This is a genomic window from Marinobacter alkalisoli (assembly GCF_045449855.1).
GTDB lineage: Bacteria > Pseudomonadota > Gammaproteobacteria > Pseudomonadales > Oleiphilaceae > Marinobacter.
The window spans coordinates 171,671-285,660 of the sequence record NZ_JBJJLC010000012.1; the positions used below are offsets into that span (position 1 = coordinate 171,671).

A 113,990-nucleotide genomic window follows, 5' to 3' on the forward strand; every position below is an offset into this window, starting at 1 on the left:
AATGTCCCAGACCTGGCCACTTTCCGCACCGCCATGACGGATGTCATTGGCCACACTCATGCCGATGCGTTCGGACCAATAGAACTCCGACCCGTATTCCTCCCGCCAGCTCCAGATGCGACGGCTGTATTGCTGCAGCGGGTATTCAAAGCTGAAGCCCATGGCACCGTGGGACTGATGCGCCAATCGGGACACCGTAGCAGCGCCTTCAGAGGTCACCACCTTGGCGGTCGCCACTGGCAGAAAAGCCACGTTATCACCACTGAACGGTTCGGGGTGTTCCGACAGCATCCGGATCGCCTGTTCAACGGCGGCGTTGGCCAGAGCGCTTTCACCGGCGATGTCCGCCACTTTGTGCTGAATCGCCTGGAACTTGCCCAGGGGGCGACCAAACTGTTGCCGCTCCTTGACATACCCCACCGTCAACTCGGTTATCTTTTCAAAAGCGCCGGCGATCTGACTGGCTCGCACCAACGCACAGAATTGCCTGAGTCCGTCTTCAGTCATGCCATCAACAACCGGGGAAAGCTGTACCGGGCTCGCACCCTCCATCGTCACCCTGGCCCGGGACTCGCCTGCAAGGCTCTCACACTCTTCAATGGCCAGATTATCGAAAGCAAACGTGGCAACCCTGATCAGCCCCCGGTCGGAAACGGGAACCACCAGCAGCGACCCGCTGACCACACCCGGCGCATGATTGACCACACCGTTAACCGTTCCGTTGTCGACATCCGGCAGTTGACCACCGTCAAACACCAGGGCAGCCCAGGTGTCCGCCACCTCCAGCCCACTCTCGGCAAGCACAAGGTTGGCAATCATGGTGTCCACCAGCGGCACCGGAACGGCAAAGCTGGCCGCCTGACGAATCAGATTAAACCCCAGGGCGAGAGAGCCGCCCACACCACCGGCTTTCTCCGGTACCCAGGCCAATGGGAGGCCTGCCGCCATCACCGCATCATGCAATTTTCCCGGGGGCTCACCGAGCTCCGCCTGGTTGACCACTTCGGCCCCACAGTGATCGGAAAACAGCCGGTAGGCCGTATCGAGAATCAGTTGGTCTGTTTGCTCCATGTCACATCCTCTGATGAATCATCAGTCATTCGGATTTTATTGCAGCGTGGCTTACCTCAACCCCATACCCCGGGCGACAATGCCCTTGAGTACCTCATTGGTTCCCCCGCGCAGGGTGAATGACGGTTGGCGCAGCAGGCTATCGGAGAGGAGATACTGCAGTTCGTCACCGAAGTTCTGTTTTAGCTGGATTGGCCAGAACTCACGTAAACGCTCGATAATGTCCTGTTCCAGACGCGTCCCCAGATCTTTCACCAGGGCCGCCTCCACATCGGGGGATTGCCCCTGCCCGAGCAAGGCCGCGACACCCAGTGACATCGCACGCAGTGCCCGGATACGGGCCAGTATGCTGCCGACAACCCTGGCCTGATGCCCCTCCATCGACGCAGCGCCCTGCTGAATCGCCTTTTCAAGGGCGACAAAAGTGCTCAGGAAACGCTCCGGCCCCGACCGCTCCAGCGCCAGTTCGCTGGTAATCTGCTTCCAGCCCTCTCCCACCGAACCGAGTACGGCATCGTCGGCGACGAACACATTCTCGAAATGACTTTCATTGAAGTGCTCCACGCCACTCATGTCGCGGATGCCGCGAACCGTTACGCCAGGGGAGTCCAACGGAACCAGGAATTGCGTCAGCCCCTCGTGACGCTTCTTTTCGTTCCGCTCTCCGGTGCGCGCCAATACCGTCATGTACTGGCAACTCTGGGCACCGGAAGACCAGAGTTTGGTCCCCGTAATTTCCCAGCCACCTTCAACACGATGGGCACGGGTTCTCACCGAGGCGAGATCCGAACCGGATTCCGGCTCGCTGAGGCCCAGTGCCACGAAACATTCGCCGGCGGCAATACGAGGCAGTATGTTCTGCTTCATCTCCTCAGTCCCCGTTGCCAGGATCAGCGGACCGCTCTGGCGATCGGCAATCCAGTGCGCATGGACCGGCGCGCCAGCAACCAGCAGCTCCTCGGTAATCACGTAACGGTGCAGTGCACTGAGTTCACGGCCGCCATACTGCTTTGGCCAGGTCACACCGATCCAGCCACGTTCTCCGAGTTTACGGCTGAATTCCGGATCGATACCCGCACACCAGCAGTCCGTGCCGGGGCGAAAGCTGCCATTGCGAATCTCTTCCTGCAGGAAGGAGCGGACATCCTTACGAAGGCGATCAATACTTTCATCGATGATGGGGGCGGGGAAATTGAAACGGATACTGTCCATAATCACCACTCAGTTCACAGGAAAAATGTCTTGAGAAGAAAGGTCACTCCGCGTCACCGGAAATCATTGTCCTGAGTTCCGATTTAAGGATCTTGTTGACCGCGGATACCGGGAGCGGCTGCTCCATAAAAGTCACGCCCGTGGGGCACTTGTAGTGGGCAATGCGCTCCCGGCAGTAACTGATAATATCGTCCTCACTCACCACCGCATCATCGGTCAGCCTTACCACGGCATGAACAGACTCACCCCACTTTTCATGGGGCACGCCGATAACGGCACATTCCCTGACATCAGGGTGACGGGACAAGACATTCTCGATTTCTATCGGATAGACATTTTCTCCACCGCTGACGATCATTTCCTTGATGCGGCCCACGAGGAATAGATAGCCGTCTTCATCCAGGTAGCCACTGTCCCCGGTGTAGTACCAGCCATCCTGCAACACCGCCGCCGTCAATTCCGGCGCTTGCCAGTACCCTTTCATGATATTGGCGCCTTTTACTGCTATTTCGCCGACTTCACCCACACCGAGGGGCTGACGTTGCGCGTTTACGATCCGGACATGGTTATGGAAAACAGACCGCCCGACGGACTCCAACCGTGGCAAACGGGCAGCCTCCAGGGAATGGTCGTCACCGTTGAGCACCGTGACCACCGGAGACGCTTCCGTCATGCCGTAGGACTGCGCAAACGACACCCCGGGCAACTGTTTGAGCGCCCGCTCCAGTAGCGCCACCGGCATCGGCGCCGCACCATAGGTGATCATCCGAAGGCTGGACAGATCGAACTCCGCAAATTGCGGGTGATCAACCATGAGTTGCAGCGTGGTGGGCACCAACTGCATGGTATTGATGCGGTATTGCTCCACCAACCCCATCATCTCCAGTACATCGAATTTAGAGAGGATGATCGTATGGGTTCCCATCATGGTCGCGGTATAAACCCGTGAACCAGCGGCAGTATGGAACATGGGTCCCGCAAGCAGATGCGTTTCCCTTTCAACCGTCTCGTAGAGGGAAAGGCCACCGAGCGCATTGGTGAACAGATTAATATGCGTCAGCATTACCCCCTTGGAGCGCCCGGTAGTTCCGCCGGTGTAGAAGAGAATCAACGTATCGTCATTGCCACTCGGCTGAAGATCCGTCTTTTCCGCACGTGTCAGCAGGTCTTCGTAGGACAGAAAACCATCCGGTGCATCGCCCTCACCCGCATAGACAACGGCTTTCAACCAGGGACATTCCCGGCTGATAGCCCTGGCCTGCTCAATGTGGTCACGGTCTGCCAACAGCACCGTTGGTTCCGCATCCTGAATACAGTCGACCATTTCACCCGGGGACAGGCGAAAGTTCACCGGTACCGTAATCGCCCCGGCCATGGGGGCGGCGAAGAACAGCTCAAAACACCAGTGGGAATTAAAACCAAGATAGGCCACCCGATGCCCCACACCGACACCCAAGCTTGCCAATGCCCAGGCCAGACGCTGGCAACGTTTTTCAGTTTGTTCCCAGGTAAACGTCTGCCCTTCGTCAGTTACCGATGGACTGTCGGGCCACCGACCCGAAGCCTTCTCCAGCAGGTTCACCACGGACACCGCGTGGGCACTCTCAGACTTCATAATTCCACTTCCATTCATTCGTTGAAGACGCACCCCGTCAATTCCCATTACCCCATGCTATTGGGAATCAGCAGGGAGATAATAGGGAACGAGACCAGCAGGCCCAGCACGATGAGATCCGCCACCAGGAACTTCATAACACCGAAGAAAATGGTGTGTACCTTGATCTCCCTCGTCACCACGCTATTAATGACGAAGACGTTCATTCCGAGGGGCGGCGTCACCAGGCCGATTTCCAACAACTTGACCACAACCACGCCAAACCAGATCAGGTCCATGCCCATGCCTTCCACCAGGGGAATCACAAAGGGCAGGGTCAGCAGCATGGTGCCAATGGAGTCCAGGAACATGCCCAACACCACGTAAAGCAGCACGATGAAGAAGAGCACCATCCAGTTTTCCAGCCCGAGGCTCGCAACAAAGCCCACAAAGGCCCCGGTCACGCCGGTAAGGGATACAAAGGAGACAAAGATCTTGGCGCCAATGGCGATGAAGAACAGTGACGCGGACTGGAACGCCGTTTCCTTCATTGAGTTCAGGAAATCAGACCAGGTCAGGCGGCGTGACAGTACGCCAAACGTCAGAGCAAACACCAGGCATACCGCGGCTGCTTCTGTGGCGGTGAAAAATCCGCCGTAGATACCACCGATGATAATGGTCATCAGCATCAGCGCCGGCCAACCCTTGATCGCAGCTTTCAGCCGGTCACGACCGGTAAAGTTCAGATCTTTCGGGGCCGGAGCATCACCCGGCTTCAGCATGGCCCAGATAACCACCACAACAATAAAGCCTGTAATAGTCAGAATGCCCGGCAGAACGCCGGCCAGGAACAGCTTGTTTACCGACTGCTCCGTAAACATGCCATACAGAATAAACAGGACACTCGGAGGAATCAGGGAACCCAGTGTGCCGCCCATGGCAACAGTGGAGGTCGCCAGCTGCTTGTTGTAACCAAAACGCAGCATTTCGGGCACACAGATACGGCCCATGGACGACGCGCAGGCAAGACTGGACCCGGTAATCGCGGAGAATCCCCCGCAGCCGAACAGTGACGCAATCGCCAACCCCCCTGGCATTTTTGCCAACCACACCCGAACCGCTTCATAAATATCGGTGGTGATTCGGGAGTGATAGGCAATGTGGCCTGCTGCAATAAAGAGCGGGATCATGCTCAGGGAGTAGGAATGGATAAAATCAAAGGCGTTGGACTCAATCAACGCCATCGCCGGGCGCATGCCGCGCTCCAGCATGAACTCTCCACCGGGGCGCCAGGCATAGGCAAGCAGCGAGCACACAGAGGCAACACCCACCAGCACGTAGGCGATCGGCACCCGCATGATCATGAGACATAGCGCGGCGGCAAACCCCCAGCCACCAATTACGGATGCTTCCATCAGTCAGATACCTCATCAGTCGTTACGATACGCCGGCTTTTGATAACACCCAGGGCCTCGAGGGAATCGTAGATCGCCAGGTCAATCAGCCGGATAAAAAACAGGAAGTACCCCAGGAAAAACATCGTGTGCCCCGGCCATTTAGGCAGCTCCATCAAGCCGAAGAAATAGGCCCCGGATTCGAAGGCATCCACCATCGACAGGTATCCGGCATAGGTGATCGGGGCGACGGCCACCAGGCCAACCACCGCGGTCAGAACATTCAGGAACTGCTGGAATTTGGGACCAAGCCTCTGGGTAAAAATCTCCACGGAGATGAATCCACGACTGGCGGCAACAAACGCCAATGGCAGGATCAGCGCTCCAATCATCATTTCACCGACGATCACCACCTCATCCGGAATACCGGAAGTGGAGAACGTGCGCAGCAGGACACTCGTGGTGATGATTGCGCACAGACCAAGAATGCAGACCACGCCGAACAGCAGGAATGCGTTTTCCAGCCAGGCCAGTGAACCTCTCGCGTAGCCCAGTGCCCTCCAGGAAACAGAAGACTGGTCGTGAAGTGGCGTTCGTACAGTGTGCTCAGTGACGACCATGTACACCTCCGATAGGATTCTGCCCGCACCCGGGACAAATCCGTCTGATCTATGGGTTATTGTTGTTATCAGTTGAAGTCAGGCTGTCGGGTACCTGCCGCCAGGCAGGCTGACGGCAGGTTGCTCGCGGCCAATGTTGTTACATCAGCCCTTTTGCCAGGGATAGCCTTCCTCGTTGACTCTGGTTTGATATTTCTCCAGCAATCCCTGATATTCTTCCCAGATGGCTCTGCCATCCAGACCGGCTTTGTTCATATCCTCAATCCAGGCCTGGATATGCTTATCCGACTGTTCGAAGAGCTTGGCTCTCTCCTCATCGGACCACTCGATCACTTCCACCTTATTGCCCAGTTCCCCGGTAGGCAGCTTTTCAATCACTTCCTGGCTCTCACTGATCACTGCCTGAGCGTAGAAGTCGATCATGTCCGACCCCACCTGCCGAATCATTTTTTGCTGATCATCAGACAGGTCATCCCACGTCCATTTATTCATGACCATCGCGAAGCCAGAAATCTGCCCCCAGTTCATCAGGGCGACACTGCTGGTGACCTCAGGGGTCTTGAATGCCTTCATCGCGTACAGGTATCCGCCAGAGCAACTCACCAATCCTGTATCCAGCGCCTGATAAACCTCCGAGTAGGTAAAATTCACCAGGTTGGCGCCGACATCATCAAGAATCTTTGCGTAGATCGCCGAAGCCCGAACCCTCTCGCCCTCGAAATCTTCCAGGGTTTCCAGACGCACATCCTCAGTGCATTCGAATTGCATCGGCGTAGTCGTGTAATTGGTCACATAAACAACGTCATTTTCGGCGAATGCCTGCTGTAGCTGCTGGTTAGTGGTCATCAGTTCGTACATGGCTCGCATGCCCACCCAGGGATCCGACTCAGGTACCGGGATGTCACCAACGCTTAACGCACGCATTTTCTGTGGTGCATAGGCCGCAAGCACGGTACCCATATCCGCCGTACCGGAGGACACCCCGCCAAGAATGGCACTGTATTTCAGCAGTGCCCCACCCCAGTGAATGTCCAGTGACATATCACCACCGGATTTCTCTTTCAGCTGATCGGCAAAATATTGCAACGCCTCAGCACGGGAACCACGGTTAGGCGTTGCCTCCGCGTACCGTAATGACATTTCGGCTGCTGCCTGGCCAGCGGTCGCCAGTGAAAGCAGAGATCCGAAAACGAAAGACTTCAGCACCTTATTTGTAAACATTATATGTATCCTCTTTGCCTGCGCCGGGGTGACAGGGGCACCCCGGCGCTATCCTCTGCAGCTGGGTACCGGAAGGCTTGACCAGATGCATCCCCATATCCGAATCCGGTCAGCCCTCCCAGGGATAACCGCCTGTTTTGAGTTCATCCTGGTACTGTTCCAGCAATTCAATATATCTGGACCAGATCCTCTCACCAGGAAGCCCCATTTCGTTTGCCTCGGCAATCCAGCTGTCGCGATACTTGAGCGTTGCATCCAGAATCTTCTGACGCTCGTCTTCAGCCATACGGGTAACCGGGACCGTTTTGCCAAAGCTACCGTCGTTCAGTTTTCCCGCGACGTCGTCGGATTCGGCAATCATGAGACGGGCGAAGTGATTGATCATATTGGAGCCGGCCTGCAGCATGATGTTCTGCTGTTCCTCATTCAGGTCAGACCAGGTGTATTCGTTCATTACGATGGCAAAACCAAGCAGCTGCCCCCAGTCGACACGGGTAACCGTCTCAACCACCTCATAGGTCTTGTAGGCGCGCATGGTGTAGAAATAGCTGCCAAGACAATCCAGAAGCCCGGTATCGAGCCCCTGATATACCTCGCCAAAGGTCATTCCCACCATGTTGCCCCCGAGGTCCGCCAGCACATTGCTGTACGTACCGGTGGCCCGAAGACGCTTGCCCTCAATGTCATCAACCGTGCGGATCTGATTGCCCTCAGTGCATTCAAACTGAACGCCGGTGGTGCTGAAGTTACTCAGATAGACCAGGGATTTATCGGCGAGGGATTGTTTGAGCTCCGATTCGGTGGTCATCAGGTCGTACATCGCCCGCATGCCAACCCAGGGGTCGGAGTATTCTAGAGGAATATCACCGATACCGAGCGCCTTGAGCTCCTGCGGCTCATAGGAAGACAGCACAGTGCCCAGATCGGCGCTGCCGGCGGACACGCCGTCCATCACGCCGCTCCATTTCAACAGAGCGCCGCCCCAGTGGATATCAACCTTGAGTTCACCAGAGGACAGCCGTTCGACTTCATCGGCAAAGAACTGGACAGCTGCCGCACGGGTGCCACGATTAGGCCCGCCCTCGGCGTATCGGAGTGTGACGTCGGCGGAGACTTGGGCAATACCAGCGAAGGTAAGGACCGATGCCGCCAGAAGTGACTTGATTGTAGATCTCATTGCATTGCTTCCCTATCGGGTACTTGTTTTTGTTGAGTGCAGCACATCGAGCTGACTACCACAGCTCCAAAACTAGCACCGGAAAGCAATATCAACAACGACCCATATTATATAGAACCTATATCACAGGAGTATACCTTGTGATCGTCACGTAGCGGGTACACCCTCTTCCTGTTCACCGCCCAGTACATAGCGGAGAGCCCCCTGACCAGTTGCCACCAGTCCCTCATCTGAACTGATCCTGGCCTCGACAAAAAACATCTTCCGGCCGCGACTGACCAGGTTGGCCTCAACCCTCAGCCTTCCCTCTTTCACCGGGCTGATGAAGTGCGTGTTCATGGAAACCGTGATGCAGCGCCGGACGTTACCGGGAACCGTACAGTAGGTACCGCACAGTCCCGCCGCGCTATCCAGCAGAGACATGAAAACCCCACCGTGGACAAAACCGTTACGGTTGAGGTGTTTCTCGGTCATTTCCACATGAAGCACAGCCTTGTTGGGAGCCCATTCCGTCACGGTAAAACCAAGCACCTCACGGAAGCCGTTTATGCTTTCTGCTTCAAATTCCAGATTCTGGTTGTTGTTCGTAGTCATCAGCGCACCTGATCAGTCAAAGGCTTTTTCGAGGACAGGATATTTCATCCTTTGTATACATTCGTTCATTGTCATAGTGATGGAGAATAGCAAACTAACCATCAGCCTACCGCGAACCATCAAACTAACACCACGTATCTTTTGTAGCCTTTACAATTTGTCGATACCCCCCATGCCAATCCGATATGAGGCATTAGTGCAATCCACAGATATCCTGACACTAGCCCAGAGATATGGCTGGCGCCTTCCAGTAATTAATGTCGAAAACAGGAATATCCATGCCGGACTTACTGAGTGAAATAACAAACCATGTTCTGACCATTACCCTGAACCGTCCTGACAAGCTGAACGCACTCAGTCCTGACATGCGTGAAGGGCTCATCGGGTTACTTCAGGAACAGACGGACAATCCGTCCTGCCGGGCCGTTCTGATTCGTGGTAACGGTCGGGGCTTTTGCACCGGAGCCGATGTACAGCCGGAACAGATCCTCAAACGTCGCGAGCACATTGGTGAGGAGGTAGAAGCAGGGATTAATCGGATCATTCGTTTGATCACAAACCTTCCGGTACCGGTCATTGCGGCAGTGAACGGGCCAGCAGCGGGCGCGGGTGTCAGTCTTGCCCTGGCGGCAGACCTGATGCTGGTTAACCGGGACGCACGCTTCCATCTTTCGTTCGCCCGGATCGGCGCCGTCATGGACGGTGGAAGTTCCTGGTTTCTGACCCGCACCATTGGTGCCCGGCGAACAGCCTCCCTGGCCCTCACCGGAGGTAATTTCAATGCTGAACAGGCGCTGGAGTGGGGGTTGGCTTACCAGGTGGTGGATAATGATGAGCTATTGGACACAGCAACCACCCTGGCCCTGAAGCTGGCCTCCGGCCCGACTACAGCACTGGCTCTGATCAAACACCAGATAGCGCAGGCGGAAACCCAGGATCTGGACAACACCCTCACTCTCGAGGCCCGGTGCCAACAGACCGCTTTCAATACGGATGACTTCGCTGAAGGCATCAGTGCACACCAGGAAAAGCGCAAGGCCAACTTTCGCGGCAATTGATCCCTCGCCCCAAGGCAGGTTTTTTATGGGGCCTGCCTTGGGGGATCGAATGCTGGACAGTCAGATCTTTCGGCCCACTTCCTGCCAGTATTTATCACGCAGGCGACGCTTGAATATCTTGCCGGAGTCCTCCCGTGGCAGGTCTGAGCCGACCTCGATGGTTTTGGGCACCTTGAAGCCCGCCAGATGCTCGCGGAGGTAGACCTTGACTTCCTCCACACAGATACCGTTAGCGCCTTCCGCTTCAACCACCGCCATCAACGATTCGCCAAACTCTTCATCGGGAATCCCGAAGACCGCGCAATCCTTGATCCCGGGGTAGTTGTGCAGCACCGATTCGATTTCCGCCGGATAGATGTTCACACCACCGGAGATCACCATATCCTTGACCCGGTCGGCGATGAACAGGAAACCATCCTCATCCAGATAGCCCATGTCGCCCGAGGTAATGAAGCCATCCCGGTCGATTTCTGACCGGGCTTCGGGTTTGCCGTGATAGGTGAAATCCAGCAACGGGAACCGGGAGTAGATTTCCCCCACGGCATTTGGGGGCAGGCAGTTGCCTTCTTCATCCAGAATCCGGATTTCCGCCTCCGGGACCGTCTTGCCCACACTGCCCGGTTTCGCGAGCGCCTGTTCAGAGTTACAGGCAACAACCGCACTGGATTCGGTGGAACCATAGAACTCGTTGATGACGGGGCCAAACCACTCGATCATCTTGCGCTTCACGTCCGCCGGACAGGGCGCCGCCGCGTGAATAATGAATTCCAGGGAGGACAGGTCATACTGGTTGCGCACCGCTTCAGGCAGTTTCAGCATGCGAATGAACATGATGGGGACCATAATGCCCGCCGTCAGTTTGTATTCTTCAATCAGCCGCAGCACTCCCTCGGCATCAAAGCGGGGAACGATCACCAACAGGTCGCTGATCTTTGAAGCCTGCATGCTGTAGCCGTTCGGGGCGCTGTGGTAGAGCGGACCGGGCACCATGCAGCGAGCCCCGGGCGCACAGCCGTAGACCCTGGAGCGAAAATCACGCATCTGTGCCGCGCCCTCCTGATCCAGCGTAACACGGCGCACGCCCTTGGGATGCCCGGTTGTGCCGGAGGTATACAGCATGGATGAAGGTCCGGTTTCGGCCGGTTCTGCGATGGGTTCCTCAGCGTCCAGCCAGTTCTGCCAGTCAGTCTCGCCTTCCGGCACAGCGCACACCTCCGGATCCAGATCAAACGCTGCCCGGATATCTTCGGGAGTTTCTACCACCAGGCACTGGACCCCACCAGGTATGGCATCATGGATCCGGCGCCACAGGTCGGCATGGATTACGATCACCTTGGCACCGCAATCCTTGAGGATATATTCCAGCTCTTCCCCGGCCAGGTGCCAGTTAATAGGAACACCATAGGCCCCGACATAATTGGCCGCATGGTTGGCAGTCAGGAAGGGAATATCATTGCGCATGAAAATGCCCACACAATCGCCCGGCTGCACGCCCATACGCTTGAAACCGTTGGCTGCCTGACGGATGTTGTGCTGAAACTGCTCATGAGTCAGGTGCCTGCTGCCACAGACAATGCCTTTGAACGACGCCTTATCGATTGTTGTATTTGTCACTGCGTGTCTCCTGTGAACTTACTCGCTCCCCATACTGAGCTCAGCGCCCGGTAAACTTCGGGGGTCTCTTTTCGTTGAATGCCCTGACACCTTCGACCCAGTCCTCGGCCATTGCACTGTCGCCGAAGGTTTCAACCTCCGACTGCAGCTGTTCTTCCAGGGAATTGTCCGACGACTCCAGGACCAGCTTTTTGATGTTGCCGTAGGCCCGGGTAGGTCCCCTGGCCAGGCGCTCTGCCAGAGCCCGGGTTTCGGATTGCAGTTCTTCGGTAGCAACGACCCGGTTGATCAGGCCCATATCCAGAGCCTGCCCGGAGGTAAACCGATCCCCGAGCAGCGCAATTTCCATAGCCTTCTTGGTGCCGACCAGGCGCGGCAAATAGTAGGAGGCGCCCCCATCGGGACTACTGGCGATGTGGGAATAGGCCAGGGTAAAAAACGCATCCTCAGCCGCTACCACCAGATCACAGCACAATGCCAGACTGACGCCAGCGCCGGCTGCTGCCCCGCGAACACTGGCAATAATGGGTTTGCGCAAGCGCCGCATGGTGTACATGATGGCATTGAGGCCATGGATACGATTCACGAAGGTGAGTCGCCGCTCTTCCGGGGTGAGTTCAGTAAACGCCATGAACGATTTCACATCGCCACCGGCCAGGAAATGGTCACCAGCCCCCCGGAGGACCACGCAGCGCACATTGGTATCCGCCTCCATGGCCTGGAATGTTTCGAGCAGTTGCTGCCGCATCTCGATCGAGAGCGCATTCCGGGCTTCCGGACGGTTCATTGTCAGATAGGCAACGTTGTTTTCTACCTCATAGAGCAAATGGGTCATTCTGTTATTGTCCTCCTGAATGGACCTGTGCAATCCCACAGGTAATCAACCGCACGCCGACTGCGCCCGCATTTCGTCAAGCTGTTCAGAGCTGTACCCCACCTCGGTCAGAACTGTATCGGTATCGGCACCGTAAGGCCGCGCCTCATGCCGGACAGAGGTTTCCGTGCGACTGAACCTGGGCGCTGGCGCCGGCTGTTTAATACCGCCTACCTCCACGTAGGTCTGCCGCGCCAGGTTGTGGGGGTGATTCTGGGCTTCCTTCAGGTCAAGGACCGGTGCGAAGCAGATATCGGTCCGCTCCATCAGCTCACACCACTCATCCCGGGTTTTCTGCAGGAACACTTCCGCAATGGCCTGCTTGAGTTCGGGCCAGCGTGATCGGTCCATCTGCTGTGCAAACTCCTCACGTGGCAGTTCTGCCACTTCAAGCAGCTGATTGTAGAACTGGGGCTCGATGGATCCGATGGAGATGTATTTGCCGTCGCGGGTTTCATAGGTGTCGTAAAAGTGGGCGCCACCATCAAGACGGTTAGTGCCTCGTTCAAGGGAGTGGCGCCCCATCTCATAGGCTGTATTGAACATCGACATCAGCACGGCTGAGCCGTCGGTCATGGCGGCGTCGATAACCTGGCCCTTGCCCGATGTCCTGGCTTCAAGTATTCCCGACACGATGCCCAGTGCCAGGAACATACCGCCGCCACCAAAGTCACCGACCAGGTTAAGTGGCGGCACCGGCTTCTCTCCCGGACGGCCTATGGCATGAAGCGCCCCGGTGAGGGAGATGTAGTTGATATCATGCCCGGCAGCCTGAGACATCGGACCATACTGCCCCCACCCGGTCATCCGACCGAATATCAGCTTCGGGTTACGCTCCAGGCACTGCTCGGGACCGATACCCAGTTTCTCGACCACCCCGGGCCGGAATCCTTCAAACAGGGCATCGGCATTTTCCACCAGTTTCAACAGGGCCTCGACACCGGCCTTGCTCTTGAGATTGAGGGAAATGGATCGTTTCCCCCTGCGACTGCAGTCCAGTGCAGGCCTTTCCGCTTTGGCACCCATACGTTCCACGCTGATGACTTCAGCGCCCAGATCCGCCAACACCATGCCGCAGAACGGACCAGGGCCGATACCGGCCAATTCAATAATACGGACGCCATGTAGCGGTCCCATACAACGCCTCCCACGCCACCCCCCGGCAACCATGCCGGTCGATGATCTTGTTATGTTTAGTCAGACCCGGCCACAACCTTCTGGTCAAACAGCTTCGCGATCTCCGGCGCGGACAGGCCCAGGGTGTCGGCAAGAATTTCTTCAGTATGTTCACCCAGTTTCGGAGCCCGGCGTACCGGCTCCCGCTCCAGTGAGGTGAAATTCAGCGGGTGATCCGGCATCAGGTACTCCCCGATGCCTGGCTGCTCCACCATCTGGAACAAAGGGTTGTCCGTCGAACAGTCAATATCCGATTCCACGGCTTCCTTGATGCTCTGGTACTTGCCCCAACACGCACCGGCATTGTCCAGTTCATTTGCCACCTGACTGAATGGACGCTGTGCAAACCAGGGCTGGAACAGCTTGGTAATCTGCTCCCGCCCCTGATAACGGTCCCCTTCCTTGCGGAAATCGAGCCCCATCCGGGTTTGCAGTTCGTTGATTTCAGTTGCGGTGCCGGTAACCTCGACGAGCGCCCGCCACTGGTTCGGGCTCACACCGACCACCATCACCCGTTCGCCATCCTGACAGGCAAAATCGTGACCATAGGTACCGTAGATATCGTTGCCGATAGCGTCACGCTCGGTTCCATTGATCATCGCCTCGGCGATATAACCGAGGTTGCCCAGCGTTGCCAGGGCAACATCCGCCAGCGCAATCTTCACCAACTGGCCCTCACCGGTTTTCAGACGATGGCGCTCCGCGGCCAACAGACCCAGGGCGATTTGCTGGCCGGTAATCACGTCCCAGGCCGGCATGGGGTTATTCAGCGGTGGGATCGATTTGCTCTTGCCCACGCCGGTAATTGAGGGGAAGCCCACTTTGCAGTTGACGGTATAATCAAGCGCACTTCTGCCATTGCGGTCACCGGTCAGGTTCATGTAAATCAGATCATCCCGATAAGCCTTCAACTGGTCATAGGACAACCACCCCTTGGCCGGGAAGTTGGTCAGGAACATGCCGGCATCCTCCCCGGGGGATGTAATCAGCCGGGTCAGCAGCTCCTGGCCTTCCGGACGCCGGAAGTCCACGGCAATGGAACGCTTGCCTTTATTCAGGCTATGCCAGTAAAGACTTTTCTGGTCAGCGGTCACCGGCCAGCGGTTGTAGTCAATGCCGCCACCAATAGGGTCAAAGCGGATGACATCGGCCCCCAGTTGTGCCAGCGTCATCCCACCTGATGGGGCCGCCACAAACGCGCTGCCTTCAACAACGCGGAATCCTGAAAGTATGCTCTGCATCAGCTGACCTCGGCATAGCCATTGTTGATCACCACCACATCGCGCTCGACGACACGGCAGCGGAAGGCCACCTCATCACCGTTGCGCCAGATTTCCGTGCGAATGGTTTCACCGGGATAGACCGGTGATGAAAACCGCAGGCGGATGCGATGGAACCTGGCCGGATCGTAATCGCACAACGTCTTGAGAATGGCGTGTGTTGCTACACCGAAGGTACACAGGCCATGCAGTATGGGCGCCTTAAAACCAGCAGCCCTGGCCACTTCCGGTGAAGCGTGCAAGGGGTTAAAGTCGCCAGACAAGCGATAGATCAGTGCGGCCTGGGCGAGCGTGGGCAGCTCACACACCTGGTCTGGCTCTCGCTCGGGAATCGGGTCCGGCTTGGGAGATGCAACCGCCGGGCCGCCAAAACCGCCATCGCCACGGGCCAGGGTCGTGCTGACCAGAGTGCAAAGGTCCTCTCCGGTGGCACTGTCACGCACCGTGCGCTCGGAAATAATCAACGCGCCCTTACCTTCACCCTTGTCGATAATGTCGGTGATTTTGGTGGTTGCCTCAACCTGCCCGGAGGCTGGCAGCGGCTTGTGCATGATCATTTCCTGACCGGCGTGCAGGATCTTGACCCAGTCAATACCGGTATCCGGTTCCTTCGCCCAGAACCCCGGATACGCCAACACATTGGCCTGGCTGGGAAGTGCCTTGAGGCCATCTTCATATACAAATTTCAGGCAATCCTCATCCAGGGGATCAATACCCAGACCCACACCCAGTGCATAGAGAATCGTGTCCTTCTCGGTGTACTGATGCTTGAGGCATTCAAACTTGCGGTTCATCAACTTGTCGTATTCGATGGCCACCGTTGCTCTCCTTTCCTGTAGCTAGATTCCGACTCAGTTCCAACCCGGAGGCTGGAACAGAGCCGTAGTCGGGTTCAGCCGGATCAGAACGGATCCCAGCTGAACACATCAGCGGAACGGCTCAATGGATAGAAATCGGCTTCAAAGGCCGGCAGCACACGATCCAGAACAGTTTCCGGAGTCCACCCCTCGGAGGTGTGGGCGGAACGGAACGGGCGCGGCTGACTGAACAGGAAGATCTCGTTGTTGCGAACACCAAAGATCTGGCCCGTAACGTTCTTCGCCTGGTCGCTGCACAGGGACACAGCCAGGGTAGCGATCTTGTCCGGAGTCATTTGCTGAATCTTGGCAACGCGGGCCTTTTGCTCTTCGCTGTCGGTCGGGATACTGCCGATCAGACGGCTCCAGGCAAAGGGTGCGATGCAGTTGGAGGTCACACCAAAACGCTGCATGTCCAGCGCCATGGACTTGGACAGGCCAACAACGCCCATCTTGGCCGCTGCATAGTTAGCCTGGCCGAAGTTACCGATCAGCCCGGAGGTGGAGGTCATATTGACGAAGGTACCACTACCCTGCTCACGGAAGATCGGCGCTGCTGCACGACTGACGTTGAAGGTGCCCTTCAGGTGCACGGCCAGGACCGCATCGAAATCTTCCTCGGTCATCTTGTGGAAGATTACGTCGCGGAGGTTACCGGCGTTATTGATCACACCGTCGATGCGACCAAACGTATCAATGGCGGACTGGATGATCTTCTGACCACCTTCCCATTCGGTCACACTGTCAAAGTTGGCGACAGCATCGCCACCGGCCGCCTTGATTTCGTCGACCACTTCCTGGGCTGGCGTGGCATCGTTGCCGGAACCATCAGCGCTGCCGCCGATGTCGTTAACCACAACTTTTGCCCCGCTTTGTGCCAGCATCAGCGACGTTGCACGCCCGATACCACGGCCCGCACCGGTAACGACGATGACTTTCCCTTCAAGAAGTTTACTGTTGCTCATGACACCCTCCTACAGGTCTCTTGTTTGATTCATCAATGTTGCTCAATACAATTTGCCGGCGTTCAGGCGTTACCCACCAGGTTTCTGGCGATGACTTTCAAGGCCAGGGTTTCCTCCGCACCTTCGAAAATCGACAGCACGCGGGCATCCACGAAATAACGGCTGACGTCCGATTCTTCCGCGTACCCCATGCCGCCATGAATCTGCATGGCTTCCCGGGTCACCCACTCCGCAGCCCGGCAGGTGAACAGCTTCACCAGACTGGCCTCCATCTGGCCCGCCCCTTCATCCATCATGCGCGCCACCGAGTAACTGAACTGGCGTGAGGCCGTCAGCGTGGCCATCATTCGACCCAGCTTCACCCGGGTCAGCTGGTAATCACCCACCGCACTGCCAAAGACCTTGCGCTCCCGGGAATAACCGAGGGCCTTCTCGAACGCGGCCTGCATGACCCCTGTGGCCCGGGCTGCGGTCTGAATACGACCACCGGCGAAACCCGCCATGGTGAAGTAGAAGCCCTTGCCCCGGCCCGCTTCCTCGCCAATCAGGTGATCGGACGGCACGAAATAGTCTTCGAAAAACACATCATAGGAATGCATACCGCGATAGCCGAGTGTGGCTATGGCCTTGCCGGAGATAGTGCCGCCCCCGGGCTGGCGATGGTCAAACCGGTGCCCCGGCGTTGCGGGCTTTTCCACCAGGAACAGACTCAGCCCCTTGTGCCCCAATGCCGGGTCGGGCTCGGTGCGAGCCATGGTGACCAACAGACTGGCTTTGCCGGCGAAGGTGCACCAGGTCTTGCTGCCATTGAGAACCCAGCCGCCATCGACCGGCGTCGCTTTCAGACCAAGTGAGGCCACATCGGAGCCGTAGTTGGGCTCGGTAATGGCAATGGCGCAAAGTGTCTCACCGGAGGCAATACGGGGCAGCCAGGTCTCCTGCTGGGCCTGGGTACCCCCCTGCAGCAGGGCCTTGGCGGCAATTTCCGGGCGGGTGATCAGAGAACCGGCGCCACCCAGGGAGGCCTTGGACAGCTCTTCCGTCACCACAATCATGCCAAGGCTGTCATCCCGGTCGTCCGGCTGCAGGCCACCAAAGCGCTCCGGAATGCTGATTCCAAAGCATCCCAGCTCGGCCGCCTGCTGAAGGATTTCATCCGGGATATCCAGGTCTTCCCGGTGGATTTTCTCGGCCAGGGGCGCAACAACGTCCGCACCAAAGCGGGCGAACATGTCACGCACCATTTCCTTGTCTTCGTTGAGCAGGGTCGGCAAGCGGGTGCTGCCACGCTCGCTGACCGTGGCGCCAATCGATGCCAGGAACTCACCACTGCCATAAACAGAACGCAGTTCACGGATGTCGTTGTCAGTGTAGAGTGCCGACAGTTCCGCGATTTCCAGCCCCATATCACCGGCACGGGCGATCAATCGCTGGATCGCCGAACTGACCGCTTCCGCGGAAAACGCCAGCGCCGTGCTGACGGCAAACTCGTCTTCAGTTGCCGCGTCCGCTGCATAACGGCACACAGCATCGGAAGCAGCGAGTTCCGCGGTACAGAAAGCCAGTTCGTAGCAGCTCAACTGGTGTTTATCCAACAGATCGGAATCCAGCTTGCCGTCAACCGTGGAAAACGACTTGAGGTTCTTCAGGCCCTGCTGAACATACGCCTGGACCTGACTGACACATCGGTCCGCCTGCTCCAGAGCTGCAACCTGTTCACTGACACTCATTACGACACCTTTCCGAATCTGGTTATTGAGGGACTGATCAAAGGCGCTCACCGGTGTGGCCGGACGCCCGGCCACACACTGGCACCCGCTTATTCGTAGCGACCTATAATGGAAATGCTGCAAATGTTCTGGTGCGGGAAACCACCCAGGTTATGGTTCAGGGCAAGTCGGGGGTCCTTGAGCTGACGGTCTCCGGCCCGCCCCTGGAACTGCAGGTAGTTCTCATAGATCATTCGCATGCCCGATGCGCCGATGGGGTGACCGAAACATTTCAGCCCACCGTCAATCTGGCAGGGAATTCGGCCGTCGGCATCGAAGTCACCGTTAAGGACATCCCGAACCGCCTGCCCCTCATCGGACAATTGCAGGTCTTCCATGGTGACCAGTTCGGTGATGGAGAAGCAGTCATGCACTTCGGTCATGCTGATTTCTTCCCGGGGCTTCCTGATACCCGCCTCGTCGTAGGCGCGCTGGGCAGCAATGCGCGTGGTCTTGATGTGCGAGCCGTCCCAGGTCTTGAAGCCGGCTTCCTCGCCATTGGACACCGCCAATTGCAGGGCCTTGACCGACACCAGGTCTGCCTTGCCCAGGCGTTTGGCGATCTCCGGCGTGGTCACAATGGCGCAGGCAGCACCGTCACTGACACCACAGCAATCGAACAGACCGATGGGCTCGGCAATGTACGGCGCATTAATGGCCTGCTCTTCGGTAATTTCGCGCTGCAGGTGGGCCTTGGGGTTCTTGGCACCATTGGCATGACTTTTCACGGAAACATGCGCCATGGCGCGCTTCAGGTCAGCCTTGTCGACACCGTGCTTGGCGCGGTAACCGCTGGCCAGTTGGGCGAATGCCCCGGGTGCGGACAGGTTCGGCCAGTACATGTCGTTTTCAACCCCGCGAGTACGCTGTGGCAAGCCGCCGTAACCCACGTCCTTGAGCTTCTCGACACCCAGCGCCAGCGCAATGTCACAAGCCCCGGAAGCGACCGCATACACCGCGCCTCGAAAGGCTTCGGTACCGGTAGCGCACATATTCTCCACTTTAGTCGCGGGGATATTCGGCAACCGCAGGGCTATCGACAGCGGCATGGCGCTGGAGCCAACGTTGAATGCATCAATACCGGCGCCAAACCAGGCCATCTGGATCTGGTTTTTATCGATGCCCGCATCTGCCAGACCTTCCTCAAATGCCTCAACCATCAGATCCGCAGGGCTTGCGTCCCAGCGCTCACCGAACTTGCTGCAGCCCATTCCGAGGATCGCTACTTTATCTTTGATTCCACTAGCCATTGTCATTCACCTGTCTTAGCTGCGTAAGTTATTGCTGGACCGGAGTGGCCTTCCAGAAGTACTTCCGGAAACCCCGCTGGTTATCGAACTGACGGATACGGAAATGCATCGACACCGGTACGCCGGTATCGATAGAGCCCGGCTCCACCTCGGTGAAGTCCATCATCAGACGACCACCACCCTCGAACTCAACCAGGCCGAAATACGCAGGTGGGTTCCAGTCAAAGGTCAGACGGTCAGCGGTCCAGGTCTTGACGCGGCCCTGTACGGCAGACATTGGATAATCGTCCTGACTGTCCAGTTCGCCGCATTCGGGGTTAACGCAATAGTTTTCCTTGGGGATCTGAATGGTGCCGCAGCTACGACATTGGCCACCCACGAAGCCGGTCAGCAAATCCTTGCGGCGGTACATGGCAGCGAGGTAGCTCTGCTTGTCCATCTCACCACGTTTGCCGACCTCACGCTCAACCAGGTTGTTGAAGCTCAGGAAGCGGTTGTAGTTGGCATCCTCACGGCGACGCGCCAGGGCGCCAGCAAAGCCGGTTTTCGGCTGTTTGTCTTTGATCTTGTCGGTGGCACGGAACAGAACCGCGTCGGTGCCCTGACCAAACCCGGTCACCAGGATCAGATCACCTGCGGTCGCTTTTTCCAGCGCGGCGGCCAGCAACAGGATGGGGTGAGCCACACCGGATACACCCACGCTACCAATGTGGTTGTCCACCAGCGCCTCGGCAGGGATCCCCATCTTTTTGGCAACAGCCGCCGGTGTTCTGGCCTGATCCGATGCCAACACAAAGTGAGCAATGTCGTCGGCTTTCACACCCGCCTTTTCGAGCAGGCGGGACACCGCCTGGGGTACGCTCTTCATGTAACCTTCATCACGAATCCAGCGCTCTTCCCATTCATAATCGAGGGTCGAGTCCTCACCGCGGTAATGGTCGACGAAGTCAGTCACGTAGGTTTCGTTGCCCAGGTATTCGGCGATAACCCCCTCCGTGCCAACACCGAGTGCAGCCGCACCATCCCCCCAGAGCATTTCGGCGCGTGAACCACACTTACTGCGCCGATGTTCGGAAGCCACTAACAGCGCATTGCCGCTACCGCCTGCACCGGACTCCAGCATGGAGATCAACGCCGAGGTTCCTGCTCTCTGGGAGGCGGCAACATCCATGGTACGAAGCTGATCACCCAGATTCAGAGCCTGGCTCACAACCACCGAGTTCTGGCGATCCAGGAACGGCAGTGTGGTAGACGCCAGGTACAGCGTATTGACGGACCCGGCATCGAGGACCGACAGACAGTCCTGACCAGCCTCGACAGCCATGGTGATGGTGTCCTCATCCCAGTTACAGACGCTGCGCTCGCCCTTGGCAAGGCCGCGAAGGCTGGGGTCAAACCAGTCGTTGGCATCGGCAATAGCCGCCTTGGACAAGCGGGTTCTGGGAATGTAGGCACCGTAGGCGGTTATACCAAACATGTGAATTCCTTCCTTTAGTTGTGCAATCTCAACAATCGTTGATGGTGATTAAGAGCTCTGTTCGCCGTTAAAGCGAGCGCCCGATCACCAGCTTCATGATCTCGGAGGTGCCGCCATAGATCCGACGCACGCGGGCATCCACATACATGCGGGAAATCGGGTATTCGCGCATGTAGCCGTAGCCACCGAACAACTGCAGGCACTTATCGACAACCACCCCTTCGTTCTCGGTCGTCCAGAGCTTCGCCATGGCCCCCTCTTCCGGGGTCAACACACCTTCGTCACACTTCTTGATGCACTGATCGAGGTAGGCCCAACCCACTTCCAGATTGGTTTTCATGTCAGCGAGCGTGAACTGGGTGTTCTGGAACTCAAAAATCGCCTGCCCGAACGCCTTGCGCTCCTTGACGTAGTCCCTGGTGATCTCGAAAGCACGCTGGGCTTCAGCTTGTGCGCGACAGGCAATGGTGATTCGCTCACGGGGCAATTCCCGCATCATGATCCGGAAACCCTCGCCTTCCTCGCCCACCAGATTACTGATGGGAACACGCACATCCTGGAAGAACATTTCGGAAGTATCAGCCGCCTTCTGACCGATCTTGTCGAGGTTGCGACCGCGGGAGAAACCGGCGCGGTCCGTTTCGACGATAATCAGGCTGATGCCACGGCCACCGGCACTGGGGTCCGTGGTACAGGCCACCAGGACAAAGTCACAGTTCTGGCCGTTGGTGATAAAGGTCTTCTGACCATTGATGACGTATTCATCGCCATCCCTGACGGCCGTGGTGCGAAGATTCTTCAGGTCGCTGCCAACTCCGGGCTCGGTCATACCAATGGCAGCAATTTTTTCCGCTGTGACCATCTTCGGCAGCCAGTACTTTTTCTGCTCTTCGGTACCGGCGCTCATCAGATAGTAGGCAACAATATCGGCCTGAACGGAGAAGCCGACACTGGCACCGCCAATGGCATAACCGGTTTCTTCGGAAAGCACCATGTTGTAGAGGAAGTCCGCGCCCGGACCGCCATATTCCTCCGGCACGCCACAGCACAGAAAGCCGTTCTCCGCAGCCTTTTCCCAAAGACTGCGCGGCACCACGCTTTCTTCTTCCCATTGCTCGATGTTGGGCTCCAGCTCAGCGCGGAAAAAGCGGCGAACATTCTCACGAAACAGCTCATGGTCACTGTTGTAGATTGACCGGTTCTGCATATTTTTATCCTCTTGACGCAACAGAAAACCCTTGATGTGAGTTACCGTATCAGCAAGAAAAAACTACAACAATTATATACTTTTTATATGTCCTATCTTTTTTTGGTATATTATTGGTTAAAGAACAGCCACCAGGACTTATCCATAAATGTGGTATAGAGTACGTAAAACAGATATTTAAAAGTTATAGAAGAGGGATAGCATGCCTTTCAATCTGAACATCGACCTTCGCCAGCTGAACACCTTTCTTACGGTCGCCGACACGGGAAGTTTCAGCCGCGCATCCGAAAAGCTGTTTGTGGCACAACCCGCACTGAGCCGGCAAATCCGAATGCTGGAGGAAGCCCTGAACGTCGAGGTATTTGTCCGACACGGCCGGGGGGTGGTGTTAACGGCTGCTGGCGAGCTGCTTTACGAGCGGGCCCGCACCCTGCTCCAGAGCCTGGAGCGAACACAGGCCGACGTGACTGCGGTTGCCGGCGAGGTTACCGGCCAGGTGACACTGGGGCTGCTGCCTACCGTAGCCCACACCTTCTCCGGCGCCACCATCGAGGAATATCGCAAACGCTTCCCTCAGGTAACCCTTGCAGTGAAATCCGCAATGAGTGGCACACTGCAACAAATGGTGATGCAACACCGACTGAATCTTGCCATTACCTACAGCCACCATGGCAGCCATAAGAATCTGCGCTACCAGCCATTGATCGAAGAGCGCTTTTATCTGATCTCGCCCCCGGATACCAAGGTCTCCAAACTCTCCGAGATCACCCTGGATGAAGTTATGGATCTGCCCCTCGTGCTGCCGGAAGAAAAACATGGTTTGCGCGTACGCATGGAAAAAGAGGCGGCGGAACGTAATAAATCCCTGAACCTGGCACTGGAAGTCAGCGCCTGGCCGATGCTGACGGATATGGTAAGGCGGGGACTGGGTTACACCATCCTTTCTTCAGCTGCCGTCCACGACATGACGTCAAGATCCGAAGTTGTCGCCATCCCCATCACTTCCCCGGAGATCAGCAGGACCCTGGCGATTGTCACCCCGATGGACCTTCCCTCTTCCGTGGCCACCCTCAAGCTGGCGGAGATCATCATGCAGCAAGTAGCCATTCAGGTTCAGGCCGGAATCTGGAACGGAAAGTTGTTATTCGATCCAAAGGAGATTGGCGACACCCATAAAAGCCCGATACTGCATGAGAATGCATAGAAAAACTGGATAGCTAGAGTCTGCCAATATCAGAACCAGGAGGCCGAAATACAATAAAGGCATAGCTAATATCGAATATAGATAATTGTTGAAGGAAATATCTGCTGTTACTTTTCATGCGCTACCTGACGTACAAGGATAATTTCAAGAAGGCGTCAGTCAGGGTACGCCTGTGTAGATTGTCGATATTCCAACAATAATCTTTGGAGATGAAGCCCCTATGCCCAATAATAAACTATTCACAGCCATCAAACTGACTACAGCCACTGTAGCGCTGGGCGTCGCCGGACAGGCCACCGCCATCGGATTTAACGCTGGCGATGCAACCGTCGATATTTACGGCTATGCACGGCTCAATGCCTCCTACGATATTGATGAAGATATCAGCGTTGCTACCGGCACCCGCTCAGGTGATTTCAGTAAAGTGAACACAGGAGCGGCAGAGGATGATGAAGTCTCCGGCCATTTCGGCGCCGATGCCGTGCAGTCACGTCTCGGTGTTCGTACCACGCTCCCGAATGACTTAAAAATCACCGTCGAAGGTGATTTCCGGACCAGCACCAGTACCGTTCGCCTGCGGCATGCTTTCGGCCAATACAAGAACTGGCTGGCGGGTCAGACCTGGTCGAACCACACATCATTCACCGGTGCCACTTCCGTGCTGGAATTTGACGGCGTAGCGGGTAACGCAGGCCTTTACAGCCGCTCTACCCAGGTACGTTACACCACTGGTGGTCTGTCACTGTCAGCTGAAGACTCCAAGGCAAGCATTACTGACGGTACTGCGGCTGTAGGGACCAAACAAAGCGTTCCGACCTTTACCGCACGCTATACCGGCAAGTCCGGACCTTTGGCCTACACCACATCTGCACTGGTACAGCAGGTTGGTTATGACACCGGCACCGAAGACGATGCGGCATTGGGCTATGCTGTCTTCGGCTCTGCCAAGTTCAACGTAACCGATACGGTCAGCATTCAGGGCAACGTCAACTACACCGACGGCGCCAACGGCTATCTGTGGCGCTCAGGCACCAACTACTATGGTGAAGATGCCTATGTAGACGCCAACGGCGACGTAGAAACCATTACCGGCTACAGCGCCAACCTGGGCACCAGCATCAAGGCCGGCCCGGGTGCGTTCAACGTTGTTTATGGTTTCACCACCATGGACTGGGACGACGCTGTCGATGATGGCCTGGCCGTGGGTGACAAACACGAAACCAACACCAATGCGTTCGTTAACTATCAGTGGAGCCCGGTGCAAAGCGTCAATCTCGGCGTTCAGTACGGCTACTACGAAGTAGAGAAAGTGAACGGTGACGATGGCGATGCAAGCCGCGTTCTGTTTGCTGCGCAGTATAACTTCTGATCAGATCTGATCTGAGGTAAAACCCGGATAGCGCTGCTGTCCGGGCACTCTCCTGCCAGCGCACCCTCACACCTAACAATGGATTCGGTTATCTGGTTGTCGATTGCGACCTGGTGGCAGACCTGCTCGAAGCGGTTCCTCAGCTTGAGGAAGAATTGAAACAAGCGTTGTGAGTTGTGCTCAGGGGTTTTCAGTCGTTGTTGTACCCCTATTATGCCCCCTCCCCGGGGGCTTTTTTTATGCAGAATCTCCCTGCGAGCTGAGACTGCCTTTTGTCATGCCTGTTCGGGCTCCAGCTGTGCGACAAACCGAAGTCGGTCCGAGATCAGAGTCTGATACTGGATTTTCATGTCCTCGGGCATAAACGAGGCCTCAATGATTGCTGGGGCCGTTTTCTTCACTTTGCCTGCCAGGCCGGAGAGCCGTTTCTTCACCGTTTTTTCAATGAGCCCGGATTTCTCCCCCAATTCGATGAAATCAGCTCCGGAATAATACCCATTGCCCATGGTACGGTAATACTCAGGTTCACCCTCTTTAAGCATCTTCAGGGCCATGGGGTTTACAGCCTTGGAACTGTATAAGCTTGAAGCCAATACATCGTAGCAGGGAGCCAGCTTCAACACGGCGTCATGTAGGAAGCTGATATTCTTCAGATGATGGTCGTCATTTCCCACCAGGTAACTGAACACAAGCCTTTCCAACAGCTCCATAGCCACTGCCGCACCCGCGTTTTCCATGACCAACTCGATAACGGTTTGATAGCTGGCTGCTGTGTACTTGTATGATGAATGGGAATTGGAGATACCCAACGCCTGCATGGCATCTTCCTGGTGTAGCTTGGCGCCATCCTCGAAATCCCGGTCGTAGCGGCGGATTACAAAGACCAGGTGACCATCTTTTAGCTCGATCAGCCCACAGGGCGGCACCGGAAACCCGACTCTGCTCATCAACGCGAGCGTCGCATGTTCGTTCTCGGCGACATGTGGATACTCTTCCGGGGAGGGCTTCATGATGAACTGCCCCCCGCTGTCCACCAGCTTAAGGCTTCCATCCTGGATAGCCATCTGAGCTTTCATCTGGACACCGCTGATCGAAAAACCATGAGTTTGCCTAGGCATGGCAGTGACCAGATCCTTGCGACTTTCAGCCAGATCCAGATTGACTTTGCGGGTGCCGAACATCCGTTCGAGGCAATGTGCGTGGTACTGGGACGCTGACCTCGCGGGGAGCGCTTTAAGACAGATCAAACAGTTCAATGGTCACAGCTCCAGGTAGATCGTCTCCGTTGTGTACCAGCAAAGAGAAGTCGTCACTCGGGTCGATGCGCTGTTCAGTAGCCTGCACCCGCTTGAGCCAGCCTTCGCTGACCAATCCACTAAAATAAGGTGGCAGACCTTTGTGCTCAAAAGGCTCCTCCCTCAGGGGCAAGCTCAGGCTAAGTGGCGGCTGTCGGAGTTTCAGGTACGTTTTGTCGTACTGGAACCGAACCGTGTTGCCTTCGCGCTCAAGGATGCCGGCCACTCGACCATTCATCTTCACCTGCGCTTTCATTTCAGCTCAATCCAGAGTTTGAAGTTCAGTACCGACCCGATTCCTTCCAGTGTCCGAATCGTTGGGTTGCCGTTGCCACTTGCGATTGAGCGATAGGTGTTGGGCGAGATACCACACAGATCGCTGACTTCGGTGGGGTTGAGGCTAAGCGCCTTCCTCCTCGCCTCCAGGAGATTGGCCAACTCCGGAAGAGGGCGCAAATCCGGCTCATCAGATGCCTCGATTTGCTCTGCCAAGTTTTGCAGGTGCAGGATTTCTTCATTCACGGCTTCCAGCAGCCCCCGCTTGGTTTTCATGATGCCCACCACCTGTCAGTTAAATGCGTTAATATTCGATATTATTATCCATTTAGCACTATACTGACAATATTATCAACATAATTCAGTATATTTCTCATTGCACACATATAAATACACAATCATCATTATATTGCCGGATCAACTTTAGTTGGTCGATTCGGCTGCTTTGTGTTCGCTGATTTTTTGTACGATGGGTCGTGTCACGGACCATTCTCCAGCTCATAAGCGTTGGTGGCCTGCATTTCGCTCATCAACCACTCCTTGAAGGCCTTCATGCCCGAGGTTAGCGGGCGGTGCTTTTGGTAGACCAGATAAAAAGCCCTGTGCGTATCAAGCGGAATATTGAACGGCACCACCAGATCCCCCGAACTGATTTCCCTGGACGTCAGCGTGGGGTCTGCCAAAGCCACACCCAGATTTTCCTGCGCGGCCGCGGTGGCTAGCTGACCACTGGATAACTGAAGGCTGTCCCTGGGGGTAATAAACTCTGCGCCTGCCAATTGCAACCAGTTCTCCCACTCCCACTTGCGTTTGCTGACATAAATCAACGTGTGATGACGCAGGTCTTCCGGAACCTCCAAAGGCGACTTTCCATCTAAAAGTTTCGGACTACACACAGGCACCAGCATAACTTTCTGCAGAAAGTGAACCTCGATGTCATCCCATTCGCCGTTCCCATAGTAGACCGCCATATCGGTGCTCGACCGATTGAAATCGAGCAATCCCATAGAAGCGTTTATCTGAAGCTCTACATCCGGATACAGCTCCCGAAAACGAGACATACGTGGCATTAACCACCGGGTCAGGAAATTGGGTGCCACGCTAATCTGAACGACATTGGTTTCCTGATTCGTTGCCAATCGGTGAGTCGCCATCTCAATCTCGTCCAGCGCGTGCTTGACGGACATCAGATACTGCTCCCCAGACGGCGTCAGCTCAACCTTCCGCTTGCTCCGGCTAAACAGTGTTATCCCTAAATATTCTTCAAGCGTTTTAATCTGGTGGCTGACGGCAGAAGCGGTCACGGATAACTCTTCTGCCGCAGCCGAAAAACTGCTTTTTCTGGCCGAGACCTCAAACATTCTTAACGCATTGAGAGGAGGAAGACGACGCATAGGGGTTACCACTTATGATGAATTTTTCTCATCATTATGCTTAGAAAGGATCGCTTTTCCAACTGCCATGACCTCAGTAGCATAGCCAATATAGAAACTTATCGACGCCACCAGGAGGATCACACCATGGCTAAACAACATTCAACTGTGCCGAGCATTACCGAAATTGATCACTATGTGAAACTTGGCAAAGCACAGCGCAACCAATACATCGCGGACAAGGCCACTGCCCTGGCAGCAAGCTTCAAAGCTGCTCTTCGTTCTCTGTTTCAGGTTACGGTTTCCAAACAGTCTCCGAGCCACTAATTGATCTGGTCTCCAAACGCCTCTTTCACGTGCCCGGCCAATGCACCATTAACCGGGCTGGTATCAGCGCGGACCAGTGCAATCTGGTAATCAGCCAGCGCCCTCAGGGCCGCTCAGCCTGGACTTTTATACACCGACAACACCACCGCTCGACCTTATGGCAACGCTTGAGTTCTGGGTCAGAATCTATTGGCGCCGGCGCTATTTCCGACGCCTGTTTGTACCGTCGCCAGAGGAAAACGATCAGATACTTTCTGACATCGGTTTTGAACGGGAGGATATCAAGTGGGCGCTGGAGCTGCCGCTGAAAATCGACGCACTGAAGGCCCCGGCTGCTTGTCGCGGGGCCCGGGGAGAGGGCTGAATTTTATGGATTAGCTGCGTGGTAAACCTATATCTGGCAACAATTACTATGCCAGCCTAACAACCACGCCTTCTGTCTCTATCGAAGGGGCGGAGAATTTATCCATAACCATGGGATCATGCCCGGGAACAACTAGCTCGGGAGCGCTTGCCAGTTCCGTAATAACATCATAGGCATCCAACATTTCACCCACATGATGGACGATCGGAAACGGTCGAGACTCCTGGAAGTTGGCGTAAAAATGGGTCGCGTCAGAAGCAAGCACGAGCCAGCCTTTATCCGTCCAGACCTGTACGATCTGTAGTCCGGCGGTGTGCCCACCAACACGATGCACAATAATACCCGGCCTTATTTCTTTTGACCCATTCAGCATAACAACACGACCATCATAAACTGCGCTTACCATGTCGAGGACATCGTCGACATGGTAAGCCTTCCTCAGCACCGAATGGCGCATATATGGCCCCGTCGCATACTGCATTTCATCCGCCTGGACAAAGAACCGGGCATCAGGCAACAAATCACAATTACCGGCGTGGTCATAATGCAGATGGGTCAATACGACGTCTTTAATATCAGTCGGGGAAATATTCAGCAGGGAGAGAGAATTTACCGGGCAACGCAAGAAAGTTCTCCCTCTTTGAACGGCTGCTTCCTTATTAAATCCCGTATCAACCAGAACCAGATTGTCTCCTGAGCGTATAAGCCAGACAAAATAATCCATGCTGCCAGCACTTTCATGTGGATCACCATCCAGAAAGTTTTCCGATGATTTTCTATTCACTGTGGCGTAACGAATAGCAAATACTTCATGCACATTTTCAGGCATGCCCCTCCCCCACTTTTTATTTAGAAAGACGTCCAAAGAGCGCCCTCGTTGTCCGTGATCTACCTATCCGTCTTCACTCAGAAAGCGAAAGATCTCGGTATGATCACAACCTTCCGGCATGGAATGTTTTGCCTGATTCCAAAGCTCTGCGCATGTTTCAAGCACCGGTGAGCTCCTGTGCATCCCTTCAGCCATCGAGAGTGCTATACCCAGATCCTTTGCCATCAAATCCAGACTAAAACCGGAGTTAAATGCCTGAGACAAAATAAACTGCTGGAACTTTACTTCTGTGCTGTTGTTTCGCCCGCTCGATGCATTAAGTACATCAACGACCTTGGCCGGTTCGATGCCAAAGTGCCGAGCAATCTGCACCGCATCCGACGCGGCTACCAATCCGGCTGCCGACACATAATTATTCAAGGCCTTGATGGCATGACCTGCCCCCAGCGGGCCAACATGAAACAGCTTTTTCCCAATCATCGCCAGCAAAGGGCTGATGTCCTCATAGATCAGCTCATCGCCACCAACCATGATCGCCAATTCAGCCGAGTCAGCTTTCTTGACGCCCCCGGAAACCGGTGCGTCCATGAAAGCAATACCCAGCTCCGCCAAGGCTTGCCCTCTTTCCCAGGTGCCATTTGGTTCGGAGGAGCTCATATCAATCACCAAACTGCCTTTTTCAAGCCTGTGTGCCAGCCCACTGGCTCCGCCCTCCTCACCGCCAAACAGCACGGAATTCACAATGTCACCATTGGGCAGCATCAAAATAACGACATCCAGTTCCTCACCCAGGCTCTCATATGATGCGTATCTGACACTGTACGTATCCGCAAATTTTTTAGCGACATCAATGTCGGCATCATTGACCGTTAGATGGACTCCGTTGCTCGACAGGTTCCTCGCTATCGGCCACCCCATTTTCCCGAGACCAATAAATCCCACCATTGATCGTTTCAGGTCCATATCAGCTACCCTCCGCGTCATATTCAGCGAAGACCTGGCGAGCAATGCGGAAACTGTCGATACCGGCAGGGATGCCGCAATAGACAGCCACCTGAAGGAGAATTTCCCGAATTTCCTCACGGGACAATCCATTATTCATTGCACCCCGGAGATGCAATGCCAGCTCATGCGGGCGATTCAAGGCGCTAATCATTGCAAGGTTGATCATGCTCCGCTGTTGCTTGCTAAGTGTTTCACGCCCCCAAACGGCGCCCCAGCAATATTCGGTGGTCAACTCCTGAAGCGGCATCGAAAACTCATCCGCATTTTTCAGTGAATTATCCACGTATTCATCGCCAAGAACCTCACGGCGGATGTTAAGGCCTTTCTCAAACAGTTCACTGGACATATCTTCGCCTCCTGCTTCTTGATAATTGATAAAAACGGTGAGGCAGCCCGTATAGACTTGAGAAGCCTCACCAAACCGTCCGTCAGGTATCGGCCCCAACAGCCTTTGCCCCGGATGTCGTCGCCTGCTCTTTGGAAACAGTCTTTTTATCCGGAGCTCTTTTCTTCATTGCCCTCAACGCTTTTCTCACATTGCTGTGCGGATCCTGCGATTCACCGACAATTCCTTTACGGAAGGCCATAACTATCAGCACAAAAATCGCGCCCTGGATAAACATGACCCATTGCCCGGCTTCCGCAAGAGTGCTTTGCAACGTCACAATGATTGCCGCGCCGACAATTGGCCCCAGTATGGTTCCGACGCCTCCAACCAGGGTCATTAATACGACTTCACCTGACAGGTGCCAGCTTGCGCCACCCAGGGAAGCAAGCCCGAACACAATGACCGAGAGGCCTCCCGCCAGACCTGAAAATGCTGCAGAGAGCACGAATACCCCAAGCTTGTAATTTGCAATGCTGTAACCCAACGACACCGCCCGATCCGGATTCTGGCCAATAGACCGCAAAACCTGCCCAAACGGAGAGTAAACAATGCGGTATATTGCCAGGAAACTGAGCACACATATGCCAAGCACGACATAATAGAAGTTGACGTTGTCCTTGAGATCGATCAGCCCCATCAACTCCCCTCTGGGTACGTTCTGAATCCCGTCTTCCCCACCGGTAAATGGTGCCTGCAGATAGATGAAGTAAATCATCTGTGCCATAGCCAAGGTAATCATGGCGAAGTAAATCCCGAGCCTTCTAACCGCAACAAAGCCAAAAACCAGTCCCAGCAGGGTCGCAGCAACAACACCAGCAAGGAGGCCTAGCTCAAAGCCCACGTTCCAACTGGTAAGAACATGCGCGGTGACATAACCCGCAGTGCCATAAAAGGCTGCATGCCCAAAAGACAGCAATCCGGCGTAGCCAAGCAGTAGATTAAAGGCACTGGCAAACAGTGCCAGGCACAAGAGCTTCATCAGGAAAACCGGGTAAAACAAAAAGGGGGCAATCAGTGCAACAATTGCCAATCCCACCAAGAATGCGATACGCATTGGATAAACCTCCTTAAACAGCCTTTCCGAAGAGCCCGGACGGCTTAACAAGCAGTACGATGACCATGACAACGAAAATCACCACGCTAGACGCTTCCGGATAAACAACACGAGTCAGCCCCTCGACAATCCCCAGGCCAAACCCGGCAATAATGGCACCACCAATGGAACCCATTCCGCCAATAACGACGACCGCGAATACAATGATGACAAGGTCAACACCCATGAGCGGAGACACCTGATAAACCGGAGCAGCCATTACTCCGGCAAACGCTGCGAGAGCGACACCGACTCCATAAGTCAGGGTAATCAGAGTCGGCACCCGGACACCAAAGGCCTGGACCAGTTGGGGGTTTTCCGTGGCAGCGCGCAGGTATGAACCAAGTTTGGTTCGCTCAATGAGATACCATGTCGACACACACACGATGACCGAGGCAACAATGACCCAACCCCGATATATGGGAAGGTACATGAAGGAAAGGTTCAGTGTTCCCTTGAGGAGTTCGGGCACTTCATAACGCTGCCCGGAAACACCAAAGATGTTGAGAAACAGCGCCTGGATCATGAGCGCTATGCCGAATGTCAGCAGCAAACCGTATATATGATCAACATGATAGAGCTTGCGGATCAGAAATCGCTCCATGATAATTCCGAGTATCCCGACAATAACGGGCACCAGTATCAATGCGAGCCAGTAGTTGATCCCCAGGTAATTCAACAACATCCAGCCAATAAATGCGCCCAGCATATACAGCGCGCCATGGGAAAAGTTGATGATATTCAGAAGCCCGAAAATAATGGCCAAGCCAAGGCTGAGCATGGCGTAAAACGATCCGTTGATCAGGCCGATAGTCACCTGCCCCATGATCACCTGAATCGGCATACCGAAAATATCAAACATGGCTGCCTTCCTCCTCCTGAACCACTTCGACACTCAGGTATCGTTCCACTTGTGTCGGATTATCAAGCACTTCTTGATTAGTGAATTCGTTAACGATGGTCCCATCCTGGAAAACGTAATGGCGATCCGCGAGCTGACTCGCGAAGCGCGAATTCTGTTCGACGAGAAGAATCGTGGTGCCCCGGGCCTTGAGCATCTTAATGACATCGGCAATGGCATCTATGATGATGGGCGCCAGGCCCTCGGTCGGCTCATCCAATAAAAGAAAATGCGCGCCGGTGCGTAAAATCCGGGCCATGGCCAGCATTTGCTGCTCACCACCAGACAAATGGGTGCCCTGGCTGCCCAAGCGCTCCCGGAGATTGGGGAACAGCGAATAGATTTCATCCAGAGACATCGGGTTATCGCTGACGACGGGGGGGAGCATCAGGTTTTCCTTGACCGTCAGCGAGCTGAATATACCTCGCTCTTCAGGGACATAGCCGATACCACACCGGGCTATTTGATCGGAAGACAGGGAGATGATTTCGTTCCCATCGAACCGGATACTGCCTTCCCGCGTTTGAAGCACACCCATAATGGCGCGCAGAGTCGTTGTTTTGCCCGCACCATTACGACCAAGCAAGGTGACAACCTCCCCCTGATTGACATGAAATGACGCATCGTGGACAACCTGGGATTCCCCATATTTTGCTGTGAGGTTTTCCACACAGAGCAGTGAATCGTTCATAGTCAGGCTCTCTTGTTTTCGCCGGTACCTACATAAGCCTCCAGGACCTTTGGATGTTGGGAAACATATTCATAATCCCCTTCAACCAGGACCTGTCCGCGCTGCATTACAGTGATCACATCGGACAGTTGCGCAATGACACTCATATTGTGTTCCACCATCAAGACCGTCCTGCCTTTCGCAACCTGACCAATAAGTTTGCTAATCTTCTTGATATCCTCTTGCCCAAGACCTGCCATAGGTTCATCAAGAAGCAAGACTTCCGGTTCAAGAGCCAACGTTGTAGCGAGTTCAAGGGCCCGTTTCCGCCCATACGGAAGCTTACCGGCGGTATGGTATGCATAGTCCGCCAGGCCTACATCCTCGATCAAGCCAAGGCATGCCTCATCGAGGGCATCCAGGGAACCAAGCGATTTCCAGAACTGGGAAGGAGTGCCATATTTGCGAAGACGTGCCATTTTGACGTTCTCAAGCACAGTCATTTCCGGAAAAGTCGCCGAAATCTGAAATGACCGGACGATACCCTTGCGGGCAAGATTGGCGGGGCGAATTCCGGTAATATCCGCGCCCTTAAACGTTATCTTGCCTGCCGTCGGTTGATGGAACTTGGTAATCAGGTTAAAGAGCGTACTCTTGCCTGCGCCGTTCGGGCCTATCACCGCATGAATGATCCCCTCACGAACCTTCAGGTTGACATCGTCAACGGCCGTAAAGCCCATGAAATTCTTGGTAAGGCCCTGAGTTTCAATCACGTATTTCTTGTCCACAACGAACAACCTCTTTTTGCTGGAGTATGATGGGGAGGGTCTGCCTCCCCTTGAGGCTATCTGTTTAGTTGTTGCCGGATACGTATTGGCACTCGCTCAGTTCAAGCGGGCGATATGCCTGGTCACCCGGGATGACACGAACAATCTCCGCCATGTCCCATTCGGACTTTGACTCCGCCGGAGTTTTGACCTTGGCCAGGTACATGTCATGGACCATTCGACCATCCTCACGGATGTAGCCGTTACGGGAAAAGGCGTCATTAATGGGCTGAGACTTCATGTGTTTAACAACGGCATCCGCATCGTCTGTACCGGTGGTCTCAATCGCTTTCAGGTATTGGGTGACGGCGGAATAGATACCCGCGTGTATCATGGTAGGCATGCCGCCATGGCGTTCATAAAAGCGTTGTGCAAACTCACGGGTCTGGTCGTCATAATCCCAGTAATAACCGGTCGTAAACTGCATGCCCTGGGCCACATCGACTGTCAGTGCCTGAATGTCTGTCAGGAATACCAACATGCCAGCAAGAATCTGACCGCCCTGAGTAATACCAAACTCGTTAGCCTGCTTAACGGCAGTGCTGAAATCATTGCCGGCGTTCGCCAAGCCCACCACTTGGGCTCCCGACCCTTGGGCCTGCAGCAAGTATGATGCGAAGTCGGTTGTACTTAACGGATGCCGCACCTTGCCGAGCACCTCACCACGATTGGCCAACACAACTTCCTCTGTGTGCTGCTCCAGGGAATGGCCAAAGGCGTAATCTGCAGTAACAAAATACCAATCCGTATTGCCCTCTTTCACGATCGCGTTACCGGTACCGGTTGCCAGTGCAAAGGTGTCATAAACATAATGTATGCCGTATTCAGAACACCCATCACCGGTGAGTCGGGTCGACGCACTCCCAGCCCCGATCGTCACCCGGCCACGGTCATCACCGAGTCCGAATAGTGCGAGAGCTGAAGCGGAGTCCATCGACTCCACGATCATGTCCACACCTTCATCGTCAAACCATCGACTAGCCGTTGCCTGAGCGACACTTACCTTGTTTTGGTAGTCTGCGGAAAGCAGCTCGATCGGCTTACCCAAAACCTCGTTGCCATAGTCTTCGATCGCCATCTCTGCAGCCAGTACGGCTCCAGGGCCACCATTGGCAGAGTACACGCCAGACATATCAACCATCGCGCCGATCTTCACAACATCGTCACTGAGTCCCTGAGCATTTGCTGTGGATATAGACAACGCCAGTGCCGTCGCTGAGATAAGAGTTTTACTCACCTTTTGAGAAATGATTGCCACCATACTGTCCTCTCTTTGGCCTATATTGACCTTCTTGTTCTCACATGCAGCTTCGCTAGAAAACCGCCCAACACGTATAAATGCAAAGGGAAGACCAGAACAATCAAAAACACTAAAATACAATTAGTTAGGCTATTTCCCGGCATGCAGAGTGGGAGGTCAAGGCAAGGATTTTGTAGTCGGCGAGAACACTTGGTCTGGCAGTGTACACTGAGCTCCAGGAATGACTGGACCAAAGCCCATGAATGAGAAGGATCAAATTCTATAAAACGGAAGGTTACAAAGCGCCGCCAGGGCCGCCAGGAAAGACGCCGTTCAACGGGGATCCAACACCACTTGTAGAAGCCGATAGGCGGTACTATTCAGAAGTGGCCATTCAAACTTGAGGGCCTGATGCGCTGAACACTCGTTCCATGCTGACGCCACCACACCTGGCCTGACGCCTTCAATCAATACTGCGGCTTCCCGTGGGAAACTGATGTCTGAGGGCTTTGTGAAAGAGGGCTGGTTCGCGCCACACAACCAGAGTTTTACCGAAGTGATGCCCGGCAACGGGAAAATCTGATGACTTAGCATGTCCAGGAGGGACGTGACTTGAAACTCGCTATTCATTACAAGCCGGAAGGTCATTGCGGTGCCGCCAACATTGCGGTTCATACTGAGCACTAGCCCACCACCGAGATGGCTTATCCGAGATATGAACCCGGGAACCGAGTCAGCAGAGCCCGAATTTTCGCATGAAAAGGGAGAATGTGTATTTCTAGAAGACACTGTAGTTGCCGACGCATACTCATAGAGGCAAAAATACCGCGGGCCCTCCGACAAGGATTCGTAACGCCTTACCTGGAGAAAATCCTTGCCTTGAAAAGCCGCAGGCTGTTCAACGTTAGTAAACCAGTCATCCAGTTCCTTTCCACTGTTGACCCCTGCGTCGAACCAAATACCGAGAGCCCCTTCCATACGTTCTCCTAGGCACCTTGAGCCACCAAAGAAATAGCTTTTACCTTCCCAACATCAACAAAGGAGACCAATCAAGAGTCTATTGGCCTCCGGAACCTAGTCCGCAACATGCCCATTGTGGAACGTTGCTCCAAGCATGCCTTTCCTCTGCAACAGCGGAGAAACACGATATCGATTCAGTCCGTAAACTGTTGCCAGGTTGTCTAAGACCTTCACAACATTGGCCAGACCAAGCACATCTGCCCATGCGAGGGGCCCCTTGGGATAATTCACGCCACTGCACATTGCCGTATCACAGTCAGACACATCACACACACCAAGATGAACAGCGTCTGCAGCTTCATTGGCTAGCATACAAACCGTTCTCATGACGATCATGCCGGGGATGTCGTCTATCCTGGAGACCGCTCTGCCAGTGCCTTGAAGTAACGCCTCAACAGTCCTGACAGCATCCTCCGCACACTGGTCCGAGGGGGCGATAGCCAGGCGGGTAGCCGTTGAATAATCAAGCGCCAGGTCGAGGATAACAAGATTGTCGTGCCCACATTCCAATGCTCGCTGCGTAGCCAGACGACCATCCGTCAGAGCCAGAACGGCGTTGCCTACGCGGATGATGCCCTCGCCCTCTTGCCTTCGAACCCTGACGCCGCTGTCAGCAATCAGGTCAATCAACGGCTCTGCCTGGCCCACCGAGCCCTCAACAACAATGTCCTCCATTGTTTGATCGGCAGTGTCAGCCATCACGGTGCTCTCAACCTCACAACCGTCATAATCATAAAATCCACGCCCGGTTTTACGGCCAAGCAGACCGCCATCGACATACTCTTTCTGGAGAAGGGATGGCAGGAAGCGAGGATCCTGATAGTACGCAGAGAAAACCGAACTGGTTACGGCATAATTGACGTCCAGCCCAATCAGATCCATCAACTCGAAGGCACCCATTCGGAACCCGCCACACTCCTTCAATACCGCATCGATCATTGCCACACTGGCGGCCCCTTCTTCCAGAACCCTCAGGGCCTCCGCATAGAAGGGCCTAGCGACCCGATTAACAATAAATCCGGGGGTTGAACGTGCACGCACCGGATGCTTCCCCCATATCCGGGACAGCTCGGTAACGCGATCCAGAATCTCCGGGGAGGATGCCAGGCCACTGACAACCTCAACCAGTTTCAGAATCGGGGCCGGATTAAAAAAATGCATCCCCACCAGACGCTCTGGCCGTTTTAATGCCGAACCAATAGCGGTGATCGAGATGGATGAGGTGTTCGTGGCAAGGATGACCTCCTCGCCACATATCACCTCAAGGTCAGTAAAAAGCTTCTGTTTGGCGCTCAAGTTTTCAACGATGGCTTCGATTACGAGGCCTGATGACCCCAATTGCTCGATGTTGGAAGCAGGAGTAATGTCCCCAATGATATCGTTCAGCTGCGTTTCAGCGATTTTCCCCCTTTTCACCAGCCCTTCAAGACCACGCTGGATTCGGGAAACACCCTGTTCCGCAGCGCCCTCCGTCACATCGTAAAGAAACACTTTGTGGCCCGCGCTCGCTGCAACCTGGGCGATGCCGGCCCCCATGGTTCCGGCACCCACAACCCCGATACACAGAGATGAAAAAGGATTACTCATTCAATAACTCCAATGTTTGATTGGCCACGAGTATGCGATAACCGCATATCGTGGCGATTATCCCTGAGCCATTGTCAGCACTGCTTTGCCACGGATCTGGCCCTGCTTGACCAGATTCAGGAGTCGCTTGAATTCAGTCAGGGGCTCAATCACCTCTGCATGGGGTTTTATTTTCCCCGACCGATACAACTCGTACATATGTCGCTGGGCCGCAGCCATTTTCTCTGGCTGACGATCCCGGTAATCGCTCCACTGCAGCCCCGACACAGAGATATTTTTCACCAACAAATAGTTAGCCCTAACTGTCGGTATCTCTCCGGCGGCAAAACCAATGACCACCAACCGGCCACACCAATCCAGTGCACGCAGACTGGCTTCGAAAATGTCTCCGCCAACAGGGTCAATGACAATATCAACGCCCTGGCCATCAGATGCCTGACGAACCTGATCGCGCAATCGATCACGGACCGGAGCGTCCATTAAATCGATGATATGGTCTGCGCCATAATCCTTTGCCACCCGGGCCTGTTCCTCATTAATCACACCAGCGTAAACCACACCACCCAGAGCCTTCACAAGCTGGACAGTCGCCAGGCCGACTCCGCCCGCAGCACCGTTTACCAGAACCCGTTCACCCTCTTTAAAACCAGCCCTTTCCATTAGTGCAAAATAGGCTGTCTGATAACTGAGACCCAGGGCCGCAGCGTCGGTATAAGGCATGTCACCGGGGATCTGGAAACAATGACCTGCAGACACGATCGCGTATCCTGCAAAGGCTCCATATTCAACCAAAGCCGCCACACGATCACCGGGTTGAACGCTGGTCACGCCTGCTCCGATACGCTCAACCTCACCACTCAGTTCTTTTCCAGGACTGAATGGCAACGGTGGGCGAACCTGATAATTACCCTCGATAACAAGTGCATCCGGGAAGTTCACTCCGGCAGCACCAACTCGAACCAGAACCTCTCCGGGCCCAGGCTCAGGAATCGGCACATTCTTTACATCGGCCGACTCAACAGGGCCAAACTCCTCAATCCATACGGCTTGCATCATCGCTACTTCTCCTGCCCTGACACCAATCGCTCATTATTCTCTCCCAGACCGGGATAACCCGTTTCTCGGGGAACATCCCGAAAAGCGGGGGCAACGGGAACGGGCAACGCATTTATCGACTGACCAGGGTCAGAATTGATTGAGTACTGGAATAGCTTTCGGTGCTGAAATTGGGGGTCGTCAATAGCTTCCGCCAGTGTCGCGACAACACTGCAACAGACATCCTGACCGGCAAAACACTCGGACCAGTATGACGCAGGTGCTTCGGCTATTCTCGCCGCAATGGCTTGTTTTACTTCGGTTTCGTTATTTTCATCGTCCTGATATTCTGCAGGTAAGTCGATCAGTTGACAGAAATTCTCCCAAAACTTTTGCTCAAGAGGAGCCGCCGCTACAAAGCGATTATCGGAAGTGCGATATATCTGGTAGCGGGGGGACCCACCGGTTACCAATTCATGTCCAGGCCGAGGCCAGTGATTGGCCGCCTGGGCCTCACCCAACGCCCAATACATAAAGGTGAACATGCCGTCAGCCATGGAAATATCAAGATGGCAGCCCTTTCCACCCTGATCGCGGGTTCTGAGTGCCAGCAAGATATTCATTACGGCCGGGTAGGCACCCCCCGCAATGTCGGCGATCAACGCCGGGGGGAGTATGGGAGCACCGTCAGCACCCGCACTCAAACCAAGCAGGCCGGTTTCGGCGATGTAGTTTAAATCATGGGCGGCTGTCCTGGCCTTGGGGCCGCTCTGGCCGTATCCGGTAATTGAACAGTAAATGATGCCTGGATTAAGGCTCGACAGTTGCTCATAGCCCAGACCGAGCCTGTCCATCACCCCCGGACGAAACTGCTCGACCACAATATCAGCCTCCTTGATCAGGGGCTCCAGTTGTTCAAGGGCCTGGGGGCTCTTCAGATCAACCGTGATACTGCGTTTTCCCCGGTTCAGCAGCGCGAAGTTGACACTGTCCGCACCAAAACGGGGGGTATACGAGCGCATTTCGTCCCCCCTGCCAGGCCGCTCCACTTTTATAATCTCGGCACCGGCCTCGGCCAGCAGCAAGGTTGCAAGAGGTCCCGGCAGCAACGTACTAAAATCCAGAACCTTTATTCCCTTCAGTGGTTGCATGCCGACCTCACCTCTGTGTGCGCTGTTTTGCAACGACGGCACGCCGTGCAGGCGCGTATGCACGTTCCCCATACACCTCAAACAAAGGCTTGGTGACATCATGGTGATCGGCCAGCCCGGATCGCTCCAACAACTCGATTGGCCCTTCCGGGTAGCCCAGACCAAGCTTCAGGGTAAGATCCAGATCATCAGCAGTGGCCAGGCCTTCATCAAGACGGCGCAACGCTTCGTTGTAGTAAGGTCGGACCAGGCGATCGATAATCCGCCCCGCAAAATCACGACACACTGACACCTCAAGCCCGGCCTCTTTAAATAGCTGTATCGCGCTGTCTATAGCCTCTTCAGAGGAGTTCGGCTGACAAACCAGCTCTACCAGGTCAGACGGAGCATCGTTACCAAGCCTGAATCGGGCAAAACCCAGAATGTTTGAGCCTTCCAGGCCTCGTGACTCACCGGTGTGGGATGCCAGGCACTCCGTACCCAACTCAACCAAGACCGCCCGTTTGCCTTCCAGGTCACGAAACTCCCCCAGCGCGTCTCCCGCATTGGAACCAATCAACACCACGATATCCGACGATTCTGATGCGTTGCTCAGAAACTCACTACCATCCGGAAACGAGCGACTTTCACCTTCTGCTTTAATGACTTGATATTCCATGATCTGCTCAGCCTCCGAACATTGCGTCCTGCTCATAATTATAAAAACCCTGGCCGGTTTTACGCCCAAGACGATTTGCTGCGACCATACGCTTTAGCAGTGGCGGGCAAGCTGCACGAGGATCTTTCGTGACCTCATAGAAGGCCTCACAAAGGCGTACCTGCGTATCAAGCCCGATAAGATCAAGCAGTTCACAGGGCCCCATGGGATAACCCAATCCCTTTTTGATAGCCCGATCAACGTCCGCAGGCTCCGCGACACCACTCTCGACAAGGCGAATCACATCGTTATTAAAGGGCACCAGGAAGTAGTTCAGGATGAAGCCCGGAGTATCCTGAGTTCGTACAGGCTTCTGCTTCAGTGACTCACAAAAGGCCCAGGCTTTCTTGAAGGTTTCTTCCGAGGTGTTCAGACCGGGTGACATCTCCACTAACTTCATGAGCTGGGCCGGCAAACAGAAATGCATACCTACAACCCGATCAGAACGCCCGGATCCACCAGCGATCTCGCTAATCGACAGGGTGGAAGTATTGGTGGCGAATATCGTGTGCTCAGGGCAGACATCATTCAACCGCCCCAAAAGATCATGTTTAACGTTCAGGTCCTCAAACACAGCCTCAATGACAAGGTCAGAAGACGCAAGATCCTCCACCTTGCTCGTGCCATGCATTCGACCTAAAATTTCCGCTACCTGCTCTTCGGTCAACTTGCCTTTGGCAACCGACTTGGCAAAGAAGCCTTCGGTCTGTTTACGAGCACGAGCGATTGTGTCCTCACTGGTATCAAACAGATACGTTTCGAAACCTGCCCGGGCTGCGACGATTGCGATGCCAGAGCCCATGGTGCCTGCACCGGCAACGGCCACTGTCTTGATGTCATCCATTAATTATCTCCTAACGCTGCAAAAAACTACGACCGATCACCTGACGATGAACCTGGTTGGTTCCTTCCCATATCTGGGTGATCTTGGCGTCGCGCATTAACCGTTCCACCCGGTAATCCCTGCAATACCCATAACCACCGAATAACTGAACCGCCTCCGTTGTCATCTTCATTGCGAGATCAGAAGCACGTTGCTTGGCAATGGATGCCTCTGTCGCAAAATCCGTAGAACCGCTTTCCACGAGATCCGCAACGTGCATCAGCCAGTTGTCACAGAGCGCCAGTTCAGACGCGAGATCCGCCAGCATGAATTGAATCCCCTGGAATTCCAGGATTCGGCGTCCCGACTGCTTTCTCTCGTTGATATATCCGACGGCATCCTGAAAAGCGGCGCTGGCAATACCCAGTGCATGCGCGGCAACACTGGGGCGGGATTTATTCAATGACGCCAGAAGGACGTTCAGGCCATCACCCGGCTCGCACAACAGGTTAGCCATCGGTACCCGGCAATCATCAAAAGACAGGGTGCAGGTACTGGAGGCACGGTGCCCCATTTTGTCCTCTTTGCTGACGACCTCGAGACCGGGGGTACCTTTCTCCAAAACAAGTACCGAGATGGACTTCCTTGGATCATCGATCTCACTCCATTTACCGAAAACAAGATAGAGGTCCGCCGCATCGCCATTAGTAATAAAGGTCTTGCCGCCGTTAATGATGATGTCCTCACCATCTGGCTTGAACTGAGTTCGCATACCCAAAGCATCGGAGCCTGCTGAGGGCTCAGTGATGCACAACGATGCCAGCCCTCCTTCGGCAATACGCGGCAACAGGCGCTGCTTTTGTTCTTCTGTAGCGAAATCAATCACCGGCTTCATAGCATGGCAATTGGTCGCCCAGATGATCCCGGTTGAAGCGCAGGCACTACTGATCAGCCTGACGCAGTGCAAATAGGTGACAAAGGAAAGGCCAGCTCCGCCATATTCCTCGGGAATAAACACACCATTCAGGCCCAGCTCATTAATTGCGTGTACGTTGTCCCAGGGAAACTCCCCCGTGACGTCGTAGTGTTCAGCGCGAGGCTTGATCTTGTCTTCACAAAGCTCCGCTACAGAGTTAACCAGCATGCGCTCTTCTGGCGACAGCCGATCCAGACTCCAGATACGATCAAATATGCTCATGTCTGCTCCGGTTTCAGGTCGGTTACAACAGGATTCCCTGGCCACCATCGAGATAGATGGTTTCCCCCGTAAGGAACGGCATGTTTTCGGCAAATAACGCCCCCACCAACTGCCCGACTTCCTCTGGCTGAGCGGGTCTTTTCATCGGAATCCTTGAACGCAAATACTGCTGGAACTTTTCCTGCTCCAGATAGTCGCGATTCAGATCGGTTTCGACAAAGCCCGGAGCGATATTCACCACCCGGATATTGTCCCGCGCCCACTCCACCGCCAGGCACCGGGACACCGCTGCGATCGCCGCCTTGGACGCACAGTACGCAGCATTTTTCGGCACACCCGCCCGATCATAGAAAGAGCCGATACTCACGATCAGACCACCCTCCTCACACAGGTGCGGATGGACGATTTGAGCCAACACGAATGGCCCGATCACATTCGTACCCAACACGGTATTGAATTTCTCTGCTTCGAAACTGGTACTCGGACCATCGAGATGAATACCTGCATTGTTCACCAGACCGCCAATGCTATTATGATCCGAAGCAATCTGTTCGACCGTTCTGACCAATGCCTGATGGTCTGTAACATCACAGGCATAGGCCTTGATCCGATCCTTGCTAGTGGAGTCAACCTCAGCATCTTCCACCCCCTGCCCTTTTCTGCTGATGCAGGCTACTTGATACCCTCGGGTAGCCAGATTACGGACGATGGAGGAGCCGATACCCCGACTTCCGCCAGTGACGATAATTACTTTTTCATTCTCCATATCAATAGTCCTTAAACTCGGGATTACGCTTCGCAACGAAGGCTTCCATACCTTCGGCAGCATCTTCCGTCTGATAGGCGAGAGTAGAAAGATCGGCCTCCACTTTCAGGCCCTCTGAAACCGGCAGGTCCAATGCGCGCTGGACGGCTTCGCGGGCATAACCCAGAGCCAGCATTCCGAACCCTGAAAATTCACGGGCGAAACTTGCACCAGCCTCAAGGGGATCCTCCTTGATCACCCGGTTCACCAGCCCGATTCGCTCAGCCTCCTCAGGTTTAACAACACGGCCGGTCATAATCAGTTCCAAAGCCCTGGATTCACCGACCACTCGCGGCAATCGCTGGGTTCCGCCATACCCCGGGATCAGGCCCAGTTTGATCTCCGGCAGGGCCATCCGGGCGTTATCTGTTGCAAGCCGGAAGGTACAGGCAAGCGCCAGTTCCAATCCGCCGCCAAACGCAAAACCATTGATGATGGCAACCGTTGGCATGGGCAGTAGCGACAGCTTGTGGAACACACGTTGTCCCAGCTCGGCTCCCCGCTTTTGTTCGCTGATTGAACGCCCCATCAACTCTTTGATATCCGCGCCAGCACAAAAAGATTTTTCGCCCTCGCCAATGATCAGAGCAGCTCTGGCATTACTGGTGGCAACTTCCTCAATGACCACGTCAAGCTCACGGATGATCGCGAAGCTCAAAGCATTCAGAGCATCCGGCCGATTCAGTCGAATAACCGCAAATTCTTCAAAATATGATAGCTCAACGGTCATTGGAGGCCTCCTTTTGCGTCCCTGGCTCCGCCCAACGGATGGGAACCAGCTCCAACTCACCCTCACGGACCCAGTCAGCCAGTGTGCGTTTGAGAATTTTTCCACTGGCAGTCATCGGGAAACTGGGCAAGGTGACGTAGTATTCAGGCATGTCGTACTTGGACAGGCCCTGAGCGTGAAGAAAGGCCAGCAGGTCTTGCGGATCAAGCTCCCGTTCGGAGGCGGGGATAACAACCAGGCAGACCTTTTCCCCCAGGCGCTCATCCGGCACGGGAATAACCGCAACCGACTGTACTGCCGGGTAGCGAACCGCAATCGACTCAATATGGGAGGGATGAATATTGTGCCCGCCCCGGATGATCAAATCTTTCTTACGCCCGACAACATGCAGACAACCGTGCTCATCCAGCCATCCCAGATCGCCACTGAGGAACCAGCCACTGGTATTGAAGGAATCCTCTGTCGCTCGCTGATTATCGTAGTACCCGAGCATGAGGAGGGCCCCACGGGTACCAATTTCGCCAATTTCGCCGGGACCCAGGCGAATATTGGGATTTGCCGCGTCCCAGATGGCCGTTTCATACCCCGGACATGCCTCACCGCAGCTCGATACAATGGTGCCAACATCGTCCTCCGGACGCGTATACTGGTGCGAACCGTTTTCGGTCATGCCATAAACATTCTGCGGCTTAACGCCCAATTCGAGAAATGCTTCAGCTACGCTTTTGGGGATCGGCGCTCCCGCCATGTAAAACGTCTGCGTTTTACCCAACGACTTTGCTCCGCGCTTTCTCAATTCCGTCAGAATATCCATGGCGTGGGTTGGCACACCCATGACGTAAGTCGCCCCTGTCTCGGAAATCCAGTCAATCGGCGATTGCCTGGAAGGAAGATCATTGACGACCAGCTCACAACCCGACACAAGGAACTGCTCAAGGGCCACTGTGCCAATGTGATGGCTCAACGGGCTGAGCGTAAACATCACATCAGCCGGACTTAACTGCCAATCGGCCACCATACCGCGACCATTGGCCAGGAGCGTATTATCACTGTGCATGACGCCCTTGGGATCACCCGTAGTGCCCGACGTAAACGCGAGATAAACCACTTTATCCGGGTTCGGGTCACAATCAGGCAACTCTCCCGTATCGTCATCGGATGACGGCTCAAACCTCAGACCAAAATCGTCTTCATGCCTCGGTTCGCCTACGGTGACGATGTGACACAATTCTGCGACCTGCCTGGCAGCGGAAAAGATGTCACAGGTTTTCGCGTCCGCCCCATATCCGGGTTTCACAAACAGAACTCGTGCCCGCAGCCTCTCGAGATTACGAACAACCTCAGCCACCGTGTAGTTCTGATGCAGGGACGGGTTGCACACGTACCCGTTGCGGGCGCATGCCAGGAACACAATGATTGACTCCACACAGTTCGGGAGCCAGACACACACCCGGTCACCTGGCACCACCCCCTGGCTGTGTAATCGTGTTGCCAAAGCATCGACCGCTGATACGAGCTGGTCAAAGCTCAGGCGGCGCTCACTGTCACGAACAGCCCACGCATCAGGACGCTGGCTGGCATGTTTCCTCAGCAGCGAATACATCGTGTCTGTCGTCCAGTAACCGTCGCGATAGAACTTATTCGCAATCGCCGGGTTATGTAAGGTAAGTAACGGTTTCATGATTCATCCCCTTCCCTGCGTTCAGTGACCAAACCTGCTACTGTCGGGAGAACGACGGTTTGCGAAGGAATCTGCAAGCTCTTTGGATTCCTCACTTTGCAGATAGGTACGCAGTAACAGGTCATGCGCCATGCGCGCCAGTCCGCCTACTCCGCCATGGCGGGCATTGAACGCGGATTTAAGGGAAGCGAGCGCAAAGCTGCCGCGCTCGGCAATGGTCAGGGCCCACTTGGTCGTTTCCTCTTCCAGCTGATCATCCGGCACCACTTTGTTAATCATTCCCAGCTCAAGCGCTTCCTGTGCCGACATTTTCGGATTCGCGAACCAGATCTCTTTCGCCTTTTTCTTACCGACCAGGTCTTCCAGGAACCACGTACCGTAACCAGCATCAAAACTCCCCACCATGGGACCAACCTGACGGAACATGGCGCTTTCCTTGGAAATGGTAAGGTCACACACCACCTGCAGAACGTTGCCGCCACCAACGGCGTAACCATTGACGGATGCGATCACGGGCTTCTGAATTCGCTCTATGGCCTCGTACATCTCAAGCGTTGGCAGTACACCCGCATACATCAGGCTGTCTTCCATGCCGTCTTTACGCCCACCGATACAGAAGAACTTGTCACCAGCTCCAGTCAAAACTACCACTCGGGTACGGGTTTCACGTCCAATCTCATCCAGGCACGTACGCAGCTCCTGGCACATTTCAGCGTTGAACATGTTTCCATCATCAGGACGGTTCAGGGTAATCTTCGCAATTGGGCCTTCTTCGCGGTAAAGAATAGTGTTGTAAGTCATGAGAGCATTATCTCCTGGAAATTTATTGAATATTTTATTGCGTAACAGGCTGAAAAAGTTCAACAATACCGTCTTCACAAAGCTGGCGAATCTCGCTCTGGCCATACCCCAGGCTTTGCAATACTTCTCCTGTATGCTGCCCCAGGCGTGGAGGCAAAGAACGCAGAGTTTCCGCGCTGCCATCCAGCAACATTGCAGAACCTACCTGAGGAATGCTGGATGAGCCGTTTGCCGCCCTATAAAGTATGCCATTGGCTTGGAAGTACTCATCTTCCACCAGCTGATCAACGCTGTTGATCGGGCCCGCAGGAATACCTGCACCACGGAACAAATCCAGCCAATGCGATCTGGGTTGACCGATCAGGACCTCCTGAATTTCATCAACGATCGCGGCGCGTTGTGCCCGACGGTCAGCATTACTTCCCCGCGACGAATCTTCTGCTTTTTCCGGGAGCCCGAGTACCTTCCAAAAGCGCTTCCAGATACCGTCGTTACCCAGCCCGAGCGTTATCGGATAATCAGCTGTATCAAACGCTTGGTAGACGGCAATCACACTGTCGGTTCCACCACTTCGCCGCGGCACCTCACCGGAACCGAGATAAGACATAATTCGGGGCGACAAGAAACGGGTCATACTGCCAACGAGAGAAATATCCAGCTTATGGGATCTACCGGTCCTCATAACATCGAAAAGCGCTCCTACCGTGGCATAAGCCGCATCAACTGCTGCCAGCATGTCGGCAGCCGGTGCACCGATTTTCTGAGGCGCCGAATCGCGTTCTCCGGTCAAATCCATGACCCCACTATACCCCTCGGCTATGAGGTCGTAGCAAGTCCAGTTAGCACGCTCCCCCGTCAAACCGAAACCGGTAATTGATACAAACACCAACTTGGGGTTGATCTTGACCATGCTCTCATAATCGATCCCGAGCTTTTGCTGCGTACGCAAAATACTGTTAATAACGACAACGTCAGCCCGCTCGATAAGCTGCTCAAGAACACGCCTCCCCGCCGGTTCAATAAAATTAAGCACAGCACTGCGCTTGTTTCGATTGGCACTGAGAAACCAGAGTGATTCACCGTCCAGGTCTGGCGGCCCCCAATGTCGGGTATCATCACCACCTCCCGGACGTTCTACTTTTAGGACATCAGCACCAAGGTCGGCAAGGAGCATCGTAGCCACGGGTCCAGCAATGGATGTGGTAAGGTCGAGAACCTTGACCCCCTCAAGCCAAGTGACGCCTTTGCCACACGCCTGCATCGGCAAACTCTCTAACGGCAACATAGAATAGATCCTCTTTGCTTTTAGCACTTACAAAAAGGCAAGACCGATGCCAACATTTCTTTTCACTTTAAATCAGAATGTTATGGACATTTGATGAATGATCATGCCGGCGCATGTTGCCTACTCGCGCACACATGTGTATTTATTGAAAACACTCAAAGCCTCTTTCAACTGTTAACAATAATAATTAGCAGGCTACTTAATAGATAACTAAAAGAGGAAATCAAACTGATGCCTAGCCGCGAACAAAACTACGGTCTGATTGTTCTTAATAAAGAGGGAGACGCTGTTTTCTCTGCGGGTTTAGGAAATTCAGCTGAAGTGGTCGAAAAAATTCGCCAGGAAGTAAATAAAGATAAAAGGCAGATTTCCGGAATCCAGGCGGGCTCCACACAATGTATAGCCACCGTAGCCCCAATAGCAGAAGGACTCACCGCAGCTTTCATTCAGGAATCCTCTTCTGCGAGCACGCTGATTGATTTCCTGGCGGCGGTGGATATCGCGCCCGACATTCTGAACCACTTGCTTACCAACGCATTTGACGGCATGACCGTTACTGACAATGAAGGGCGCATTGTTTATTTAAGCCCCGTCCATGAAAAATTCTTTGGACTTGCCCGGGGAGAAGCTACTGGACGCCATGTCACTGAAGTTATTGAGAACACTCGCTTACACATTGTGGCCCGTACCGGAAAGCCGGAAATTGGCCAGATGCAAAAAATGCTCTCGAATAACCGGATTGTAAGCAGGCTCCCGATCCACAGTGGCGGAAAGGTTGTCGGCGCTATTGGTCGAATCATGTTCAAAGGCCCCGAACAGCTACTAGCAATGAGCAGCGAGATCGCGTCACTTCGCAATGAAGTTGAATTTTATAAACGCGAAGCGTCCTTCCTCCGCAATCGCACTTATGGCATTGAAGACATCATTGGCGACAGCAAAGCAATTCGTCAGCTGAAGTCAGACATGACGAAAGTTGCATCCCTGGATATACCCCTGCTGATCATCGGTGAAAGCGGTACGGGCAAGGAATTGGTCGCCCAGGCCCTTCACCGCCTCAGTCTGCGGCGCGACAAGCAGATGATCATGGTAAATGCGGGTGCCTTACCAGAGAGCCTGGTGGAAAGTGAACTCTTTGGGTATGAGCCTGGGGCTTTTACCGGGGCGAAGAAAAAAGGGCGAAAGGGCAAATTTGAAGCAGCTCATGATAGCAGTCTGTTTCTGGATGAAATTGGCGAAATGCCACTCGACATGCAGGTCAAACTTTTGCGGGTCTTACAGGATGGCTCTTTTGAACGCGTGGGGGGGGATGAACCAAAACAATCGGACTTTCGGTTGATCGCGGCTACCAATCGTGACCTGACCAGCATGATAGATACCGAGCAGTTTCGGCTCGACCTTTACTATCGCATCAGCGGAGTAACTCTCAGAGTACCTCCCTTGCGAGAAAGACTGGAAGACATACCGATGCTGGTTCAGCATTTCATCCGTTCGTTCTCAAACCGTCAAAGAACACCGGTCATGAGGGTCAATCCCTCTGTCTATCGTTACATGCAGAGCCGCCCCTGGCCCGGTAACGTCCGCCAACTACAGCATGAGGTAGAAAGAGCCCTTATCTTCTCCGAAGGCGAAGAACTGGTGATTGATGATTTTCGGCCATCAGAAATTTTCTCTAACGAATATTCACCTAACAGGCAGGCTACTCAAACAAAGAACAGTGAAGCCCTCAAAGACACCTTGGAAAGGGTGGAGTTGGAGAAAATCAGCGATGCCATGGCACGACATAACGACAATAAAAAGCGTGTATCGGAAGAGCTTGGGGTATCGCGCTCATATTTATATAAGCGCTTGAGGGAACTTCAGAGCCCTTAAAAGTGGCAACGATCCACATGCCGGATAAAGTTTTCGGTGAAAGCGGTAGTTAACCCCTCGTGCTACTACTGGATCGCCACTCAGGGAGGTTTCCTCGAATTCACGCTCCACCAATGAGGCGGCGTGCCCATTCTACAAGTATTGCGACGATATTACTTGCCCTGGCCCAGCGGGGTTCCGAGGTTCTGGATGAGCTGCGGGGTGACCCCGGAAAGGGGGGCCGCGAACTATCCAAACATGTAGGGCATGAGGTCAAAAAAAGTAATGACTCTGTAATACGCGTGCCCTCACCCCTCATTCGTCAACCGCGCCACCACAGCCGCAAGATCCGTCATGCCTTTTTCCACCTGCTGGATACCACTGGCAACGCCGGAGATCTCACTGGAACTGCGGCGGGACAGCTCGGACACCCCGTCCATGCTGGAACGTAAAGACCCGATCAAGTGGCTGTTTTTGCCGACCACGGCGGAAATCTCTTCCAGCGAGTGAGCGGTTTTGGCCGCCAGTTGACGAACCTCGTCCGCCACCACTGCAAAGCCCCGGCCCATTTCGCCGGCACGGGCGGCCTCAATGGCCGCGTTCAGCGCCAACAGGTTGGTTTGTTCCGCGACAGTACGGATGGTGCTGACAATGTTGCCAATCTGTTCGGCCTGGGTTTCCAGGTCCCGGCTCACTGCCGCTGCGCTGGATACCTCCGCCTGGGTCGACTCTGAGGTTTCCACCGCAACCGCAAGCGCGCGGTTGGCCTCGGCGGCGATTTGTGACGTTTCTTCAGAAGTGGAGGCGGCAACTTCGGCAGCCTCCCGGGCGTTGGTTATCCGGGAGGTGATATCGGCGGCGAACTTGATCACCTTATAGACCTTTCCGTCGGCATCCAACACCGGGCTGTATGTGGCCTCAAGCCAGATACTGCGGCCACTTTTGTCCCGGCGTTCAAACTGTCCTGAAAAACTTTCGCCCCGGGCCAGGCGGCTCCAGAAGTCAGGGTTGTTGCGATAGAAATCATCGAAGCAGAACATCTTGTGATGCTGATGGAGAATTTCTTCCCGGGCGTAACCGGTAGTGGTGAGAAAGTTGTCATTGGCTTCCAGTATCTCGCCATCCGGTGTGAACTTGATCACCGCCATGTATCGGTTGATCGCATCCAGCATCGCGGTATCATCCGCGACCTTGTCCTGCGCCGCTGTCGCGTCCCAGGCGATTTTGACAACCTTGGAAATTTGCCCCTCATCGTCGGTAACGGGGAAGTAGGTTGCCTCCAGCCAGACCCGGCGACCGTCCTTCGCAAAACGGGGGAAACTACCTAGCTTAAAATAGGTGTCGCGATACGAATTGTAAACAAAGACGACAGTTCTTCAATGCAACCAGATCCTCGCCAGTAGCTTCAGGCATACAGCGACTCAATCACACCACTGTATTTCTCATAGATGTTGCTACGCCGTACTTTCATGGTCGCGGTTACTTCGTCATCGTCGTGGTCCAGTTCCTTGGTCAGCAAGTGGAAGCGCTTGATCTGCGCCACCTGGGGCAACTGTTCGTTGCCCTTGTTCACCTCTGCCTGAATCAGCTCATTGACCCGTTCATGCTCGGTCAGGCTGTGGAAGGTGGTGTAGGCAATTCGCTCCTGCTCGGCCCATTTGGCGACGGTCTCGAAGTCAATCTGGATCAGGGCAGACACAAACTTGCGGGCCTCGCCGATGACGATGCACTCCTTGATGTAGGGGCTGGCCTTGAGGGTGTTTTCAATTTCCGTGGGGGAAAGGTTCTTGCCGCCGGCGGTGATCATGATATCTTTCAGGCGATCGACAATCTTCAACTGACCATCTCGCCATTCGCCCACATCGCCGGTGTGCAGCCAGCCATCCTTCAGGGTGCTGCGGGTGGCGTCATCGTTCTTGTAGTAACCTTTGAACATGCTGCCACCACGCATGATGATCTCATTTTGCTCGCCCAGTTTGACCTCAACCCCGGCAATCGCCTCGCCAACGGTACCCAGGTGAACGTTGTCCACGCGCTGGGCCGTTGCGACGCCGGTGCTCTCGGTCTGGCCATAGACTTCCACCAGGGGAATGCCGATGGTACGAAAGAACGTCAGAATACCGGTGGCAATGGGTGCAGCACCGGTAAGCGCGATGGTGCAGCGACGAAGCCCGATGAAGTTCTGCAACGCGCGGAACACGGTCCAGTAGCAGACACCAAACACCAGCCGCTCCATCAGGTTCCAGCTTGCCCGCGGTTTGGTGGCGAGTGGCTCACAGATCGTCATTGCCCGCTTGAACAGGCCCTGGCGCAAGCGACCGGTTTCCTGGATCTTGATGTAAATGGAGGAATGAAGTTTCTCCCAGATCCTTGGCACCCCGAGGAAAAACGTCGGAGCGATTTCCCGCAGGTCTTCCTGCACGGTCCGCAGGCTTTCGCCAAAACTGACCGTGCTACCCACATAGATCGGGGCAATATTGGTGAATGCCTGCTCGGCAATATGGCACAGTGGCAGGTAGGACAAACTGGAATCATGTTCGCCTACCCCCAGCAGCTCAATCAGTCCCGGCGCGGCAGCGTGGAGATTATGCCAACTGACCATCGCGCCCTTGGGGCGACCAGTTGAACCAGAGGTGTACACCATCAGCGCGGTGTCTTCCATGCGCTGACGATCCAGAAGATCATCGATCAACTGCGGATGCTGTTGCTCGAACTCCCGCCCCCTGGCCTCAATGTCCTCGAACGCGGACGGCGGCTCGGAGTAGTACCGCAGCCCTTTCATGTCGATCACGATGTTGTGCTTGAGCTGCGGCAACTTCGGCCAGGCTTCCAGCACCTTGTCCGTCTGTTCCTGGTCTTCACACACCACCATTTCGGCGTCGCTGTGCTCCAGCACATAGGCCACCTCGTTCCAGGGGCTGGTGGGATACACCCCCACACAAATACCCCCGACCATGCCGATGCCCATCTGGGCGATCACCCACTCCACCCGATTCTCCGCGATGATGGCCACATGGCCACCCTCGGAAAGCCCAAGGGCGCGAAGTCCCAGCCCGAAATGGCGGGCCCGCTGATAGTAGTCCTGCCAGGAAAAGGCCTGCCAGATACCAAAGTCCTTCTGGCGCAATGCCAGGCCATCCGGCCGCTCACGGGCATGAGCCCTCAGCATCTGGGTCAGGGTCAGGTCGGGAATTGCGGGTGTTGTCATGAAAGCCACCGTTTACGACGTTTGTAATGCTTGATGTCGCGGTAACTGCGGGCCTCGCCTCCGGCGCCGCCAACCCCGAGGTAAAATTCCTGCACATCTTCATTGGCGGTCAGTTTGTCGGCCGGGCCGTCAATCACGATCTTGCCGTTTTCCATGATGTAGCCATAGGAGGCAATCGCCAGGGAAACCGCGGCATTCTGCTCCACCAGCAGGATGGCCGTGCCCTGCTCACGATTGATACGGGCCACGATGGTGAAGATTTCCTCTACCAGCAACGGCGCCAGCCCCAGGGAAGGCTCATCCAGCATGATCAGGTCCGGCTGGGCGATAAGGGCGCGGCCCAGTGCCAGCATTTGCTGCTCCCCGCCGGACAGATACCCCGCCAGTTGCTTGCGGCGTTCCCGCAGGCGCGGGAAGTAGTTGTAGACCAGTTCATAACTGTCGCTCAGGGACGGCTTGCGGCCGCTGAGGGCGTAAGTCGCGGCGATCAGGTTTTCCTCAACCGTCAGGTCTTCGAAAACGCGGCGCCCCTCCATGACATGAAACAGGCCATCACGGACCAGCTTCTCCGGCGCGGTTCCTTTCACATCGGCGCCGCGGAAACGCACCTCACCGGCGGTTACCTCGCCGTCTTCCAGGTCCAGCAGGCCGGAGACGCTTTTCAGGGTGGTGGACTTGCCAGCGCCATTGGAGCCCAACAGCGCGACAATGGCGCCCTTCGGCACCCGCAGTGACAGGCCCCGAAGGACCTGCACCGATTTGTTGTAGACCACCTCGATATTATCGATTTCCAGTAAGGCTTCCATACAGCCCCTCAGTCGAGGTGAATCCAGTCCGATACCGGCTCGTAACGCCCCTCTTCAGCGTTCACCCGCCAGATACGGCCGACCGGGAAGGACATGTCCCGCACCGTCACCGGAATACCGATAATACCGCCGGTGTCCCAATCTTCGATGGAGGCCAGCGACGCCGCCATGTTCTCTGCGGTCAGCTCCTTGCCAGCGTCCAGCGTGCGCTTGATGACTTCGGTCCAGACCATGGCATTGAACCAGCCCTGCATGTAGCCGGTGGGGCGGTAGCCCGCTTCCGGATCACTCTTCTCAGCCTGGGCACGAAGCGCATCCAGCATCGGGCCGCTTTCTTCGCTGTCGTAGTAGTTGTAGGGCATCACGCCCATGTAGCCGTCGGCGTCCTCGCCCATCTTGTCGATGATCAGTTTGTCGGAGGACCAGAAAGTGCCCATGAACTTGGTATCCAGGCCCATCTGGCGCATCTGCACCATGAACTCATTGATCGGTGACAGCACATAGCCGTGGAACACCACGTAATCGGGGCGAACCCGGCGCAGCTTCAGCACTTCCGCCGATACGTCCACGCTGCCCGGCTTGGTGACGATCTCCTCGACCACTTCAATCCCCAGCTCGGCGGCGCGGGCCTTGCCATTCTCGATGGGATCCTTGCCGAACTCGGTATCGCTGTAGACAAAGGCCAACGTCGGCTTGTCGCCCTCCCCGGTCTCGGAAGCAATGTACTCGAGGATGATGCCGAACATCTGGCTGTAGCTGGGGCCCGGAATGAACTGGAACGGGTACTGCTCGTTGTCGGTCAGCGCGGTCGCGAACGAGGCGCCGCTCATCAGCGTGTTGCCCTGGCTGTTCAGTTCCGCGGCAATGGCTTTCATGAACCCGGTACTGTCACCGTAATACACCGCCGGTGAATCACTGCCGGAAATCTTTTTGAACGCGGCCACCGATCGATCCACCTCGTAGGCGGTATCTTCCATCACATACTCCACCGGGTGTCCGTTGATGCCCCCTTCGCTGTTGATCCAGCTGGTGTAGTCGGTGAGGCCGGCGTGAATATGCACCCCGGCAAAGGCAAATACCCCCGACAGCGGGATCGAGCCGCCGAACACGATGGGCTCCTTATCCTGCGCCATGGTGGGCGCGGTCATCGTCAGTGCCGCGACCACACCACTCAGCCCTGCGAGCTGGCGGCCCTTTCCAAGGCCTTTGCTGAATAGTTTTCTGAACATGTGTCTTCTCCTTGCTGCGTCTTGTTGTTGGTGTTGCAACGGGTCGCGTGGCAGCGCGATCAGGTACTGAATGGCCACAGCCGGAAGAACCGCCGGATGCGGTGCCAGATCTCGGCCAGGCCATGAGGTTCAAAAATCAGAAAGCCCACGATCAATGCCCCGAAAATGATTTCCAGCATCGGCGACATGAACACCGGCGCATTGGGGTAAAACGGTGTCAGCGCTGACGTCAGCAGCTTGAGCGCCTCCGGGATCAGCGTCATGAACGCCGCGCCCAGAATACCGCCCAGCAGGTTGCCCATACCGCCCACAATCACCGCCGCCAGATAGAAAATGGACATGGACAGCGGAAAGCTTTCCGGCGTCACCACCCGGTAAAAATAGGCAAACAACCCACCAGCCACACCGGCATAAAAAGAGCTCAGCGCGAAGGACATCAATTTATAGTGCAGCAGGTTGATACCCAGAATCTCGGCGGAAATGTCACGATCCCGAATGGCGATGAAGGCACGGCCAATACGGGTGCGGAAGACATTGCTGGCCGCGAACAACATCAACACCGCAAGTGGCACGATGACAAAGTACATCCGGAAATCGCTCTGGAAGGTAAACCCGAACAGATGGGCCGGTTCCAGGCTCAGTCCGCCCATGCCACCGGTAACCGATTCCCACTCGGCAAAGATAAAGTGCAGGAACACACCGGCCGCCAGGGTTGCAATCGCCAGGTACAGACCTTTGACCCGCAGCGATGGCAACCCCACCAGGATGCCGACCGCAGCCGCCATCAGCCCCGCCATCAACAGAGTCACCGGGAACGGCAACCCGGTATTCAGCGACAACCAGGCAACCGTGTAGCCGCCGACACCCATAAAACCGGCCTGCCCCAGGGATATCAACCCGGTAAAACCGGTGAGAATATTGAGGCCGGTGGTACTGATCACCGCGATGCCCACCAGGCACCCCAGGTACAGCAGGTAGGAGTTCACGATGAACGGAAACATCAGCAAGGTCAGCAGAAACAGGGCAAACCAGAATTTCTGGGTGGCACTGGTCCAGATCGCCTCATCGGCCTCGTAAGTCTGTTTTGCGTCACCAATGCGCATCTTACACTCGCTCTATTTCGTGGGTGCCGAAGAGTCCGTAAGGACGAATCACCAGGATGACCGCCAGCACCAGAAACGTGGCCGGCATCCGGTATTCACCACCGAGGTAGGCCCCGGCCACGGTCTCCAGCCAGCCGATAAACACCCCGGCAACCAGTGCGCCCAGAATGCTGTCCAGGCCACCGACAATCACCACCACCAGCACACTGAGGCCGATGATCCCGAACTGAGGGCTCAGGCCACCGGTCGCTGCCACCAGTACGCCAGCCAGGGACGCAGCCAGGGAGCCGAATACCCAGGCCAGGTTAAACACCCGACGAACGTTGATCCCCATGGAATAGGCCGCCGCCTGATCGGACGCGGTCGCCCGCAGTGCGACGCCCCCGCGGGAGAAGCGGAAATACAGCAGATACAGAATCAGCAGCGCGGCGCCAATCAGGAAGCCGTAGGCGATTTTCGGTGCAAGGTAAAGAGGACCGATGAAGACCGGTTCCCGGGGCAGGAAACGGGGCAACAACTGGGGATCGGCACTCCAGAAAAGCTCCACCACACCCACCAGGATGCTGGCGATCCCAATGGTCACCATGACCACCGCAATCGGCGACTCCCCGAGCATGGGCCGGATCATCACCTTTTCGATTACACCGCCCAGGATACTGCCCCCGAGAACCGCCAGCGGCAGCGCAATCCATGGCGACAGTTCCATGCCGCCGGCAAAGGCCAGGAACAGGTAAGCGGCAAACATCATGATTTCGCCGATGGCAAAGTTGATCACCCGGGTGGCCTTGTAGATCATCACGAAACCCAGGGCGATCAAGGAATAAAGCCCGCCCATGGCCAGCCCGGCCAGACTGATTTCACCAAAGAACAGCCAGTCCATTACGCCGCCTCCCCGCCAGCGTTCAGTTTTTCGCGCAGGCTGTCGATGTCACTATTGCCAAGGTATGCCCTGATCACCTCGGGGTTTTTCTGCACGTCTTCCGGCAGGCCCTCGGTGATCACCTGGCCAAAGTTGAGTACCGCGATGTGGTCCGAGATATCCATCACCATGCCCATGTCGTGCTCCACCATCAGCACGGTCACGCCCCACTCCTCGCGGATATCCAGGATAAAGCGGGCCATGTCTTCCTTTTCTTCCCGGTTCATCCCGGCCACGGGCTCATCCAGCATCAGCACCTTGGGGCGCATGGCCAGGGCTCGGGCCAGTTCCACCCGTTTCTGCAGGCCATAGGAAAGGCTGGCCACCGGCTGGCGGCGAATGTGATCAATCTCCAGAAAATCGATGATGCGGTGTTCCACTTCCCGACGAATCGCCATCTCCTCACGACGCGCCGCACCGAAGTACGCCAGCGAGCCCAGCAGGCCGCTTTTCATATGGACATGGGCGCCAAGTTTGATGTTGTCGAGTACCGTCATACCCCGGAACAGGGCAATATTCTGGAAGGTTCGGGCCAGGCCCAGCGAAGCCCGCTGCGGTGGCTTGATACGGCTTGCAAGCACCTCCCCCTGATAGCGGATCGTGCCCTGCTGGGGTTTGTAGAAACCGGAAATGCAATTGAACAGGGAGGTCTTGCCGGCGCCATTCGGACCGATGATGGTGGTGATGGTGTTTTCCGGCACGCGGAAGCCGACATCCTGCAATGCCTTAACACCACCGAAGGACAAAGACAGGTTATTGATCTCGAGGATACTCACATCTTGTCACGCTTAACCAGGATTATGGTTGTTGTTATTCTCAGACTGTTGCCTGAACCAAACTAAAAATAGTCCAACCCCGCAACAATGGCCAAGCCACAGTGTCCTATTATGAAACGGACGTGATGGACGAAAAGATGCAGTCGGGCTGCAAACGCCCGGGCAGGAGCAAAACAACAATGACAACACCGACCGTGATATCCGAATTTGACCGCAGTAACGGCGTCGCAACACTGACCTTCAATCGGCCCGACTCACTCAATGCCATCGACATTCCCATGGCTGAATCCTTCCTGGAGGCGGTCAGGGGGCTGGCTTCCCAGCAGGGCCTACGTTGTGTGGTGCTCCGGGGCGCCGGTCGCGCGTTTGTCGCGGGGGGCGACATTTCCGGCATGACCGGAGGCCAGCAGCAGGCCTGGCAAATGGTCAACACCATCCTGGAGTCGCTGAATCCGGCCATCCTTTTATTACGGGATATCGACGCACCGATCATTGCTTCGGTTAAAGGCGTGGCAGCGGGGGCCGGTTTCAGTCTTGCGCTGATGGCGGATCTGGTTGTGGCCGAGGAAAACACCCGCTTCCTGATTGCCTACAACGGCATTGGCGCTGTACCGGATTGCGGCGGCAGTTGGTTCCTGCCCCACAAGATCGGCGCCGGAAGGGCCTCGGAAATGATGATCCTCGGCCGCACCCTGAATGCCACGGAAGCTCAGCACTGGGGCCTGGTCACCCGTGTTGCACCGGAAGATCAGTTCGATGAAGTGCTGGCGACCACCATTGCAAAGGCCGCTGAAGGGCCCGGCCGGGCTTTTGGCGCTTTTCGCCGGCTGGTCGACCAGGCAAGCGGCACACCATTGGCCGACCACCTGGAAGCCGAGCGACAGGCCTTTCTGGAGATGACCACAACGGCCGACTTCAGCGAAGGGGTATCGGCGTTCCTGGCCAAGCGGAAACCACGCTTTCAGGGTTACTGATAATGCACACGGTGGCAATATCCCTGTCAGGCGTCTTCCAGAATAAGGACTATCAGCTCCTTCGGCCCGTGGGCGCCGTAGGCCAGCACCTGCTCGATATCCGCCGTCTTGGAAGGGCCTGATACCAGCAATGCATTGGTGGGCAACCCCGCAGCCCAGTTCTGGGCGGTCATCATGTCGTACCAGTTATCGTGAACCCCACTGGCCTTGAGCAGGGCAATATGCACCGGCGGCACCAGGCTCATCAGCCTCGGTTCGTTCCGGTCCGGCCAAAGCACCAGTGACCCCGTTGCGGCAATGCCGCCAATGGTACCCGTCACACTGGCCTGCACATCATTGAAGAGCTCCGCTTTCCACTCTTCGATGGGACGGTCATAGACCCGCAATTCCGGCCGATCCGCTCCATCCTTCCAGGCGTTCGCTAACTGCTCGCCATGAGGTGTGGCCGGGGCATACAGTAGGTTGGCGATCTCCCGCCTAGCCAGCAACTCCGCGACCAGCGCTGGCCAGTCATCCTCACGGGTCAGATGCACTTCGGTGTGCACCGCCTCCATCAGTTCCCGTAACCTGGCAATGCGTTGCTCCGAGGGATAGCGCCACGGGTCGGTCACCAGGGATTCGTCGAACTCGTCCGGGCGCGGCGTTGTGCCAGCCAGACTGGTTCTGAGCTTATTGAGGATATTGGTACGAGCGCTCATGATTTCTCCCCCCCGATGGATGAATTTTTCAGGTGGTCCCGGGCGAGGTCATGGAGGGAGCGTGCAGCGGGCACCGGGGCGCTGTGATTCTCGGTCCACGGGCCCGCTTTTTTTGGCGCAAGCGCCCTGAAACGGGTCGCCCCCCACAGAAAAAGCTTATATAAGGAGGGACGGGTGTTCAGCATGACCCAGGCCCGCCACATCATCCGCTCCTTGCGGGAGTATTTGCTGCCGGCCCCTTTCACCGATACCGGCTCATGATCCGGTGACTGAACGTTTTCCTGCCGCAGCCGCTGCAACAGTTCCGGAATGGGAATCTTCACCGGACAGACTTCCCCGCAGGCACCGCACAGGGATGACGCACTGGGATGATCCGGCACCTTGTCCAGACCCACCATATGCGGGGTAACAATCTTGCCGATCGGTCCCGGATAGACTTCCCCGTAGGTATGGCCACCCACCCGGGTATAGACCGGGCAATGGTTCATGCAGGCGCCGCAGCGAATGCAGTTCAGGGTCTGGCGCATCTGGGCATCGGCAAACGCGCCGGTGCGGCCGTTATCCAGCAACACCAGATGCACTTCTTCCGGGCCGTCCAGTTCATCAGGCTTGCGCGGGCCGGAGATCATGTTGATGTAGGTGGTGATGGGCTGGCCCAGGGCTGAACGGGTCAGCAGGGACACCAGCGGCACCACATCCCGCAGATTCGACACCACTTTCTCGATGCCGGTCACGGCAATGTGCACCGGGGGTGATGTGGTGCTCATGCGGCCGTTGCCTTCGTTCTCCACCAGCAGCAACGTGCCGGTTTCGGCGATGGCAAAGTTCACACCGGACACCCCCACGTCCGCCTCCAGGAATTTACGCCGCAGGATGCGCCGGCCGGTCTGGATCAGCTCATCCACATCTTCGGAGACGTGTTCGCCGAGCTTTTCGTTGAACAGCGCCGACACCTGGCGGGCGTTCTTGTGGATTGCCGGCATGATGATATGGGAAGGCTTTTCATCGTCGAGCTGGACAATGTATTCGCCCATGTCCGATTCCAGGCATTCGATATCACGGTCGGCGAGATAGTCGTTCATCTCCATTTCTTCGCTGACCATGGATTTGCCCTTCACTACCTGGCGACCGTCATGAGCTTCTATGATGCCATGCACAATCTCGTTGGCTTCCTCAACCGTCTCCGCCCAGTGCACCTTTATACCATTGGCGGTGAGTTGGGTTTCCAGTTGTTCCAGCAGGTTCGGCAGGTTGGAGAGTGAGCCTGCCCGAATGCGGTTGCCCAGCTCCCGCAGCCCCTCCCGCTCGTCTTCGTCGCTGAACGCATCCGCCCGCTTGCGCATCAGCGAGTCCATGGCGGTGCGGAAGTTGGAACGCAACTGCGAGTCTGCCAGCGCCTCATGGGCGCGGCTCTTGAAGTCGCTGGCCAGTTCGGTCGCCGGAATGCGCTGATTCATTGCTCACCCCCACACCTTTCCCAAAGGAAGCTGGCCAGATGGCGACCACGGAAAAGCTGTTGCTGCTTTTCCAGGGCGCCGTTGATGTTCATCAGGCAGCCACAGTCGGCGCTGATGGCCTCGGCCGCGCCGGATTCCCTGAGGGCATTGGTTTTGTCCAACACCATGGCACCGGAGATGTCCGGCATGCGTATGGAGAAGGTGCCGCCAAACCCGCAGCACTCACTCTCATGGTCATGGTCAACTCGCTCCACGTTGGCGAGCTGGGCCAGCAGTTCCCGTGCGTGCAGGTGGGTATTCATTTCCCGGCGGGCGGTGCAGGAGGTGTGCAGGGCAACCCTGTGTTGACCACCACGATCAACGAGCTGAACCCTGCAGACCTTGAGCAGGAACTCCGTCAGCTCGAAGGTGCGCTCGGCCAGGTCCTCAACCCGCTTCAGGTTTTCCGGCTCCTCAGCGAACAGTTCCCGGTAGTGATGACGAAACATGCCGGCACAGGACCCCGAGGGCACCACCACCGGGCGACCGTCATCCAGGAGGTCCAACTGCGCCAGGGCCACGGCCCGGGCCTCGTCACGATAACCCGATGTCCACGCCGGCTGGCCGCAGCAGCTTTGTTGTTGTGGAAAATGCACGCGAATGCCCTGCTGTTCCAGCAGGCGAATGGCGTCCAGACCCGCTTCCGGGAAGAACAGGTCCACCACGCAGGTACCGAACAGCGATACCTCCGCAGGCTTGTCAGGATAGCGACGCTCCGTTTCCCGGGCAGGAGCCACCCGGGTGGCATTCGGGGCGGCGTCATAGAACAGCTCGCTCATTGCTTAACGTCCTCCGGACGGGATGAGGCTAGCGTAAATTGGTAATACCAATTTACAGGTATAGTCTGATAAGGTATGTGAGTTGTTTACGGACTGTCAAAGATAGATGTTAGTACATTAGTCTGACAGGCATGGTAGAACGCCGTCCAAAATCGTCAAATGACAGCGTTTCGAATATTGGTCAGACCAATCATCAAGATGCGGGAATAGAATGGGTATCGGTCATATTTCACCAAAGCGCCTTGCAGACACCATTGTCGAGCAACTGGAAACCATGATTCTGGAAGGCACCCTGCACCCCGGGGAGCGGCTGCCGGCCGAGCGGGTGCTGGCTGAGCAGTTCGGGGTATCCCGCCCCTCCCTGCGGGAAGCGGTGCAGCGGCTCGCGGCCAAGGGCTTGCTGGTCAGCCGTCAGGGAGGTGGTCACTATGTGGCCGAGTCGCTGGGCTCCAGCTTCAGCGACCCGCTGATCGGATTGCTGGAAAACCGCCCGGACGCCCACCGGGACCTGCTGGAATTCCGCCGCACCCTGGAAGGCGACTGTGCCTATTACGCAGCCCAGAGAGCCACGGAAGTGGACAAGGCACAACTCAGGGAAGCCTATGAAGCCCTGCAGGCCTGCTACAGCGACGACGGCAAACAGGATGTCAGCGCCGAAGGCGCCGCCGACGCCCGCTTCCACCTGGCCATTGCCGAAGCCAGCCACAATGTGATCCTGCTGCACACCATTCGCGGCTTGTTCAACATGCTGAAAAACAGCGTCGTCACCAACATCGGCGGCATGTACGCAAAGACCGCGGAAACCCGCAATGGACTCATGGAGCAACATCAACAGTTGTTCGACGCCATCATGGCAGGACGTGCCGAGGACGCGCGTGAGATCGCCGGGCAGCATATCCAGTATGTTCAGGGTGTGCTGTCAGAACAGTTCGAGAGTCATCGAAGGCTGGAGCGGTCGCTGCGCAGGGACAAGCTGAGCCGCAGCTAAACCTCCTGACTGAGCAGTCCCGCAACCCACTCCGACACGTCAGGATAGACGCCCATATCCAGCACAAACTCCTGGCCACGGGCCGCGCAGTCCAGATAGCAGTACGGCGGTGCAAGCCGCCAGCGGTCCAATCGGGTGTGATAGCTCAGCGCCGGCCTGCCGTCTCCGGGAAAGAAGTCGGAGGGCAACCGCCACCGGGTTGGCAGGCGTCCGTCCGGATCACTCAGAACCAGGGAATCAGCGAGATGGGTAAACACGCCACTGCCAGGAAACGGCTTCTTGTCGTCCGCAAGGGAAAAGCGGTCGGACGACACATACAGCGTATTACCGGGATCGGGGTCGCCATGAAAGTGCGGATGATAGCCCGCCCAGGGCAAGGCGTCTGACATCAGGTCATCTATCCGGTGCACATCACCGATGTGCAACCAGCCCCAGATGGCATGAAACGGGCGGGAGCCAGGCACAAAGCGCCAGCGCCGATGCCAGATCTCCGCTGTGCGGAACACGCCGAAGAACAAAAACAGATCCCCGGGGCTCACCCCCTGATTGCGCAAATGGCCCTGGGCTGAGCCTGTCTGCCCCAGCACCGGGCGCCAGCCATCCGCCCGCGGAATGGCATCAGCGATCAGGTCCGGATCCAGGTGGGCGCCGTGGTTGCCGCGGATTCTGCCCCGGGTCAGATCCCGGGCAATCTTGCCCAGCCGCCGCGCGCCATGGGTAACGTCATCATAGCGAATACGGGACTGATTATCGGGAATGGGAAGCACGCACAGAGAGCCGTCCGGCAACACCGGGCTTGGGCACCCACCGGCGGAAGAATCAAACCCTTTTCGGCTGAGGATCAGGCGCATGGACTCACTGCAAAAATCATGGACGACATATCGGGGGGCAATGCTATCTTAGATTCCGGGCGATTGCCCGCCACAACGTCAAACCGTCAGCCGGATAGCGAACCATGAGACTTGTCTGCATTTCCGATACCCACAGCATGCACCGCCAGATCCAGGTGCCCGATGGCGATATCCTGATCCACTCCGGTGATGGTCTCGGCGTGGGGTCGCTGGATGAGCTGGAAGACCTCGACAACTGGTTCGCTGAACAACCCCACCCGCACAAGATTCTGATTGCCGGCAACCACGACTGGTGTTTTCAGGACGAGCCACAGGATGCTCAGACCCTTATAAAACACGCCCATTACCTGCAGGACAGCGGCCTCGTACTGGAAGGCCTGAAATTCTGGGGCAGCCCATGGACACCGTTGTTCTTTAACTGGGCCTTCAACCTCGAACGCGGCGCAGCCCTGGCGGAGCGTTGGGCCCAGATCCCCCATGACACCGACATCCTCATTACCCACGGACCGCCAGCGGGCATCCTCGATGCAGTGCCAACCGGGACCGGGTCGCTGAATGTCGGCTGCGATGATCTCGCCAGCGCGGTTGAAACCCTCAATCCCAGGCTCCATATCTTTGGACACATCCATGAAGGCTACGGCCAACTGGACATCGGCCAGCGCCGGTATATCAACGCGAGTACCTGTACCGGCAGCTTCAAACCCCTGAATCCACCCATCGTGATCGATCTTTAGCCCAAAGGTTCGATTCATCCGGAGCACGATATGCCACAACGCCCGCCCTTTTCGCTGCTGGAACTGGCTTCCGTTCGCGAAGGCGATTCCGTCGGAACCACCCTGGCCAACAGCGTGGCCTACGCCCAACATGCGGAAAATCTCGGTTTCAAACGGTTCTGGCTGGCTGAACATCACAATATGGAAGGCATCAGCAGTTCCGCGACATCGGTGCTGATTGGTCACATTGCCGGTAAAACCGAATCCCTGCGCGTGGGCTCCGGGGGCGTGATGCTGCCCAATCATCCACCGCTGGTGATTGCCGAGCAGTTCGGCACGCTCGCCAGCCTGTATCCGGACCGCATCGACCTGGGGCTCGGCCGCGCCCCCGGCACCGATCCGATCACCAGCCGGGCCCTGAGACGTGACGGCCTGGGAGCCGAACAGTTTCCCGAAGACGTGGCCAGGCTGCAGAGCCTGCTCGGGCCACTGCAGCCAGGCCAACCGGTCAAGGCGATTCCCGGCGCCGGCACCAACGTGCCGATATGGCTGCTGGGCTCCAGTCTCTACAGCGCGCAACTCGCGGCCATGCGGGGGTTGCCCTACGCCTTCGCAGGGCATTTCGCCCCCCGGCTGTACCGTGAAGCGCTCAAAGTCTATCGCGACCATTTCCAGCCCTCGGAACAGTTGCAAGCGCCCTACGCCATGCTTGCAGTACCGGCCATTGCAGCGGACACCGACGACGAAGCCCAATGGCTGTCCACCACCAGCTACCAACGTATTCTGGCCCTGTTCCGCGGGCAGCCGCTGTGGATGAAACCGCCGGTGGAGACCATGGACGGGCTGTGGAATGCCGGCGAAGAAGCCAGCGTGCGGGATTTCCTGGGCTTGCAGATACTCGGAGGCCCGGAATCCGTCAGGGATCAGTTGGACCGACTACTGGACTCCGTGGACGTGGACGAACTGATGTTCACCGTCGATATCTACGACCCGGAAAAGCGCCGCCATGCCCTGGACATTCTCAGCCAGGCCTGACAACACCCAAACACGATCAAAGGATGGGGTCCGGAAAATGACCGCAACGACTACCCACGTTTTTCTCTCCCACGGTCTCGAGAGTGGCCCGGAAAGCACCAAGATTCAGGCCATGAAAGAGGCGGCGGAATCCTTTCCGGGCGTCACCGCCGTGGCGGTTGATCATCGCAGCAGCAAGGATCCCGCCACCCGCCTGGAACAGATGAGGCACGCCATGGAGAAGGCGGGAGCCGATCCCGGGCGCACCATCCTGGCCGGCTCCAGCATGGGCGGCTGGGTGTGTGCGCAAACCAGTGCAGAACAACCGGCACTCGGTTGCTTTCTGCTGGCGCCGGCACTGGCCCTGCCCCGCTACACACAATCCAGCCCGGCCATCCAGGCTGAACACGTGCAGATCATCCACGGCTGGGACGATGACGTGGTACCGGCCATGCCGGTCATCGCACTCGCGGAGCAACAGAGGTTGCCCATGCTGATGCTGGCGGATGGCCACCGCCTGGAGAACAGCCTGGAACGGGTGGTGTCAGAGTTCCGCCAGTTCCTCGTCAGGGCTGGCCTATAGCTTCGAACTCCGCCAGCTCCTGGCCGTCGGTATCCAGTAACCGCAGACGGTGGTCATCCATCTGGACGCCGGCGGTGTTTTCCAACGCTCTGAAAAAGGCCTGCTCCGGGATATCGATATCCAGGCATGCACGGCGGGTACTGGCCATGCGACTGAACACCAGGTTCCGGTTGTTGATGACTTCGTACTCGCCACGGAACGCATTGCAGCCACTGAAACCATTCACGACACCGTCATCCCGCAGGATCAGGTGCGCTTCACTGGCTGCGCCGGCATCGGGCGTCGGCTCACCGGCAACTTCCTGAAGCTTCCAGTATGTATTAGTCAACGGCACGCCATCGCTTCCCATCATCGGTTGTGACATGCACCCGGCCAAAACCAACAGGCAGCTGGCAACAATCAGAGACCGCCCTACCATCCACGACTTGTCCATTCTGTTTCCTCCCTTGTACAAGAATCATTCCAATCATTTTTCATTTCACTTCAAGACGATACCTCGCAGCAATCTAAATTGGCCATTTTCTTGCGAAAACCACTTTGTTTTGCCAGTCTTTAATAATGCAGCAATAGTCTGGAGCAAAAAAACTAAATGGAGACAACACGATGAGCAGCTTAAGTAAATTCAAGAAACTGGCCGGAATTTCAGCGATCGCATTCGCGGCCATGACCGCCGCAAACTCGGTGAATGCTGCCAACTGGCGCTATGCCCATGAAGAATACGAAGGCGACGTCCAGGACGTATTCGCCTATAAATTCAAGGAATACATTGAAGAGAATTCCGACCACACCCTGCAGGTGTTTCGCTTCGGCGAATTGGGCGAGTCCGACGACATTATGGAACAAACCCAGGCTGGCATCCTCAACTTTGTAAACCAGTCCCCGGGCTTCACCGGCTCCCTGATCCCGGAAGCGCAGATCTTCTTCATTCCGTACCTGATGCCCACCGACATGGATACTGTGATCAAGTTTTTCCGTGAGAGTGAAGCAATCAACGAAGACTTCCCGGAGCTGTACTCCGAAAAAGGTCTTGAGCTTCTGCAGATGTACCCGGAAGGTGAAATGGTCGTCACCGTCGACGAACCGGTCACCAGCCCGGAAGGCTTCAACAACAAGAAGATTCGGGTGATGACCAACCCGCTGTTGTCTGAAACCTATGACGCCTTTGGCGCAACCCCGACACCGCTGCCCTGGGGTGAAGTCTACGGTGCCCTGCAGACCAACATGATTCAGGGTCAGGAAAACCCGATTTTCTGGATTGAGTCCGGCGGACTGTATGAAGTGTCCCCGAACCTGGTCTTTACCGCCCATGGCTGGTTCACCACCGCCATGATGGCCAACCAGAACTTCTATGAAGGTCTGTCCGACGAAGACAAGAAGCTGGTTCAGGACGCCGCGGATTTTGCCTTCGAGGAGATCCTCGTTCATATCGACGGTCTGGCCGATGAGTCGCTGGCAAAAATTCAAGAGGCCAGCGACGAAGTCACAGTAACCCGCCTGACCGATGAACAGATCGAAGCCTTCAAGGCCCGTGCGCCCCAGGTGGAGAAAAAGTTCATCGAGATGACTGGCGAGCGTGGTGAAGAACTGCTGAACCAGTTCAAGGAAGATCTGAAAGAAGTTCAGAACGACTGAACCGTAATATAAGGAAGCATTCCCGCCGGCCCGTCCGGCGGGAATCTGTATTAACCTCGCCCCGCCGGGGAGTCCCCCTACCGGCCGGGAGCGAGATGCTCTGGAGCAAACCCCATGTCAGAGAAACCCTCAGAGGTAGAAGACGATACCGGTACCTATGAGTCCGGCCTACCCGGTTTTTTGGGAACCATTGATGAAATCATTGCCAAGGTAGAGGCTGTGATGCTGGCAGTCGGCGTGATTCTCATGGCATTGAACACCTGTACGAATGTAATCGCGCGTTTTGTTTTTGGCCAGGGGCTGTTTTTTTCCGGTGAAATCAACCGAATCCTGATTATCCTGATCACCTTCGCAGGCATCGGCTACGCGGCCCGCCATGGCCGCCATATCCGTATGTCTGCGGTTTACGATGCGATTCCTCCAAAGGGACGCAAAGTGCTGATGATTTTCATTGCCCTGTTTACATCCTTGGTGATGTTCTTCCTTTGTTACTATTCCTACGAGTACGTCGTAACCCTCTACGGCCGTGGGCGAATTCTCCCAGCGCTGGGTTTTGAGATCTGGTGGATTTACGTATGGGCCCCTATAGGCTTTGCGATCACTGGCATTCAGTATTTCCTCACGGCCATCAAGAACTTCACCAGTAAGGATATTTACCTCTCCACCGGTGTGATCGACGGCTACTCGGACACTGAATCGGAAGTCTGAACCCTGCAGCTGCTTTAACAAAGGATAGAAACTCATGGCGACTATAATGATGGTGATCATGATCGGGCTGCTACTGCTGGGCTTCCCGATGATGGTTCCGCTGATCACCGGCGCGGTGGTTGGTTTTGTAATGATGTTTGATGGCTTCGGCCAGATGGGCACTTTCGTCCAGCAAATGATGGGAGGCATCCGCCCCGCCTCGCTCATTGCCGTGCCCATGTTCATTCTGGCGGCAGATATCATGACTCGCGGCCAGTCCGCCGATCGCCTGATCCATATGGTGATGGCGTTCATTGGACATATAAAAGGCGGGCTGGCAATCAGTACAGCCACTTCGTGTACTCTCTTCGGTGCGGTTTCCGGTTCTACCCAGGCGACGGTTGTAGCGGTTGGCTCTCCCCTGCGGCCTAAACTGCTCAAAGCCGGTTATTCCGACTCGTTTTCACTGGCGCTGATTATCAATTCCAGTGACATTGCCTTTCTGATTCCCCCCAGTATCGGCTTCATTATTTACGGGGTTATATCCGGAACCTCCATTGCCGAGCTGTTTATTGCCGGCATCGGCCCCGGCGTCATGATTCTGTTCATGTTTTCAATCTACTGCCTGATCTATGCCTACATTAACAAGGTTCCCACCGAGGAAAAGGCCGGCTGGAGAGAGCGGGGGGTCGCCGTCCGTGAAGCGCTATGGCCGCTGTTCTTCCCGGTTATCATCGTAGGCGGTATCTATGGCGGCATTTTCAGCCCGACTGAAGCTGCGGCCGTCTGCGTGCTCTACGCCTTCTTGCTGGAATTCGCTGTTTTCCGCTCGCTGAAATTGCCGGACATTTATCGGATCGCCAAATCCACCGGCCTGATTACCGCTGTGGTTTTCATACTGGTGGCTGTCGGAAACGGCTTTTCGTGGATTATATCCTTTGCACAGATTCCGCAAACCATACTGGAGGCTGTCGGCGTCAATGAAGCCGGTCCGGTCGGCGTGCTGGTCGCAATCTGTATCGCCTTCTTCATTGCCTGCATGTTTGTCGACCCGATTGTCGTCATCCTGGTGCTGACGCCGATCTTTGCACCCGCAATTGAAGCCACCGGCCTCGACCCGGTGCTTGTCGGGGTTCTGATTACACTTCAGGTGGCCATAGGCTCTGCAACGCCACCCTTTGGTTGTGACATATTCACCGCCATAGCCATATTCAAGCGCCCCTACTGGGAAGTGATCCGCGGTACGCCACCGTTTGTCTTTATGCTGATAGCGTCAGCGGGGCTGATCATCGCCTTCCCGCAAATAGCACTGTTCCTGCGTGACATGGCGTTCCGCTGAGAGCTGTAGAGATCAATTTCAGGGAGAAGAGCATGTTCAAAAAGATCCTGGTGGCCGTTGACGGTTCCACGTCGTCGTTCAAGGCAATGGACAAGGCCATTGCGCTACAGAAACTCACGGAAGCCGAGATCTATCTGCTCTGCGTTTACAAGCACCACAGCCTGTTTGAGACATCGCTATCGATCGGGCGTCCCGAAGGTATGGATATCCCTGACAAGGTGTTATCGGAGTACGCCAAGGATGTGGTCAACCACGCCAAGGATCAGGCAAAGGAACGGGGTGCGAAAAAAATACGGGGGTTCGTCAAGGCCGGGCGCCCCTCCAGTGTTATCGTCAAGTTTGCCCAGCAGAAAGAGGCAGACCTGATCGTGGTCGGCTCCCGGGGCACACACAGCGACAAGGACGGTTTGCTGCTGGGCAGCGTCTCCCACCGGGTGGCATCGAATGCGAAGTGCCCGGTTCTGGTCGTGTAACTTTCTGATTCTCCAAGCACCCGTCATCCAAACGTCATCTGTTTGCGTTAAAAAAGATCCGACATTTTTTATGGAGCTGTATCAATGTCGGATCAATCCTCCCTTCTTGTTGAAAAACTCTGGCAACTCAAGCGCCTGATTGATAAGGGCGAATGCCCTGAGGTCACCTTCGTCCACCTTAATAACCTGCTGCGGGAACCGGGTTATCGCAGCGACGTATTACGCCGCGTTGAGGCATCCGGCACCGAGCGTCTGAAACACCTCGCCAAAGATATCCGCGCCCGTGACTCTGGCAAGCCTTTGATGGCAACACCCACCACGGATACCGATAGAGCGGGCCAACCTGCCGCCAAACAGCAACAATCATGGTTACGTCGCAATCTGATATGGATGACCCCTGCCACGGTTGCAGCAGCCCTGGCCGCTGTCGGTTTCACCGCGTTCGAGCCCCAGACCATCCGTGTCCACGAAGACATAATCGCGGACACGGTCTGGGAATCCGGCAAGACGTACATCCTGGAAAAAGCCATTTTTGTCGAGAGCGCCAACCTCACTCTTGAAAGCGGTGTCACGGTAAAAGGCGACAACGGATCAGCGCTGATTGTCACCACGGACAGTAAGCTGTTTTCCCGGGGTCGCCCCGACAGCCCAGTGGTATTCACCAGCAACCAGCCGGAAGGCCAGCGTGCCCGTGGCGACTGGGGCGGAGTGGTGGTGCTCGGCAAGGCACCGGTTAACCAGCCGGGCGCGACTATTGAGGGCGTCTCCGGCAACGATTCCAGAGGCAGTTTTGGCGGCACCGATAATCGTCACAGCTGTGGCGTCATCGAGTACACCCGCATTGAGTTCGCCGGCTTCGAAGTCTACAAGAACAACGAACTCAATGGCCTCACCCTCGGGGGGTGTGGGCGGGACACCATCGTCCGCAATGTGCAGGTGCATCGCGCCCTGGATGATGGCATCGAAATGTTCGGCGGTTCCGTGGATCTCAAGAACATCGTGGTGACCGGCGCTGCGGACGACAGCATTGACTGGGATTGGGGCTGGACCGGCCGCGTTCAGTTCCTTGTCGTCCAGCAACACCCCGATGTGGGTGATAACGCCTTTGAGGGCGATAACAATGGCAATGACCACCAGGCCCAGCCGCGGTCGGAGCCATCATTCTATAACGTCACCCTGGTTGGCACCGGACAGACCGCCAGGAAGCACCGGGGCTTGGTCCTTCGTGAAGGCACTGGCGGTCACTTTCACAATATGATCATCGACAGCTATGGCATTGAAGCGGTCGACCTGCGAGACGAGGTCTCCTCACTGATCGCCAGGGGTTCCCTGACCTTCTCGAACAACCTGATTGCCAACACAGGAAAGCTCGGCAAAAGCACGGATGAATCAGGCCAGGATGATGACGACTTCGGGTTCAGCGAAGGGGACTGGCTGATGGCTCCGGATCAGGATAACCTTCAACGCCTCGACAGCGCTCTGCATATCACCGCCAGGGACCCGGTGGATCCGGACTTCCAGACCCGCGTGCAGATACGCCAGATGACAGCCATGACACCGCCCAAATCCGAGTTCTTTGATGAGTCGGCAAACTACGCCGGCGCCCTGAACCCACGCCTGCAGTCCAGCTGGCTGGACAACTGGACAGCCTACCCACTGCGCTAAACACGCATCTGCGGGTATCCACGTCAACTTCGGATATCCGCAACTCTCCCCTGATTTTGCCGTGCTAGACTTCCGCGCCAACCCGTAAATACAAATTCCAAAGTCACAAGGCGTCATCATGACCGCAATTGTCGATTTTCTGAACTCCATCCTGTGGGGCTATGTCCTCGTCTACGGTCTCCTGGCCGTGGGTGTATTCTTCACTATCCGCCTGGGGTTCCTCCAGTTCGTTAACTTCGGTGAGATGGTTCGCGCCATTCGCGGCTCCCGGGAGAGCGATGTCCATGGCATCTCGCCCTTCCAGGCATTGTGTACCAGCCTGGCGTCCCGGGTTGGCACCGGCAACCTCGCCGGTGTCGCTGTGGCGCTGTATCTTGGCGGCGCCGGCGCAATTTTCTGGATGTGGATGGTCGCCCTGGTGGGCATGGCCACCGGATATGCCGAAAGCACCCTGGCACAGCTGTACAAAGTGCGTGACGGCAAGGGGCAATACCGGGGTGGTCCCGCGGTGTATATTGCCAAGGGACTGAAGGCGCCCTGGGCAGCCGCCATTTTCGCGGTTTGCCTCATTCTTTCCTTTGGGTTGATCTTCAACGCGGTGCAGGCCAACTCCATTGCCGATGCTATGCAGGGCGCATTTGGCGCCCCCAAACTCGGTGTCGGGGTGGTCGTCGCGGCACTCGCCGGGGTGGTGATCTTCGGGGGCCTGCGCAAGATCGTCCGGTTCGCCGAATTCGTCGTACCGTTCATGGCCGGCGCCTACGTACTGCTGGCGCTCGTCATCATGGCAATGAACATCACGGAAGTGCCCGGCGTGCTGGCGATGATCGTGAAAAGCGCATTCGGAATTGAGGAGGCTGCCGGGGGCGCTGCTGGCTCCATCACCGCAGCCATGCTCAACGGCATCAAACGCGGCCTGTTCTCCAACGAGGCGGGCATGGGCTCCGCGCCAAACATTGCGGCAACCGCCACACCGGCGCCCCACCACCCGTCGTCCCAGGGCCTGGTACAGGCCTTCGGGGTATTTGTGGATACCATCATCATCTGTACCGCCACAGCCGTCATGATCCTGCTGGCCGGCGTGCTGGAACCCGGCTCGGGAGTGACCGGTACCCAGCTGACCCAACAGGCGATGGAAGCTCACCTTGGTGAGTTTGGCGGCTATTTCATTGCCGTTGCCATACTGTTCTTCGCCTTTACATCCATTGTGGCGAACTACACCTACGCTGAAAACGCGCTGATCTACCTCAAAGGAGGCAATACCCTCGGGCTGACCCTGCTGCGCCTGGCCGCCCTGGCCATGGTGATCTGGGGCGGGTACGAGGCGGTTATCACGGTCTTCAATGCGGCGGACGCGTCCATGGGACTGATGGCCACCATCAACCTGATTGCCATCGTGCTGCTCTCCGGCACGGTCGTAAAACTGACCAAAGACTATCTGGCTCAGCGCAAGAAGGGGGAAGTCCCGCACTTCAAGTCCACGGATTATCCGGAGCTGCACGAGAAGATCGACAGCAATATCTGGCACTGATCGCCCTCAGCCTGCCTACCGTCGTCAGGACGGTGGGCCGGCGGGACACCCTTCTATCCGATCCCTGCCGCCCTCCTTCGCTCTGTAGAGGGCACGGTCCGCCAGCCCCAGCAAGGCGTCGGCGTCATTGGTGCATTCCGGCCAGCCTGCGACACCTACCGATAAGGTAATCCCTCCCAGGTCCTGAGCCTCATGGATAATGGGGATCTCCCGCATGGCCCGACATAGATTTTCTGCTTTTTCCCGGGCATTGGACAAACTCGCACCGGGCATGATGACCACAAACTCCTCGCCACCATACCGGCACACCACATCACTGCCCCGAAACTGCTGCAACAGTACTTGCGCCACAATTTTCAGGGCACTGTCACCCGCTTCATGACCATGGGTGTCGTTGAACCGTTTGAAATGGTCAATATCGACCACCAGCAAGGCCAGCGGCGTATGACTCCTGATCGCCCCGGCAGTCTCGTGTGCCAGCAACTGGTTGAAGTAACGTCGGTTTTTCAGGCCAGTCAGCGCGTCTTCGTAGGAATATTTCTTGAGCTCCTCATGCAACCAGATGCCAGACAGGGTAATGCCGATCCGCTGCAACCCCTGATCCAGGGCATGAAACAGCCGCGCCGCGCCGTATTCATTGCCCCGGGGCGCAAAGTTCTCCGGGATCTCAACCATCAGCAATCCCATAACCAGGGCTCCCTCGCTGGCCGACTGAACCGTTACCCAGAAACACGCGGTGTCCTTCAGCGCCCTTTGCTGTTCGTGGATGTGTTCCGGGGGTGTGGCCAGGTATCGGGGAGACACCTGGGTGGGCGTGGGCAATCCCCCGGAGGTATCCAGAATCAGTGCAAACTTCGGGAGTTGTCCGGCATAGCCCCAATGGTTGACGCGTTCGTATGCCCTGCCATCATCAATACGCTGATAGAGCGCGCCTCGTAGCGGGCTGCAAAGATCCGGAAGAACCCGGGCAAGATAACTGAACGCCCGCGCCAGCCCCGGGCAATCCTGAAGCCCGGCGATAATGTCATTAAGCATCCGGCTCTTTTCATTTTCAAAGGTGAGCAGCCGCACTCTTCCCTGTTCCCGGCGGGCCAGCGCCTCGGCTTTGTTTGTGCGTTCGGCGACCTGTTGCTCCAGTGACAGATTCAGCCGATACAGAGTTTGCTGGGTGCGGGCGTAATGCCACAGCGAGATCACCACCACCGCCAGCGCGAACATCAGGGCGCCCCAACTGACCGGAACCCGCCCCCAGGGCAACACACCGTGCGCCACCGCCATATCCACGATCAGAAACACGCAAAACATGGCGTAGGTCAGCAGGATAATCCGCTGTTCCAGCAGCAGGTATTTGAACCGCTGGATCACCACTGCGGTCATCGTCACCAGGGACACCAGGAACAGGGCATCAAACGGCGGGAACGTCGACGACAAATCGATCACGCCAGCCAGGGACAGCCCGATAGCAGCCACCACGTAGGCCAGGTGAATTTTCCAGACCAGATTGATGATCCCGGGCCGGTGATCGGCCAGCCACTGCCCAAGCAGCAGCGTCATCGCCACCGGCAGCAGGTAATAGGAGCCAGCGGCCAGGTAGTCCCAGACCAACGGAGCATTCCATAGCAACTGGCTGGCCTGACTCTCCGCCAGCAACATGCCTCCCGATGCAAACGCAAACAGCGCCAGACTGCCAAAGCTCTTTCTCTCGGTCTGAAGCACCGCGAAAATCAGTGCCAGCAACCCGATTAACGCCGAAAATCCCGCAATCACCAGTGCTTCCAGGGAGTTCCCGAGGATATACAACACCAGATCCGGTCGATCCATGATCGACACTTCACCCCAGAGACCGATATCGGTGTAGTTGGAGAACACCCGGAAGTACAATAGCTTGCCCTCAAAGCTCTCGGGCAGGGAAATCGCATGCCAGGGCCAGCCGGCGAATCGCCCGCGCCCCCGGTCATCGAAGGCGCCGTACTGATAGATCTTTTCGCCCTCGAAATACACCTGGACGATCAGGTCGACACTGAAAATGTACAGCACGGGTTCCTGCCATTCCCCCTCCGGCAAACTGACCCGGAACCACACGTGCTGGCGACCATCGCGATCGGGAGGATTGGACGGAAACCCGATCTCATGCCAGTCGCCATCTTCGGGCTCGCCCAGCGCCCACACCGGTGTGCCGTCACTGGCAGTGGGTGAATCGCCCCAACGATATTGCCAGCCCTCGGAAAGCATCCGGGGCGAGGCTGTTGCGACACCACACATAATTAAGCAGACAGTCAGAACAACCAGTCTGGCGAGAGAAAGTGGAACAAAACGCATCCTGGACATAACCTGATGGGTTGGCCTGCCCTGAGTATAAGACACGTCAGTGTTTCACACTGCAGAATGACAATCTTTTACGGTCTGTTTACACAGGCGGGCCGGAAACTGCCCCCCGGCCGCCTGCCACTGGGCCGCCTCAGCGGCCGGATTTCAGTCGTTCCCAATAGCGGGTATACACCTGCATGGCATCATCCCCTACGTCCTCCTGGAACTCAGCGTTGATCATGTCTTCGGCGGTGGGATAACTGGAACGGTCGCCCGCCACCTCATCCGGCAGCAGCTCCCGGGCGGCGAGGTTCGGCGTGGCATAGCCAATGTCTTCACTGATCAGTGCGGATATTTCCGGCCGCATGACAAAACTGATGAACTGGTGGGCGGCATCAGCGTTCCCGGCATTTTTGGGAATCACAAAACTGTCGAGCCAGACAATGGTACCCTCTTCCGGATAGACATATTCCAGTGACGGCATGTCATCCTTGCCCATTACCGCTTCACCGTTCCAGATCATGCCGATGTCGGTCTCGCCTTCCAGGTACGGCATGCGCGGCGCGTCGGAATTGAAGGTACGCACCGCCGGCATCAGTTCCGACAGTTTTTCATAGGCCTGTTCGATTTCATCCGGGTTGGTGCTGTTGCCGGAGTAACCCAGAACCCGCAGGCCAATATGGAACACTTCGCGCATGTCGTTGGTCAGCATGACCCTGCCCTGGTAGTCATCGTTCCAGAGATCCGCCCAGGCGGTGACCTTGTCACCATCCAGATCTTCCGAATCGTAAGCCAGGCCGGTAGTACCCCAGAGATAGGGAATGCTGTAGGCGTTGTTCTCGTCAAATTCCTGGTTCACCAGTTCCGGGTCCAGGTTATCGAAGCCTTCAATCTTGCTATGGTCGATCTTCTCCAGCAGCCCTTCCTTGCGCATCTTGTTGACGTAGTAGGTGGACGGCACCGCCAGGTCATAGTCGCCGCTGTCTTCCAGCAGCTTGAGCCGGGCGTACATCGCTTCGTTGCTGTCGTAGGTGGTGTAAATCACCTGGATACCGGTTTCCTCTTCAAAGCGATCCAGCACTTCCCGGGGCATGTACTCAGACCAGTTGTAGAGGTTCAGCACCCTGGGTTCCTCCTGACTGCCGCACCCGGCCAGGGTTGCAGTCATCACGCCTGCCAACACCACCTTTTTCATCGTTTGCTCCTTGTCAGTATCCATTGGGAAAGCATCAACATGACCAGTGAAAACACCAGCAACAAGGTGCCCAGCGCGTTCACTTCCGGTTTCAGGCCAACACGCACCATAGAATAGATGCGCAATGGCAAAATTTCATAACTGGGGCCGCTGACAAAGGTGCTGACCACCACATCGTCGAGGGAGAGGGTGAAACCCAGCAGCCAACCCGCCAGCAGGGCCGGCATGATCACCGGGATCAGCACCGTGCGGGTCATGGTAAAATCACTGGCGCCCAGATCCCGCGCCGCCTCCGGCAGGCTTTCATCGAAGCCGCTGAGGCGGGCCATCACGGTAATCACCACAAACGGCAGACAGAAGGTCACGTGGGCCAGCAACAGGGAGACAAACCCGAGCTGCAGGCCAACGAGCAGGAACAGCGCCAGCAATGAGATCGCCAGCACGATCTCCGGGGACATCATCACCACAAACAGCATGCCCCGGAGCACCCGCTTGCCACGAAACCGGTACCGGTGAAGCGCCAGGGCGGTCAACGCGCCGATGACGGTGGACACGGTCGCCGCGGCCAGGGCCAGCCACAGGGAATTCCACATGGCCTGGACCATGGCGTGGTTGTCAAACAGCGACCGATACCATTCCAGACTCAGCCCACCCCAACGGTAACCAGTGCGCGAACTGTTAAACGAAAATACCACCAGCACCAGGATGGGCAGGTACAGCAGTGCATACACGGTGGTCAGGTAAGCCCGCGGCAGCCAACGCCTCATGGCGTCTGCTCCTGTTCACCGAGCCGGCTGCGGCTGAGCTTGTGGGCATACAGCAGCAACGCCATGGCCACGGTCAGCAGAATGCTGGCGGCAGCGCCAAACGGCCAGTCGCGGGCATCCAGGAACTGGTTCTTGATGACATTCCCCACCAGCAGGTTCCGTGAGCCACCGAGGATATCCGCCACGAAGAACAACCCCATCGCTGGCAACAGCACCAGCATGACACCCGCCAGCACACCAGGCAGGGTCAGCGGCACAATGACATGAATGAACGTGGGCAATCTGCCCGCCCCCAGGTCGTGGGAGGCCATCAACAGCTCGTGGCGGAGATCCTCAAACACTGAATACAGCGGCAGGATCATGAACGGCAGCAACAGGTACACCAACCCCACGATGACAGCCCCTTCGGTGTACAGCAGCCGTAGTGGCTCCTCAATCAGGCCCATCCCCATCAAGGCGTTGTTGATCAGGCCATTGGTTGCCAACAGCAATTTGAGGGCATAGGTACGAACCAGGGAATTGGTCCAGAATGGTACGATCAACAGAAAAATCAGCAGTGTCTGCCGCTGCTTCGCCACCCGCGACAGGGCCCAGGCAAACGGATAGCCTATCAACAGGCACAACGCCGTGGTGACGCCCGCCATGTACAGCGAATGGAGAAATACCTCCAGATACAGGGGATCCAGCAGTCGCCGGTAGCTATCGAGATTCAGTGGCAACGACAGGAAGCTGGCGGCATCCCGGGTCATCACACTGGCGCCGACCACCAACAGGTTGGGCGTCAGCACCAGCAGCAATAACCAGCCCCACACCAGGACCAGAACAGCGGTTTTGAAGGGTTGCTGTAACACCCTATGCATCGATCAGGCGCTCCACAGCCGTCTCGTTCTGTTCGGCCGGGAGCAGCCATTCCCAGCCATCCACCCAGCTCACCCGGACGGGCTCGCCAAGGCGATAGTCAAAGGTGGGATCGTCCTCATCGAAGAACTCGCTGGCCAGCACTTCGGTACCGTCGTTCAGGTGGATGACCGAATCCAGCGTGCTGCCCTTGTAGTTCCGCTCCATGACCTTGCCGGACAGCCCGTGATCGGCGTCGGGCTCCAGCACGCGAATGTCTTCCGGGCGCAGCAGGACGTGCACACTCTGGCCCTCGGCAACCGAGAAATCCGGCTTCCTCAGAGTCCGGTGTACACCAAACACATCCACGGTAATCGCGGTTTCCGTGACCTGCTCCAGGCGGCCCGGAAACAGGTTGGTCTCGCCGACAAAACGGGCGGTAAACAGGTTGGCGGGGCGTTCGTATATTTCACGCGGCGTACCCAGCTGTTGTACAACGCCGTCTTTCAGTACCACCACCCGATCGGACATGGAGAGCGCCTCTTCCTGATCGTGGGTCACAAACACGAAGGTAATGCCCAGCTCCCGCTGCAGGCGTTTCAGTTCCACCTGCATGGTGCGACGCAACTTGTAGTCCAGCGCGGACAGTGGCTCATCAAGCAGCAACAGGCGCGGGCGTTTGACCACGGCACGGGCTATCGCCACACGCTGCTGTTGCCCGCCGGATAACTGGTGGGGCTTGCGACGAGCGAAATCACCCAGTTGCACCATCGCCAGGACGTCTTCGACCCGCTCGCGGATTTCTTCTTTCGGGCGCTTTTCCATTTTCAATCCGTAGGCGACGTTGTCGAACACCGTCATATGGGGAAAAAGCGCGTAATGCTGGAACACGGTATTGAGGGGGCGGTGTTCCGGGGGAGATTGGCCGATATCGTTCCCGGCCAGGGTTATAGAGCCGCCGTCGGCATGCTCAAAGCCGGCCATCAGACGCAACAATGTGGTTTTGCCGCAACCGGACGGCCCGAGCAACGTGATGAATTCGCCATCGTAGATATCGAGATCCAGGGCATCGAGTACGGTTTTGTCACCAAATACCTTGCTGACGCCCTTCAGAGATAGCAGTGTCTGTTTCATCGGCCCTGCCCTATTGATGAGCGGCCTATTTTTCCAGAAACCACTGCAAACAAAAAGGGCACGCCGGGTTTTTGTACGCACCCGCCGTGCCCCTTTCGGTTTTCCCTGATCAGTCCGTGGCGATGCTGTTCAGGTAGGCCTTGTCAGAGATGTTGGTCCATTTGCGGACCTTCTGCAGGTACTCACGCTGGGAGGTAATGATCTCCTTCGCCAGCGGATCCTTCTCGGCTTCTTCGTCCAGCAGCTTGTTGGTCGCCTCGCGGAGTGCGTCAATCACTTCCGGCGGGAACGTCTTATGGGTCACGTTGGGGTAATCTTCCTTCATGCGATCCCAGGCCTCACCGCTCATGTGAGTGCTCTGGCTGTACATGTCGTAGGCGGCGGTGCGCATGGCTACCCGCAGGATCTCCTGAAGGTCTTCCGGCAGGCTGTCCCAGGTTTTCTGGTTGATCAGGAACTGAACTTCCGCACCCGGCTCCTGCCAGCCGGAATAGTAGTAATCGGCGATCTGGTGAAAACCCATGGGCAAGTCCAGTGCCGGGCCGACCCATTCGAGAGCGTCAATGGTGCCTCGCTCCAGGGCGGTGTAGAGCTCACCCGGCGGAATGTTGGTCACGGCCACGCCGATTTCCGACATCACTTCGCCGGCAAAGCCGGGCGTACGCATTTTCAGACCTTGCAGGTCCTCAAGGGAGTTGATCTCCTTGCGGAACCAGCCACCCATCTGGTTGCCGGTGTTACCGCCAGGGAATGACAGCAAACCATGGGGTTTGTAAACCTTCTCCATCAGCTCCATGCCGCCGCCGTAGTAGAACCAGGCGTATTGTTCAGGAGCCAGCATCCCGAAAGGCACAGTCGTGAAATACATGGCATTGGGAATCGTGCCCTTGTAGTAATAGGACGCGGTATGACCCATGTCGTACTGACCCTGGCGCACCATGTCGAAGATCCCGAAAGGCGCCTTGTGTTTGTTGGACGAGTCAATGCGGAACTGCAGACGGCCCGCGGACATTTTCTCCGCCATCGCCGCCATACTGCGGGGCGTTTCGCCAAGAATCGGCGAGTTCGGCCCCCAGGTCTCAGCCAGTCGGATGGTGTAGGTTTTTTCGGCCATCAGCGAGGTGCTGACCAGCGACAGCATCAGCGCAAAAGCCGCAAGGAAAGATGTGCGAATAGTCATTGTTGGCATTGTATTACCTGTTATCGGTTGTTTTCTGATTATCCCGACAATAGTAGCGTGCCAAATACCACTTAGCCAATGCAACGGGCGCTTGCCTCTGCGCCCGCTGCCTGGTCATTTCAATCAGTCACGTTCCAGTTCCACCAGGCGATAACGCACCAGTTCCGGATCGGATTCAATCTCTTCCTGCTGATAGGGGAAGCGAAGCCATTGCTTGCCGGAATAGGCTTCGGTCATATCACTGAACCAGGGCGATGCCGGGTCGGTCGACTGTGAATAAGTCACAAATCCCTCGGCCACCGGCTGCCCGTTTTCATCCCAGGTGACCGTCTGAATGTAGCTGTTGCCGTAGTTCACGTTGTAACGACCATCGCTGATATCGTTTGGCCGTGAACTGGCGATGGTGAAGGCGCCTTCAAATCCTTCCCCGCCAAACAGCGGAATCACCGCGTCATGAATGCCGGACACCTGGAGATCGCCCATGGCGGCGGTCATCACCATCGGCGAGTCCTGTATGGCTTTTACCCCGTCCGCGAAGGCCGCCTGAATCAGCGGGCTGGCCACGTTCAGCATCGCCGGCGTGTTCACCGGATCTGCGGGATCGAAAGGAACCAGCCATTTGTCCGGGGACTCCACCGGCAGCGGATCCACATTGCGCCAGAACTCGCGCCAGATATGCCCGCCGACAGAACCGAGGTTATGGGTGCCATCCCAGGGCTGCAGAACGGAACAGGCACCGGAAATGTCCACCGGCTGGCCATCGCTGCCCAACAGCGTGCCGAGCGGACAATAGGCGCTCAGGACATCTTCCCGCGCCAACTGCTCGGACATGAGGGAGCTGTCGAGAACAATGTCCTGCAAGTTGGCCAGGTCGAACCCTGTGCTGCCCGGGCGCCCATCGGAACCATCCAGACGCTGGACCACCTGCTCCATGCATTTACGGGTGCGCAGTGTTCGCGGCGTTTCCTCGTCACCAATAATGGCGGCAAAGCCAGTCAGCGGTTCCGCCGGGTTGGTCACCCAGTAACTGTCATTACAGTTGTGCACCCAGTCTTCCCTTTGCAGGGACGGAAGATTGGCGCGGCCAAATATGCCTTCAGCGGGGGCATCCGCATCCGTATCCCACTGGCAATCGGCACGGGCGCCGTCCAGCAGCGGCAGGCCCGGAGCCAGCAGATCAAACACCGGAGACAGCGCCGTAGCGCATGCCTGGGCCTTACTATCCGGCACATTGGGCACCACCGTCAGGTCACCGTAATAGGCTGGCTTTCCCGGTCCCGTCGCCACGGTATTGACCCAGGGCACGCCAAGCACGCTGGCATGCAGTTCCACGAATTCCTCGAAACTGTCGGCCTGGTTCCAGCGGAAAAACTGGTTCAGCAAACGGTCGTTCTCGGCATTGGCGTCCCGCAGGGTGTATGCCTTGCCGTTTGACCAGTTCAGTATTGGCACACCTGCCGCCTCGAAAGTCAGCATCGGCCCATAACGGGAACTGTAGAGCGTGCGGGTGACGTCACTCACCTCACCGTTCTCATCCATCGCCGGTACCGTGATTTCGGTGGCATCCATATCCACAAACTCACCTTCATACAGGTACTGGGTCGGGTCGGCCGGGTTCAGGGTCAGTTCGTAGAAGCTGAAGCGATATGCTGTGGATACCGTATGGCTCCAGGCAAAATGTTCATTGAAACCAATCAGCACCGCCGGGAGACCATAGAGTGCCGCGCCCATAATCTCGGCCTGATCCCCGACCTTGAGGTGGGCGAGGTAGAGCCGCTCAGTCTTCTCCCACGGAAAATGGGGATTGCCGAACAGCATGGATTCCCCCGTACGACTGGCACCGGCCGACAGACCGTACATATTGCTTCCAATCGGGAGTTCGTCCGCAAAGGGGAACGGCAGGTCTCCGCCGTCCTCAATGCCGGCCTCGGCCAGCGCATCCAGAATCGCGTCGGCGGACAGCTCTGGCACATCCGTTTCCGGGGGCTGGGCCATCGCCACCCCATCCACAAACACGGAGGATGACGCCAGTACCGCAAGGCGGAGATAACGGCGGTACATGTCATCCTCTTCCATCACCATCAGCCAGGGCTCGCCACGGCAGGCTTCGTGCCGCCCGGGGTGTTCGCCATTACGGAGCTCCCGCAGGTAGCGATTGAACCCGGCGACGTAACCGCGGGAGGCCTCGCCAACCTCCGGATCGCTACCGGTTTTCAGGGGCTGTATAGCTTCATCGGTTGCCGTGGCCCGCCAGAAAAAGTCGGCGTTGAGGTTGGTGGTCGTCACACCGTTGGATGGGATTTGATAGATTCCATCGGCCCCAAGGAAGCGGGCACGCAACCCACGAACGGTCAGGGTATCCTCCGCCAACAGGCAGAGATTGTCTTCCGCCTGAACGTAACCGTAGGCGTAACCCATACTGGCGAAATCATCGGCTTCGATATGGGGAATACCGAAGGCCGTACGTTTGAGGGTGGCCTTGAAGACCTGTTGGTCGCCGCCGACAACAGGAGCCGGGGCGCTTGAGTCGTTATCACCACCGCTGCTGCTCAGGCAGCCGGAAAGCAGGATTGCCGACAGAGCAATCCCGCCCAGTTTCATTTTATTGTCCATGGTTTCATCCGTCGTTGTTATTGTTTGTGACAAAGCTGACGCCTTGTCACAAACAAACGAACAACGGAGGAAAAGGGTTCCCTTTTTTGGGTCAACCTACACCTTGAACTGCCCCACCAGCTCCCGCAGGCTCTCGCCCAGACGCGCCAGTTCATGGCTGGCTTCGTTGGTCTGAGTTACCCCGGTGTCGCTGCGCTGGGCCGCATCCACAATGCGCACCACGTTCTGATTGATCTCCTCAGCCACCTGGCTTTGCTGCTCGGCCGCCGTTGCAATCTGCGTCACCTGATCATGGATCTGGCCCACGGATTTTTCGATGGTACCCAGGGCACTGGTGGCGTGGTTGATCCGCTCAACCGTTTCCGTGGAATGATCACGGGATGCGTTCATACGGTCAACCGCTGCCCGCGACTCGCTGACAAAACCACCGATCATCTCGCGAATCTGGTCAGCCGATTCCGCACTGCGCTTGGCCAGTTGACGAACTTCATCCGCCACCACCGAGAAACCGCGACCGTGTTCACCGGCGCGTGCAGCTTCAATAGCTGCGTTCAGCGCCAGCAGGTTGGTCTGCTCGGTAACCGCATGAATCACGTCCAGCACCTGCTGAATGTCGTCCGATTTTTCCGCCAGGGAGTTGATGCTGCCCGCGGTTTCCTCAATCTCACCAGACAGTTTGTTCACCGCAGCCTGGGCGTTGGTGATAGTCTCACCACCATCCCGCGCCATGCGATCGGCATCCGAAGCCGCGCTTTCCACTTCATTGGCATTGCCTGAAATCTGCTGGATTGTCGCCGCCATCTCATTGATGGCAGAGGCAATCTGGTCGGTTTCAGATCCCTGCTCCTGCACCGATGCGCGGGTTTCATTCGCCACCCGGCTCAGTTCTTCCGCAGCCGAGGCCACCTGATCCGTGGTGGTACCCACTTCACGGATGGTGGTCTGGATCTTGATGACGAAGTTGTTAAAGCGCCGCCCCAACTCCGCCAGCTCATCCGTGCCCTCGTCCGGCAGGCGCTGACGCAGATCACCCTCACCGTCAGCGATTTCCTGCATCATGTCACTGACGACTTTCAGCGGTTTGGTCACGGTACGGCCAACGAACAACCCAATGAGCAAGGCCACCAGAACCACGATGACAGTCACCAGCAGAATAATGCCAAGTGTGGACTGAATGTTCTCTTCGATATCCTCACGGGCGGCGTTAACCACCGCGTCAATATCCGTCACGTACACGCCGGCGCCAACCATCCAGTCCCAGTCCGGGATGATCGTGGAATAAGACACCTTGGGTTCTTCCTCGCCGGAAGCCGGGTTCACCCAGTCGTAGGCGTAAAAGCCGCCGCTGTCCGCAGCTGCGAACAGATCACCAACCAGTTTTCTGAGCGTGGGGTTGTCCGTGGGGCCTTCCTTGGAAGGATCCGGGGCATAGGCAAGGTTGTATACATCACGGGTGTAAGCGAACACATAGTTGGTCTTGTCGAAGCGAATCGAACGCACCCTTTCTGCAGCGGCTTCCTTGGCCTCTTCTTCCGAGAGGTTGGGATCATTCTTTGCCTCCATCACCACGGCGCGCGCTGCATCGACCAGGTTTTTGAGCCCGGTTTTGCGAGCCTCCAGCAAGCTGGCCTCCAGACGCTCAAGTTCCGCCTCGCCGTTTGCACTGATCTGGCTGGCAGTAATCCAGGCAATGGTGGCCGCCGTAAGAAGCACTGGTACCATTACAGCCAGTAGCAGTCGGGAGCGGATTTTCAATCGAGTCATCAGTGTCATAGGCGCATACCCCATTATAATTAGTGCTTGTGGTGCAATTATGCACAGGCCTGCAAACGCATCTGTTCCAGTTTGTTAAGGCGGTGTTACCGGAATTCATTGTCGGGGGAGCTCATGCGTACGAACTCGTTTAACGACAGTTGATTGCGATAGGAGGTGTATCGGCCATCCTGTTACGGACTTGAGCCGGGTGTAGACTAAAGTACCAACCATCGGCCGGCACTTATGAGGGATCTGGTATTCATCGCCAGGGGAGGGGGTATTGCGGTAATTCAGGAACGAAGAGATGACTGCGATGGACGCTCGTCCGCCGGAGCGCCCTCATCGCACTTTTTGCAGTCCAGTTCAAATCCGACCATCGAGGCCCGCCCTTCTTCGGAAACAACCCATGGCCGGTTTACCCAGGGTGGCTCATGGCGCACATGCTGGTTGTGACCACAAGCCAGTTGGGCAACCCAGTGGTTTTCCTCGTCTTTGTGATAGCCGGTAATGGGTTGTTTCATGGACTGGTCCGGGAAATCAGAACCGGAATTCAGGCCCTGCGGAAATGACGTGGATATCCGATTTGAAATTCTCGATGTCAGCGACTTCCTCGCCAATGTTATGGAGGTAATCATACTCCACACGCAGGCCGAAGGACTTGGTGATATCCACGGTAACGCCAACACCAGTGCGCAGGGAGAAACCCTGCTCATCGTCACTGGCACTGCCCAGGCCGGTCACTGAGGCGCTGATATCCTGGCGCCAGAACTGACCACCGACTTTGGCAAACAGACGGACCGGACCCAGATTGGGCGTGAACACCAGCAACGAGCCGTCAAACATGTGATAGCCCATATCCAGCCTGGCGCTCATACCCGGCGCCGATGCTTCCATCGTGACATCGTCGACAAAACGATACCCGCCTTCAAAAGCGAGGTACTTATCAATGAATCCACCGGCATACACGCGAATGGTGGCCGCCTCATCGTCGCAACCGGAACCAATGTCGTCGCAGAAATCCTTAACTTCTGCCTGGCCACCGGACAGCCCGACGTAAACCATGTCCTCGGCGGTAGCCGCTCCAGCGATACCGGCCATAAAACCGCCGGCTAACACGCAAGACAATGCCCTTGCCTTTAACATCCTGATATTCCTTGTGTTGGTATGAGAGTATGGATTGCGGAAGGAATGTTACATCGGTGGCATTTGTCAGGGGCGTGATACCTCCGATGTTTTACACAGTTTGACATTCGAATCGGGCATCAAGCCGACCGGGCGCGTCCATGCCAGGCCGACCAGGAATAAATTCCCAGCGCCACCCAGATCATCACGAAACTCACCAGCTTCTCTCTGCTCAACGGCTCATGAAATACAAACAACGCGATCAGGAGCTGAATGGTAGGGTTGATGTACATCAGGAAGCCCACCGTCGCCAGTCGCAGTCTGCGGGCAGCGCCGGCGAAAGCCAGCAACGGAATGGCAGTAACAATACCGCTGGATACCAGCAGTAAGGTCATCGAAAGATCTCCGGTAAAATGGGAAAGGTCGGCGGAGCTCAGGGCGACCAGGGTGAGCAAACCCACCGGTAGCAGCAGGAGCGTTTCCACGAACAGCCCGGAAAGGCCGTCCAGCTCGACCTGTTTGCGTAACAGGCCGTAGGTGCCGAAGCTGAAGGCGAGCACCAGAGTAATCCAGGGCACAACGCCCAACAGGAACAGCTGGTACAGGATGGCAATTGTCGCCAGAACCACGGCGACGATCTGCAGGCGCGAGATGGTTTCCCGTAACACCAGCATACCCAGACCGACATTCACCAGCGGTGTCAGAAAGTAACCGAGGCTCGCCTGCAACACCTGGCGGCTCTCGACGGCGTAGATGTACACCCCCCAGTTCAGAGCTATGAACACCGCACACCCAAACACCACACCCAGCTTTTTCGGACGAGCCAGCGCGGTTTTGATGGGCTGCCAACGTTGGAGAAAACTTACCACGATAGCCAGGAATACACAGGACCAGATTACCCGATGGATCAGCACTTCGTAGGCAGGCACCCCCGCAAAAAGGGCGAAATACAGCGGGAAACATCCCCACATACTGTATGCGGCCAACCCATAGAACACGCCTTTGGTGGCTTCAGGGGTAGTCTTTTTCATAGCTTCCTCATCATCCTGAGGCTTCAATCTAGCACAAGGCGGATGATGGGCGCGTGATCAATGAAGTGCGGAATAACCGAGGGGATAGCAACAACATCCTGTCTCCCGCAACGCTGACGCCCCGGGAGACTGGATTTCCGGGTCAGTTCAGTGCGCAGCCGTCACCGCTGAAGGTACCGCTTGATCCATCACTGCTGTTCTCCCAACTGCCGGAAAGATCACCGGAATCCAGATCCAGCGTGCCGTTGATGCTACCTGCGTTCCCGCCATAGGCGGCCGTCAATACGCTGCCATCCACGTTGCCGGAGATATCATACAGCTCATCTTCGTTGATGCTGTAGGCCACACCGGTGACATTACCGGATCCATCCACGTCAAAGGCGAACAGGCCGCCGTCAGCGCCGGAGAAGCGACCGGTGAAACGGAATTTGGCATCCGCATCGCCACCAATCCGTTGACCGGAAAAGCTGCCGCTGTCTGCCGTTGAGTCATTTTCCCAGCGTCCCGAGAGCGCGTTCACAGAATCAAATTTGCCGCTGAAGCTCGCGCCGCTGCTCGCGCTGCCGCTGACAAACGCACCTTCGGAGTCCAGAGCCACCGACTGGGTCGCCGAGAGCGAAAAGGGATCATCACTTACTTCGCTCATCGCCACGCCCGTGGCATCGCCGGTTTTCGCACTCACCAGCAGACCAAACGGACCACTGTCACTGCCGGAATAACTACCCCGGTAGGCGCCCGCACGCACGCAGCGCTGGGTGTCCTCGATATGGGTCCGGGCATCGGCGCTGGAAGGCAGGGTGGCACCGGATATCGCGGCTTCCACGTCCCCCTGTATGGCCGCGATATCGGTATCGAAGGCGGCGTTGTCCGAGAAGTCAGTAATGGTCCAGTCGGCCGCGGCGTCTCTCAGGGCCTCGGGAATACTGATACCGTCCGAGGTGTCCTGGTTGGCGTCAAGATACTGCAGCAGCCGGGCGCGATTGATCACGGCATCCTGATCCGTGGCACCATCCTGAATCAGTTGCACCATCGTGATGATTTCATCACCACTCACGGTGCCAAGCTCCACATTGCCAATGGAGAAGGTAATGGAATCTCCGCTGGCATATTCGAACGATCCATCGGCGGCGGTCAGGCTGGACTCGCCATCAATGGTGTAGGTCAGCCCCTGCACGTTACTGTCCTTGAACTGACCACTCTGGGCCGTGGCGCCGCCACCGCTGCCGTCATCGGAACTGGAACCACCTCCACCTCCACCTCCGCCGCCACAGCCGGCCACGGCCAGGCTGATTGCAGCCGTCAGCGCCAGTTTTCTGGTTACAAATCCCGCGTTTTTATTGTGATTCATACATCCACTCCGTCAGTTTTTCATCCGCAGCCAAACCGTCATTCGGGTTCGGCCAGCATCGGACGGAGCATCTCACTGGCAATCTGTCGACACATCCCCTATTCGGGGTATCGGTGATGGATCAGAGGCAACACGCCTTGTATTTTTTACCGCTACCGCAGGGACACGGCTCATTGCGGCCGGGTTTCAGCTGGCCTTCCGTGGTGTCACCGGACACGTAAAACCAACGCCCCTCTTCCTTTGTGAAACCCGATGTTTCTTCCAGATAACCCCAACCGTCACCCAGGCGATAGACCGCACGGAAACGCACCGTGCCGGTATCGCCTCGGGTGGACGCGTCGAGAATACGAAGGGATGTCCACTCCGGCGACTGTTGAGGATCCAGGGATTGCGGGCGGGTACTGCTGTGCCAGGTTTCCAGCAGGTAATCGGCAAGCCGGAGAACGAAAGCGCTGTACCGAGAACGCATCAATGCTTCCGGGGTGGGCGCCGGGCTGCCTTGATGAAATGGCTGACAACAGGCATGGTAAATCTCGCCAGAGCCACAGGGGCAGCACTTCTGTTCAACGGAGGATTCAACGGTCATCCAGATACTCTCATTCCACGATATACTGTTATGAAGGGGCACAGTTTATCAGTTCCGGACATTTCCCGGCTGTGCCATCGGAATCTCCTACCCTCAGGTGACTTGTGTTGGACGATGTATCCCTGGTTCATATTCTGCTTGCCAACCTGACGCTATTTGCAGGTGCTTGCCTCCAGGGAGTTGCCGGTTACGGTATAGGCACCTTTTCGGCCCCCCTGCTGTTCCTGATCAGCCCCCTGTTTGTGCCCGCGCCACTGGTATTGAACGCAGTGGTACTGACCATCTTCATGCTGGTCCGGTACCGGGAAGCCCTGCAGGTCCGAGAGGTTCGCTTCGCGATTGGCGGCGGAGCCCTGGGGACCGTTCTGGCCGGCCTGACGCTGGTGATCCTGTCACCCCAGGGGTTCGAACTGATATTCGGGGTGCTGATACTGGCCGGCGTGGCGCTGAGCATTGGCGGCCTGCGCCCGAGACTGAACGCCCGTAACAGCGTGCTAGCCGGCGCTGCCTCCACCTATATGGGCACGATTACCGCCGTGGGCGGGCCACCCATCGCCCTGATCTACCAGAATGAAAAGGGTCCCCTGGTGCGCGCGAACATGTCCGCGTTTTTCCTGGTGGCCAGCTTCTTCAGCGTTACGGCCCTGTTTGCCTCGGGCTACTTGGGTAACCGCGAACTCACCCTGTTTGCCCTCACCTTTCCCGGTGTGCTTGGCGGCTTCTGGCTCTCGGGCAAACTGGTCCACCGCCTGCCGGTTGAGGGACTGCGGCCCATTATCCTGGGCATCGCCGCCATCGCGGGCACGGCGGCCCTGGTTCGTGGCCTGCTGGCCTTGCAGCTCTGACCGGGATCAGGGCTCAGGCCGCCCACAGCCGGGCGTGAAAAGCGCTGCGCCGCCATAACAAGGCCAGCCACAATGCGTGGATGTTGATCAGCAGGGCCAGAACCCATTCGAAGGCATTGTCCTTCTGATCGTGATAATCAGGCGCCAGGCCGTCCAGGATCAGCGAAAAGATGCCGACCCCCAGCGTGATCTGACACAGGGTCAGCAATCGCCCACCCTCCCGATACCAGACAGGGTGGTTTTTCAGGGCGCCGCTGATCAGCAACTGGCTGATAAACGTCAGGGCAAAGTACAACACCACCCCGGTCCGCCGCACCAGATTGAACCCTTCACCGGTGTGCCCCAGGGCCAGGGTATAGGCGGTCAGCGCCAGACAGGCGATCAGTCCCAGCCAGGGCACCCAGGCGGCTCCGGCGGTGTGAAGTCCCAACTGACGCAGCCAGCGGCCATTCAGCCACCAGAACAGAATGCCCAGCACCGCCGCCGGCAGCATAGCGCCCTTGAAGATAAAGTAGGACGTACCGCTCCGCCCGGTACGACTGATGCTGGTGCAGCTGTCCCAGTAGGGATTGCAGAACGAAATATGGCCCTCAATCACCGAAACCACGAAGGTGGTGTGAATGGTCAGAAACGGAATGAGACCAGCGGCAAGCGCCAGCCACCATAATGGGAATGAACGATGGTCTGCCAAGGGTGCTCCCCCGTTGATGTGACGATATCCAGCTTTCGGCTAGCGCCTGAATGTGTCAGTGACTAATCTGTAAAATGAACATTATTTGATCAGATATTGCAATTGCAGCAGTCGTTGACGGGCATTTCCCGCCAAAATCGACTATATCTACGACAGGGAAGGTTGGGAGGCTTGCATGGGCTCACCACACCAGGAAATCGTCGAAACCCGCATTGATGTCACCGAGCTTGAGCTGGGGATGCATGTCGTTCGCCTCGACAAACCCTGGGAGGACACCAACTTTTTGCTGCAGGGATTTGTCATCCGGCACCCGTCGGAAATTGACGCCCTGCGCGCCCAGTGCGAGTTCGTTTTTATTGAGGGCCGTGTCGAACCCCCTGCGTCCCCACGGCAGCCAGTAACGCCCCGCCCAAAATCCGCCGTCGCCCGTTTGGCCGGAATTTTCAGGCGCGGCCCACCGCCACGACAAACCTCCGCAGCCGGGCCAAAGCAGGCCCGCGCACCCAGCAAGCGAGTGACCTACATCAACAAGGTGAGCGCCGGCCAGGAAATGGAAACCGCGGTGGTTCGGTTCGAGGAAGCCCAGCAGACCGCCAGGGCCATCATGTCGGGGCTTCGGATTGGCCGGGCTCTGGATCTGAATAACGCTCGCTCAGTGGTCAACCACTGTGTCGACAGCGTCCTACGGAATGAGAACGCCCTGTTACTGCTGACCAAAATCAAGAATCAGGACGAATACACCGCCGAGCATTGCATCAATGTCTCTATTCTCTGTGCGGCGTTTGGCAAACACCTCGGACTGCTGGAGGGTGAGATCCGGTCGCTCGCCATGTGCGGACTGCTGCACGACGTTGGCAAATCCCGGATTCCCGTCGAGGTATTGAACAAACCGGGGGCGCTTACCCCCAAAGAGTTCGACATCATGCGTCAGCACACTACCCACGGGCGGTCCATTCTGATGAGCACCAGCCACTCGCTGAATGCCGCTGTGGATGTGGCGTTCAGCCATCATGAGCGGATGGATGGCCAGGGCTACCCCCGGGGTCTGCACGCGCAACAGATTCCCTATTTCGCAAAACTCGTCAGCCTGGTGGACACTTACGACGCCATCACCAGCACCCGGGTATACGACAAGGGGCGAGCCTCCATGCAGGCCCTGGAGACTATCCACAAGCACCGGGGCTCTCAGTTTGATGAGGTGCTGGCCGACGCGTTTATTCAGATGATCGGTGTCTACCCGCCCGGCTCCATCGTGGAAATGCTCAATGGCGAGGTCGGAATCATTGTCGAGAGCCACCCCAAACACAAGCTCAAACCGAAAGTCCTGATGATTCTCGAAGCCGACAAGACACCGATGACGCCCTACAAGCCCCTGAACCTGATGAGCGCGCCGTCGGACAATGTCGGCTCCGCCTACCAGATTGCCCGGGAAGTGCCAGACGGTACTTACGGCATCGTATTACAGGATTTTGTGGACCAGGGACTGATTGCCTCGGCTCCGTCAATCAATGACGGCCCGTCTGGCTAGTTCACTGACCTGCTGCGAACAGTCAGTCGACACATCAAGGGCGCCGGGTCACGGCCATGGTCAGGCGGGAAATACAGGTGGTCTTGCCCTGTTCATTCTCAAGACGAATTTCCCACACCTGGGTTGCCCCGCCGATATGCAAGGCCCTGGCTGTGCCATAAACCCAGCCCCCGGTCACCGGGCGAATATGATTGGCGTTGATGTCCAGTCCCACCGCAACCGTGTTCGGGTCTTTCAGGCAACAGTTCGCCGCCATGCTCCCGAGGGTTTCCGCCAACAGAACGGATGCACCGCCGTGCAGGATGCCAAAAGGCTGAACGGTGCGCTCATCAACCGGCATGCGGCCTTTGACATAGTCATCCCCATACTCCAGGTATTCGATACCCATGTGGTTGACCGCCGTATTCCTGCTGGCTTCCATCATCTGTTCAAGATTGGGGGTTTGGGTCCAGATTGCCATGGTGTTACTGCCTCCTGATGCGTGAAAAACAGGTTAATCAGGACTGAGTTTATACAGTTAGGTAGCGAACAACCATAGGACTTTTACATACCCCTCCCCTCAGTGGAGCACCCGGACACGGTGGGCCGCGCGGGGAGCAAAAGGGATCGTTGGCCAGTTGAGATAGTCCGCGAAAAAGTCGCAGTGCATGGATGTGTCCAGCAATACCTCCATGCACTCCCCAACGCCACAACAGCCCTCCGGATCGGACGCACAGGCCCCGTCCGGCTGTAACTGCTCCAGAGCCCTTGCCAACACCTGCTCCGCACCGGAACGATCGCCCTGATCCGACAATGCGCGAAACACCAGTATCGCCGAAAGGGTCAACTCGATGTGCATGCACTCATCGTGACTGCGGTGAGACAGGCAGGCCAGGTCAAACGCACTGCCAGACAGCGATATGACATCACGCCGGTCACCGCACTCATAACGGGTGAAGGCACCCTCCATCCAGAGCAGCCACAGCTCCTTTTGTTCATCCAGCGGCAAGTCGGCAAACACCCGGCGGTGATTGGGGCATAAAAATTCCATATTGGCTCCTTGTTTTTACTCCATTAATGATAATAATTATCATTTGCGCCCATGGAAAGCAAGGAGGCCATGATCGACCTTCTCTATGTGCTGGGGGGGAGAACCACAGAGCGTTGTGGTCGGACGTCACGGCTGCGCTCTGTAATCCGAATTCGATGGTTGAAATTGATGGCGCTGGCCACAAGGTCTTAAACCAGAGCAGCCAATAGATTTCCGAAGTCCCATTCATCCATCAATCACAAGGATACACTCCATGAACGTTCTGATGGTTCTGACTTCCCACGACCAGATGGGCGATACCGGTCACAAGACCGGGTTCTGGCTGGAAGAGTTCACCGCTCCGTACTACGTCTTCAAGGACGCTGGCGCAGAGATTACCATAGCCACACCCAAGGGCGGACAGCCGCCCGTCGACCCCAACAGCGAGGCGGAGGAAGCGCTGACCGAAACCACCCGTCGATTCCAGAAAGACGCCCACGCCAAAGAATCCCTCGCCAGCACGAAAAAACTGGCGGATGTGGACATGAATGAATTCGACGCGATTTTCTATCCCGGTGGCCATGGCCCGCTGTGGGATCTGGTGAACGATGAGAAAAGCATCGCCCTGATCAAAGCCGCCTACGAGCAGGACAAGGTCATCGGCGCGGTGTGCCACGCGCCCGCGGTCTTTAAAAACGTGGAGGTAAAGCCCGGTCAGAACATCGTCGGCGGTCGCGAAGTCACCGGCTTCAGCAACAGCGAGGAGGAAGCGGTTGGCCTGACCGGCGTCGTGCCGTTCCTGCTGGAGGATATGCTCAAGGAGAACACCGCCACCTACTCCAAAGGCGATGACTGGGCGCCACACATCGTGGTGGACGGCAAACTGATCACCGGCCAGAACCCGGCCTCTTCAGAAGGCGCTGCCAAGGCTGTGGTTCAGGCGCTTCAGGAAGGCTGAACCGCCCTCCTGAAACCTTCTATTCCCCGGCGTGACTGATCAGTACGCCGGGGGCTCCCACCTCCAGCTTTTCCCGGATGTGCGCCGGTATCGGCGTCTTTGCCATCTCCGAGGGCTGAATCAACACGTAGGTAATGTCAGCCTCGGCCACTGTTTGCCCGTCACCAAAGCGGACAAACTCCAGGTGCACGGTGAACGAGGTATTACCCAGACGCCCGACTCGAATCCGCGCCTCCAGCACATCATCAAAGCGCGCCGGTGCCCGGTAGTTCACCGTCAGGCTCACCACCTGGATGTCGAGATCCTGATCCAGCAGGTTCTGGTAGTCCCCGAACAGGGTGCGGATATATTCGTTCACGGAAATATCCACAAAGTCCGCGTAACGGGCGTTGAAGACGACACTCTGGGCATCGCATTCGCCGTAGCGGACGCGGAAACGGAAGCGGAATGGCAGGTCAGTCTGTTCAGTCATCGTTACTCAATCTGCAAACATGGGTGAGCCAACAGCCTACCCCATCAACCAATTATTTTCTGCCCGCACGTCCGTTCAGGACCAGGTAGCAGCCGTAGCCGATGACCACGCCCCAGAACGCGGATGACAATCCGTACAAAGACATCCCGGAAGCCGTCACCACAAATGTGATCAACGACGCCTCCCGGTGGCTGGCATCTTCCAGTGCCGAAAACAGGTTGCCGGCAATGGCCCCCAGCAGCGCCAGACCCGCCAGCACTGCAACAAATGCCGCTGGCAAAGAAGTAAACAGACTGACGATGGTCCCCGCAAACAGCCCGCCCACCAGGTAGAACACCCCGTTAAAAACACCCGCCACATAACGGCGTGACGGATCTTCATGGGCGTCTTTGCCAGTGCAGATAGCCGCCGTGATCGCCGCCACCACCGTGGTGATACCGCCGAAAAACGCCATCGGCAATGACACCAGACTGGTGACGCCGATGATCGGCTTGGCTTTTACCCGATAACCCGCGCCCTGCAGAATGGCCATGCCCGGCAGGAACTGCCCGGTGAGACTGACCAGCACCAGCGGAATCGCCAGGCTCAGTGTGGACCCCAGGGTCCATTCCGGCGCGATGTACTGCGGCACCGCGATGCTCCAGCGCACCCCGGACAGCGACGCGCCCTCAAGGAACACCGCCAGCACCACACCGGCAATCAGCAGCAGCACCAGGGTGTATTTCGGGAACAGGCGGCGGAACACCACGTAGGACACCAGCATGCCAATGGCCAGCGCCGGGGTGGTCTCGATGGCAGTAAAAGCGCCCACGCCGAACTGGAACAGGATGCCCGCCATCATGCCGGCGGCAATGCCTTTGGGGATGGCACGTACAATGGCGTCGAAGGTGCCGGACACACCTATGAAAAAGATAATGATCGCGGCGGTGATGTAGGCGCCGATGGCCTCATTCAGCGACAGTTCCGGAAACAGCGCCACCAGCAGAGCCGTGCCTGGGGCTGACCATGCGGTAACAACCGGCGCTTTCAACCAGATAGAGAGGACAATGCCGGAAATGGCCGCCCCCATGGAGATCGCCCACACCCAGGAGGTCATCATGTCGGTGGAAATACCGGCGCTGGACCCGGCCTGGAAGAAAATGGCCAAAGGCCCCGAATAGGACACAAGGACAGCCAGGAACCCGGCAACAATAGCCGGCAGGGAAAGGTCTTTCAGAAGTCTCGACATAAGCGTGAATCCGTTATTGATTTTATGGCTCTGCTTAACGAAAAAGGGCCCCGAGCGCTTACGCGCCGGGGCCAAGGAGGGTCTGACTGACTGTCTACCCGTGGGTCGCATCAACGCTCCAAATTTCAGTGTCCGCTGGTTGCCATGCCGGCATCCTGTACCGCCGGCGCCTGTTCAAAGCCAAATCCACGACGGCCGACAAGCGCGATGGCGACCGTAGCGATGGCGCCCGGCACGGCCAGTGCCAGGAAATTCATCTGGTGCGGCAGCGCCATGGCCAATAGCGCACCACCCAACAGCGGCCCGACAATAGCACCGTTGCGACCAATGCCGGATGCCCAACCCAGCCCCGTGGAACGAATACTGGTGGGATAATACTGGGCCACGTAGGCGTACAGCAGAATCTGAGAGCCAATGGTGGTCGCACCAGCAATGCCAACCAGCGTATACAGGACCCACATGGGGTTCTCGTAACCCAGCATCACCAATGAGCCTGAGCCCAGGATAAAGAATGACACCAGCACCGAACGCAGCGACAGCCGATCCGCCAGCCAGCCGCCGCCGACCGCACCAACGATCGCGCCAATATTCAGCACCATCAGGAACATCAGGCTGGAGCTCAGGGCGTAGCCAGCGTTGGACATCAGTTTCGGCAACCAGGAGCCCAGTGCGTAGACCATCAGCAGGCAGCAGAAGAACGCGATCCAGAACATGACCGTGCTCATGGCGCGGCCGTCGCGGAACAGTTCCAGCACCGGCGCCTTGCTGTCGGTGGTCGGCGGCACTTGCAGTACGTCCTGTTCGTTGATGTGCCTGAACGGAGCCACCTGCGTCAGGATATCGCGGGCCTCGCCCTCACGCTTCTGGGCCATCAGGAACGCCACCGATTCCGGCAGGAATTTCAACATGAACGGCAGCATCAGCATGGGCACCACCGCCAGGTAGAACATGATTTCCCAGCCATAGTTGGGCACGATCCAGATGCCCAGGCCTGCTGACATCATGCCACCTACGGCATAACCGCTGAACATCAGGGCCACCAGGGTGCTGCGGCTCTTCGCCGGTGAGTATTCACTCATCAGCGAGACCACGTTTGGCATCACACCACCGATACCAAGGCCGGCAATAAATCGCAGAATGCCGAACTGCCAGGGCGTGGTGGCAAAGCCGTTGATCACCGTGGTCACACTGAACAGCACCACGCAGCCGACAATGACCTTTTTGCGGCCCAGCCGGTCCGACAGCATGCCGAAGCCCATGGCCCCGAACATCATGCCGAACAACGCACTACTGCCGAGCAGTCCGGCCACATAGGGGCTCAGTTCCCACTGATCCATCAGGATAGGCAGGACCACGCCGTAGATCACCAGGTCGTAGCCGTCGAAAATGATAATCAGGGTGCACCAGAAGAGTACCTTCCAGTGAAACTTGTTGAATACGGCGTTATCAATAACGTCGTTGACGTCGATGTTTCTCATAATCTCTCGCTTCCGCTATTGTTCTTGTGCGGAGTTGATGGGATTGATTAACCGAGGTCGCCGCCTGCCACGGGCAGGACAGTGCCGGTCATGTAGGAAGACGCATCCGATGCCAGGAACAGGATCGGTTCTGCCTGTTCATCCAGTGTTCCGTAACGATGCATGAAGCTGTTATCCGTGGTCTGGTCTATCAACGTCTGGTACCACGCCTTTTCCTGCTCGCTCTGCTCTTTGGCATTGCGTGGGGTGAGACGCGGCGGCGCCTCGGTACCACCGGGCGCGGCGGCATTCACGCGGATGTTGTGGGGCGCGTACTCATACGCCATGTTTACGGTCATGGCGTTAACGCCGCCCTTGGCCGCGCCATAGGGCACGCGCATCAAGCCTCGCGTTGCCACCGATGACACGTTCACAATCACCCCACCTTTCTGTTCCAGCATGTAGGGCAGCACCGCGCGACAACACCACAGTGTGGTAAACAGCGAGCGCTGGATTTCCTTTTCGATCTGCTCCGGCGTGTAGTGCTCAAACGGCTGCGCCCAGATCGTACCGCCAACGTTGTTGATCAGGATATCGATACGGTCGAACTGCTTTTGCGCTTCCGCCATGATGGTTTCGGCGCCGGCCCAGGTTTCCAGGTTGGCCTGGACCGCGACGGCCTCGGCCCCCTGGTCACGCAGCTCCGCGGCAACGCCCTGCACGTAGTCGGCGATATCGACCAGTAGCAGCCGGGCGCCTTCGGCGGCCGCCAGCTCGGCGACACGCTTGCCGATACCCTGGGCGGCGCCGGTAATCACCATGACCTTGTCGGTGAAGCGGTCCTTCATGCGACCTTCTCCTTGGCCGCCGGCACGCTGGGCGTGAACTTCTCATAGTGGAACGAGTTCGGTTCGATGCCCTTCTCGCGGAAAAACCCGAGTACGGAGTCCACCATCGGGGGCGGCCCACACAGATAGACGTCCACATCGCCTTCGTTCAGCGGCGCTTCATCCATATGCTGGGTCACATAACCCTTGCGCGGATGATCGCTCTCCTCACCGGACACACAGGTGACGTAGCTGAAGTTGTCCAGCTCTTCGGTGAAACGGTCCAGAATGTCCAGGCATACCAGGTCATCCTCATTACTGACGCCGTAGACCAGATGGGTCGGCAGGTCGCAGCCATTGGCCTTCATGTGTTCCAGCTTTGCCAGGAATGGCGCCAGGCCGGTGCCGCCCGCCAGCATCAGTACCGGACGCTCGATCGGGCGCAGGTAGAAGCTGCCCATGGGGCCGGTCAGGGTCACCTTGTCACCGGTACGGGCCTTACCCACCAGCCAGGAACTCATCAGCCCGCCCGGCACATTGCGGATCAGGAAACTGAGATCGCGGCTGCCGGGTTTGGAGCTGAAGGAGTAGGCGCGGGTCTCCTCGGTGCCTGGCACCTGGATGTTCACGTACTGCCCCGGCAGGAAGACGATGTCGTCGTCCGCGGTGATCTTCAGTTCGATCGACGTGGGCGAAATCAGGTTCACCTCGGCCACGGTGCCGGTGACCTTGGCGTTGCCGGTCTTGCACATGGTGGAAGCGACAGGCACTTCCACCACACAATCGCTGGAGGGCACCATCTGGCAGGTCAGCACCATGCCCTGTTCGGCTTCCTCGTCAGACAGCGCTTCGTCAATGTATTCCTCACCCATGTCGAACTCGCCCTGACGGCAGGCGCCCTTGCAGGTGCCGCAGACGCCATCGGAGCAGTCCATGGGCAGATTGATCTGCGCACGGTAGGCGGCGTCGAGAACCGTTTCGCCTTCGTTGCAGGACACAAAACGGGTAACGCCGTCTTCAAAGTTAAGCGCGATGTTGTAACTCATGATGATGCTCTCCCCATCAATTACAGGTGGTAAACGTCCAGCACCTGATTGATGCAATCGTTGTTCAGAACCAGTCGCTTCTCGCGGATCAGCGGCTGCTCGCCGGTGATGTCCAGGGTGTAGAAGGAGGTTCCGAAGAATTCAGCCGTTTTCTTGTAGCGGTAGGCCTTGGTCAGCCAGTTGAACCGCAGCTTTATTTCACTGTCGTCCTGGGACAGGATCTCCAGGTTGCTGGTGAAGTGCGTGGTGCGTGGCTCCGGCATGGAGCTGGCACCGGAACGCTCGGTCTTGATCCGGTAAACCCGGTCTTCCAGGCCTTCCTTGTTGGGGTAGTAGATGAGAGATATCTCGCTTTGGGGATCTTCGGTCAGCTCATCGTCGTCATCCCAGGCCGGCATCCAGTAGGTGACGTCCTCGTGATAGCAGGCCAGCCAGTTATCCCACTCGCGGTCGTCCAGGAAGCGGGCCTCGCGGATGATGAATTGCTCGATGTCGTGATAGCTCAGGCTCATGCGGACGCCTCCTCTGACGCTGTTGAACTCGAAGCCAGGGGAATGAAACGGGCACGCTCGGCCTCGATCGCGCGTGTCATCTCCACCTGCCAATGCTGGTGGTGGTTCACGTACAGGCCTTCGTCGTCCGGCCGCGCGCCACTCATGGTGGGCTTCATGTCGATCTGGTTGGCATGCTCGTCCGGGCCGTCGATCCAGTGCGCGGCACCACGGCTCATGTCGTTCCAGCGCATGTCCCGGGCTTCATAGCCGCTCTGGCAGGCGCGGAACTCTTCCAGGTCATCGGGCGTACCCATGCCGGTCACGTTGAAGAAGTCCTCGTACTGGCGAATGCGTTTGGTACGCAGCTCCGCCGGCTCGTTCTTCGGACCGAAGGCATAGATGGTCACTTCCGTCTTGTTGACGTCGATGGGCCGGGTCACGCGGATCTGTGTGGAGAACTGGTCCATCAGGTAGACGTTCGGGTACAGACACAGATTCTTGGTGGTACGGACAATGGAGTCGGCACGGGCCTCGCCGTAAGTCTTCTCCAGGCGCTCCAGCTGGCTGAAGATCGGGCGCACTTCCGGATTCAGCAGGCGGGTCCACAACATCATGTGGCCGTTCTCGAAGGAATAGAAACCGCCTTCGGCTGACCAGCTCTTGGCATCAACCGCCTCGGTGCCGCCCTTGTCGTAGTTGCGCTGACCCATGGTGGACAGGTAGTTCCAGTGCACGGTGCCCACGTGGTATCCGTCGGCGCCGTTTTCGGCGGTCAGTTTCCAGTTGCCTTCGTAAGTGTAGGTCGAGCTGCCCCGCAGGATTTCCAGGCCGTCTTCGGACTGATCCACGATGTTGTCGATGATCTTGGTGGTTTCACCCAGGTGCTCTTCGAGAGGAACCACATCGGCATTGAGGCTGCCGAACAGGAAGCCACGGTAGTTACCGAATTTCGGCATCTGCTTCAGGTCGTGGGAACCGTCGGTGTTGAACTGCTCCGGGTAACCGCCCTTCTTCTGATCCTTCGCCTTCAGCAACTGCCCGTCGTTACGGAAGGTCCAGCCGTGGAACGGGCAGGTAAAGGAGGTCTTGTTGCCACGCTTCTTGCGACACAGGGTGGCGCCGCGGTGAGAACAGGTGTTGAGGATGGCTTTCAGCTCGCCATCCTTGGTGCGGGTGATGATCACCGGCTGGCGACCCACGGTCACCGTGAAGTAATCGCCCGGTTCCGGGATCTGGCTTTCATGGGCCAGATAAACCCAGTTGCCTTCGAAGATGTACTTCATTTCCAGGTCAAACAGTTCCTGGTCGGTGAAGATGCTGCGATCGCACTGGTAGCGGCCGGTTTCCGGATCCGCTATCACCGCATCGCGCACCTTGTCTGCGAGTTTTTCGAGTTTACTGGTCATGTCGTTCACTCCGTCTTGTTCTTGTGTGTCGCTTACGCAGCATCCGTTTCCAGGGCGCGACGACGTGCGTGGCGTTCCTGGAGTTCGGGCTTGTCCGTAGAAACCAGGGCCACGTTGAACTCAACCTCGGTAATCGGACCGGTCACACCGTGTTTTGCGGCGGTTTCGGACTGCTCCACGTGGTTGGCTTCCACCACCAGCTCTTCGCGGGTTGCGAACGCGAAGTCGTCATAGGTGTACTCATCGCCGGCGATGTTGATCTGGGTGGTCAGGTGCTTGTAGCCCGGCTTGGACACAAAATAGTGAATATGCGCCGGACGCTGGCCGTGACGGCCCAGGTGGTTCAGCAACTGCTGGGTGGAACCTTCAGGCGGGCAGCCGTAGCCGGAGGGCATGATGCTCTGGGCGGCGTAACGGCCTTCGGCATCGGTCTTGATGCGACGGCGCAGGTTGTACTCGCTCTGTGACTGGTCGAAGTAGGAATAGGCGCCCTTGGTGTCGGCGTGCCAGATATCAACAGTGGCATTGGCCAGCGGTTCACCGTTTTCGTCGGTGATCCGGCCCTTGATCAGGATAACCTCGGCGTCCTTGTCGGAGCCGTCATCCATACGGGCAAAGCCTTCACTGATGGGAGCGCCTGCCACGTAAAGCGGGCCTTCGATAGTGCGTGGCGTGCCGCCGGTCAGGCCGGCCTGTTCGTCTTCGGCGTCCTGACGGATGTCCAGGTAACGGTCCATACCCAGGCCCGGCGCCAGCAGGGCGGCTTCGCCATTCGCGCCCAGTTCGCCAACGTAATAGACGGCGCTCCAGAACTCTTCCGGCGTGACGTCGAAATCCTCGACGATCTGGAAAATATCGTGCATGACGCGATGAACGATTTTCTTCATGCGCTCATTGCCACCGTCCTTGTCGAAGCCGGCTACTTTCTCCAGCAGTTCCTTCACATCAGCGGTTTGCATGGTTTTAACGGTCATTGTCGGTCTCCTCGGTCTTTTGTTGTTGTTGCTCAAGACATCCCATCAGTTGGCAACATCATCTATTCAGCCCCTACACCACTGACAGGGCCGGTATCTGGTTAACAATCCCTGCTCAGCGATCATCCTCATGAATGGAGGACGGATGGCGGCACAGGGGCGCAACGGTGATGTCCATATACGGGAACAGCGGCAGATTGCTGACCAGGTCCTGTAATTCGGCGTTGTCTTCAACATCAAAAATGCTGACATTCGCGTAGCTGCCCGCCACACGCCACAGGTGGCGCCACTTGCCCTGTTGCTGAAGATCCTGGGCGTAGGCTTTCTCCCGGGCCTTGATCTCGGCAGCAACCTCAGCCGGCATATCGGTGGGCAGATTGACCTTCATTTCGACTTTGAACAGCATGTGCGCTCCTTACTTGATCTTTGTTTATCGATCTTTGCGGCGTATTTATTTCCGGCGGCCTAAGCTTTTCTGCGATAGAAGGCCAGCTTGTCTTCATCGATTTCGACGCCCAAGCCGGGACCTGCGGGCAGGTCAACGCCGTTGTCATGGAAGCTCAGCGGCCTGACCACGATGTCGTCCTTCATCAGCAGCGGGCCGAACATTTCCGTGCCCCAGTGCAGGGTTTCCAGGGTGGACCAGGCGTGCAGGGACGCCACGGTGCCGATGGTGCCTTCCAGCAGCGTGCCGCCGTACAGGCCGATACCGGCGGCCTGGGCAACGGTGGCCTGCTCCAGCGCACGAGCCGGACCACCGGCCTTGGCAATCTTCATCGCCACCGCGCCAGCAAACCCCGCAGCCGCCAGGGCAAACATGTCTTTTGCGTCCGCGACGGCTTCATCCGCCAGGATCGGAATGTGGAATTTCTCGGACAGCCGCACCAGGGCGGCGAAATCTTTCATCGGTGTGGGCTGTTCCACCAGATCGATACCGGCCGCCTGCAGCTCCGCCATGCCTTTGGCGGCGGAGACTTCGTCCCAGGCCTGGTTCACGTCTACCCGCACACTGGCCTGGTCACCGACTGCATCTTTAATAGCAGCCACGTGGCGCACGTCATCCATCACCGGACGGGAGCCGATCTTCAGTTTGAAGTCACAGTGGCGCTTTTGTGCGATCAGGCTGCGGGCCTCGTCGATATCTTTCGCGGTATCGCCACTGGCCAGGGTCCAGAGCACCGGCAGGTGCTGATGCAGTGCTCCACCAAGAAGGTCCGAGACCGGGCGGTTCAGGCGCTTGCCCTGCAAATCCAGCAGTGCGGTTTCAATGGCGGACTTGGCCAGGTTGTTTCCGCGAGTCGCACGGTTTAGCCTTACCCTGAGGGTATTGATTGCATCAGCCGGCTGGTCGATCAGTTGTGGTTTGAAATAGGTGTCAATGGTAAGTTTCACGCTTTCGGGGCTTTCCGGGCCGTAGGCCAGGCCACCGATGGTGGTGGCTTCACCCAGTCCCTCAAGGCCATCGGAATCCTTGATGCGCACAATCACCATGGTCTGAACCCCCATGGTTGTCATGGACAGCTTGTGCGGCCGGATGGTCGGAATATCGACCAGGATGGCTTCGATGGATTGAATGGTGGCGGACATGGGCTCTCCGAATCGCAAGTTAAAATGCCTGTGATTCGAACAGTACGAAGTTTCACGGATATGAACCAATATTGATTAAGTACTAACCGATACCCTGGAGGTATGGATGGAGCTGAGACACCTGCGCTACTTCGTGGCGGTGGCCGAAGAGCTGAACCTCACCCGCGCCGCGGAAAAGCTGTTTATTGCCCAGCCACCGCTGACCCGCGCTATCAAACAGCTGGAGGAAGAAATGGGCGTGGACCTGTTCCTCCGCAAACCCCGGGGCCTGGAACTGACCACCGGCGGCGAGTACTTCCTGGAACAGGCGCAGCAGATTCTCGACAAGGTCGCAGCCACGATTTATGACACCCGGCGAATCGCCCAACACCGCAAGACCGTATTTTCCATCGGCTTCGTGCCCTCGGTGTTCTACGGGCAACTGCCGCTGATGGTCCGACGCCTGCGACGCAACAAGAACCTGGAAATCATCCTGCATGAACTGAAAACGCGGGAGCAGGTCGATGCGCTGAAAGCGGGCAAGATCGACATCGGCTTCGGCCGGGTACGCATTGAAGACCCGGATGTGGAGCAGGAACTGCTGTTCGACGAGCCAATGATCGCCGCCATCCCCGCCGGCAGCCCGCTGACCCGACATCCTCCCTCCATGAAGGAGCTGTCAGAATGGCCGATGATCGCCTTCCCCTCCAGCCCCGGCCCCAATTTCGCCGACCTGACCCAGGGCCTGTTTCACCGCCGGGGCTTACGGATTAACGTGATCCAGCACGTCAATGACCTTCAGACCGCCCTGTCGCTGGTCGCCTCGGATATGGGGTTTACCCTGGTACCGGAACAGGTCCGGCGGCTGCACCGGGAAGGGGTGGACTACATGCCGCTGGAAGATGACAACATCACCGTGCCGGTTATTGCTTCGCGGCGACGGGGGGAGAATCCCAACGCGGTGATGCGGTTGGCGAATACCATTCTGGATGAGTTGGTGGAGAACCGGTTGACCGGGCGGTATCCGTAATATTGACGTGTCGGCGATATGGGTGTCGGATTACGAGCCTGATGGCTCTAATCCGACCTACAGGTATGCGTGTTCTCTGGTGGGTGTCGGATTACGGCTTCGCCTAATCCGACCTACATGTTTGCATATTCCCGCGTAGGTCGGATTAGCGAAGCGTAATCCGACAACGGAACTATCACTGCGTCGTCCGCCGAACCGCCTCCGCCGCTTGCTGCAATCGCGGCAAATACACCCCCATCAACGTCTCCATGTCCACCCGCGCCGCATTGGTGCTGATATTGATCGCCCCCAGCAATTCACCATTGCCGGCAAACACCGGCACCGCCACGGAGCGAAGGCCTGAGTCCAGTTCCTGATCCACAATCGAATAGCCCTGCTCCCGGACTTTGAAGATGTCCTTTCTCAGAGCATCGGAACGGGTGATGGAGGAAGCGGTATAGGGCTCAAGCTTTACCCGGGCAAGAAACGCCGCCAGCTCGGCTTCCGGCAACTGCGCCAGCAGCACCCGCCCCATGGAGGTATAGGCCGCCGGCAGGCGGGTGCCCACCGACAGGGTGATGGCCATCAACCGGTGCCGCGCCGATGAGCGCACCACGTAGACCACATCATCCCCATCCAGCACTGCCAGCGAGGAGGACTCCCCCAGCTCAGCGGTGATGTCCTCCAGGTATTGCTGGATCACCGCCCGGTACTGGTTCGACGCCTGGTAGGCATAACCCAGCTGCAACACCCGAGGCGTCAGCTCGAACTGCCGGCCATTGCGCTTGACGAAACCGAGGGCATGGAGAGTGAGCAGAAAACGCCGTGCCTTGGCCCGATCCATCTCGGTTCGCGCCGCCACCTCACTCAGCGTCATGCGGGGATGCTCGGCATCAAACGCCTGCAACACCTCCAGCCCTGACGCCAGCGCGCCCACATAGTCCCGGTCTCCGGGTTTGAGAATCTGATCGTCCATTCCTGCCCCTTCCTCACCTGTCTACAGCATCCGCGCATGGTAGCAGCTCGTTCGGTATCCGAACATCCGTGCATTTTTGGTGATTGGTGAAAATTTGTACTTGACGACAGTGAAACCTTCGAGCCATTATGTTCGCATATTAAACTTATGTTCGTATATCGAACTTTTCAACAATCACTGCAATGGAGACACCGTGATGGCTGAATTTCTCTCCCTTCAGGAGGCCGTGAGCCGCCACATCAGCAACGGCGACACCGTCTGTATGGAAGGCTTCACCCACCTGATTCCGTTCGCGGCGGGCCACGAAATCATCCGCCAGGAAAAGCATGACCTGACCCTGATCCGCATGACCCCGGACCTGGTGTACGACCAGATGATTGGTGCCGGCTGTGCGAAAAAGCTGATCTTCTCGTGGGGCGGCAACCCCGGCGTGGGTTCGCTGCATCGACTGCGAGATGCCGTTGAGAAAGGCTGGCCGAACAAGCTGGACATCCTCGAGCACAGCCACGCCGCCATGGCCTGTGCCTATGAAGCCGGAGCAGCCGGCCTGCCGTTCGCGGTATTGCGCGGCTATGTGGGCAGCGACCTGCCCAAGGTGAACGACCAGATCAAGTTCATCGAATGCCCGTTCACCGGCGAGCGCCTGGCCGCCGTGCCGTCGGTTCGCCCGGACGTGGCGGTGATCCACGCCCAGCGCGCCGATCGCAAGGGCAACGTGCTGGTGGAAGGCATTGTCGGTATCCAGAAAGAAGTGGTGCTGGCGGCGAAGCGCAGCATCGTTACCGTTGAGGAAATCGTCGATGACCTGGATGCCGGCGTAAACGCCTGCGTGCTGCCGTCCTGGTCCGTCACTGCCATTGCCGAAGCCCCGAAAGGTGCCAGCCCGTCCTACGCGCTGGGCTATTACGACCGTGACAACGCCTTCTACAAAGAGTGGGACGGCATCGCCCGGGACCGGGAAACCTTCCAGACCTGGCTGAAAGAAAACGTGTTTGAAAAAGGAGCTGCGTGATGAGCCTTGAATTTACCTCCTCGGAAATGATGAGCGTCACTGCCGCCCGCGCACTGACCAGCGACATGACCTGTTTCGTCGGCATCGGCCTGCCCAGCGAGGCCGCCAACCTGGCGCGCCTGACACACGCTCCGGACGTGACCCTGATTTACGAATCCGGCACCCTGCAAACCAAACCGGACGTGTTGCCCCTGTCGATCGGTGACGGCGAGCTGTGCGAGTCTGCCCTGACGACCGTTTCGGTACCGGAAATGTTCCGCTACTGGCTGCAGGGCGGCCACATCAGTGTCGGCTTCCTGGGCACCGCCCAGATCGACCGTTACGCCAACCTGAATACCACCCTGATCGGCGACTACCGCGAGCCCAAGGTTCGCCTGCCCGGCGGTGGCGGCGCGCCGGAGATTGCCACCAATGCGAAAGAGGTGTTCATCACCGTCAAGCACTCCAAGCGTACCTTTGTGAAGGACGTGGATTTCGTGACCACCGTCGGTTTTGGCCGTGACGGCAAGGCCCGGGACAACGTGCCCAATATTGGTCGCGGCCCCACGGTGGTGATCACCGACCTGTGCATCCTGAAGCCAGACCCGGACACCAAAGAACTGGTGGTCACGTCCCTGCACCCGAACGTGACTCGTGAAGAGGTGATCGAAGCCACTGGCTGGGAGATCCGTTTTGCCGAGTCGCTGGACACCACGCCGGAACCAACCGCCCATGAGCTGGAAATCCTGCGTGACCTGAAAGCACGCACAAACGCCCACCATGCCGGCCAACAATGAGGACTATCATGACTGACGTTTATCTCTGCCATCCCCGCCGTTCGGCCATTGGCCGCTTCGGCGGCACCCTGGCCAGCGTTCGCCCCGATGATCTCGCGGCTCACATTTTCAAGGCCGTGCTGGAGCAGGCCCCGGAACTGGACCCGGCTGCTATCGACGAAGTGATGATGGGCTCCGCCAACCAGGCCGGTGAAGACAACCGCAACGTGGCACGTATGTCGGCACTGCTGGCCGGCTTACCCAGCTCGGTACCGGGGACCACCCTCAACCGCCTGTGCGGCTCCGGTATGGATGCCGTCGGCACCGCTTTCCGTGCCATACGTGCCGGCGAGATGGACCTGGTGCTGGCCGGCGGCGTGGAGTCCATGTCCCGCGCGCCCTATGTCATGGGCAAGGCCGATTCCGCCTTCTCCCGGGGCCAGAAGATCGAAGACACCACCATCGGCTGGCGTTTCGTGAATCCGCTGATGAAAAAGCAGTACGGCGTCGATTCCATGCCTGAAACCGCGGAAAATGTCGCCGAGCAGTACAATGTGTCGCGGGAAGATCAGGACCTGTTTGCTTTCCGCTCCCAGGAGAAAACCGCCCGCGCCCAAAAGGACGGCATCTTCGCCGAAGAGATCGTGCCGGTGTCCATTCCGCGTCGCAAACAGGACCCGCTGGTATTCGATACCGACGAACATCCCCGTGAAAGCACCCTGGAAAAGCTCGCCTCCCTGCCAACACCGTTCCGGGACGGCGGCAGCGTTACCGCTGGCAACGCCTCCGGCGTGAACGACGGTGCCGCTGCGATGCTGGTTGCCAGTGAGAGTGCAGTGAAAACCCACGGACTGAAGCCCATGGCCCGCATTCTTGGCATGGCGACGGCAGGCGTGGAACCACGCATCATGGGCATCGGCCCGGTCCCTGCCGTTCGCAAACTGCTGGAGAAGCAGGGCATCAGCATTGATGACATCGACGTCATCGAGCTGAACGAAGCCTTCGCCGCCCAAGGCCTGGCAGTATTGCGTGAACTTGGCGTCGCCGACGACGATCCTCGGGTCAACCCCAATGGCGGCGCTATCGCCCTCGGCCATCCCCTGGGCATGTCCGGCGCCCGCCTATTGCAGACTGCCGCCCACCAGCTACAGCGCACCGGTGGCCGTTACGCCCTGTGCACCATGTGCGTGGGTGTCGGCCAGGGTATTGCTACACTCATCGAACGGGTCTGAGGTAAGGAGCAAACATGGCATTTCTGAAACATAACGGCCGCACAGTTTGTTATCGCCTGCTGGGTGACAGCACAAAACCGCTGCTGGTGCTGGCACACCCCCTGGGCATGACCCAGGGCGTGTGGGACGACATGCTACCGATGCTGCTGCCACGGTTCCGGGTGCTGACCTGGGACCTGCCGGGGCACGGCGCCAGCGCGAACTGGCCGGACGAGTCCGACGAAATCACACCGGAAGACCTGGCGCAAGAAGCCATCGCGCTCGCCGCAATTGCAGATGCTGAAAGATTCCACTTTGTCGGCACATCGATTGGCGGTGCTATTGGCCAGCAACTCGTCGGCCAACATTCTGACAGACTGCTTTCCGCCACGCTCACCAACACTGGTGCTGTGATCGGCACACCCGAGGCCTGGAATACCCGCTCAGCCAACGTACTGGAACTCGGCCTGTCCGCCATGGCTGTGGATATCGTTCCGCGCTGGTTCGGCCCCGCCGCCTGCGAACAACAGCCGGCCCTGATTGAAGGATGGCGCGTGATCATGGGTCGCGGTGACGACCGAAGTTATGCACTGCTGTGTGAAATGCTGGGGCGTGTCGACTTCCGCGAGAAGCTGGGCCAGCATCGCGTACCGCTCCGGCTGATTGGTGGTTCAGACGACGTTGCTACCCCCCCGGAAACACTCAAGGCGCTGTCCCAATGCAGTGGCGCCTCGGACCCAGTGATTCTGGAACATGTCGGCCATGTCCCCTCGGTGGAATGCCCGGAAAAGTTCAGCCAGATGCTGCTCAACAACCTGGACTGAGTACCAACCCCGAAGCCAGGCCCCATCGTCTCCGGCCTGGCTTCTACTTCTGCCCTCCAAGCCCGCTTTTCAGAATACGGATAAACCTCTGCATTGTGCGGATAGGTTCGCCCCCAAAAATCCCTTAGCGTTCACCCAAGATGCGAACCCTTGCCCAGCGGAAACAGAACCATGGACAACACCCTCACTTTCGAACAAAAAACATCTGAGTCAGGCTCTTCCAAAGCCCCGATTTACGGAGCACTGCTTCTGGCCATCGCCAGCGCTGCGCTATTGCTGATCATGGCGGACGGAGCCATCCCGGCCATGCTTGCGGCGGTTACCCTCGCCCTGGCCGCCACCGCACTCACCCTGTGCGCGCGGATGCAGCCAACCGTGGTGACCATCCGCGAACAGGCGCAGGCGCCCGAGCCCGTGTCTGAACCGGTTTACGAACCGGAGGTGCAAATACCCGAACCGGAATCGCCAGACCCCACTCTGCTCAGCCACCTGGATGACCTGCGCAACAATGTCGATGTGATCCTCGAGGAAATGGCGGAGGCGGGCAAGCTGGCCAAGGCGTCCGGGGCCAAGGTCACCCAGAGCGCCAGCTGCATTTCAGAGTCCGAGGCATCAATTCGCGAGCTGGCCGACTTCATGGGCCGCATTGATGATGTCTTCACAGAACTGGGCAAGCAATCCGCCGAGATCGGCAGCATCGTGAGCAACATTCAGGACATCGCCAAACAGACCAACCTGCTGGCGTTGAATGCCTCCATTGAGGCCGCGCGCGCCGGTGAGCACGGCCGGGGGTTTGCAGTGGTGGCTGACGAAGTGCGCAACCTCGCCGTACGCGCCAATGAATCCAGCGAGGGCATTGGCGCCATCGCCAACAGCCTGAATACCACCTCGGTCGAGGCGAGCAACGGCATGGATAAAATCCGCGAGTCCTGTGACCAGTGCCTGAACCAGTCAGGGGAGGCTTTACAGGCGATGAAAGATATCCAGGCTGGGGCGGTGGCTCGCATGGAAGTGGTTCAGGGTATTACCGACCGGTTGCAGGTTCAGCGTGAGCTCACGGATCAGCTGTACGCGGATCTCAGTGAGCAAAGCTGATCAACCGTTGCCGGCCATCCAATCGTCCAGTGTCAGATCGGAGGCAACCAGCTTTTTCAGCAGAGGTGCGGGAGCCCAATAGGGCTCTCCAGTGGCCCCATACAGTTTCTCAATACTTCCCAGAACGTTCCCTAACCCACGCTGGCTCGCGTAGAACATCGGACCACCACGGTAGGATGGGAACCCATAACCATGAACATAAACCACGTCGATATCACCTGGTCGCTGGGCAATGCCCTCTTCAAGTATGCGGAACCCCTCGTTTATCAACGCCAGCAGGTGCCGGTCCAGAATCTCCTCATCCGACAGCTCCCGGCGCTGGACACCGTGCTTCCTGGCTTGCTCCCTGATAACGTCCAGAACAACCGGATCGGTTGAGCGGGCTCGCGTATCAGGGTCATACTTGTAATACCCCGCCCCGGCCTTCTGACCCAGTCGTCCAAGTTCAACCAGGGCATCGGCAATACAGTAGCTCCGGGGGTCCCCCTTCTGTTCATCTGTCAGTGCCTGACGGGCCTTATACCCAATGTCCAGTCCCGCCAGATCACCTACCGACAGCGGTCCCATTGCCATACCAAAGTTCGTCAGCACGCCATCGATCTGGGCCGGTTCCGCACCTTCGATCATGCACAGCTGGGCTTCCCTGGCATACTGTCTGAGCATCCGGTTACCGATAAAGCCGTAGCACACACCAGCCAGCACCGGCACCTTTCCTATACGCTTGCCCAGAGCCATGGCGGTTGTAATAACCTCATCGGCCGTACTCTCTGCCTTGACGACCTCCAGCAAGCGCATGACATTGGCGGGGCTAAAGAAGTGCAGACCAACAACGTCCTGCGGGCGGGAAGTTGACCCAGCAATCTCGTTTACATCAAGGTAAGACGTATTTGTTGCCAGAATTGCCCCTTGCTTGCACACCTCATCCAGACGACTGAACACCTGCCTCTTCACGTCCATGCTCTCAAAGACCGCTTCAATGACCAGGTCGACATCGACGAGTTCTTCGTAATCAACAGTGCCGCTTATGAGAGCCTCTCGCTCCGTGGCTTGCTCTTCCGAAAGTTTTCCCTTGCTCACGCTGATGCCATAGTTCTTGTCAATGAGCGCAAGCCCCCTTTCCAACCCTTCCTCACTGGCATCCAGCAAGGTTACAGGGATGCCTGCGTTGGCAAATGACATGGCAATACCACCGCCCATGGTGCCAGCACCAATAATACCGACCCTCTGGACAGGGCGGGGAACAACGGATTTGGCAATTCCCGCCACCTTGGGTGCCTGGCGCTCCGCAAAGAAGATATGCCTTAACGCTGCGGACTGTTCAGATTGGACACACTCAACAAAACAGGAGCGCTCATAGGCCAGGCCTTCTTCAAATGGCTTGTCCATTGCAGCCTCAACGCAACTGACAATTTTCTGCGGCGCTTCCTGCCCTCTCTTGCGCTTGTTCAGTTGTTGTCGATAATCCTCGAACGCCTCTTTGCCGAAACTGGTTGCAGGAATGGAGATATCGCGAACTCTGCGCAGACCGGCCCCTTTTGCGATGAGTTCGCGGGCATAGTCCATGGCCGCCTCTTTGAGATCGCCCTTCAGGACACGGTCAATAAGGCCAAGGTCCCTCGCTTCGTTCGCACCGGCCTTGTTGCCGGTCGTCATCAAGTCGAGAGCCGCTTTGACGCCGATCAGACGAGGTACGCGCTGCGTACCACCGGCCCCGGGCAACAGCCCCAATGTGACTTCGGGCAGACCGACGGATGCCGATGCCTGGGCACACCTGTAGTGGCAGCTCAGAGCTAGCTCAAACCCGCCACCTAACGCAGTGCCATGAATCGCTGCAATAACGGACTTGCCCGAGGATTCAATCGCCGTATTCAGTTGAGGCAAGGTTGGCTCCTGCACCGGCTTACCAAACTCGCTGATATCCGCGCCCGCGATGAATGTGCGCCCCTCACACAGGATAACAATGGCTTTGATGTCGTCATCTTCGGCGCTTTTTATCGCATCCAGAATCCCCTGGCGCACACCCTGAGACAGTGCATTAACAGGCGGGTTGTCGATACTGATTACACCGATGTCATCAACTTTCTGGTAAGAGACCAACATTTTTGGGGCTCTCCTTTGTAAAGGAATTCAATTGGATACCTGAGCACTGACCCGATAAACAGAGCAGAGATCAACGGGGAAGGGTCAAATGACACCTCGGGCCTGTAGATCCCGGATTTCCTCAGGTGATTTTCCGAGCATTCTTTGCAGAGTGGCGACGGTGTCCTCGCCCAACAGAGGCGGTGCTTTCTCGTAATCCTGCCTGGTCTTAGAGAACTTGATCGGGTTTGCGACGCCCGGGACTTTGCCCAAAAGCGGATGCTCCAATTCAAGCTTCATGTTCCGGGCCTTGACCTGTGGATCTTCAAACACCTCGGCAATGTTCTGGATGGGACCACAGGGCACGTGCACGGTTGCCAGGCAGTCCATCCACTCCCGACTTGTTCTCGTGCGGGTGTATTCACACAGCTTGCCGACCAGCTCTTGCCGGTGACCCACTCGTTGCGGGTTGGTGACGAAACGGGGATCCTCTGCTAATTCCTTGCACCCGATAATGTCGCACAGGCGCTGGAATTGAGCATCATTGCCGACAGCAATGATGACCTGGCCGTCCTTGGTCGGAAACGGCTGATAGGGTGCAAGATTCGGGTGATACTCACCGGTACGGCTTGGGACCGAGCCACTGCAGAAGTAATTCAGTGCCTGATTCGCCAGCCAGCTAACCTGAACATCCAGCAAAGCCATATCGATATGTTGACCCTCACCCGTTTTCGAGCGGTGATGGATCGCTGCAAGAATTGCGACGGTGGCGTTCATCCCGGTCGTCAAATCAGCGACCGCCATGCCAACACGCTGAGGTCCGGCGCCTGGCTGCCCATCCGCCACGCCGGTAATGCTCATCAGCCCGGACTGCGCCTGAATCAGATAGTCGTATCCCGCGTTATCCGCCATGGGGCCGGTATGCCCAAACCCGGTTATCGAGCAATAGACAAGCCC

Annotated in this window: 109 protein-coding genes (2 of these 109 running past the window's edge); 26 read left to right on the plus strand and 83 right to left on the minus strand. The window is 56.9% G+C overall.

Features of this window, described 5'->3' with window-relative positions; translation table 11 throughout:
• From ACJO5Y_RS06525 to ACJO5Y_RS06560, 8 genes are all read right to left on the minus strand, one after another.
• Positions 1–1,071, minus strand: partial view of an acyl-CoA dehydrogenase family protein gene (locus ACJO5Y_RS06525; RefSeq protein WP_406985616.1) — the 5' portion only. The gene continues 12 nt to the left of window position 1, outside the view; the window shows 1,071 of its 1,083 coding nt (coding positions 1–1,071); it begins with the start codon at positions 1,069–1,071; its stop codon lies off the left edge, out of view.
• A 51-nt stretch (positions 1,072–1,122) separates the two neighbouring features.
• Complete coding sequence (locus tag ACJO5Y_RS06530; RefSeq protein WP_406985617.1) at positions 1,123–2,283, minus strand: acyl-CoA dehydrogenase family protein; 1,161 nt, start codon at positions 2,281–2,283, stop codon at positions 1,123–1,125.
• Between the two features lie 43 nt (positions 2,284–2,326).
• Positions 2,327–3,898, minus strand: a complete 1,572-nt coding sequence (locus ACJO5Y_RS06535) for an acyl-CoA synthetase (protein WP_406985618.1) — start codon at positions 3,896–3,898, stop codon at positions 2,327–2,329.
• Positions 3,899–3,945: 47 nt separating this feature from the next.
• Entirely contained in the window at positions 3,946–5,292 is a 1,347-nt protein-coding gene (locus ACJO5Y_RS06540; RefSeq protein ID WP_406985619.1) for a TRAP transporter large permease, read from the minus strand.
• Positions 5,292–5,891, minus strand: coding sequence for a TRAP transporter small permease (locus ACJO5Y_RS06545; RefSeq protein ID WP_406985620.1), 600 nt, complete (start codon positions 5,889–5,891; stop codon positions 5,292–5,294). Before ACJO5Y_RS06545 ends, ACJO5Y_RS06540 begins: the two co-directional genes overlap by 1 nt.
• Positions 5,892–6,035: 144 nt before the next feature.
• Positions 6,036–7,112 (minus strand): C4-dicarboxylate TRAP transporter substrate-binding protein, encoded by a 1,077-nt coding sequence (locus ACJO5Y_RS06550; RefSeq protein WP_406985621.1) that lies wholly within the window; start codon positions 7,110–7,112, stop codon positions 6,036–6,038.
• A 109-nt stretch (positions 7,113–7,221) separates the two neighbouring features.
• Positions 7,222–8,289, minus strand: coding sequence for a C4-dicarboxylate TRAP transporter substrate-binding protein (locus ACJO5Y_RS06555; RefSeq protein WP_406985622.1), 1,068 nt, complete (start codon positions 8,287–8,289; stop codon positions 7,222–7,224).
• Between the two features lie 147 nt (positions 8,290–8,436).
• Positions 8,437–8,883 carry a PaaI family thioesterase gene (locus ACJO5Y_RS06560; RefSeq protein WP_406985623.1) on the minus strand — a complete coding sequence of 149 codons (447 nt, stop codon included), beginning with the start codon at positions 8,881–8,883 and terminating at the stop codon, positions 8,437–8,439.
• Positions 8,884–9,161: 278 nt separating this feature from the next.
• Between ACJO5Y_RS06560 and ACJO5Y_RS06565 the strand changes: the two genes are divergently transcribed.
• A complete protein-coding gene (locus tag ACJO5Y_RS06565) occupies positions 9,162–9,941 on the plus strand; it encodes an enoyl-CoA hydratase/isomerase family protein (RefSeq protein WP_406985624.1) in 780 nt (259 codons plus the stop codon).
• A gap of 60 nt (positions 9,942–10,001) precedes the next feature.
• On the opposite strand, the gene ACJO5Y_RS06570 is transcribed toward ACJO5Y_RS06565, so the two are convergent.
• The 10 genes from ACJO5Y_RS06570 to ACJO5Y_RS06615 all read right to left on the minus strand — a co-directional run bounded on the left by ACJO5Y_RS06570 (position 10,002) and on the right by ACJO5Y_RS06615 (position 22,410).
• The gene (locus ACJO5Y_RS06570) at positions 10,002–11,555 is read right to left on the minus strand and encodes an acyl-CoA synthetase (RefSeq protein WP_406985625.1); all 1,554 of its coding nucleotides are present in this window, start codon (positions 11,553–11,555) and stop codon (positions 10,002–10,004) included.
• 40 nt (positions 11,556–11,595) lie between these two features.
• On the minus strand, positions 11,596–12,390 hold the full coding sequence (locus ACJO5Y_RS06575) for an enoyl-CoA hydratase/isomerase family protein (protein ID WP_406985626.1): 795 nt from the start codon (positions 12,388–12,390) through the stop codon (positions 11,596–11,598).
• A 45-nt stretch (positions 12,391–12,435) separates the two neighbouring features.
• Positions 12,436–13,566: a CaiB/BaiF CoA transferase family protein gene (locus ACJO5Y_RS06580; protein ID WP_406985627.1), complete on the minus strand. Its 1,131-nt coding sequence runs from the start codon at positions 13,564–13,566 to the stop codon at positions 12,436–12,438.
• 56 nt (positions 13,567–13,622) lie between these two features.
• Positions 13,623–14,846 carry a CoA transferase gene (locus ACJO5Y_RS06585; protein WP_406985628.1) on the minus strand — a complete coding sequence of 408 codons (1,224 nt, stop codon included), beginning with the start codon at positions 14,844–14,846 and terminating at the stop codon, positions 13,623–13,625.
• Entirely contained in the window at positions 14,846–15,703 is an 858-nt protein-coding gene (locus ACJO5Y_RS06590) for a MaoC/PaaZ C-terminal domain-containing protein (protein ID WP_406985629.1), read from the minus strand. Before ACJO5Y_RS06590 ends, ACJO5Y_RS06585 begins: the two co-directional genes overlap by 1 nt.
• 83 nt (positions 15,704–15,786) lie before the next feature.
• Positions 15,787–16,707 (minus strand): SDR family NAD(P)-dependent oxidoreductase, encoded by a 921-nt coding sequence (locus ACJO5Y_RS06595; RefSeq protein ID WP_053115135.1) that lies wholly within the window; start codon positions 16,705–16,707, stop codon positions 15,787–15,789.
• Positions 16,708–16,769: 62 nt separating this feature from the next.
• The gene (locus ACJO5Y_RS06600) at positions 16,770–18,437 is read right to left on the minus strand and encodes an acyl-CoA dehydrogenase family protein (protein WP_406985630.1); all 1,668 of its coding nucleotides are present in this window, start codon (positions 18,435–18,437) and stop codon (positions 16,770–16,772) included.
• A gap of 89 nt (positions 18,438–18,526) precedes the next feature.
• Complete coding sequence (locus ACJO5Y_RS06605; RefSeq protein ID WP_406985631.1) at positions 18,527–19,726, minus strand: acetyl-CoA acetyltransferase; 1,200 nt, start codon at positions 19,724–19,726, stop codon at positions 18,527–18,529.
• A gap of 28 nt (positions 19,727–19,754) precedes the next feature.
• Positions 19,755–21,203, minus strand: coding sequence for a 3-oxoacyl-[acyl-carrier-protein] synthase III C-terminal domain-containing protein (locus ACJO5Y_RS06610; RefSeq protein ID WP_406985632.1), 1,449 nt, complete (start codon positions 21,201–21,203; stop codon positions 19,755–19,757).
• A 67-nt stretch (positions 21,204–21,270) separates the two neighbouring features.
• Complete coding sequence (locus ACJO5Y_RS06615; protein WP_406985633.1) at positions 21,271–22,410, minus strand: acyl-CoA dehydrogenase family protein; 1,140 nt, start codon at positions 22,408–22,410, stop codon at positions 21,271–21,273.
• A 202-nt stretch (positions 22,411–22,612) separates the two neighbouring features.
• On the opposite strand from ACJO5Y_RS06615, the gene ACJO5Y_RS06620 reads away from it, so the two are divergent.
• Both ACJO5Y_RS06620 and ACJO5Y_RS06625 read left to right on the plus strand, forming a co-directional pair.
• The gene (locus ACJO5Y_RS06620) at positions 22,613–23,614 is read left to right on the plus strand and encodes a LysR family transcriptional regulator (protein WP_406985634.1); all 1,002 of its coding nucleotides are present in this window, start codon (positions 22,613–22,615) and stop codon (positions 23,612–23,614) included.
• A gap of 220 nt (positions 23,615–23,834) precedes the next feature.
• A complete protein-coding gene (locus tag ACJO5Y_RS06625) occupies positions 23,835–24,983 on the plus strand; it encodes a DcaP family trimeric outer membrane transporter (RefSeq protein WP_406985635.1) in 1,149 nt (382 codons plus the stop codon).
• A gap of 275 nt (positions 24,984–25,258) precedes the next feature.
• Here the strand turns inward: ACJO5Y_RS06625 and ACJO5Y_RS06630 are convergent, their stop codons facing one another.
• The 4 genes from ACJO5Y_RS06630 to gcvA form a co-directional block, all read right to left on the minus strand.
• Complete coding sequence (locus ACJO5Y_RS06630) at positions 25,259–26,239, minus strand: type II toxin-antitoxin system HipA family toxin (protein WP_406985636.1); 981 nt, start codon at positions 26,237–26,239, stop codon at positions 25,259–25,261.
• The gene (locus ACJO5Y_RS06635) at positions 26,217–26,534 is read right to left on the minus strand and encodes a HipA N-terminal domain-containing protein (RefSeq protein WP_406985637.1); all 318 of its coding nucleotides are present in this window, start codon (positions 26,532–26,534) and stop codon (positions 26,217–26,219) included. The genes ACJO5Y_RS06630 and ACJO5Y_RS06635 overlap by 23 nt, the downstream gene beginning before the upstream one ends.
• Positions 26,531–26,830: a helix-turn-helix domain-containing protein gene (locus tag ACJO5Y_RS06640; protein WP_406985638.1), complete on the minus strand. Its 300-nt coding sequence runs from the start codon at positions 26,828–26,830 to the stop codon at positions 26,531–26,533. Before ACJO5Y_RS06640 ends, ACJO5Y_RS06635 begins: the two co-directional genes overlap by 4 nt.
• Positions 26,831–27,033: 203 nt before the next feature.
• Complete coding sequence (gene gcvA, locus ACJO5Y_RS06645) at positions 27,034–27,948, minus strand: transcriptional regulator GcvA (protein ID WP_406985639.1); 915 nt, start codon at positions 27,946–27,948, stop codon at positions 27,034–27,036.
• Positions 27,949–28,074: 126 nt separating this feature from the next.
• Between gcvA and ACJO5Y_RS06650 the strand changes: the two genes are divergently transcribed.
• Entirely contained in the window at positions 28,075–28,254 is a 180-nt protein-coding gene (locus ACJO5Y_RS06650; RefSeq protein WP_406985640.1) for a hypothetical protein, read from the plus strand.
• 157 nt (positions 28,255–28,411) lie between these two features.
• Complete coding sequence (locus tag ACJO5Y_RS06655; RefSeq protein WP_406985641.1) at positions 28,412–28,618, plus strand: hypothetical protein; 207 nt, start codon at positions 28,412–28,414, stop codon at positions 28,616–28,618.
• Between the two features lie 46 nt (positions 28,619–28,664).
• Here the strand turns inward: ACJO5Y_RS06655 and ACJO5Y_RS06660 are convergent, their stop codons facing one another.
• The 20 genes from ACJO5Y_RS06660 to ACJO5Y_RS06755 all read right to left on the minus strand — a co-directional run bounded on the left by ACJO5Y_RS06660 (position 28,665) and on the right by ACJO5Y_RS06755 (position 48,384).
• Positions 28,665–29,447, minus strand: coding sequence for an N-acyl homoserine lactonase family protein (locus ACJO5Y_RS06660; protein ID WP_406985642.1), 783 nt, complete (start codon positions 29,445–29,447; stop codon positions 28,665–28,667).
• Between the two features lie 63 nt (positions 29,448–29,510).
• The gene (locus tag ACJO5Y_RS06665) at positions 29,511–30,410 is read right to left on the minus strand and encodes an NAD(P)-dependent oxidoreductase (RefSeq protein ID WP_406985643.1); all 900 of its coding nucleotides are present in this window, start codon (positions 30,408–30,410) and stop codon (positions 29,511–29,513) included.
• 1 nt (position 30,411) lies between these two features.
• Positions 30,412–30,798, minus strand: a complete 387-nt coding sequence (locus ACJO5Y_RS06670; protein ID WP_406985644.1) for a carboxymuconolactone decarboxylase family protein — start codon at positions 30,796–30,798, stop codon at positions 30,412–30,414.
• Positions 30,799–30,880: 82 nt separating this feature from the next.
• Positions 30,881–31,894: a branched-chain amino acid ABC transporter permease gene (locus ACJO5Y_RS06675; RefSeq protein ID WP_406985645.1), complete on the minus strand. Its 1,014-nt coding sequence runs from the start codon at positions 31,892–31,894 to the stop codon at positions 30,881–30,883.
• Between the two features lie 13 nt (positions 31,895–31,907).
• Positions 31,908–32,795 carry a branched-chain amino acid ABC transporter permease gene (locus ACJO5Y_RS06680; RefSeq protein ID WP_406985646.1) on the minus strand — a complete coding sequence of 296 codons (888 nt, stop codon included), beginning with the start codon at positions 32,793–32,795 and terminating at the stop codon, positions 31,908–31,910.
• Positions 32,788–33,525, minus strand: a complete 738-nt coding sequence (locus ACJO5Y_RS06685) for an ABC transporter ATP-binding protein (protein WP_406985647.1) — start codon at positions 33,523–33,525, stop codon at positions 32,788–32,790. The genes ACJO5Y_RS06680 and ACJO5Y_RS06685 overlap by 8 nt, the downstream gene beginning before the upstream one ends.
• A gap of 2 nt (positions 33,526–33,527) precedes the next feature.
• On the minus strand, positions 33,528–34,292 hold the full coding sequence (locus ACJO5Y_RS06690) for an ABC transporter ATP-binding protein (protein WP_504928330.1): 765 nt from the start codon (positions 34,290–34,292) through the stop codon (positions 33,528–33,530).
• Positions 34,293–34,356: 64 nt separating this feature from the next.
• Positions 34,357–35,592 (minus strand): ABC transporter substrate-binding protein, encoded by a 1,236-nt coding sequence (locus ACJO5Y_RS06695; protein ID WP_406985648.1) that lies wholly within the window; start codon positions 35,590–35,592, stop codon positions 34,357–34,359.
• Positions 35,593–35,904: 312 nt separating this feature from the next.
• Positions 35,905–36,549 carry a hypothetical protein gene (locus tag ACJO5Y_RS06700; RefSeq protein ID WP_406985649.1) on the minus strand — a complete coding sequence of 215 codons (645 nt, stop codon included), beginning with the start codon at positions 36,547–36,549 and terminating at the stop codon, positions 35,905–35,907.
• A 96-nt stretch (positions 36,550–36,645) separates the two neighbouring features.
• Positions 36,646–38,178, minus strand: a complete 1,533-nt coding sequence (gene paaH, locus ACJO5Y_RS06705; RefSeq protein ID WP_406985650.1) for a 3-hydroxyacyl-CoA dehydrogenase PaaH — start codon at positions 38,176–38,178, stop codon at positions 36,646–36,648.
• A 57-nt stretch (positions 38,179–38,235) separates the two neighbouring features.
• A complete protein-coding gene (locus tag ACJO5Y_RS06710) occupies positions 38,236–39,234 on the minus strand; it encodes an NADPH:quinone oxidoreductase family protein (RefSeq protein ID WP_406985651.1) in 999 nt (332 codons plus the stop codon).
• Between the two features lie 2 nt (positions 39,235–39,236).
• Positions 39,237–40,427, minus strand: coding sequence for a CaiB/BaiF CoA transferase family protein (locus tag ACJO5Y_RS06715; RefSeq protein WP_406985652.1), 1,191 nt, complete (start codon positions 40,425–40,427; stop codon positions 39,237–39,239).
• A complete protein-coding gene (locus ACJO5Y_RS06720) occupies positions 40,372–41,022 on the minus strand; it encodes a 3-hydroxyacyl-CoA dehydrogenase family protein (RefSeq protein WP_406985653.1) in 651 nt (216 codons plus the stop codon). Before ACJO5Y_RS06720 ends, ACJO5Y_RS06715 begins: the two co-directional genes overlap by 56 nt.
• Positions 41,023–41,029: 7 nt before the next feature.
• Positions 41,030–41,905, minus strand: coding sequence for a 3-hydroxyacyl-CoA dehydrogenase family protein (locus ACJO5Y_RS06725; protein ID WP_406985654.1), 876 nt, complete (start codon positions 41,903–41,905; stop codon positions 41,030–41,032).
• A 10-nt stretch (positions 41,906–41,915) separates the two neighbouring features.
• The gene (locus ACJO5Y_RS06730; RefSeq protein ID WP_406985655.1) at positions 41,916–43,130 is read right to left on the minus strand and encodes an acyl-CoA dehydrogenase family protein; all 1,215 of its coding nucleotides are present in this window, start codon (positions 43,128–43,130) and stop codon (positions 41,916–41,918) included.
• Entirely contained in the window at positions 43,105–43,848 is a 744-nt protein-coding gene (locus ACJO5Y_RS06735; RefSeq protein ID WP_406985656.1) for an SDR family NAD(P)-dependent oxidoreductase, read from the minus strand. Before ACJO5Y_RS06735 ends, ACJO5Y_RS06730 begins: the two co-directional genes overlap by 26 nt.
• A 1-nt stretch (position 43,849) precedes the next feature.
• A complete protein-coding gene (locus tag ACJO5Y_RS06740; protein WP_406985657.1) occupies positions 43,850–44,617 on the minus strand; it encodes an enoyl-CoA hydratase/isomerase family protein in 768 nt (255 codons plus the stop codon).
• Positions 44,607–46,298: a class I adenylate-forming enzyme family protein gene (locus ACJO5Y_RS06745; RefSeq protein ID WP_406985658.1), complete on the minus strand. Its 1,692-nt coding sequence runs from the start codon at positions 46,296–46,298 to the stop codon at positions 44,607–44,609. The genes ACJO5Y_RS06740 and ACJO5Y_RS06745 overlap by 11 nt, the downstream gene beginning before the upstream one ends.
• A 21-nt stretch (positions 46,299–46,319) precedes the next feature.
• The gene (locus tag ACJO5Y_RS06750; protein ID WP_406985659.1) at positions 46,320–47,099 is read right to left on the minus strand and encodes an enoyl-CoA hydratase-related protein; all 780 of its coding nucleotides are present in this window, start codon (positions 47,097–47,099) and stop codon (positions 46,320–46,322) included.
• 34 nt (positions 47,100–47,133) lie between these two features.
• Positions 47,134–48,384: a CaiB/BaiF CoA transferase family protein gene (locus ACJO5Y_RS06755; protein ID WP_406985660.1), complete on the minus strand. Its 1,251-nt coding sequence runs from the start codon at positions 48,382–48,384 to the stop codon at positions 47,134–47,136.
• A 231-nt stretch (positions 48,385–48,615) separates the two neighbouring features.
• Between ACJO5Y_RS06755 and ACJO5Y_RS06760 the strand changes: the two genes are divergently transcribed.
• Positions 48,616–50,253: a sigma-54 interaction domain-containing protein gene (locus ACJO5Y_RS06760; RefSeq protein WP_406985661.1), complete on the plus strand. Its 1,638-nt coding sequence runs from the start codon at positions 48,616–48,618 to the stop codon at positions 50,251–50,253.
• A gap of 287 nt (positions 50,254–50,540) precedes the next feature.
• On the opposite strand, the gene ACJO5Y_RS06765 is transcribed toward ACJO5Y_RS06760, so the two are convergent.
• The 7 genes from ACJO5Y_RS06765 to ACJO5Y_RS06795 all read right to left on the minus strand — a co-directional run bounded on the left by ACJO5Y_RS06765 (position 50,541) and on the right by ACJO5Y_RS06795 (position 58,273).
• Positions 50,541–51,404 (minus strand): methyl-accepting chemotaxis protein, encoded by an 864-nt coding sequence (locus tag ACJO5Y_RS06765; RefSeq protein ID WP_406985662.1) that lies wholly within the window; start codon positions 51,402–51,404, stop codon positions 50,541–50,543.
• Positions 51,405–51,637: 233 nt separating this feature from the next.
• Positions 51,638–53,440: an AMP-dependent synthetase/ligase gene (locus ACJO5Y_RS06770; RefSeq protein WP_406985663.1), complete on the minus strand. Its 1,803-nt coding sequence runs from the start codon at positions 53,438–53,440 to the stop codon at positions 51,638–51,640.
• On the minus strand, positions 53,437–54,246 hold the full coding sequence (locus tag ACJO5Y_RS06775) for an ABC transporter ATP-binding protein (RefSeq protein ID WP_406985664.1): 810 nt from the start codon (positions 54,244–54,246) through the stop codon (positions 53,437–53,439). Before ACJO5Y_RS06775 ends, ACJO5Y_RS06770 begins: the two co-directional genes overlap by 4 nt.
• A gap of 8 nt (positions 54,247–54,254) precedes the next feature.
• Complete coding sequence (locus tag ACJO5Y_RS06780; RefSeq protein WP_406985665.1) at positions 54,255–55,475, minus strand: ABC transporter substrate-binding protein; 1,221 nt, start codon at positions 55,473–55,475, stop codon at positions 54,255–54,257.
• Positions 55,476–55,534: 59 nt separating this feature from the next.
• Positions 55,535–56,578 (minus strand): branched-chain amino acid ABC transporter permease, encoded by a 1,044-nt coding sequence (locus ACJO5Y_RS06785; protein ID WP_406985666.1) that lies wholly within the window; start codon positions 56,576–56,578, stop codon positions 55,535–55,537.
• Position 56,579: 1 nt separating this feature from the next.
• Positions 56,580–57,458: a branched-chain amino acid ABC transporter permease gene (locus tag ACJO5Y_RS06790; protein WP_406985667.1), complete on the minus strand. Its 879-nt coding sequence runs from the start codon at positions 57,456–57,458 to the stop codon at positions 56,580–56,582.
• Entirely contained in the window at positions 57,458–58,273 is an 816-nt protein-coding gene (locus ACJO5Y_RS06795; protein WP_406985668.1) for an ABC transporter ATP-binding protein, read from the minus strand. Before ACJO5Y_RS06795 ends, ACJO5Y_RS06790 begins: the two co-directional genes overlap by 1 nt.
• Positions 58,274–58,452: 179 nt before the next feature.
• Between ACJO5Y_RS06795 and ACJO5Y_RS06800 the strand changes: the two genes are divergently transcribed.
• Positions 58,453–59,247, plus strand: coding sequence for an enoyl-CoA hydratase/isomerase family protein (locus ACJO5Y_RS06800; RefSeq protein ID WP_406985669.1), 795 nt, complete (start codon positions 58,453–58,455; stop codon positions 59,245–59,247).
• A gap of 26 nt (positions 59,248–59,273) precedes the next feature.
• On the opposite strand, the gene ACJO5Y_RS06805 is transcribed toward ACJO5Y_RS06800, so the two are convergent.
• From ACJO5Y_RS06805 to ACJO5Y_RS06815, 3 genes are read right to left on the minus strand one after another with little or no spacing between them, the layout of a single operon-like run.
• Positions 59,274–59,945, minus strand: coding sequence for a LutC/YkgG family protein (locus tag ACJO5Y_RS06805; protein WP_406985670.1), 672 nt, complete (start codon positions 59,943–59,945; stop codon positions 59,274–59,276).
• Positions 59,942–61,402, minus strand: coding sequence for a LutB/LldF family L-lactate oxidation iron-sulfur protein (locus tag ACJO5Y_RS06810; RefSeq protein ID WP_406985671.1), 1,461 nt, complete (start codon positions 61,400–61,402; stop codon positions 59,942–59,944). Before ACJO5Y_RS06810 ends, ACJO5Y_RS06805 begins: the two co-directional genes overlap by 4 nt.
• Positions 61,399–62,220, minus strand: a complete 822-nt coding sequence (locus ACJO5Y_RS06815) for a (Fe-S)-binding protein (RefSeq protein ID WP_406985672.1) — start codon at positions 62,218–62,220, stop codon at positions 61,399–61,401. The genes ACJO5Y_RS06810 and ACJO5Y_RS06815 overlap by 4 nt, the downstream gene beginning before the upstream one ends.
• 211 nt (positions 62,221–62,431) lie before the next feature.
• On the opposite strand from ACJO5Y_RS06815, the gene ACJO5Y_RS06820 reads away from it, so the two are divergent.
• Positions 62,432–63,208 carry an FCD domain-containing protein gene (locus tag ACJO5Y_RS06820; protein ID WP_406985673.1) on the plus strand — a complete coding sequence of 259 codons (777 nt, stop codon included), beginning with the start codon at positions 62,432–62,434 and terminating at the stop codon, positions 63,206–63,208.
• Here the strand turns inward: ACJO5Y_RS06820 and ACJO5Y_RS06825 are convergent.
• Positions 63,205–64,059 carry an Nmad3 family putative nucleotide modification protein gene (locus ACJO5Y_RS06825; RefSeq protein ID WP_406985674.1) on the minus strand — a complete coding sequence of 285 codons (855 nt, stop codon included), beginning with the start codon at positions 64,057–64,059 and terminating at the stop codon, positions 63,205–63,207. The genes ACJO5Y_RS06820 and ACJO5Y_RS06825 overlap by 4 nt on opposite strands.
• Positions 64,060–64,163: 104 nt before the next feature.
• Here ACJO5Y_RS06825 and ACJO5Y_RS06830 point away from each other — a divergent pair, with 104 nt between their 5' ends.
• The 3 genes from ACJO5Y_RS06830 to ACJO5Y_RS06840 are packed head-to-tail and all read left to right on the plus strand — an operon-like array spanning position 64,164 to position 66,369.
• Positions 64,164–64,793 (plus strand): metallophosphatase domain-containing protein, encoded by a 630-nt coding sequence (locus tag ACJO5Y_RS06830; protein ID WP_406985675.1) that lies wholly within the window; start codon positions 64,164–64,166, stop codon positions 64,791–64,793.
• Between the two features lie 30 nt (positions 64,794–64,823).
• Positions 64,824–65,807 carry an LLM class flavin-dependent oxidoreductase gene (locus tag ACJO5Y_RS06835; RefSeq protein ID WP_406985676.1) on the plus strand — a complete coding sequence of 328 codons (984 nt, stop codon included), beginning with the start codon at positions 64,824–64,826 and terminating at the stop codon, positions 65,805–65,807.
• A 37-nt stretch (positions 65,808–65,844) separates the two neighbouring features.
• Positions 65,845–66,369, plus strand: a complete 525-nt coding sequence (locus ACJO5Y_RS06840) for a YqiA/YcfP family alpha/beta fold hydrolase (RefSeq protein ID WP_406985677.1) — start codon at positions 65,845–65,847, stop codon at positions 66,367–66,369.
• Here ACJO5Y_RS06840 and ACJO5Y_RS06845 read toward each other — a convergent pair.
• Entirely contained in the window at positions 66,353–66,802 is a 450-nt protein-coding gene (locus tag ACJO5Y_RS06845; RefSeq protein WP_406985678.1) for an META domain-containing protein, read from the minus strand. The genes ACJO5Y_RS06840 and ACJO5Y_RS06845 overlap by 17 nt on opposite strands.
• A 170-nt stretch (positions 66,803–66,972) precedes the next feature.
• Here ACJO5Y_RS06845 and ACJO5Y_RS06850 point away from each other — a divergent pair, with 170 nt between their 5' ends.
• The 6 genes from ACJO5Y_RS06850 to ACJO5Y_RS06875 all read left to right on the plus strand — a co-directional run bounded on the left by ACJO5Y_RS06850 (position 66,973) and on the right by ACJO5Y_RS06875 (position 73,696).
• Positions 66,973–68,001 carry a TRAP transporter substrate-binding protein gene (locus tag ACJO5Y_RS06850; RefSeq protein WP_406985679.1) on the plus strand — a complete coding sequence of 343 codons (1,029 nt, stop codon included), beginning with the start codon at positions 66,973–66,975 and terminating at the stop codon, positions 67,999–68,001.
• A 114-nt stretch (positions 68,002–68,115) separates the two neighbouring features.
• Entirely contained in the window at positions 68,116–68,709 is a 594-nt protein-coding gene (locus ACJO5Y_RS06855) for a TRAP transporter small permease (protein ID WP_406985680.1), read from the plus strand.
• Between the two features lie 34 nt (positions 68,710–68,743).
• Positions 68,744–70,027 (plus strand): TRAP transporter large permease, encoded by a 1,284-nt coding sequence (locus tag ACJO5Y_RS06860; protein WP_406985681.1) that lies wholly within the window; start codon positions 68,744–68,746, stop codon positions 70,025–70,027.
• A gap of 32 nt (positions 70,028–70,059) precedes the next feature.
• Entirely contained in the window at positions 70,060–70,500 is a 441-nt protein-coding gene (locus ACJO5Y_RS06865) for a universal stress protein (RefSeq protein ID WP_406985682.1), read from the plus strand.
• Positions 70,501–70,584: 84 nt separating this feature from the next.
• Positions 70,585–72,165 (plus strand): beta-helix domain-containing protein, encoded by a 1,581-nt coding sequence (locus ACJO5Y_RS06870; RefSeq protein WP_406985683.1) that lies wholly within the window; start codon positions 70,585–70,587, stop codon positions 72,163–72,165.
• Positions 72,166–72,283: 118 nt separating this feature from the next.
• Entirely contained in the window at positions 72,284–73,696 is a 1,413-nt protein-coding gene (locus ACJO5Y_RS06875; protein ID WP_406985684.1) for an alanine/glycine:cation symporter family protein, read from the plus strand.
• A 24-nt stretch (positions 73,697–73,720) separates the two neighbouring features.
• Here ACJO5Y_RS06875 and ACJO5Y_RS06880 read toward each other — a convergent pair whose 3' ends face one another.
• From ACJO5Y_RS06880 to ACJO5Y_RS06940, 13 genes are all read right to left on the minus strand, one after another.
• The gene (locus tag ACJO5Y_RS06880) at positions 73,721–75,958 is read right to left on the minus strand and encodes a sensor domain-containing diguanylate cyclase (RefSeq protein WP_406985685.1); all 2,238 of its coding nucleotides are present in this window, start codon (positions 75,956–75,958) and stop codon (positions 73,721–73,723) included.
• Positions 75,959–76,154: 196 nt separating this feature from the next.
• The gene (locus ACJO5Y_RS06885; protein ID WP_406985686.1) at positions 76,155–77,198 is read right to left on the minus strand and encodes an extracellular solute-binding protein; all 1,044 of its coding nucleotides are present in this window, start codon (positions 77,196–77,198) and stop codon (positions 76,155–76,157) included.
• Entirely contained in the window at positions 77,195–77,965 is a 771-nt protein-coding gene (gene potC / locus ACJO5Y_RS06890) for a spermidine/putrescine ABC transporter permease PotC (protein WP_406985687.1), read from the minus strand. Before potC ends, ACJO5Y_RS06885 begins: the two co-directional genes overlap by 4 nt.
• Positions 77,962–78,825, minus strand: coding sequence for a spermidine/putrescine ABC transporter permease PotB (potB, locus tag ACJO5Y_RS06895; protein ID WP_406985688.1), 864 nt, complete (start codon positions 78,823–78,825; stop codon positions 77,962–77,964). Before potB ends, potC begins: the two co-directional genes overlap by 4 nt.
• On the minus strand, positions 78,818–79,936 hold the full coding sequence (gene potA, locus ACJO5Y_RS06900; RefSeq protein ID WP_406985689.1) for a spermidine/putrescine ABC transporter ATP-binding protein PotA: 1,119 nt from the start codon (positions 79,934–79,936) through the stop codon (positions 78,818–78,820). Before potA ends, potB begins: the two co-directional genes overlap by 8 nt.
• 109 nt (positions 79,937–80,045) lie before the next feature.
• A complete protein-coding gene (locus ACJO5Y_RS06905) occupies positions 80,046–81,116 on the minus strand; it encodes a TRAP transporter substrate-binding protein (RefSeq protein ID WP_406985830.1) in 1,071 nt (356 codons plus the stop codon).
• A 123-nt stretch (positions 81,117–81,239) separates the two neighbouring features.
• A complete protein-coding gene (locus ACJO5Y_RS06910; protein ID WP_406985690.1) occupies positions 81,240–83,729 on the minus strand; it encodes a penicillin acylase family protein in 2,490 nt (829 codons plus the stop codon).
• Between the two features lie 96 nt (positions 83,730–83,825).
• On the minus strand, positions 83,826–85,502 hold the full coding sequence (locus ACJO5Y_RS06915; RefSeq protein WP_406985691.1) for a methyl-accepting chemotaxis protein: 1,677 nt from the start codon (positions 85,500–85,502) through the stop codon (positions 83,826–83,828).
• Between the two features lie 272 nt (positions 85,503–85,774).
• On the minus strand, positions 85,775–86,005 hold the full coding sequence (locus ACJO5Y_RS06920) for a DUF3565 domain-containing protein (RefSeq protein ID WP_406985692.1): 231 nt from the start codon (positions 86,003–86,005) through the stop codon (positions 85,775–85,777).
• Between the two features lie 16 nt (positions 86,006–86,021).
• Positions 86,022–86,627, minus strand: coding sequence for an outer membrane beta-barrel protein (locus ACJO5Y_RS06925; protein WP_406985693.1), 606 nt, complete (start codon positions 86,625–86,627; stop codon positions 86,022–86,024).
• Between the two features lie 119 nt (positions 86,628–86,746).
• Positions 86,747–87,637 carry an EamA family transporter RarD gene (gene rarD, locus ACJO5Y_RS06930; RefSeq protein WP_406985694.1) on the minus strand — a complete coding sequence of 297 codons (891 nt, stop codon included), beginning with the start codon at positions 87,635–87,637 and terminating at the stop codon, positions 86,747–86,749.
• A gap of 142 nt (positions 87,638–87,779) precedes the next feature.
• On the minus strand, positions 87,780–88,985 hold the full coding sequence (locus ACJO5Y_RS06935; RefSeq protein WP_406985695.1) for a hypothetical protein: 1,206 nt from the start codon (positions 88,983–88,985) through the stop codon (positions 87,780–87,782).
• Positions 88,986–89,106: 121 nt separating this feature from the next.
• The gene (locus ACJO5Y_RS06940) at positions 89,107–89,571 is read right to left on the minus strand and encodes a YchJ family protein (RefSeq protein ID WP_406985696.1); all 465 of its coding nucleotides are present in this window, start codon (positions 89,569–89,571) and stop codon (positions 89,107–89,109) included.
• 107 nt (positions 89,572–89,678) lie between these two features.
• On the opposite strand from ACJO5Y_RS06940, the gene ACJO5Y_RS06945 reads away from it, so the two are divergent.
• Positions 89,679–90,416 carry a sulfite exporter TauE/SafE family protein gene (locus tag ACJO5Y_RS06945; RefSeq protein WP_406985697.1) on the plus strand — a complete coding sequence of 246 codons (738 nt, stop codon included), beginning with the start codon at positions 89,679–89,681 and terminating at the stop codon, positions 90,414–90,416.
• Between the two features lie 13 nt (positions 90,417–90,429).
• On the opposite strand, the gene ACJO5Y_RS06950 is transcribed toward ACJO5Y_RS06945, so the two are convergent.
• Positions 90,430–91,107, minus strand: a complete 678-nt coding sequence (locus ACJO5Y_RS06950) for a Frag1/DRAM/Sfk1 family protein (RefSeq protein ID WP_406985698.1) — start codon at positions 91,105–91,107, stop codon at positions 90,430–90,432.
• A gap of 175 nt (positions 91,108–91,282) precedes the next feature.
• Here ACJO5Y_RS06950 and ACJO5Y_RS06955 point away from each other — a divergent pair, with 175 nt between their 5' ends.
• Positions 91,283–92,635, plus strand: a complete 1,353-nt coding sequence (locus tag ACJO5Y_RS06955; protein WP_406985699.1) for a cyclic di-GMP phosphodiesterase — start codon at positions 91,283–91,285, stop codon at positions 92,633–92,635.
• 34 nt (positions 92,636–92,669) lie between these two features.
• Here the strand turns inward: ACJO5Y_RS06955 and ACJO5Y_RS06960 are convergent, their stop codons facing one another.
• Together ACJO5Y_RS06960 and ACJO5Y_RS06965 are read right to left on the minus strand one after the other, a co-directional pair.
• The gene (locus tag ACJO5Y_RS06960) at positions 92,670–93,095 is read right to left on the minus strand and encodes a hotdog fold thioesterase (protein WP_406985700.1); all 426 of its coding nucleotides are present in this window, start codon (positions 93,093–93,095) and stop codon (positions 92,670–92,672) included.
• A 99-nt stretch (positions 93,096–93,194) separates the two neighbouring features.
• A complete protein-coding gene (locus ACJO5Y_RS06965; protein ID WP_406985701.1) occupies positions 93,195–93,665 on the minus strand; it encodes a hypothetical protein in 471 nt (156 codons plus the stop codon).
• A 253-nt stretch (positions 93,666–93,918) separates the two neighbouring features.
• Between ACJO5Y_RS06965 and ACJO5Y_RS06970 the strand changes: the two genes are divergently transcribed.
• Positions 93,919–94,602, plus strand: coding sequence for a type 1 glutamine amidotransferase domain-containing protein (locus tag ACJO5Y_RS06970; RefSeq protein WP_406985702.1), 684 nt, complete (start codon positions 93,919–93,921; stop codon positions 94,600–94,602).
• A gap of 19 nt (positions 94,603–94,621) precedes the next feature.
• Here ACJO5Y_RS06970 and ACJO5Y_RS06975 read toward each other — a convergent pair whose 3' ends face one another.
• From ACJO5Y_RS06975 to ACJO5Y_RS07020, 10 genes are all read right to left on the minus strand, one after another.
• Positions 94,622–95,074, minus strand: coding sequence for an acyl-CoA thioesterase (locus tag ACJO5Y_RS06975; protein WP_406985703.1), 453 nt, complete (start codon positions 95,072–95,074; stop codon positions 94,622–94,624).
• 52 nt (positions 95,075–95,126) lie between these two features.
• Complete coding sequence (locus ACJO5Y_RS06980; RefSeq protein WP_406985704.1) at positions 95,127–96,302, minus strand: benzoate/H(+) symporter BenE family transporter; 1,176 nt, start codon at positions 96,300–96,302, stop codon at positions 95,127–95,129.
• A gap of 125 nt (positions 96,303–96,427) precedes the next feature.
• Complete coding sequence (locus tag ACJO5Y_RS06985; RefSeq protein ID WP_406985705.1) at positions 96,428–97,780, minus strand: MFS transporter; 1,353 nt, start codon at positions 97,778–97,780, stop codon at positions 96,428–96,430.
• A 47-nt stretch (positions 97,781–97,827) separates the two neighbouring features.
• On the minus strand, positions 97,828–98,607 hold the full coding sequence (benD, locus tag ACJO5Y_RS06990) for a benzoate diol dehydrogenase BenD (RefSeq protein ID WP_406985706.1): 780 nt from the start codon (positions 98,605–98,607) through the stop codon (positions 97,828–97,830).
• The gene (gene benC / locus ACJO5Y_RS06995) at positions 98,604–99,632 is read right to left on the minus strand and encodes a benzoate 1,2-dioxygenase electron transfer component BenC (RefSeq protein ID WP_406985707.1); all 1,029 of its coding nucleotides are present in this window, start codon (positions 99,630–99,632) and stop codon (positions 98,604–98,606) included. The genes benD and benC overlap by 4 nt, the downstream gene beginning before the upstream one ends.
• 20 nt (positions 99,633–99,652) lie before the next feature.
• A complete protein-coding gene (gene benB, locus ACJO5Y_RS07000) occupies positions 99,653–100,144 on the minus strand; it encodes a benzoate 1,2-dioxygenase small subunit (protein ID WP_406985708.1) in 492 nt (163 codons plus the stop codon).
• Positions 100,141–101,532, minus strand: a complete 1,392-nt coding sequence (locus ACJO5Y_RS07005) for a Rieske 2Fe-2S domain-containing protein (protein ID WP_406985709.1) — start codon at positions 101,530–101,532, stop codon at positions 100,141–100,143. The genes benB and ACJO5Y_RS07005 overlap by 4 nt, the downstream gene beginning before the upstream one ends.
• Before the next feature lie 32 nt (positions 101,533–101,564).
• Positions 101,565–102,506 (minus strand): catechol 1,2-dioxygenase, encoded by a 942-nt coding sequence (gene catA, locus ACJO5Y_RS07010; RefSeq protein ID WP_406985710.1) that lies wholly within the window; start codon positions 102,504–102,506, stop codon positions 101,565–101,567.
• 115 nt (positions 102,507–102,621) lie between these two features.
• Positions 102,622–102,912 (minus strand): muconolactone Delta-isomerase, encoded by a 291-nt coding sequence (gene catC / locus ACJO5Y_RS07015; protein ID WP_406985711.1) that lies wholly within the window; start codon positions 102,910–102,912, stop codon positions 102,622–102,624.
• Between the two features lie 59 nt (positions 102,913–102,971).
• Positions 102,972–104,093, minus strand: coding sequence for a muconate/chloromuconate family cycloisomerase (locus ACJO5Y_RS07020; RefSeq protein ID WP_406985712.1), 1,122 nt, complete (start codon positions 104,091–104,093; stop codon positions 102,972–102,974).
• Between the two features lie 106 nt (positions 104,094–104,199).
• Here ACJO5Y_RS07020 and ACJO5Y_RS07025 point away from each other — a divergent pair, with 106 nt between their 5' ends.
• Entirely contained in the window at positions 104,200–105,102 is a 903-nt protein-coding gene (locus ACJO5Y_RS07025) for a LysR family transcriptional regulator (RefSeq protein ID WP_406985713.1), read from the plus strand.
• 175 nt (positions 105,103–105,277) lie between these two features.
• Here ACJO5Y_RS07025 and ACJO5Y_RS07030 read toward each other — a convergent pair whose 3' ends face one another.
• A complete protein-coding gene (locus ACJO5Y_RS07030; RefSeq protein WP_406985714.1) occupies positions 105,278–106,057 on the minus strand; it encodes an IclR family transcriptional regulator domain-containing protein in 780 nt (259 codons plus the stop codon).
• Positions 106,058–106,253: 196 nt separating this feature from the next.
• Between ACJO5Y_RS07030 and ACJO5Y_RS07035 the strand changes: the two genes are divergently transcribed.
• The 5 genes from ACJO5Y_RS07035 (at position 106,254) to ACJO5Y_RS07055 (ending at position 110,954) form a co-directional block, all read left to right on the plus strand.
• Positions 106,254–107,069 (plus strand): CoA transferase subunit A, encoded by an 816-nt coding sequence (locus ACJO5Y_RS07035; RefSeq protein ID WP_406985715.1) that lies wholly within the window; start codon positions 106,254–106,256, stop codon positions 107,067–107,069.
• On the plus strand, positions 107,069–107,845 hold the full coding sequence (locus ACJO5Y_RS07040) for a CoA-transferase subunit beta (RefSeq protein ID WP_406985716.1): 777 nt from the start codon (positions 107,069–107,071) through the stop codon (positions 107,843–107,845). The genes ACJO5Y_RS07035 and ACJO5Y_RS07040 overlap by 1 nt, the downstream gene beginning before the upstream one ends.
• 8 nt (positions 107,846–107,853) lie before the next feature.
• A complete protein-coding gene (gene pcaF / locus ACJO5Y_RS07045; protein ID WP_406985717.1) occupies positions 107,854–109,056 on the plus strand; it encodes a 3-oxoadipyl-CoA thiolase in 1,203 nt (400 codons plus the stop codon).
• 14 nt (positions 109,057–109,070) lie between these two features.
• Positions 109,071–109,859, plus strand: coding sequence for an alpha/beta fold hydrolase (locus ACJO5Y_RS07050; RefSeq protein ID WP_406985718.1), 789 nt, complete (start codon positions 109,071–109,073; stop codon positions 109,857–109,859).
• A 171-nt stretch (positions 109,860–110,030) separates the two neighbouring features.
• Positions 110,031–110,954, plus strand: a complete 924-nt coding sequence (locus ACJO5Y_RS07055; RefSeq protein WP_406985719.1) for a methyl-accepting chemotaxis protein — start codon at positions 110,031–110,033, stop codon at positions 110,952–110,954.
• On the opposite strand, the gene ACJO5Y_RS07060 is transcribed toward ACJO5Y_RS07055, so the two are convergent.
• The gene (locus ACJO5Y_RS07060; protein WP_406985720.1) at positions 110,955–113,054 is read right to left on the minus strand and encodes a 3-hydroxyacyl-CoA dehydrogenase NAD-binding domain-containing protein; all 2,100 of its coding nucleotides are present in this window, start codon (positions 113,052–113,054) and stop codon (positions 110,955–110,957) included. It abuts the gene before it with no gap.
• 84 nt (positions 113,055–113,138) lie between these two features.
• Positions 113,139–113,990 carry the 3' portion of a CaiB/BaiF CoA transferase family protein gene (locus tag ACJO5Y_RS07065; RefSeq protein WP_406985721.1) on the minus strand. Its footprint extends 372 nt past the window's final position, so 852 of the gene's 1,224 nt are visible here — the last part of the coding sequence; the start codon falls outside the window, past its right edge — the gene reads right to left on this strand; the stop codon is at positions 113,139–113,141.

Excerpts from the sequence above, each read along its gene's own strand:
- ACJO5Y_RS06530 (WP_406985617.1), bottom strand. The coding sequence starts at position 2,283 with ATGGACAGTATCCGTTTCAATTTCCCCGCCCCCATCATCGATGAAAGT.
- ACJO5Y_RS06535 (WP_406985618.1), bottom strand. The coding sequence starts at position 3,898 with ATGAAGTCTGAGAGTGCCCACGCGGTGTCCGTGGTGAACCTGCTGGAG.
- ACJO5Y_RS06540 (WP_406985619.1), bottom strand. The coding sequence starts at position 5,292 with ATGGAAGCATCCGTAATTGGTGGCTGGGGGTTTGCCGCCGCGCTATGT.
- ACJO5Y_RS06545 (WP_406985620.1), bottom strand. The coding sequence starts at position 5,891 with ATGGTCGTCACTGAGCACACTGTACGAACGCCACTTCACGACCAGTCT.
- ACJO5Y_RS06550 (WP_406985621.1), bottom strand. The coding sequence starts at position 7,112 with ATGTTTACAAATAAGGTGCTGAAGTCTTTCGTTTTCGGATCTCTGCTT.
- ACJO5Y_RS06555 (WP_406985622.1), bottom strand. The coding sequence starts at position 8,289 with ATGAGATCTACAATCAAGTCACTTCTGGCGGCATCGGTCCTTACCTTC.
- ACJO5Y_RS06560 (WP_406985623.1), bottom strand. The coding sequence starts at position 8,883 with ATGACTACGAACAACAACCAGAATCTGGAATTTGAAGCAGAAAGCATA.
- ACJO5Y_RS06565 (WP_406985624.1), top strand. The coding sequence starts at position 9,162 with ATGCCGGACTTACTGAGTGAAATAACAAACCATGTTCTGACCATTACC.
- ACJO5Y_RS06575 (WP_406985626.1), bottom strand. The coding sequence starts at position 12,390 with ATGACCCATTTGCTCTATGAGGTAGAAAACAACGTTGCCTATCTGACA.
- ACJO5Y_RS06580 (WP_406985627.1), bottom strand. The coding sequence starts at position 13,566 with ATGGGACCGCTACATGGCGTCCGTATTATTGAATTGGCCGGTATCGGC.
- ACJO5Y_RS06585 (WP_406985628.1), bottom strand. The coding sequence starts at position 14,846 with ATGCAGAGCATACTTTCAGGATTCCGCGTTGTTGAAGGCAGCGCGTTT.
- ACJO5Y_RS06595 (WP_053115135.1), bottom strand. The coding sequence starts at position 16,707 with ATGAGCAACAGTAAACTTCTTGAAGGGAAAGTCATCGTCGTTACCGGT.
- ACJO5Y_RS06600 (WP_406985630.1), bottom strand. The coding sequence starts at position 18,437 with ATGAGTGTCAGTGAACAGGTTGCAGCTCTGGAGCAGGCGGACCGATGT.
- ACJO5Y_RS06605 (WP_406985631.1), bottom strand. The coding sequence starts at position 19,726 with ATGGCTAGTGGAATCAAAGATAAAGTAGCGATCCTCGGAATGGGCTGC.
- ACJO5Y_RS06610 (WP_406985632.1), bottom strand. The coding sequence starts at position 21,203 with ATGTTTGGTATAACCGCCTACGGTGCCTACATTCCCAGAACCCGCTTG.
- ACJO5Y_RS06615 (WP_406985633.1), bottom strand. The coding sequence starts at position 22,410 with ATGCAGAACCGGTCAATCTACAACAGTGACCATGAGCTGTTTCGTGAG.
- ACJO5Y_RS06620 (WP_406985634.1), top strand. The coding sequence starts at position 22,613 with ATGCCTTTCAATCTGAACATCGACCTTCGCCAGCTGAACACCTTTCTT.
- ACJO5Y_RS06625 (WP_406985635.1), top strand. The coding sequence starts at position 23,835 with ATGCCCAATAATAAACTATTCACAGCCATCAAACTGACTACAGCCACT.
- ACJO5Y_RS06635 (WP_406985637.1), bottom strand. The coding sequence starts at position 26,534 with ATGAAAGCGCAGGTGAAGATGAATGGTCGAGTGGCCGGCATCCTTGAG.
- ACJO5Y_RS06640 (WP_406985638.1), bottom strand. The coding sequence starts at position 26,830 with ATGAAAACCAAGCGGGGGCTGCTGGAAGCCGTGAATGAAGAAATCCTG.
- gcvA (WP_406985639.1), bottom strand. The coding sequence starts at position 27,948 with ATGCGTCGTCTTCCTCCTCTCAATGCGTTAAGAATGTTTGAGGTCTCG.
- ACJO5Y_RS06650 (WP_406985640.1), top strand. The coding sequence starts at position 28,075 with ATGGCTAAACAACATTCAACTGTGCCGAGCATTACCGAAATTGATCAC.
- ACJO5Y_RS06655 (WP_406985641.1), top strand. The coding sequence starts at position 28,412 with ATGGCAACGCTTGAGTTCTGGGTCAGAATCTATTGGCGCCGGCGCTAT.
- ACJO5Y_RS06660 (WP_406985642.1), bottom strand. The coding sequence starts at position 29,447 with ATGCCTGAAAATGTGCATGAAGTATTTGCTATTCGTTACGCCACAGTG.
- ACJO5Y_RS06665 (WP_406985643.1), bottom strand. The coding sequence starts at position 30,410 with ATGGACCTGAAACGATCAATGGTGGGATTTATTGGTCTCGGGAAAATG.
- ACJO5Y_RS06670 (WP_406985644.1), bottom strand. The coding sequence starts at position 30,798 with ATGTCCAGTGAACTGTTTGAGAAAGGCCTTAACATCCGCCGTGAGGTT.
- ACJO5Y_RS06675 (WP_406985645.1), bottom strand. The coding sequence starts at position 31,894 with ATGCGTATCGCATTCTTGGTGGGATTGGCAATTGTTGCACTGATTGCC.
- ACJO5Y_RS06680 (WP_406985646.1), bottom strand. The coding sequence starts at position 32,795 with ATGTTTGATATTTTCGGTATGCCGATTCAGGTGATCATGGGGCAGGTG.
- ACJO5Y_RS06685 (WP_406985647.1), bottom strand. The coding sequence starts at position 33,525 with ATGAACGATTCACTGCTCTGTGTGGAAAACCTCACAGCAAAATATGGG.
- ACJO5Y_RS06695 (WP_406985648.1), bottom strand. The coding sequence starts at position 35,592 with ATGGTGGCAATCATTTCTCAAAAGGTGAGTAAAACTCTTATCTCAGCG.
- ACJO5Y_RS06700 (WP_406985649.1), bottom strand. The coding sequence starts at position 36,549 with ATGGAAGGGGCTCTCGGTATTTGGTTCGACGCAGGGGTCAACAGTGGA.
- paaH (WP_406985650.1), bottom strand. The coding sequence starts at position 38,178 with ATGAGTAATCCTTTTTCATCTCTGTGTATCGGGGTTGTGGGTGCCGGA.
- ACJO5Y_RS06710 (WP_406985651.1), bottom strand. The coding sequence starts at position 39,234 with ATGATGCAAGCCGTATGGATTGAGGAGTTTGGCCCTGTTGAGTCGGCC.
- ACJO5Y_RS06720 (WP_406985653.1), bottom strand. The coding sequence starts at position 41,022 with ATGGAATATCAAGTCATTAAAGCAGAAGGTGAAAGTCGCTCGTTTCCG.
- ACJO5Y_RS06725 (WP_406985654.1), bottom strand. The coding sequence starts at position 41,905 with ATGGATGACATCAAGACAGTGGCCGTTGCCGGTGCAGGCACCATGGGC.
- ACJO5Y_RS06730 (WP_406985655.1), bottom strand. The coding sequence starts at position 43,130 with ATGGTGGCCAGGGAATCCTGTTGTAACCGACCTGAAACCGGAGCAGAC.
- ACJO5Y_RS06735 (WP_406985656.1), bottom strand. The coding sequence starts at position 43,848 with ATGGAGAATGAAAAAGTAATTATCGTCACTGGCGGAAGTCGGGGTATC.
- ACJO5Y_RS06740 (WP_406985657.1), bottom strand. The coding sequence starts at position 44,617 with ATGACCGTTGAGCTATCATATTTTGAAGAATTTGCGGTTATTCGACTG.
- ACJO5Y_RS06745 (WP_406985658.1), bottom strand. The coding sequence starts at position 46,298 with ATGAAACCGTTACTTACCTTACATAACCCGGCGATTGCGAATAAGTTC.
- ACJO5Y_RS06750 (WP_406985659.1), bottom strand. The coding sequence starts at position 47,099 with ATGACTTACAACACTATTCTTTACCGCGAAGAAGGCCCAATTGCGAAG.
- ACJO5Y_RS06755 (WP_406985660.1), bottom strand. The coding sequence starts at position 48,384 with ATGTTGCCGTTAGAGAGTTTGCCGATGCAGGCGTGTGGCAAAGGCGTC.
- ACJO5Y_RS06760 (WP_406985661.1), top strand. The coding sequence starts at position 48,616 with ATGCCTAGCCGCGAACAAAACTACGGTCTGATTGTTCTTAATAAAGAG.
- ACJO5Y_RS06765 (WP_406985662.1), bottom strand. The coding sequence starts at position 51,404 with ATGCTGGATGCGATCAACCGATACATGGCGGTGATCAAGTTCACACCG.
- ACJO5Y_RS06770 (WP_406985663.1), bottom strand. The coding sequence starts at position 53,440 with ATGACAACACCCGCAATTCCCGACCTGACCCTGACCCAGATGCTGAGG.
- ACJO5Y_RS06775 (WP_406985664.1), bottom strand. The coding sequence starts at position 54,246 with ATGGAAGCCTTACTGGAAATCGATAATATCGAGGTGGTCTACAACAAA.
- ACJO5Y_RS06780 (WP_406985665.1), bottom strand. The coding sequence starts at position 55,475 with ATGTTCAGAAAACTATTCAGCAAAGGCCTTGGAAAGGGCCGCCAGCTC.
- ACJO5Y_RS06785 (WP_406985666.1), bottom strand. The coding sequence starts at position 56,578 with ATGCGCATTGGTGACGCAAAACAGACTTACGAGGCCGATGAGGCGATC.
- ACJO5Y_RS06790 (WP_406985667.1), bottom strand. The coding sequence starts at position 57,458 with ATGGACTGGCTGTTCTTTGGTGAAATCAGTCTGGCCGGGCTGGCCATG.
- ACJO5Y_RS06800 (WP_406985669.1), top strand. The coding sequence starts at position 58,453 with ATGACAACACCGACCGTGATATCCGAATTTGACCGCAGTAACGGCGTC.
- ACJO5Y_RS06805 (WP_406985670.1), bottom strand. The coding sequence starts at position 59,945 with ATGAGCGCTCGTACCAATATCCTCAATAAGCTCAGAACCAGTCTGGCT.
- ACJO5Y_RS06810 (WP_406985671.1), bottom strand. The coding sequence starts at position 61,402 with ATGAATCAGCGCATTCCGGCGACCGAACTGGCCAGCGACTTCAAGAGC.
- ACJO5Y_RS06815 (WP_406985672.1), bottom strand. The coding sequence starts at position 62,220 with ATGAGCGAGCTGTTCTATGACGCCGCCCCGAATGCCACCCGGGTGGCT.
- ACJO5Y_RS06820 (WP_406985673.1), top strand. The coding sequence starts at position 62,432 with ATGGGTATCGGTCATATTTCACCAAAGCGCCTTGCAGACACCATTGTC.
- ACJO5Y_RS06825 (WP_406985674.1), bottom strand. The coding sequence starts at position 64,059 with ATGCGCCTGATCCTCAGCCGAAAAGGGTTTGATTCTTCCGCCGGTGGG.
- ACJO5Y_RS06830 (WP_406985675.1), top strand. The coding sequence starts at position 64,164 with ATGAGACTTGTCTGCATTTCCGATACCCACAGCATGCACCGCCAGATC.
- ACJO5Y_RS06835 (WP_406985676.1), top strand. The coding sequence starts at position 64,824 with ATGCCACAACGCCCGCCCTTTTCGCTGCTGGAACTGGCTTCCGTTCGC.
- ACJO5Y_RS06840 (WP_406985677.1), top strand. The coding sequence starts at position 65,845 with ATGACCGCAACGACTACCCACGTTTTTCTCTCCCACGGTCTCGAGAGT.
- ACJO5Y_RS06845 (WP_406985678.1), bottom strand. The coding sequence starts at position 66,802 with ATGGACAAGTCGTGGATGGTAGGGCGGTCTCTGATTGTTGCCAGCTGC.
- ACJO5Y_RS06850 (WP_406985679.1), top strand. The coding sequence starts at position 66,973 with ATGAGCAGCTTAAGTAAATTCAAGAAACTGGCCGGAATTTCAGCGATC.
- ACJO5Y_RS06855 (WP_406985680.1), top strand. The coding sequence starts at position 68,116 with ATGTCAGAGAAACCCTCAGAGGTAGAAGACGATACCGGTACCTATGAG.
- ACJO5Y_RS06860 (WP_406985681.1), top strand. The coding sequence starts at position 68,744 with ATGGCGACTATAATGATGGTGATCATGATCGGGCTGCTACTGCTGGGC.
- ACJO5Y_RS06865 (WP_406985682.1), top strand. The coding sequence starts at position 70,060 with ATGTTCAAAAAGATCCTGGTGGCCGTTGACGGTTCCACGTCGTCGTTC.
- ACJO5Y_RS06870 (WP_406985683.1), top strand. The coding sequence starts at position 70,585 with ATGTCGGATCAATCCTCCCTTCTTGTTGAAAAACTCTGGCAACTCAAG.
- ACJO5Y_RS06875 (WP_406985684.1), top strand. The coding sequence starts at position 72,284 with ATGACCGCAATTGTCGATTTTCTGAACTCCATCCTGTGGGGCTATGTC.
- ACJO5Y_RS06880 (WP_406985685.1), bottom strand. The coding sequence starts at position 75,958 with ATGTGTGGTGTCGCAACAGCCTCGCCCCGGATGCTTTCCGAGGGCTGG.
- ACJO5Y_RS06885 (WP_406985686.1), bottom strand. The coding sequence starts at position 77,198 with ATGAAAAAGGTGGTGTTGGCAGGCGTGATGACTGCAACCCTGGCCGGG.
- potC (WP_406985687.1), bottom strand. The coding sequence starts at position 77,965 with ATGAGGCGTTGGCTGCCGCGGGCTTACCTGACCACCGTGTATGCACTG.
- potB (WP_406985688.1), bottom strand. The coding sequence starts at position 78,825 with ATGCATAGGGTGTTACAGCAACCCTTCAAAACCGCTGTTCTGGTCCTG.
- potA (WP_406985689.1), bottom strand. The coding sequence starts at position 79,936 with ATGAAACAGACACTGCTATCTCTGAAGGGCGTCAGCAAGGTATTTGGT.
- ACJO5Y_RS06905 (WP_406985830.1), bottom strand. The coding sequence starts at position 81,116 with ATGACTATTCGCACATCTTTCCTTGCGGCTTTTGCGCTGATGCTGTCG.
- ACJO5Y_RS06910 (WP_406985690.1), bottom strand. The coding sequence starts at position 83,729 with ATGGACAATAAAATGAAACTGGGCGGGATTGCTCTGTCGGCAATCCTG.
- ACJO5Y_RS06915 (WP_406985691.1), bottom strand. The coding sequence starts at position 85,502 with ATGACACTGATGACTCGATTGAAAATCCGCTCCCGACTGCTACTGGCT.
- ACJO5Y_RS06920 (WP_406985692.1), bottom strand. The coding sequence starts at position 86,005 with ATGAAACAACCCATTACCGGCTATCACAAAGACGAGGAAAACCACTGG.
- ACJO5Y_RS06925 (WP_406985693.1), bottom strand. The coding sequence starts at position 86,627 with ATGTTAAAGGCAAGGGCATTGTCTTGCGTGTTAGCCGGCGGTTTTATG.
- rarD (WP_406985694.1), bottom strand. The coding sequence starts at position 87,637 with ATGAAAAAGACTACCCCTGAAGCCACCAAAGGCGTGTTCTATGGGTTG.
- ACJO5Y_RS06935 (WP_406985695.1), bottom strand. The coding sequence starts at position 88,985 with ATGAATCACAATAAAAACGCGGGATTTGTAACCAGAAAACTGGCGCTG.
- ACJO5Y_RS06940 (WP_406985696.1), bottom strand. The coding sequence starts at position 89,571 with ATGACCGTTGAATCCTCCGTTGAACAGAAGTGCTGCCCCTGTGGCTCT.
- ACJO5Y_RS06955 (WP_406985699.1), top strand. The coding sequence starts at position 91,283 with ATGGGCTCACCACACCAGGAAATCGTCGAAACCCGCATTGATGTCACC.
- ACJO5Y_RS06960 (WP_406985700.1), bottom strand. The coding sequence starts at position 93,095 with ATGGCAATCTGGACCCAAACCCCCAATCTTGAACAGATGATGGAAGCC.
- ACJO5Y_RS06965 (WP_406985701.1), bottom strand. The coding sequence starts at position 93,665 with ATGGAATTTTTATGCCCCAATCACCGCCGGGTGTTTGCCGACTTGCCG.
- ACJO5Y_RS06970 (WP_406985702.1), top strand. The coding sequence starts at position 93,919 with ATGAACGTTCTGATGGTTCTGACTTCCCACGACCAGATGGGCGATACC.
- ACJO5Y_RS06975 (WP_406985703.1), bottom strand. The coding sequence starts at position 95,074 with ATGACTGAACAGACTGACCTGCCATTCCGCTTCCGTTTCCGCGTCCGC.
- ACJO5Y_RS06980 (WP_406985704.1), bottom strand. The coding sequence starts at position 96,302 with ATGTCGAGACTTCTGAAAGACCTTTCCCTGCCGGCTATTGTTGCCGGG.
- ACJO5Y_RS06985 (WP_406985705.1), bottom strand. The coding sequence starts at position 97,780 with ATGAGAAACATCGACGTCAACGACGTTATTGATAACGCCGTATTCAAC.
- benD (WP_406985706.1), bottom strand. The coding sequence starts at position 98,607 with ATGAAGGACCGCTTCACCGACAAGGTCATGGTGATTACCGGCGCCGCC.
- benC (WP_406985707.1), bottom strand. The coding sequence starts at position 99,632 with ATGAGTTACAACATCGCGCTTAACTTTGAAGACGGCGTTACCCGTTTT.
- benB (WP_406985708.1), bottom strand. The coding sequence starts at position 100,144 with ATGAGCCTGAGCTATCACGACATCGAGCAATTCATCATCCGCGAGGCC.
- ACJO5Y_RS07005 (WP_406985709.1), bottom strand. The coding sequence starts at position 101,532 with ATGACCAGTAAACTCGAAAAACTCGCAGACAAGGTGCGCGATGCGGTG.
- catA (WP_406985710.1), bottom strand. The coding sequence starts at position 102,506 with ATGACCGTTAAAACCATGCAAACCGCTGATGTGAAGGAACTGCTGGAG.
- catC (WP_406985711.1), bottom strand. The coding sequence starts at position 102,912 with ATGCTGTTCAAAGTCGAAATGAAGGTCAATCTGCCCACCGATATGCCG.
- ACJO5Y_RS07020 (WP_406985712.1), bottom strand. The coding sequence starts at position 104,093 with ATGTCCGCCACCATTCAATCCATCGAAGCCATCCTGGTCGATATTCCG.
- ACJO5Y_RS07025 (WP_406985713.1), top strand. The coding sequence starts at position 104,200 with ATGGAGCTGAGACACCTGCGCTACTTCGTGGCGGTGGCCGAAGAGCTG.
- ACJO5Y_RS07030 (WP_406985714.1), bottom strand. The coding sequence starts at position 106,057 with ATGGACGATCAGATTCTCAAACCCGGAGACCGGGACTATGTGGGCGCG.
- ACJO5Y_RS07035 (WP_406985715.1), top strand. The coding sequence starts at position 106,254 with ATGGCTGAATTTCTCTCCCTTCAGGAGGCCGTGAGCCGCCACATCAGC.
- ACJO5Y_RS07040 (WP_406985716.1), top strand. The coding sequence starts at position 107,069 with ATGAGCCTTGAATTTACCTCCTCGGAAATGATGAGCGTCACTGCCGCC.
- pcaF (WP_406985717.1), top strand. The coding sequence starts at position 107,854 with ATGACTGACGTTTATCTCTGCCATCCCCGCCGTTCGGCCATTGGCCGC.
- ACJO5Y_RS07050 (WP_406985718.1), top strand. The coding sequence starts at position 109,071 with ATGGCATTTCTGAAACATAACGGCCGCACAGTTTGTTATCGCCTGCTG.
- ACJO5Y_RS07055 (WP_406985719.1), top strand. The coding sequence starts at position 110,031 with ATGGACAACACCCTCACTTTCGAACAAAAAACATCTGAGTCAGGCTCT.
- ACJO5Y_RS07060 (WP_406985720.1), bottom strand. The coding sequence starts at position 113,054 with ATGTTGGTCTCTTACCAGAAAGTTGATGACATCGGTGTAATCAGTATC.